This is a genomic window from Novispirillum itersonii (assembly GCF_014205675.1).
In the GTDB taxonomy this organism is placed as follows: domain Bacteria; phylum Pseudomonadota; class Alphaproteobacteria; order Rhodospirillales; family Rhodospirillaceae; genus Novispirillum; species Novispirillum itersonii_A.
On sequence record NZ_JACIIX010000005.1, the window covers coordinates 1 to 113,466 of the forward strand.

At 63.8% G+C, this 113,466-nt stretch carries 111 protein-coding genes and 2 CRISPR repeat arrays (1 of these 113 only partly in view); of the genes, 51 read left to right on the top strand and 60 right to left on the bottom strand.

Annotation, left to right across the window (positions count from 1 at the left end; genetic code table 11):
• Positions 1-285: 285 nt before the first annotated feature.
• The 5 genes from FHS48_RS07915 to FHS48_RS07935 all read right to left on the bottom strand — a co-directional run bounded on the left by FHS48_RS07915 (position 286) and on the right by FHS48_RS07935 (position 3,697).
• Positions 286-987, bottom strand: coding sequence for a hypothetical protein (locus FHS48_RS07915; protein WP_184263026.1), 702 nt, complete (start codon positions 985-987; stop codon positions 286-288).
• On the bottom strand, positions 980-1,273 hold the full coding sequence (locus FHS48_RS07920; RefSeq protein WP_184263027.1) for a Bbp19 family protein: 294 nt from the start codon (positions 1,271-1,273) through the stop codon (positions 980-982). Before FHS48_RS07920 ends, FHS48_RS07915 begins: the two co-directional genes overlap by 8 nt.
• Before the next feature lie 30 nt (positions 1,274-1,303).
• Positions 1,304-2,971, bottom strand: coding sequence for a portal protein (locus FHS48_RS07925; protein WP_184263028.1), 1,668 nt, complete (start codon positions 2,969-2,971; stop codon positions 1,304-1,306).
• Positions 2,972-2,975: 4 nt separating this feature from the next.
• Positions 2,976-3,197, bottom strand: coding sequence for a hypothetical protein (locus FHS48_RS07930; RefSeq protein WP_260402396.1), 222 nt, complete (start codon positions 3,195-3,197; stop codon positions 2,976-2,978).
• A 137-nt stretch (positions 3,198-3,334) separates the two neighbouring features.
• Complete coding sequence (locus tag FHS48_RS07935) at positions 3,335-3,697, bottom strand: GIY-YIG nuclease family protein (protein ID WP_184263030.1); 363 nt, start codon at positions 3,695-3,697, stop codon at positions 3,335-3,337.
• Between the two features lie 112 nt (positions 3,698-3,809).
• On the opposite strand from FHS48_RS07935, the gene FHS48_RS07940 reads away from it, so the two are divergent.
• On the top strand, positions 3,810-4,364 hold the full coding sequence (locus tag FHS48_RS07940) for a DUF2239 family protein (RefSeq protein ID WP_184263031.1): 555 nt from the start codon (positions 3,810-3,812) through the stop codon (positions 4,362-4,364).
• A 250-nt stretch (positions 4,365-4,614) separates the two neighbouring features.
• On the opposite strand, the gene FHS48_RS07945 is transcribed toward FHS48_RS07940, so the two are convergent.
• The 3 genes from FHS48_RS07945 to FHS48_RS07955 all read right to left on the bottom strand — a co-directional run bounded on the left by FHS48_RS07945 (position 4,615) and on the right by FHS48_RS07955 (position 7,282).
• Complete coding sequence (locus FHS48_RS07945) at positions 4,615-4,962, bottom strand: DUF3088 domain-containing protein (protein ID WP_184263032.1); 348 nt, start codon at positions 4,960-4,962, stop codon at positions 4,615-4,617.
• A gap of 138 nt (positions 4,963-5,100) precedes the next feature.
• Entirely contained in the window at positions 5,101-6,096 is a 996-nt protein-coding gene (locus FHS48_RS07950; RefSeq protein ID WP_184263033.1) for a hypothetical protein, read from the bottom strand.
• A 223-nt stretch (positions 6,097-6,319) separates the two neighbouring features.
• Positions 6,320-7,282, bottom strand: a complete 963-nt coding sequence (locus tag FHS48_RS07955; RefSeq protein ID WP_184263034.1) for a dihydrodipicolinate synthase family protein — start codon at positions 7,280-7,282, stop codon at positions 6,320-6,322.
• 267 nt (positions 7,283-7,549) lie between these two features.
• Here FHS48_RS07955 and FHS48_RS07960 point away from each other — a divergent pair, with 267 nt between their 5' ends.
• Both FHS48_RS07960 and FHS48_RS07965 read left to right on the top strand, forming a co-directional pair.
• The gene (locus FHS48_RS07960) at positions 7,550-8,497 is read left to right on the top strand and encodes a glycosyltransferase family 2 protein (RefSeq protein ID WP_184263035.1); all 948 of its coding nucleotides are present in this window, start codon (positions 7,550-7,552) and stop codon (positions 8,495-8,497) included.
• 27 nt (positions 8,498-8,524) lie between these two features.
• Entirely contained in the window at positions 8,525-10,066 is a 1,542-nt protein-coding gene (locus FHS48_RS07965; RefSeq protein ID WP_184263036.1) for a hypothetical protein, read from the top strand.
• Between the two features lie 6 nt (positions 10,067-10,072).
• On the opposite strand, the gene FHS48_RS07970 is transcribed toward FHS48_RS07965, so the two are convergent.
• On the bottom strand, positions 10,073-10,960 hold the full coding sequence (locus FHS48_RS07970) for a LysR substrate-binding domain-containing protein (RefSeq protein WP_184263037.1): 888 nt from the start codon (positions 10,958-10,960) through the stop codon (positions 10,073-10,075).
• Positions 10,957-11,946, bottom strand: a complete 990-nt coding sequence (locus FHS48_RS07975; RefSeq protein ID WP_184263038.1) for a YeiH family protein — start codon at positions 11,944-11,946, stop codon at positions 10,957-10,959. The genes FHS48_RS07970 and FHS48_RS07975 overlap by 4 nt, the downstream gene beginning before the upstream one ends.
• 482 nt (positions 11,947-12,428) lie before the next feature.
• On the opposite strand from FHS48_RS07975, the gene FHS48_RS07980 reads away from it, so the two are divergent.
• The 3 genes from FHS48_RS07980 to FHS48_RS07990 all read left to right on the top strand — a co-directional run bounded on the left by FHS48_RS07980 (position 12,429) and on the right by FHS48_RS07990 (position 15,608).
• Complete coding sequence (locus tag FHS48_RS07980) at positions 12,429-13,565, top strand: site-specific DNA-methyltransferase (RefSeq protein WP_311769106.1); 1,137 nt, start codon at positions 12,429-12,431, stop codon at positions 13,563-13,565.
• A gap of 63 nt (positions 13,566-13,628) precedes the next feature.
• A complete protein-coding gene (locus FHS48_RS07985; protein ID WP_221443424.1) occupies positions 13,629-14,594 on the top strand; it encodes a YaaW family protein in 966 nt (321 codons plus the stop codon).
• 90 nt (positions 14,595-14,684) lie between these two features.
• Positions 14,685-15,608, top strand: a complete 924-nt coding sequence (locus FHS48_RS07990; RefSeq protein WP_184263039.1) for a hypothetical protein — start codon at positions 14,685-14,687, stop codon at positions 15,606-15,608.
• A 76-nt stretch (positions 15,609-15,684) separates the two neighbouring features.
• Here the strand turns inward: FHS48_RS07990 and yghU are convergent, their stop codons facing one another.
• Positions 15,685-16,536, bottom strand: a complete 852-nt coding sequence (yghU, locus tag FHS48_RS07995) for a glutathione-dependent disulfide-bond oxidoreductase (RefSeq protein WP_184263040.1) — start codon at positions 16,534-16,536, stop codon at positions 15,685-15,687.
• 152 nt (positions 16,537-16,688) lie between these two features.
• On the opposite strand from yghU, the gene FHS48_RS08000 reads away from it, so the two are divergent.
• From FHS48_RS08000 to FHS48_RS08035, 8 genes are all read left to right on the top strand, one after another.
• The gene (locus tag FHS48_RS08000) at positions 16,689-17,702 is read left to right on the top strand and encodes a hypothetical protein (protein WP_184263041.1); all 1,014 of its coding nucleotides are present in this window, start codon (positions 16,689-16,691) and stop codon (positions 17,700-17,702) included.
• Between the two features lie 607 nt (positions 17,703-18,309).
• Entirely contained in the window at positions 18,310-19,200 is an 891-nt protein-coding gene (locus FHS48_RS08005; RefSeq protein ID WP_184263042.1) for an NAD(P)-dependent oxidoreductase, read from the top strand.
• 16 nt (positions 19,201-19,216) lie between these two features.
• Positions 19,217-19,867: a glutathione S-transferase family protein gene (locus tag FHS48_RS08010; protein WP_184263043.1), complete on the top strand. Its 651-nt coding sequence runs from the start codon at positions 19,217-19,219 to the stop codon at positions 19,865-19,867.
• Between the two features lie 384 nt (positions 19,868-20,251).
• On the top strand, positions 20,252-20,962 hold the full coding sequence (locus FHS48_RS08015; protein ID WP_184263044.1) for a cold-shock protein: 711 nt from the start codon (positions 20,252-20,254) through the stop codon (positions 20,960-20,962).
• A 149-nt stretch (positions 20,963-21,111) separates the two neighbouring features.
• On the top strand, positions 21,112-22,080 hold the full coding sequence (locus FHS48_RS08020; RefSeq protein WP_260402402.1) for a LuxR family transcriptional regulator: 969 nt from the start codon (positions 21,112-21,114) through the stop codon (positions 22,078-22,080).
• Positions 22,081-22,242: 162 nt separating this feature from the next.
• On the top strand, positions 22,243-22,851 hold the full coding sequence (locus tag FHS48_RS08025; RefSeq protein ID WP_184263046.1) for a hypothetical protein: 609 nt from the start codon (positions 22,243-22,245) through the stop codon (positions 22,849-22,851).
• Positions 22,852-22,855: 4 nt separating this feature from the next.
• A complete protein-coding gene (locus tag FHS48_RS08030; protein ID WP_184263047.1) occupies positions 22,856-25,495 on the top strand; it encodes a glycerophosphodiester phosphodiesterase family protein in 2,640 nt (879 codons plus the stop codon).
• Between the two features lie 47 nt (positions 25,496-25,542).
• Positions 25,543-27,534, top strand: coding sequence for a zinc finger-like domain-containing protein (locus FHS48_RS08035; RefSeq protein ID WP_184263048.1), 1,992 nt, complete (start codon positions 25,543-25,545; stop codon positions 27,532-27,534).
• Positions 27,535-27,743: 209 nt separating this feature from the next.
• Here FHS48_RS08035 and FHS48_RS08040 read toward each other — a convergent pair whose 3' ends face one another.
• On the bottom strand, positions 27,744-28,559 hold the full coding sequence (locus FHS48_RS08040) for a substrate-binding periplasmic protein (RefSeq protein ID WP_184263049.1): 816 nt from the start codon (positions 28,557-28,559) through the stop codon (positions 27,744-27,746).
• 239 nt (positions 28,560-28,798) lie between these two features.
• On the opposite strand from FHS48_RS08040, the gene FHS48_RS08045 reads away from it, so the two are divergent.
• Positions 28,799-29,143, top strand: coding sequence for a DMT family transporter (locus FHS48_RS08045; RefSeq protein WP_221443425.1), 345 nt, complete (start codon positions 28,799-28,801; stop codon positions 29,141-29,143).
• Between the two features lie 83 nt (positions 29,144-29,226).
• Here the strand turns inward: FHS48_RS08045 and FHS48_RS08050 are convergent, their stop codons facing one another.
• From FHS48_RS08050 to FHS48_RS08060, 3 genes are all read right to left on the bottom strand, one after another.
• Positions 29,227-29,652 (bottom strand): organic hydroperoxide resistance protein, encoded by a 426-nt coding sequence (locus FHS48_RS08050; protein ID WP_184263050.1) that lies wholly within the window; start codon positions 29,650-29,652, stop codon positions 29,227-29,229.
• A gap of 311 nt (positions 29,653-29,963) precedes the next feature.
• Positions 29,964-30,920, bottom strand: coding sequence for a 2-hydroxyacid dehydrogenase (locus tag FHS48_RS08055; RefSeq protein WP_184263051.1), 957 nt, complete (start codon positions 30,918-30,920; stop codon positions 29,964-29,966).
• Between the two features lie 384 nt (positions 30,921-31,304).
• A complete protein-coding gene (locus FHS48_RS08060) occupies positions 31,305-31,724 on the bottom strand; it encodes a VOC family protein (protein WP_184263052.1) in 420 nt (139 codons plus the stop codon).
• A gap of 163 nt (positions 31,725-31,887) precedes the next feature.
• On the opposite strand from FHS48_RS08060, the gene FHS48_RS08065 reads away from it, so the two are divergent.
• Entirely contained in the window at positions 31,888-32,820 is a 933-nt protein-coding gene (locus FHS48_RS08065; protein WP_184263053.1) for a LysR substrate-binding domain-containing protein, read from the top strand.
• A 117-nt stretch (positions 32,821-32,937) separates the two neighbouring features.
• On the opposite strand, the gene FHS48_RS08070 is transcribed toward FHS48_RS08065, so the two are convergent.
• From FHS48_RS08070 to FHS48_RS08080, 3 genes are all read right to left on the bottom strand, one after another.
• Complete coding sequence (locus FHS48_RS08070; RefSeq protein ID WP_184263054.1) at positions 32,938-33,660, bottom strand: hypothetical protein; 723 nt, start codon at positions 33,658-33,660, stop codon at positions 32,938-32,940.
• The gene (locus FHS48_RS08075; protein WP_184263055.1) at positions 33,657-34,814 is read right to left on the bottom strand and encodes an AAA family ATPase; all 1,158 of its coding nucleotides are present in this window, start codon (positions 34,812-34,814) and stop codon (positions 33,657-33,659) included. The genes FHS48_RS08070 and FHS48_RS08075 overlap by 4 nt, the downstream gene beginning before the upstream one ends.
• Positions 34,815-35,041: 227 nt before the next feature.
• Positions 35,042-35,725, bottom strand: coding sequence for a PH domain-containing protein (locus tag FHS48_RS08080; RefSeq protein ID WP_184263056.1), 684 nt, complete (start codon positions 35,723-35,725; stop codon positions 35,042-35,044).
• 309 nt (positions 35,726-36,034) lie between these two features.
• Between FHS48_RS08080 and FHS48_RS08085 the strand changes: the two genes are divergently transcribed.
• On the top strand, positions 36,035-36,931 hold the full coding sequence (locus tag FHS48_RS08085; protein WP_184263057.1) for a bestrophin family protein: 897 nt from the start codon (positions 36,035-36,037) through the stop codon (positions 36,929-36,931).
• 262 nt (positions 36,932-37,193) lie between these two features.
• Here the strand turns inward: FHS48_RS08085 and FHS48_RS08090 are convergent, their stop codons facing one another.
• From FHS48_RS08090 to FHS48_RS08100, 3 genes are all read right to left on the bottom strand, one after another.
• A complete protein-coding gene (locus tag FHS48_RS08090; RefSeq protein WP_184263058.1) occupies positions 37,194-37,478 on the bottom strand; it encodes a PqqD family peptide modification chaperone in 285 nt (94 codons plus the stop codon).
• 95 nt (positions 37,479-37,573) lie between these two features.
• Entirely contained in the window at positions 37,574-38,302 is a 729-nt protein-coding gene (locus FHS48_RS08095) for a GntR family transcriptional regulator (protein WP_184263059.1), read from the bottom strand.
• A 164-nt stretch (positions 38,303-38,466) separates the two neighbouring features.
• On the bottom strand, positions 38,467-39,591 hold the full coding sequence (locus FHS48_RS08100; protein ID WP_184263060.1) for a DUF4062 domain-containing protein: 1,125 nt from the start codon (positions 39,589-39,591) through the stop codon (positions 38,467-38,469).
• A gap of 79 nt (positions 39,592-39,670) precedes the next feature.
• Here FHS48_RS08100 and FHS48_RS08105 point away from each other — a divergent pair, with 79 nt between their 5' ends.
• From FHS48_RS08105 to FHS48_RS08130, 6 genes are all read left to right on the top strand, one after another.
• Positions 39,671-39,898: a hypothetical protein gene (locus FHS48_RS08105; protein ID WP_221443426.1), complete on the top strand. Its 228-nt coding sequence runs from the start codon at positions 39,671-39,673 to the stop codon at positions 39,896-39,898.
• Positions 39,895-40,908, top strand: a complete 1,014-nt coding sequence (locus FHS48_RS08110) for a helix-turn-helix transcriptional regulator (protein WP_184263062.1) — start codon at positions 39,895-39,897, stop codon at positions 40,906-40,908. Before FHS48_RS08105 ends, FHS48_RS08110 begins: the two co-directional genes overlap by 4 nt.
• Positions 40,909-41,124: 216 nt before the next feature.
• Positions 41,125-41,478, top strand: coding sequence for a YkvA family protein (locus tag FHS48_RS08115; protein WP_184263063.1), 354 nt, complete (start codon positions 41,125-41,127; stop codon positions 41,476-41,478).
• A gap of 98 nt (positions 41,479-41,576) precedes the next feature.
• Positions 41,577-43,073, top strand: coding sequence for a GTPase domain-containing protein (locus FHS48_RS08120; protein ID WP_184263064.1), 1,497 nt, complete (start codon positions 41,577-41,579; stop codon positions 43,071-43,073).
• Positions 43,070-44,764: a GTPase gene (locus FHS48_RS08125; RefSeq protein ID WP_184263065.1), complete on the top strand. Its 1,695-nt coding sequence runs from the start codon at positions 43,070-43,072 to the stop codon at positions 44,762-44,764. Before FHS48_RS08120 ends, FHS48_RS08125 begins: the two co-directional genes overlap by 4 nt.
• Positions 44,765-44,773: 9 nt before the next feature.
• Positions 44,774-46,297: a GTPase gene (locus tag FHS48_RS08130; RefSeq protein ID WP_184263066.1), complete on the top strand. Its 1,524-nt coding sequence runs from the start codon at positions 44,774-44,776 to the stop codon at positions 46,295-46,297.
• Positions 46,298-46,303: 6 nt separating this feature from the next.
• On the opposite strand, the gene FHS48_RS08135 is transcribed toward FHS48_RS08130, so the two are convergent.
• The 5 genes from FHS48_RS08135 to FHS48_RS08155 form a co-directional block, all read right to left on the bottom strand.
• Positions 46,304-46,954, bottom strand: a complete 651-nt coding sequence (locus FHS48_RS08135) for a HEPN domain-containing protein (protein ID WP_221443427.1) — start codon at positions 46,952-46,954, stop codon at positions 46,304-46,306.
• Between the two features lie 116 nt (positions 46,955-47,070).
• Complete coding sequence (locus tag FHS48_RS08140) at positions 47,071-47,577, bottom strand: hypothetical protein (protein WP_184263067.1); 507 nt, start codon at positions 47,575-47,577, stop codon at positions 47,071-47,073.
• Positions 47,578-47,581: 4 nt separating this feature from the next.
• Entirely contained in the window at positions 47,582-48,541 is a 960-nt protein-coding gene (locus tag FHS48_RS08145; RefSeq protein WP_184263068.1) for a hypothetical protein, read from the bottom strand.
• A 147-nt stretch (positions 48,542-48,688) separates the two neighbouring features.
• Positions 48,689-50,290: a terminase gene (locus FHS48_RS08150; RefSeq protein WP_184263069.1), complete on the bottom strand. Its 1,602-nt coding sequence runs from the start codon at positions 50,288-50,290 to the stop codon at positions 48,689-48,691.
• The gene (locus tag FHS48_RS08155; protein WP_184263070.1) at positions 50,287-50,751 is read right to left on the bottom strand and encodes a hypothetical protein; all 465 of its coding nucleotides are present in this window, start codon (positions 50,749-50,751) and stop codon (positions 50,287-50,289) included. The genes FHS48_RS08150 and FHS48_RS08155 overlap by 4 nt, the downstream gene beginning before the upstream one ends.
• Positions 50,752-50,866: 115 nt before the next feature.
• Here FHS48_RS08155 and FHS48_RS08160 point away from each other — a divergent pair, with 115 nt between their 5' ends.
• The gene (locus FHS48_RS08160) at positions 50,867-51,241 is read left to right on the top strand and encodes a helix-turn-helix domain-containing protein (RefSeq protein WP_184263071.1); all 375 of its coding nucleotides are present in this window, start codon (positions 50,867-50,869) and stop codon (positions 51,239-51,241) included.
• 154 nt (positions 51,242-51,395) lie between these two features.
• Here FHS48_RS08160 and FHS48_RS08165 read toward each other — a convergent pair whose 3' ends face one another.
• From FHS48_RS08165 to FHS48_RS08185, 5 genes are all read right to left on the bottom strand, one after another.
• A complete protein-coding gene (locus FHS48_RS08165; RefSeq protein WP_184263072.1) occupies positions 51,396-52,445 on the bottom strand; it encodes a hypothetical protein in 1,050 nt (349 codons plus the stop codon).
• Between the two features lie 415 nt (positions 52,446-52,860).
• A complete protein-coding gene (locus tag FHS48_RS08170) occupies positions 52,861-53,232 on the bottom strand; it encodes a response regulator (RefSeq protein WP_184263073.1) in 372 nt (123 codons plus the stop codon).
• A gap of 300 nt (positions 53,233-53,532) precedes the next feature.
• On the bottom strand, positions 53,533-53,931 hold the full coding sequence (locus FHS48_RS08175) for a DUF423 domain-containing protein (RefSeq protein ID WP_184263074.1): 399 nt from the start codon (positions 53,929-53,931) through the stop codon (positions 53,533-53,535).
• A 37-nt stretch (positions 53,932-53,968) separates the two neighbouring features.
• Positions 53,969-54,736: an NAD kinase gene (locus FHS48_RS08180; protein WP_184263075.1), complete on the bottom strand. Its 768-nt coding sequence runs from the start codon at positions 54,734-54,736 to the stop codon at positions 53,969-53,971.
• 130 nt (positions 54,737-54,866) lie between these two features.
• A complete protein-coding gene (locus FHS48_RS08185; protein WP_184263076.1) occupies positions 54,867-55,796 on the bottom strand; it encodes a histone deacetylase family protein in 930 nt (309 codons plus the stop codon).
• A 694-nt stretch (positions 55,797-56,490) separates the two neighbouring features.
• On the opposite strand from FHS48_RS08185, the gene FHS48_RS08190 reads away from it, so the two are divergent.
• The 5 genes from FHS48_RS08190 (at position 56,491) to arsB (ending at position 59,967) form a co-directional block, all read left to right on the top strand.
• Entirely contained in the window at positions 56,491-56,844 is a 354-nt protein-coding gene (locus FHS48_RS08190) for an ArsR/SmtB family transcription factor (protein ID WP_184263077.1), read from the top strand.
• A 165-nt stretch (positions 56,845-57,009) separates the two neighbouring features.
• On the top strand, positions 57,010-57,366 hold the full coding sequence (locus tag FHS48_RS08195; protein ID WP_184263078.1) for an ArsR/SmtB family transcription factor: 357 nt from the start codon (positions 57,010-57,012) through the stop codon (positions 57,364-57,366).
• Between the two features lie 154 nt (positions 57,367-57,520).
• Positions 57,521-58,030 carry an ArsI/CadI family heavy metal resistance metalloenzyme gene (locus FHS48_RS08200; RefSeq protein ID WP_184263079.1) on the top strand — a complete coding sequence of 170 codons (510 nt, stop codon included), beginning with the start codon at positions 57,521-57,523 and terminating at the stop codon, positions 58,028-58,030.
• Between the two features lie 3 nt (positions 58,031-58,033).
• Entirely contained in the window at positions 58,034-58,942 is a 909-nt protein-coding gene (gene arsC, locus FHS48_RS20665) for an arsenate reductase (glutaredoxin) (RefSeq protein ID WP_184263080.1), read from the top strand.
• 2 nt (positions 58,943-58,944) lie between these two features.
• Complete coding sequence (arsB, locus tag FHS48_RS08210) at positions 58,945-59,967, top strand: ACR3 family arsenite efflux transporter (protein ID WP_184263081.1); 1,023 nt, start codon at positions 58,945-58,947, stop codon at positions 59,965-59,967.
• Positions 59,968-60,034: 67 nt separating this feature from the next.
• Here arsB and FHS48_RS08215 read toward each other — a convergent pair whose 3' ends face one another.
• From FHS48_RS08215 to FHS48_RS08265, 11 genes are all read right to left on the bottom strand, one after another.
• On the bottom strand, positions 60,035-61,447 hold the full coding sequence (locus tag FHS48_RS08215) for a hypothetical protein (RefSeq protein ID WP_184263082.1): 1,413 nt from the start codon (positions 61,445-61,447) through the stop codon (positions 60,035-60,037).
• Positions 61,448-61,546: 99 nt separating this feature from the next.
• Positions 61,547-62,152, bottom strand: a complete 606-nt coding sequence (locus tag FHS48_RS08220; RefSeq protein WP_311769107.1) for a phage tail protein — start codon at positions 62,150-62,152, stop codon at positions 61,547-61,549.
• Complete coding sequence (locus FHS48_RS08225) at positions 62,133-62,693, bottom strand: phage tail protein (RefSeq protein WP_184263084.1); 561 nt, start codon at positions 62,691-62,693, stop codon at positions 62,133-62,135. The genes FHS48_RS08220 and FHS48_RS08225 overlap by 20 nt, the downstream gene beginning before the upstream one ends.
• 48 nt (positions 62,694-62,741) lie before the next feature.
• Positions 62,742-63,290, bottom strand: a complete 549-nt coding sequence (locus tag FHS48_RS08230) for a phage tail protein (RefSeq protein ID WP_184263085.1) — start codon at positions 63,288-63,290, stop codon at positions 62,742-62,744.
• 330 nt (positions 63,291-63,620) lie between these two features.
• Positions 63,621-64,202 carry a phage tail protein gene (locus tag FHS48_RS08235; RefSeq protein ID WP_184263086.1) on the bottom strand — a complete coding sequence of 194 codons (582 nt, stop codon included), beginning with the start codon at positions 64,200-64,202 and terminating at the stop codon, positions 63,621-63,623.
• Between the two features lie 32 nt (positions 64,203-64,234).
• Positions 64,235-64,795 (bottom strand): phage tail protein, encoded by a 561-nt coding sequence (locus FHS48_RS08240; protein ID WP_184263087.1) that lies wholly within the window; start codon positions 64,793-64,795, stop codon positions 64,235-64,237.
• A 75-nt stretch (positions 64,796-64,870) separates the two neighbouring features.
• Positions 64,871-65,485, bottom strand: a complete 615-nt coding sequence (locus tag FHS48_RS08245; RefSeq protein WP_311769108.1) for a phage tail protein — start codon at positions 65,483-65,485, stop codon at positions 64,871-64,873.
• Positions 65,486-65,853: 368 nt separating this feature from the next.
• Positions 65,854-66,420: a phage tail protein gene (locus FHS48_RS08250; protein ID WP_184263089.1), complete on the bottom strand. Its 567-nt coding sequence runs from the start codon at positions 66,418-66,420 to the stop codon at positions 65,854-65,856.
• Between the two features lie 17 nt (positions 66,421-66,437).
• Entirely contained in the window at positions 66,438-67,004 is a 567-nt protein-coding gene (locus FHS48_RS08255) for a phage tail protein (protein WP_184263090.1), read from the bottom strand.
• Between the two features lie 114 nt (positions 67,005-67,118).
• The gene (locus tag FHS48_RS08260; RefSeq protein ID WP_184263091.1) at positions 67,119-67,670 is read right to left on the bottom strand and encodes a phage tail protein; all 552 of its coding nucleotides are present in this window, start codon (positions 67,668-67,670) and stop codon (positions 67,119-67,121) included.
• A gap of 404 nt (positions 67,671-68,074) precedes the next feature.
• Positions 68,075-68,245 (bottom strand): hypothetical protein, encoded by a 171-nt coding sequence (locus tag FHS48_RS08265; RefSeq protein WP_184263092.1) that lies wholly within the window; start codon positions 68,243-68,245, stop codon positions 68,075-68,077.
• A gap of 274 nt (positions 68,246-68,519) precedes the next feature.
• On the opposite strand from FHS48_RS08265, the gene FHS48_RS08270 reads away from it, so the two are divergent.
• From FHS48_RS08270 to FHS48_RS08280, 3 genes are read left to right on the top strand one after another with little or no spacing between them, the layout of a single operon-like run.
• Positions 68,520-69,452: an HPr kinase/phosphorylase gene (locus FHS48_RS08270; RefSeq protein ID WP_184263093.1), complete on the top strand. Its 933-nt coding sequence runs from the start codon at positions 68,520-68,522 to the stop codon at positions 69,450-69,452.
• Positions 69,452-70,324: a sulfotransferase domain-containing protein gene (locus FHS48_RS08275; RefSeq protein ID WP_184263094.1), complete on the top strand. Its 873-nt coding sequence runs from the start codon at positions 69,452-69,454 to the stop codon at positions 70,322-70,324. The genes FHS48_RS08270 and FHS48_RS08275 overlap by 1 nt, the downstream gene beginning before the upstream one ends.
• The gene (locus tag FHS48_RS08280; protein ID WP_184263095.1) at positions 70,321-70,593 is read left to right on the top strand and encodes a PqqD family protein; all 273 of its coding nucleotides are present in this window, start codon (positions 70,321-70,323) and stop codon (positions 70,591-70,593) included. Before FHS48_RS08275 ends, FHS48_RS08280 begins: the two co-directional genes overlap by 4 nt.
• A gap of 158 nt (positions 70,594-70,751) precedes the next feature.
• Here the strand turns inward: FHS48_RS08280 and FHS48_RS08285 are convergent, their stop codons facing one another.
• The 4 genes from FHS48_RS08285 to FHS48_RS08300 all read right to left on the bottom strand — a co-directional run bounded on the left by FHS48_RS08285 (position 70,752) and on the right by FHS48_RS08300 (position 73,147).
• Complete coding sequence (locus FHS48_RS08285) at positions 70,752-71,366, bottom strand: phage tail protein (RefSeq protein ID WP_184263096.1); 615 nt, start codon at positions 71,364-71,366, stop codon at positions 70,752-70,754.
• Positions 71,367-71,532: 166 nt separating this feature from the next.
• Positions 71,533-72,123 carry a phage tail protein gene (locus FHS48_RS08290; protein WP_184263097.1) on the bottom strand — a complete coding sequence of 197 codons (591 nt, stop codon included), beginning with the start codon at positions 72,121-72,123 and terminating at the stop codon, positions 71,533-71,535.
• 86 nt (positions 72,124-72,209) lie between these two features.
• Complete coding sequence (locus FHS48_RS08295; RefSeq protein WP_184263098.1) at positions 72,210-72,782, bottom strand: phage tail protein; 573 nt, start codon at positions 72,780-72,782, stop codon at positions 72,210-72,212.
• 197 nt (positions 72,783-72,979) lie between these two features.
• Positions 72,980-73,147 carry a hypothetical protein gene (locus FHS48_RS08300; RefSeq protein WP_184263099.1) on the bottom strand — a complete coding sequence of 56 codons (168 nt, stop codon included), beginning with the start codon at positions 73,145-73,147 and terminating at the stop codon, positions 72,980-72,982.
• A gap of 315 nt (positions 73,148-73,462) precedes the next feature.
• On the opposite strand from FHS48_RS08300, the gene FHS48_RS08305 reads away from it, so the two are divergent.
• From FHS48_RS08305 to FHS48_RS08335, 7 genes are all read left to right on the top strand, one after another.
• Positions 73,463-75,388: an asparagine synthase-related protein gene (locus FHS48_RS08305; protein WP_184263100.1), complete on the top strand. Its 1,926-nt coding sequence runs from the start codon at positions 73,463-73,465 to the stop codon at positions 75,386-75,388.
• A gap of 78 nt (positions 75,389-75,466) precedes the next feature.
• Positions 75,467-76,657, top strand: coding sequence for an MFS transporter (locus FHS48_RS08310; protein ID WP_184263101.1), 1,191 nt, complete (start codon positions 75,467-75,469; stop codon positions 76,655-76,657).
• Positions 76,624-77,376 carry a helix-turn-helix transcriptional regulator gene (locus FHS48_RS08315; protein WP_184263102.1) on the top strand — a complete coding sequence of 251 codons (753 nt, stop codon included), beginning with the start codon at positions 76,624-76,626 and terminating at the stop codon, positions 77,374-77,376. The genes FHS48_RS08310 and FHS48_RS08315 overlap by 34 nt, the downstream gene beginning before the upstream one ends.
• Positions 77,377-77,500: 124 nt before the next feature.
• Entirely contained in the window at positions 77,501-77,725 is a 225-nt protein-coding gene (locus tag FHS48_RS08320; RefSeq protein ID WP_184263103.1) for a response regulator transcription factor, read from the top strand.
• A gap of 72 nt (positions 77,726-77,797) precedes the next feature.
• On the top strand, positions 77,798-80,737 hold the full coding sequence (locus FHS48_RS08325) for an autotransporter family protein (RefSeq protein ID WP_184263104.1): 2,940 nt from the start codon (positions 77,798-77,800) through the stop codon (positions 80,735-80,737).
• A gap of 2 nt (positions 80,738-80,739) precedes the next feature.
• A complete protein-coding gene (locus FHS48_RS08330; RefSeq protein WP_184263105.1) occupies positions 80,740-83,379 on the top strand; it encodes an autotransporter family protein in 2,640 nt (879 codons plus the stop codon).
• Positions 83,380-83,381: 2 nt separating this feature from the next.
• Positions 83,382-84,203 (top strand): alpha/beta hydrolase family protein, encoded by an 822-nt coding sequence (locus tag FHS48_RS08335; RefSeq protein WP_184263106.1) that lies wholly within the window; start codon positions 83,382-83,384, stop codon positions 84,201-84,203.
• 155 nt (positions 84,204-84,358) lie between these two features.
• On the opposite strand, the gene FHS48_RS08340 is transcribed toward FHS48_RS08335, so the two are convergent.
• Genes FHS48_RS08340 through FHS48_RS08350 form a run of 3 tightly spaced genes read right to left on the bottom strand, consistent with a single transcriptional unit; the run spans position 84,359 to position 87,185 of the window.
• Positions 84,359-85,120: an ABC transporter ATP-binding protein gene (locus tag FHS48_RS08340; RefSeq protein ID WP_184263107.1), complete on the bottom strand. Its 762-nt coding sequence runs from the start codon at positions 85,118-85,120 to the stop codon at positions 84,359-84,361.
• Positions 85,117-86,166 (bottom strand): FecCD family ABC transporter permease, encoded by a 1,050-nt coding sequence (locus FHS48_RS08345; RefSeq protein WP_184263108.1) that lies wholly within the window; start codon positions 86,164-86,166, stop codon positions 85,117-85,119. Before FHS48_RS08345 ends, FHS48_RS08340 begins: the two co-directional genes overlap by 4 nt.
• Positions 86,163-87,185 (bottom strand): ABC transporter substrate-binding protein, encoded by a 1,023-nt coding sequence (locus tag FHS48_RS08350; RefSeq protein ID WP_184263109.1) that lies wholly within the window; start codon positions 87,183-87,185, stop codon positions 86,163-86,165. Before FHS48_RS08350 ends, FHS48_RS08345 begins: the two co-directional genes overlap by 4 nt.
• A gap of 266 nt (positions 87,186-87,451) precedes the next feature.
• On the opposite strand from FHS48_RS08350, the gene FHS48_RS08355 reads away from it, so the two are divergent.
• Positions 87,452-89,491 (top strand): methyl-accepting chemotaxis protein, encoded by a 2,040-nt coding sequence (locus FHS48_RS08355; RefSeq protein ID WP_184263110.1) that lies wholly within the window; start codon positions 87,452-87,454, stop codon positions 89,489-89,491.
• A 220-nt stretch (positions 89,492-89,711) separates the two neighbouring features.
• Here FHS48_RS08355 and FHS48_RS08360 read toward each other — a convergent pair whose 3' ends face one another.
• A complete protein-coding gene (locus FHS48_RS08360) occupies positions 89,712-90,146 on the bottom strand; it encodes a type II toxin-antitoxin system PemK/MazF family toxin (protein WP_184263111.1) in 435 nt (144 codons plus the stop codon).
• Between the two features lie 170 nt (positions 90,147-90,316).
• On the opposite strand from FHS48_RS08360, the gene FHS48_RS08365 reads away from it, so the two are divergent.
• The 4 genes from FHS48_RS08365 (at position 90,317) to FHS48_RS08380 (ending at position 92,677) form a co-directional block, all read left to right on the top strand.
• Positions 90,317-90,616 (top strand): DUF1905 domain-containing protein, encoded by a 300-nt coding sequence (locus FHS48_RS08365; RefSeq protein ID WP_184263112.1) that lies wholly within the window; start codon positions 90,317-90,319, stop codon positions 90,614-90,616.
• Between the two features lie 131 nt (positions 90,617-90,747).
• The gene (locus FHS48_RS08370; protein WP_184263113.1) at positions 90,748-91,632 is read left to right on the top strand and encodes a DMT family transporter; all 885 of its coding nucleotides are present in this window, start codon (positions 90,748-90,750) and stop codon (positions 91,630-91,632) included.
• A 94-nt stretch (positions 91,633-91,726) separates the two neighbouring features.
• Complete coding sequence (locus tag FHS48_RS08375) at positions 91,727-91,987, top strand: hypothetical protein (protein ID WP_184263114.1); 261 nt, start codon at positions 91,727-91,729, stop codon at positions 91,985-91,987.
• 33 nt (positions 91,988-92,020) lie between these two features.
• The gene (locus FHS48_RS08380; protein ID WP_221443428.1) at positions 92,021-92,677 is read left to right on the top strand and encodes a nucleotidyl transferase AbiEii/AbiGii toxin family protein; all 657 of its coding nucleotides are present in this window, start codon (positions 92,021-92,023) and stop codon (positions 92,675-92,677) included.
• Between the two features lie 362 nt (positions 92,678-93,039).
• Here the strand turns inward: FHS48_RS08380 and FHS48_RS08385 are convergent, their stop codons facing one another.
• The 6 genes from FHS48_RS08385 to FHS48_RS08410 form a co-directional block, all read right to left on the bottom strand.
• Positions 93,040-93,393 (bottom strand): MmcQ/YjbR family DNA-binding protein, encoded by a 354-nt coding sequence (locus tag FHS48_RS08385; protein ID WP_184263115.1) that lies wholly within the window; start codon positions 93,391-93,393, stop codon positions 93,040-93,042.
• Positions 93,394-93,450: 57 nt separating this feature from the next.
• A complete protein-coding gene (locus tag FHS48_RS08390) occupies positions 93,451-94,689 on the bottom strand; it encodes a hypothetical protein (protein WP_184263116.1) in 1,239 nt (412 codons plus the stop codon).
• Between the two features lie 210 nt (positions 94,690-94,899).
• Positions 94,900-96,273 carry a sigma-54-dependent transcriptional regulator gene (locus FHS48_RS08395; protein WP_184263117.1) on the bottom strand — a complete coding sequence of 458 codons (1,374 nt, stop codon included), beginning with the start codon at positions 96,271-96,273 and terminating at the stop codon, positions 94,900-94,902.
• Positions 96,266-98,125 carry an ATP-binding protein gene (locus FHS48_RS08400; RefSeq protein ID WP_184263118.1) on the bottom strand — a complete coding sequence of 620 codons (1,860 nt, stop codon included), beginning with the start codon at positions 98,123-98,125 and terminating at the stop codon, positions 96,266-96,268. The genes FHS48_RS08395 and FHS48_RS08400 overlap by 8 nt, the downstream gene beginning before the upstream one ends.
• 126 nt (positions 98,126-98,251) lie before the next feature.
• Positions 98,252-99,616 (bottom strand): dicarboxylate/amino acid:cation symporter, encoded by a 1,365-nt coding sequence (locus tag FHS48_RS08405; protein ID WP_184263248.1) that lies wholly within the window; start codon positions 99,614-99,616, stop codon positions 98,252-98,254.
• A gap of 289 nt (positions 99,617-99,905) precedes the next feature.
• Positions 99,906-100,769 carry a LysR family transcriptional regulator gene (locus FHS48_RS08410; protein ID WP_184263119.1) on the bottom strand — a complete coding sequence of 288 codons (864 nt, stop codon included), beginning with the start codon at positions 100,767-100,769 and terminating at the stop codon, positions 99,906-99,908.
• A gap of 104 nt (positions 100,770-100,873) precedes the next feature.
• Here FHS48_RS08410 and FHS48_RS08415 point away from each other — a divergent pair, with 104 nt between their 5' ends.
• Positions 100,874-101,113, top strand: coding sequence for a cyclase (locus FHS48_RS08415; protein WP_184263120.1), 240 nt, complete (start codon positions 100,874-100,876; stop codon positions 101,111-101,113).
• A gap of 352 nt (positions 101,114-101,465) precedes the next feature.
• Positions 101,466-102,203: direct repeats of the CRISPR family, unit length 37 nt; unit sequence GTTTCCCCTCATGCCGCTTGTTCACGCGGACTGAAAC.
• 457 nt (positions 102,204-102,660) lie between these two features.
• A CRISPR array of direct repeats spans positions 102,661-103,042; the repeat unit is 37 nt; unit sequence GTTTCCCCTCATGCCGCTTGTTCACGCGGACTGAAAC.
• 511 nt (positions 103,043-103,553) lie between these two features.
• Here FHS48_RS08415 and moaA read toward each other — a convergent pair.
• From moaA to FHS48_RS08430, 3 genes are all read right to left on the bottom strand, one after another.
• Positions 103,554-104,531 (bottom strand): GTP 3',8-cyclase MoaA, encoded by a 978-nt coding sequence (moaA, locus tag FHS48_RS08420; protein ID WP_184263121.1) that lies wholly within the window; start codon positions 104,529-104,531, stop codon positions 103,554-103,556.
• Positions 104,532-104,646: 115 nt separating this feature from the next.
• Positions 104,647-105,405: a YkgJ family cysteine cluster protein gene (locus FHS48_RS08425; RefSeq protein WP_184263249.1), complete on the bottom strand. Its 759-nt coding sequence runs from the start codon at positions 105,403-105,405 to the stop codon at positions 104,647-104,649.
• Positions 105,406-105,460: 55 nt separating this feature from the next.
• Positions 105,461-105,958 carry a YchJ family protein gene (locus FHS48_RS08430; RefSeq protein ID WP_184263122.1) on the bottom strand — a complete coding sequence of 166 codons (498 nt, stop codon included), beginning with the start codon at positions 105,956-105,958 and terminating at the stop codon, positions 105,461-105,463.
• A gap of 194 nt (positions 105,959-106,152) precedes the next feature.
• Between FHS48_RS08430 and FHS48_RS08435 the strand changes: the two genes are divergently transcribed.
• The 6 genes from FHS48_RS08435 to FHS48_RS08460 all read left to right on the top strand — a co-directional run bounded on the left by FHS48_RS08435 (position 106,153) and on the right by FHS48_RS08460 (position 112,331).
• Positions 106,153-106,530, top strand: a complete 378-nt coding sequence (locus FHS48_RS08435) for a DUF952 domain-containing protein (RefSeq protein WP_184263123.1) — start codon at positions 106,153-106,155, stop codon at positions 106,528-106,530.
• A gap of 17 nt (positions 106,531-106,547) precedes the next feature.
• Positions 106,548-107,618: a quinone-dependent dihydroorotate dehydrogenase gene (locus FHS48_RS08440; RefSeq protein ID WP_184263124.1), complete on the top strand. Its 1,071-nt coding sequence runs from the start codon at positions 106,548-106,550 to the stop codon at positions 107,616-107,618.
• 19 nt (positions 107,619-107,637) lie between these two features.
• Positions 107,638-108,513 carry a TIGR01459 family HAD-type hydrolase gene (locus tag FHS48_RS08445; protein ID WP_184263125.1) on the top strand — a complete coding sequence of 292 codons (876 nt, stop codon included), beginning with the start codon at positions 107,638-107,640 and terminating at the stop codon, positions 108,511-108,513.
• A 289-nt stretch (positions 108,514-108,802) separates the two neighbouring features.
• Positions 108,803-109,828, top strand: a complete 1,026-nt coding sequence (locus FHS48_RS08450) for an MBL fold metallo-hydrolase (RefSeq protein WP_184263126.1) — start codon at positions 108,803-108,805, stop codon at positions 109,826-109,828.
• A 77-nt stretch (positions 109,829-109,905) separates the two neighbouring features.
• Positions 109,906-111,375 carry an Eco57I restriction-modification methylase domain-containing protein gene (locus tag FHS48_RS08455; protein WP_184263127.1) on the top strand — a complete coding sequence of 490 codons (1,470 nt, stop codon included), beginning with the start codon at positions 109,906-109,908 and terminating at the stop codon, positions 111,373-111,375.
• A complete protein-coding gene (locus tag FHS48_RS08460; protein ID WP_184263128.1) occupies positions 111,372-112,331 on the top strand; it encodes a BsuBI/PstI family type II restriction endonuclease in 960 nt (319 codons plus the stop codon). The genes FHS48_RS08455 and FHS48_RS08460 overlap by 4 nt, the downstream gene beginning before the upstream one ends.
• A gap of 225 nt (positions 112,332-112,556) precedes the next feature.
• Here FHS48_RS08460 and FHS48_RS08465 read toward each other — a convergent pair whose 3' ends face one another.
• On the bottom strand, positions 112,557-113,466 hold the 3' portion of the coding sequence (locus FHS48_RS08465; RefSeq protein WP_311769109.1) for an HD domain-containing phosphohydrolase. It continues 1,448 nt past the right edge of the window; the window shows 910 of its 2,358 coding nt (coding positions 1,449-2,358); its start codon lies off the right edge, out of view — the gene reads right to left on this strand; it ends in the stop codon at positions 112,557-112,559.

Below are 113,466 nucleotides of genomic sequence, written 5' to 3' on the forward strand. Positions count from 1 at the left end.
CGTCGCCGTTGCCAGAAAACTGCTCGTCATCGCCTATGGCATCATGAAAACAAGAAAACCGTTTCATCCGTCTTGACGGTCAACACGGTATCTCAAACGCCGGGCGGGCGCATCCGCGCCCTTGGCTTACGTCCGCATGGGCGGACGGGCCCTCAATGGGCCAGTCGGGCCGGTGGCCCTCCGTTTGTTTGATGGGCCCCTTGTATGTTTCCCCCACACAGGCGTACGCCTGTGTGGGGGAAACATACAAGGGGCCACTAAAAAAGACCGGGAAGTCTTCGGGTCTCAGGACCCGAAGACTTCCCGGGCATAAAAGTCAGCGGTGCTCATCGCTTCCGCCGGAACCGCGCCGGGCTGCACCGGGCCGGGTTCGGCCAGTGTGCGGCCGATGCGGTAGGCCAGCCGGATCACCTCCGGGTGGTTGCCCAGCCCGGTGTGGTCGAGCAGGGTCCGCAGGTCCGGGGTGGCGAAGGCGGCAAGGCCCCGGTCGGCCACCGCCAGCGCGGTCTGGAACCCGGCCCCGCCGAATTCCGGATCACGCCGGGCCTGTTCCACCCACTGGCGGGAACAGGCGGTGTGGGCCTCGGCCTCCTGCCGCGCCTGCTCCACCCGCAGGTCAACCAGTTGCTGCGCCTGCTGCTGGGTCAGGCCCAGACCGGCAGCCACACTGCGGAACCGGCCCAGCAGCCCGTCATCAACCGCCATGTCCTGCGGCAGGGTGAACGGCTGATAGGCCTCGGGAGTCAGCCCTTGGGCGGGCGTTGCCGCGCCTGCCGCGCTGCCTGCCGCATCAGACCCGGCAACAGCAGCTCCGGCGGCAGGCCCAGACGGCGCAGCAGCGCCGCCGACGGCAGACGCACCCGGGGCGGGGCCGGAGGACGCCCCCCCGGCGGACGCGGGCGGGACTTCGGGGCCAGAGACGGCGGCGGCGGCGGCAGAACCGGCGGCGGAGAGGAAGGGGTCAGCATGGGTCAGATCCTCAGACATGGATGGCTCCGGGTTCGGTGGCGTAGTCGGTCAGCAGGGCGGCAGCGGCGGCGGTATCAGCCGCCAGCGCTTCCGCCAGCAGCCACAGGCCCAGCCACCGCCCGCCCTGCCGGAAACCGGTGGCCTCGGCGGTGTCACCAAGGCCGAGGGTCAGCGGCCCGGCGGTGCGCAGGATCCGGCGCAGCAGCCGTTGCCCTTCCGGCAGGGCCAGCACGGCGCGCAGATCATCGTGATCGCGCCGCCGGATTTCTTCCTCATCGGTGATTTTTTCGCTGAAATTATCCAATTTGGTTATTTTCTCCCCATGGTAAAACCGTCAGGTGCCCAGACCAATCGCCCGGGCGGCTTCGGCCCCGGTGCGGGCGATGGTGGCAACCTGCCCCAGCGTGTCGAGCTGCTGTTGCGCCGCCTGCTGCCGGGCGCGGTCCGCCCGCAGACCGGCAACAGCGGGATCAGGCCGGACCAGCCGCACCGGTGCCCCGGCCGCATCGGCGAACTCATCCACCGCCTGATCGGCATCGAACTTGTCGCGCACCTGCGGATAGGCCCCGGCCAGCGCGCCGACAAAGGCCGCCACCCGCTCAATCCCGCCCAGCGCCACCGCCTTCTGGGCGTCGGCCAGCACGGAAATATAGTCCACCCGCAGCGGCAGGCCGCGCAGCTCCGGCGGTGGCAGCGGCAGCAGCGGACTGTCAAACCCGCGCTGCCAGTCCGGCAGCGCCTGCCGCACCATGATGCGGAACACCCGCTCCACCAGCGGATCGAGCAGATCGTGATGCAGCCGCTCCAGCACCGGGCCGAGCAGCAGCAGCTTTTCCTGCCGCCGCGCCTCGATCTCGGTGGCGGTGACGGTGGCGCGGTCAAGGTCGGAGACCATCAGCCACACGTCTTCGTAACAGGCACGGCGGATGCGCTGGCGCACAAACTCCATCGACTGTTGCAGCTCCACCGTGCGCGGCTGCACGTCGTACAGCGACCGCACCCCGGCGGCCCCGCCCTGAAGCGTATCGACAAAGTTGACACCCCCCGGCAGGGCGTTGACCGGAATGCCGCGCAGCGAGGACGGCGCCACCAGCGGCGGATTGACCATTTTGGCCACCGCCTGCGCATAGGCCCGCTCCATTGCCTGCAACTGCCGCACATCGCCCAGCGCCGACAGCAGCGGCGACCAGCCGTAAACATCGCCGGTCCCGGCCAGCCCCCAGCGCGGGCACAGGGCGGGGAACACATCATAGCCGCCCTGCCGCAGCAGACGGTCCGGCTCTCCGGCGGTTTCAAACCACACCTCGCGGAAGCGGCGGGCCGCCGGATCGGTGCCGAAGGCGGGGTCGGGCTCGATCACCTGCACCACCCGCACCGGGCCATCCAGCCGCCCGGCCCCGTGCTGGCGGCGCACCCCGGCGCTGACCGCCTCCAGCCCGAATTCCGCCACCACCTGTGCCACCGTCATCTGACAGTCGCGGTACAGGGTGTTGACCCGCCCGGCGGCATCCTGCGCCAGACAGAATTCGCCGACGGTCAGGGTCTGGGCGGTGACAACGCTGCCCTCCGGATCCGGGTCTTCATGCACCAGCATCACCGCCGGGCCGAAGGCGGCCAGTTCCTCGTACAGCGCCGCCAGCGCATTATAAAGGTTGGAACGGGCGAACACCGTGCGCAGCATGCGTTCGGCATCGTGCAGCCACAGCTTGACGGCGGCGTTGTCGGCCAGACGCGGATCGGGCACCCCCAGCCGGAACCACGGGCGGGCGGGCGAGGTCACCCCGGCCATCAGGCCGCTGGCCAGCACCCGGTGCGCCAGTGTGGCGGTGTTATCCAGAATGCGGTCGGTGTTGATGGTGCGGGCCTTGCCCCCGGCCTCGCCGGGGAAACGGCCATGCCACGGCAGCACAAAATCGCGCACCGCCTGCCACGGCGCAAGGTAAGGCGTGCGCTCCGCCGTCAGGGCGGCCAGCCGCCGCAGATAGGGGGCCTTGGCATCCATCGCCTTACGCCCCCAGCAGGGTCTTGCGGGCCAGATCGGCGGCGGCGGTGATGCCCTGCCCGCCGGTCAGCAGGGTGCCGCCCCGGCTGGCCCCGGCCAGCGCCGCCTGACGGCGCAGGCTGTCAGACGCCTGCTGCACCTGCGTATCGGCCTGTTTCACCGGCTCCTTCGGGGCTTCCGGCGGGGTGACGGCAACGGGAACGGACGGGGTTCCTCCTCCGGCCATGCACATGGGGTATCCTCCTGCGGCTGGCCCGCCCCGGTCGGGGGCAGGCGAATAATCTGCGGTGGACTCACCATAGCAATTTCGCCCCAAAATCCCCAAACAGTCCGAATTACCGTAAAGTGCCCCCTCCCCGACTATTACAGCTCCATCGCACCACGCCGCCCCTGCCACTCCGCCGCGCGGGCGGTCAGCCACTGGCGCAGGCGGCGGGGGTCGGGTTCCGGATCGTCGGCATCGCGGGTTTCCAGTACGGTGAAGGTGAAAGCGGCCTCGCCGTGCTGCTGCCACGCCGCCTGAAGGGCGGTCATCCCGGCCCCGGTCACCCGCCCGCCGCCGCCAAGGCGCAGGCCGAACCACAGGCGGTTTTGGATGGTCCGCACATCCGGGGCACTGCCAATCCATTCCTGCCCGGTGATGGCGCAGGTGATGGCATAAACCCCGGCCTGCTGGGGCCTCTCACGATAGGCTTCCATTGCCGCATCGCGCTGTTGCCGGTCCATCGCCTGTCTCCTGTCCTGATGGAAATGATCAGGCGCAGATTATTACCCGGATAATATTGACGCAAGGTTTTTATCCGGGTAATAAATGCACAGCAACCGCAAGGAGACCACCATGACCGCCACCTACACCGCCTTCGCCGGATACCGCCGCCTGTGCCACGGGCCGCTGGCCGAGGTCACCCGCGCCGCCCTTGCCGCGCAGGCGGAGGCCCACACCGGCCCGGTGCTGATTTTTAACGACGCCACCGGCCACCAGACCGATCCCGATGCCCGCCCGGCCCCGGTGGCCCCCCCGCCCGCCGCCGAAACCCCGGAAGACAGCGACGCCCCGAAAGGCCGGGGCCGCCCGAAGCTGGGGGTGATCGGGCGGGAAGTCACCCTGCTGCCGCGCCACTGGGACTGGCTGGCGACCCAGCCCGGCGGGGCATCGGTGGTGCTGCGCCGCCTGATCGACGACGCCCGCCGCGCCGAAGCCGCCGCCCCGCCCTCCCCCCGCCAGCGACAGGAGGCCACCTATCGCTTCCTTCAGGCAATCGCCGGGGATCTGCCGGGCTACGAAGACGCCCTGCGCGCCCTGTTCGCCGGGGACAGCGCCGGGTTCTCCGCCCGCATCGCCGACTGGCCGCATGACCTGCGCCAGTATGCGGAACATCTGGCGGCGGGGTGAGGAAAAGGGGGGGGCCGGGCTGCCGCCCGCACCGGTCTTTTTCAAAGGGATTTTTTTGGTGGGCTGCCGCCCACACCCGCGCGGGGCCACCGGCCCCGCACCCCTTTACGATTCCGGGCAAAGCCCGAAGGGGGCCACCAGCCCCGCACCCCTTTACGATTTCAGGCAAAGCCCGAAGGGGGCCACCAGCCCCGCACCCCTTTACGATTTCAGGCAAAGCCCGAAGGGGGCCGGTGGCCCCTCCGGAAGATCACGGATGCGGGACAGGAAAGCCATGGCGCTCTGACAGGGCGGCGAGGATTTTGTCCTTATCAGAAATGAAACTCCGCCCTCCGTAGACACCTGTCTGATGGACCGAGGCCGCGCCCTCCGCCAGCACAAGCAAGGGGAGTGACTGGTTTTCCTCTCCCACCAGAGCAATGACCGGCTGGCGTGGGCGCGGCCATGCGATCCGCTCAACGTCAAACCGCTTCGCCAGTTCCGGGAAAGACACCAGAACACCTTCCAAAAGCGCACAATGCCAGCAGTAAAACCGCTGCCCCGGATAGGCCGGATCGGCAAAATCCGGTCGCAATAAAAACAGCCTGTCGCGGGTCATCCCATTCTCCAGTCCATCTATCGGGAAGATCGTATGGCAGATTGAAAGATCAGGCACGTCTCGACAGAAGACAAGACCTGCCACCTTGAACCGGCCATCGAGGGCGTCAGCCAGACACCCCGGCTGCAGGCACAGGCGTCACTTTCCGCCGTTGGCAACGGCCTCCGGGGTCTCCAGCAGGTCGATCAGCGGCATCAGCCCTGCCGCCTGCCGCCCGGCCACCACCGCCTGCTGCACCATTCCCCGCAGCGGGGTGAACAGCAGCACGGTCAGCGCCGCCACCATCACCAGCAGGCCAACCGGGGCCGCCCCGGCCAGCACCGCTTCAGCCGACAGCCCGACCACCGCCGCCAGCGTCGCCATCAGTACCGCCGCCTCCAGCAGACCGCACCGCAGGTGCAGCCGGGCCACCGTCTGATCCGCCTCCCGCACCCCGGCAAAGCCCTCCGCCAGACGGCTCCGCACCCGGGAGGCAGCGCCATCCGCCCCGGCCTCCGTCATCGCGTCCTCAATCCCGGTATAGTCCGCGTTCAGGCGGGCAATCACCGGGGCCTGCCGCGCCAGTCCCCCCGCCACCACGGCGGTGTAGAGGGCCGCCCCGCCCAGCCCCAGCAGGGCGTACAGCGGCCCCGCCACCACCAGCAGCACCACGGCCACGCCAGCGGCCTGCACCAGCACCGGCAGCACCCCGAAGGCCAAGGCTTCGGTGACACCATAGGCCGCCTCCACCCCCCGGTTGACCGGTTCAGCCCCCGGGCCGGACCGCTGCCCCGGCCCCCGCCGGGACAGATGATCCACCGCCCGCAGCGCGACGGCCTCGTTCAGCCTACGCCCCAGCCGGTACAGGGCATGATCACGGACCGCCCCCAGCCCGCCGGACAGCAACCGGCAGACGACAAAGCCACCGGCCAGCAGCAGCGCCCACAGTCCGGCCATCGGGGCTTCGGGCAGAGACGGGGCGGCCAGATCGGTCACGGCAAGGCCCAGCAGCACCGGCCCCGCCACCTCGGCCCCCGCGATGATCAGGATCGCCCCCAGCCCCAGCAGCCCCAGCCGCTCAGCGCCATCGGCCCGCAGCAGACCGCCGATAAACCGGGCCGCCCGCAGCAGCGGAGAAAATGCGGATACAGTCATGATGCCCCCGTGAATAATGATAATGAGTCTTACTATCATAAATTGCAGGTTTCACGGCGCAAAAAAATAACCTTTGCGTGCAAATTTCCCCTCCATCCCACCCCGTCGCCGGTCCATGCCCGACGGCAGGCCCCCAACAGCAAAACCCCCGCTCAAGCCACCTTGAGCGGGGGTCTGCCTCGGCCACGGACTGTGGGAACAGACAGCGGCGCAACGGAAGGACTTAAACCTTATAGGTCTGCACCGCGCCCGGCAGCTTCGACCAGTCGGCATACCACGCATCAAACAGCTTAAGCTGGGCCTCGGCAAAGCCGCGCTGGCTGGGGGTCAGGGCGTCGGTTTCGTAGAAGTGCAGGGTGTATTCCGGGTTGCCCTTCAGCACCATCAGGTGCTTGAAGTACAGCACCAGATCCGGGCCTTCGTCGAAGGTGGACAGCACCTTCAGCGCCGCTTCCAGCTCCAGCGCCCGCTGGCGGGCCTCAACATCGCCCTTGGCGGCGGCGTTGGACAGGGCGACCATGTGCAGCACTTCCTTCGGCAGCACGCAGCCGATGCCGGTGATGGCACCGGTGGCCCCGCAGTTGACAATGCCGTGGAACACGCAGGTATCCACGCCCACCATCAGGGCGACGCTGTCATCGGCGCTGGTGATGGTTTCGGCGGCGTAGGACATGTCATCCGGGCCACCGAATTCCTTGAAGCCGACCAGATTCGGGTGTTCGGCGCGCAGGGCGAAGAACAGGTCGGCGCGGGTGGCGAAGCCGTAGTACGGGCTGTTGTAGATCACCGCCGGAAGCTGCGGTGCCGCCGACAGAATGGCCTTGAAGTGGTGGCGCTGCGCCGTCAGCGACGGGCCGCGCGACAGCACGCGCGGGATCACCATCAGACCGGCGGCCCCGACCCTGGCGGCGTGGGCGGCGTGCTCCACCGCCTTGGCGGTGTTGACGGCCCCGGTGCCGACGATCACCGGCACCCCGGCCTTGACCAGACGTTCCACGCCTTCCATGCGCTGTTCATCGGTCAGCAGCGGCCAGTCGCCCATGGAGCCGCAGTAAATCACCGCCGACATCCCGGCGGCGATCAGCTCCTGCCCCTTGCGCACCAGCGCCTCAAAATCCGGGGTGCGGTCGGCTTTGCACGGGGTCATCAGGGCGGGCATGGTGCCGGAGAAAACTTTTGCGTTCATGGCGTGATCAGTCCTGTTGGCTGCCTTGGCGTTTCAGTCCGGGCGGAGGATATCAGAGATTGGATATCGGATACAATCTTTCTGATCCCACCGCGTTGAGGATGATCTTACGCTTTGTATTCTTTTTGTCGACAAGAATTTTTCGCAAAAAAAGAGCAATCCTTTTCAACAGGATAGATCTTCATAACCGCGCCGGACGTTGACATCACGCCCCGGTCAGGGGATGGTTCCGCCACGCCGAAGACCATTTGGGAACAACCGTTGGAAATGCAGAACAACAGCCGGGACCGGGCCCTGAGCGTCGCCCTTGTGGTCCCCTGCTATAACGAGGCCCAGACCATCGCCGACGTCATCACCGGCTTCCGGGCCGCGATGCCGGAGCTGTCGATCCATGTGTTTGACAATGCCTCCACCGATGGCACGGCAGAGGTGGCGCGCCGGATGGGGGCGGAGGTCATCCACGTTGCCGCCAAAGGCAAGGGCAATGTGGTGCGGCGCATGTTTGCCGATATTGATGCCGATGTGTACGTGATGGTGGACGGCGATTCCACCTACGACGCCGCCAGCGTCAGGGCCATGGTCGATAAACTGGTCGATGAAAAGCTGGATATGGTGGTGGGGTGCCGCCAGACCCCGTCGGAAGTGGCCGGGGCCGCCTACCGGCGTGGCCACCAGTGGGGAAACCGCATGCTGACCGGCAGCGTCCGCCAGATTTTCGGCGGCGCGTTCACCGATATGCTGTCCGGGTACCGGGTGTTTTCCCGCCGCTTCGTCAAATCGTTCCCGGCCCTGTCCGCCGGGTTTGAAATTGAAACCGAACTGACCGTGCATGCGCTGGAACTGAGCATGCCGATCGGCGAGGTGATGACCCCCTACGGCGCCCGCCCGGAAGGATCGGAGAGCAAACTGTCCACCTACCGCGACGGCTGGCGGATCCTGAAGACTATTCTGCGGCTGTATATGCTGGAACGGCCCCTGCACTTTTACGGCCTGATCGCGGCGGCGCTGGCCGCCCTGTCGCTCGGCCTGTCGGCACCGGTGCTGCTGGATTTCCTGCGGACCGGGCTGGTGCCGCGCCTGCCGACGGCGGTGCTGTGCGCGGCGCTGATGCTGCTGGCCGCCATGGCGCTGCACTGCGGGATGATTCTCGACAGCGTCACCCGCGGCCGGCAGGAGAACAAGCGCCTGTCCTACCTCGCGGTGCGGCCGCGCTGATCCCCCACGCCACAGGAGAGGCCCCCGGTGCTGACTGGACAGAGGAACGGACAGAGGAACGGACACCCGGTCAGGACCCGGCTGCTGACGCTCACCGGACAGCGGGCCTATGGCTGGCTGGTGGCGGTGGTCACGCTGGCCGCCCTGCTCAATCTGGCGTTCAGCGGGCAGGGCTTTGTGTTCTGGCCGGATTCCATCGGCTATCTTGGCCCGGTGGCGGATCTTCAGGCCGGGCGGGGCTTTACGGCGTGGCTGGGGCGCGGGTTTCTCTACCCGGCGTTCCTTGCCATGCTGATGCCCGACAGCGGCCAGTACCTGCGGGTGCTCTATGCCCAGATGGCGCTGCTGGCCGGGGTGTTTGCCTTCGCCGGATGGCTGGCGTGGCGGTGCGGGCAGAGTCTGTCCCCCCTCCCGCCATGGCGGGCGGTAACGGCGCGGGCGGTGCTGCTGACCGGGCTGATCAGCTTTGATTTCAACTACGCTCAGCTTGGGCTGGCCCATACCGCCATGCCGGAAACCGCGTTTACGGCCCTGCTGGCCCTGCAATGTTTTCTGGTGTGCACCGCCCTGCTGCCGGGCCATGCGCGGACCCAATGGATCAGCCTGACCGGGCTGACCGCCCTTGGCCTGCTGCTGATCCTGCTGAAGCCGCATTATCTGGTGACGGCCTTTGCCCTGCCGGGGGTGATCGCCCTGATGCTGCGGAACCAGCTACCGCTGCGGTTCCTGCTGCTGGCGCTGGTGCTGGGGGGCGTTGCCGCTGCCCCTTTCCATCTGGTTGACCGGCACCTGAAGGCGCAGTACGACCCGGTGACGGCCAGACTGTTCGCCCCCAGAACCCTGTTCTGCAATAACCTTGATGTCCTGACCGTCGCCTTCCAGCGGGGGATGGCGGATGATCTGGCGGTCGGGCCGCAGGCTGCCGAAATCCTGAGCCAAGGCTCAGGCGGGTGGGATACGCTGGGTTTTAATGGCGATACCTGCTCGTACGGGGATCTGGCGCGGACGATCAACAGCCACTTCACGGATGCCCCGGAGGCCGAGGCCCGGTATTACTACACAACCTATCTGACGGCGGCGCTGACCGCGCCCGATCAGATACTGCGACGGCTGAGCCGCCAGATCCGCAAGGTGATCGCCGCGCCGCTGCCCGGCAGACTGGAACTGTCCGGCGACTGCCGCGTGCTGGCGGAGGCATCCCACCGTGGTGCCCTGTTCGGGGCCCTGCTGTCCGAATGCCGGGCCACGGCGGCCAACCGGATCAGTTACCATGACATCAAGCCCAAGATCTTCAATGCCGCCTATGTCACGCTGATGGTGCTCTGCGGCCTGTGCCTGATTGTCCGCTGGCGCTGCCGCGCCGCAAAAACGGAGGAGCCCACGGCCGTCTGGGGCAAGGCCGGGGCGGCCAGCCTGCTGGCGGTGCTGTCCTACATCCTGCTGGTGGGGCTGGTGCATTCCTTTGATGTGTTCCGCTATCTGGCGATTATTGCCCCGCTGCTCCTGCTGTCGTTCTGCGCCATGACGGTGTGGCTGTTCTCGGCAGCCCCCGGCCTGCGGAAAGACTGAGGCCCCCTACTCCTCCCCCTTCGCCAGATACTGGGTGAAGGCGCGTTCCGCCGCGCCGGGGGTGCGGTCCAGATGGCGGATCATCACAAAGTGCCGGTGCGGCAGGTCAAAGCGCGGGGCATGCAGCCGCCCGGCCTTCAGCGCATCGGCCACCACATGGCGCGAGACGATGGCGGCGCAGGTGCCTTCCGCCAGTGCGGCACGGATCGCGGCCCCGGAAGGCAGGGTCAGGCGCACCGTCACCGCCTTATCCTCAATCCCCGCCTGTCGCAGGGCATCGAAGAAGGCTTCGCGGGTGCCCGATCCGCTTTCGCGCATCAGCCACGGGGTGTCCGTCACCTCCTGCGGCAAAACGTGGTCGCGGGTCCACCAGCGGTGGCCGGGGCCGACCACCAGCACCAGCTGGTCCCGCACCAGAATGGTCTGGGCCAGCCGGGCGTCGTCCACCCGGCCTTCGACAATCCCCAGATCCGCCGTGCCCGCCAGCACCGCCGCCACCACGGCGGCGGTATTGCCGACCTCCAGCGCCAGCGACAGCCCGGGATAGGCCGAGGCAAAGCGGGTCAGCCGGGCGGGCAGCCACCACGATCCCACTGTCTCGCTGGCCGCCACCGTCAGGCTGCCGCGTTGCAGGCCGGAGAGTTCATCCAGCATCTGTTCCGCCTGCCGCACCCGCCGCAGGATCACCCGCGCCTCCGTCACCAGCAGGGCCCCCGCCTCGGTCAGGGCCACGCGGCGGCCGAGGCGGTGGAACAGTTTCACCTGCCGGGCGTCCTCCAGCGCCGCCACGGCGGCGGAGACGGCGGGCTGGCTGAGGTGCAGGGCCTCTGCCGCCCGCGTGAAGTGCAGGTGGTCGGCGACGGCCAGAAAGATGCGAAGCTGCTCAAAAGTCATACACTCAGGAAACCCCGGATCAGCGCAAAGCTGAAGAGGAAAATCACCAGCGTCGCCACCAGCCCCAGCGCCACCGGCCGCCAGCCCGCCTGTTTCAGCGGGGCCAGCGCGGTGGACACCCCCAGCGCCGCCAGCGCCGTGGTCAGCAGGGCCAGACTTACCGGGCGGGCCAGCGCCTGCACCGCCTGCGGCACCAGCCCAAAGCTGGCCAGCGCCATAAAGCCGACGAACACCAGCAGGAACAGCGGCGGCGTGCCGCGTTTGCCATCGCCCAGCAGCGCCACCACCGGCACCAGCAGGGCCACCCGTTCCAGCTTGGCGATGGTGCCGAAATCGGCGGCCACCGGCCCCTGCTGCACCGCCGCCCCCACCGCATGCGCCACTTCATGCAGGCTGGCCCCGGCCCACAGCCCGGCCTGCACCGCATCCAGATGCAGCAGCGCCGACAGGGTCGGGTGCAGCACCATCCCCAGCGATCCGAACAGGGTGACAATCGCAATCGCCACCGCCGCATGCCCGGCGGTGTCCTGATCCTGCTGATGGCGCGCCGCCACCGCCAGCACCGCCGAAGCGCCGCACACCGCCGTGCCCGCCGCAATCAGCCGGGTCAGGCCCGGCGGCACCTTCAGCCAGCGCCCGACCAGCAGGGTGGCCGCCAGCGTCACCGCCAGCGTCGCCGCCACCGCCAGCACCCCGCCCCAGCCGATGCGGGCGGCATCCTGCACCGTTACCCCCAGCCCCAGCACCGCCACCCCGGCCCGCAGGGTGAACCGCCCCCAGCCGGACAGGCCGGGCAGCCCGCCCGCCCCCGGCCAGCGCCAGCGCACCAGCAGCCCAAGGATCAGCGCCAGCGCCAGCGGCCCGCCGATGAACCACCCGGCGGCGGCGGCGGCGGTATTGCCCGCCATCGCCAGCCCGCCAAGGGCCAGCGCCAGCAGCCAGCCGGTACGGGCGGTCAGGGCCAGCGGAATCCTGAGAGGTGTCATGATCGGGGATCCTGCGCGTTTTCAAGACCTTGACCATGCCCCGGACCAGCTGATCATTCCAACTGATTGAAATGATGATTTTAATAAACTCAGTTTATCAATCTTATCCACAATCGAGTCACAGCCGATTCACAGGGTGGTTCACACCGCGTCGCCCCTTCCGGCAGAACAGCCGGGGAACAAACATGAAAACACGACTCGTGGAGAGTCCGGCTCCGACTCGGGAAACACTTTTTTAACCTTCGGCAAAAAGTGTTGCATACTGGCAACAGAGACCCCATAGCCGGTATCCGGCGGAATCAGTTGACACTAAATTTAGTGCCAGAGTCATCCACAGCCCCCAAAAAACGGCGACTCGGACTAAGATGCTGATTCCATGGATTCTTGACGGGCGACTCGGCTTCGGAGAAAACCGTTCTTCCGGGATGCACAGTCCCGCACCGAATTCCCCCCGGTTTACCTTTTTGCCTGAGAGCCCGCCGATGACCCGCAAGACCAAAGCCGCCGCCAAGGCCGCTTCCGACGCCGCCGCCGCCGACCTGCGTACCAACGTGATCTATGGCGGCGACTGCGTGCAGGTCATGAACAGCCTGCCGGAAAAGTCGGTGGATGTGATCTTCGCTGATCCGCCGTACAACCTTCAGCTCGGCGGCGACCTGACCCGCCCGGACAACAGCCGGGTTGATGGCGTCGATGACGCCTGGGACAAGTTCGACAGCTTCGCCGAATACGACCGCTTCACCCGAGACTGGCTGGCCGCCGCCCGCCGGGTGCTGAAGGACAACGGCACCCTGTGGGTGATCGGGTCGTACCACAACATCTTCCGCGTCGGCGCCGCCCTTCAGGACATGGGCTTCTGGGTGCTGAACGACATTGTGTGGAACAAGACCAACCCGATGCCCAACTTCCGGGGCACCCGCTTCACCAATGCCCATGAAACGATGATCTGGTGCAGCAAGTCGCCGGATGCCAAATACACCTTCAATTACGAGGCGATGAAGTCGCTGAACGAAGGCACGCAGATGCGCTCTGACTGGAGCCTGCCGCTGTGCACCGGCGGCGAACGCCTGAAGGGCGACGACGGCCAGAAGCTGCACCCGACCCAGAAGCCGGAATCCCTGCTGTACCGGGTGCTGCTGTCATCGACCAATCCGGGCGATGTGGTGCTGGACCCGTTCTTCGGCACCGGCACCACCGGCGCGGCGGCCAAGCGGCTGGGCCGCCAGTACATCGGCATTGAACAGGACCCGGCCTATATCGCCGCCGCCCAGCGCCGCATTGCGGCGGTGGAAGAGGTGAAGGACCCGTCGGTGCTGCTGACCCCGTCGAAGCGCAGCGAGCCGCGCGTGCCGTTCGGCACCGTGGTGGAACGCGGCCTGCTTCAGCCGGGCGCGGTGCTGACCGATGCCTCCGGCCGCTTCAGCGCCAAGGTGCGCGCTGACGGCACCATTATGTCCGCGGAAGTCCGCGGATCCATCCATCAGGTCGGGGCTGCGGTACAGGGCGCACCGGCCTGTAACGGCTGGACCTTCTGGCACATCCAGCATGGCGATACCCTGGTACCCATCGACATGCTGCGCCAGAAAGTCCGTGCCGAGGTTAACCATACGGTTCAGTAAGTTTCGGACCGTTGCCTTTGGTCGACTTTCCCCCCGGATCCCTGTGGTCCGGGGGTTTTTCTTATGGGGGGGGCCCTGTGCCCGCACTATAGGAATAAGCACAGCCACTGGCCTGATTTTAAAGCCCTCTTTACGACCTCCCACAGAAAGGCCATCGACCTCCCCGTACAACTGATGATTTTTACTGAAAAAATTTTCCCTTTGATGATTTTAATTTTTGGGGAAAACTTTATAAAAAGAGAAACCACTTACCCAAACGAGAAAAAAATGAAACAAAGTGACCTTTCAGCGATTGCCGAGGGACGCCTCCTTCCCCTTCTCTCCAATTGCTCTGACGACGACCTTGACCCTCTGGTCTCATATATTTTGTCATCAATTTCGGAAGAGATAAGTAACACAGAGGAATACAAATCATATTCACCTCAACATTCAAAATATGTATACAATATTGTTAAAGAGATTCGCCTTATGGGAGGAAATAGCTTTGCCAATATATTTCGTGGAAACGGCCCCCCTTACGATGAGATTGTCAGAGACGTTTGTGAACACATTGGGATAAAAGAAATACCTAAAAATTCTGCTGAAGCTGAGCAAAAAATACTTGTGAAGATTTTTGAAGAGGCCTGGGAAAAGATGCCCACAGCTGACCGGGAGACTTTCCTCCAGGAGATGAAAGCTGCTGGCCAGACCGGACGTGATTTTTCTGCCGTGATGCCCATCACCGCAATCATGGCCCAGGTTGGAGTTCAGATGAGCGGATTCCTGATGTACCGGATGGCAACCGTCGTCGCCAATGCTGTTGCGAAACAGCTTTTGGGCAAAGGCCTTACCTTCGCCGCCAATGCCGCCCTTACACGGACGATCGGCGTTCTCGCCGGACCGATCGGCTGGATCATAACAGGCCTGTGGACTGCCATTGATCTGGCTGGCCCGGCATACAGAGTCACCGTACCCTGCGTCATCCACATTGCCTATCTCCGGCAAAAAATCCTGTACTCCGCGATCGCAGAAACCGAAACTACCCCCTAACTTCCCGGTCTCCGGCATGAGGCAGAAGGATCGACCACAGTCCTCCTTCTGCCGCCGCGCCCGATACCCTCAAAAACCGAAGGCCTCCAGATGGCGACACTACAGCAGGTTCTGCTTGAAATTCCCGAGCATATTGCCGAAGGCCTTGCCAACGGCACCCTGGAGCGTGTAGGCGGCGTTATTCGCTCTAAAGACGGCACTATCTATGCCTTTTTAAAGGAAGGCGAGGCCTTTCTGGAAACGGTAGAGGCAGGTGGAACTCTGCCCCCTGCCCTCGACAACCTCTCTCAGTTGATGAACCTGAGCCTCGGATTACAGGTTTTGACCCTTGGCGTCACGGTTTCCGGATTTGCCCTGCTGAACACAAAGCTCAAACACATTGACCGCAAGCTGGATGACCTTGCCCGATCAACGGCAAGACTCCAAGGAGACCTGACCTGGATGCAGCAGGTCCGCAATATTGAACGGTCCGCCGATCTCCTTGCCTGCTTGGAGGACGCCCACTGGCGCGAAAAAACCAACCGGCTGGCAAGTGGCGATGATCTTCGCCGCAAGCTCTCCACCGCACATCTGACCTATTCTAAGCTTATGTCAAGTATGCTGGCAGAGGCACGTGCCCATCAGGATCATGAGGCCTACCTATCATTCTTTCAGTGCTGTGCCCTTTCCGGCATCGCGAAAACCCGCTTCGACTGGGTGTTCGACGGCTCTGCCGCTGCCGCAGAAACCCAGAGAGAGGTGACAGAAACCCTCTCGAAAGCCCAGAATGAATTCCTCCGCCCCATGAGAGAATATTCCCCCCAGCACTTAATCAGAATCCCACTGGAAGATATACCTCATATAAATCATGCAAAATTAACTATGACCGAGACCATAAGGCGATCTGAATCTTATATTCAAGAGATTGAATATTGTATTTCCAAGGATATTTCAATAAAGGAATGGGATTTATTATCCCCAGCATCAAATGAATTTATAAAACTCATCCCTTATGAAAATAGAATTTCAGAATAAAATAAATGTCTGGCCTGATAAATCAGGCCAGACATCAGTATTTCGAAAATAATATTAAAGACATAACCAGTTCAGCTTACACCGCCTTCCCGGCGAAGTCGGCGGCGCTGTGGCGTTCCGGCACCTGCTCCGCCTCATCGCCCCAGGTGCGGGTGACCATCAGGCCGCGCTTCACCGCCGGGCGGGCGGCAATCTGCTCCGCCCAGCGCAGCACGTTCTGATAGGATCCGGCGTCCAGGAACTCGGCGGCGGCATAGACCCGGTTCAGCACAATCTGCCCGTACCACGGCCAGATCGCGATGTCGGCGATGGTGTACTCCGCGCCGCCGATGAAGGGGCGCTCCGCCAGCAGTTTATCCAGCAGGTCAAGCTGGCGCTTCACTTCCATGGTGTAGCGGTTGATCGGGTATTCGTACTTGGCCGGAGCATAGGCGTAGAAGTGGCCGAAGCCGCCCCCGGCGAACGGGGCCGCACCCTGAAGCCAGAACAGCCAGTTCAGCACTTCGGTCTTCCGCGCCGGATCGGCGGGCAGGAATTTGCCGAACTTTTCCGCCAGATACAGCAGGATGTGGCCGGATTCAAACACCCGCACCGGGGCCGGGCCGGAGCGGTCCAGCAGCGCCGGAATCTTCGAGTTGGGGTTGACCGCGACAAACCCGGAGGAAAACTGGTCACTGTCGGAAATGCGGATCGGCCACGCGTCATATTCCGCCGCCGTCACCCCGGCGTCCAGCAGCTCCTCCAGCAGGATCGACACCTTGGCCCCGTTGGGGGTGGCGAGGGAATACAGCTGAAGGGCATGCGCCCCTTCCGGCAGCGCCCGGTCATACTGCGCCCCGGCGGTCGGGCGGTTGGTTTTGGCCCAGGCCCCGCCGCTTTCGGCGTCAAAGGTCCAGACTTTCGGCGGCTGATAGGTGGTGTCGGTCATGGCGGGTCCCCTTGGGGTGTGTCTTCAGTCCCTGTGGCATATAGGCCCCGTTCCCGGCCCCGCCAGAGGGGAACTCCGCCCCCCCCCCCCCCCCTCTTGCCACCCTCCCCCGTTTTCTGCATGGTGACGGTCACAACCAGCGGGGGAGCCCCATGTATACCGACGAGGATCTGGACGCCGCCGTCACGGCGGGCATTCTGGACACCCGCACCGCCGCCGCCTTCCGCACCTTCGTGGTGGCGCGGCAGGGCGGGCGGTTGGCAGACGAGGAACATTTCCGCCTGCTGACCGGCTTCAACGACATTTTCGTCTCCATCGCCCTGACGCTGGTGCTGGCGGCGCTGGCCGGGCTGGGCATGCTGGTTTACCCCGGTGTCGCCGGGGCGCTGGTGGCCGGGGCGGCGTGGGGGCTGGCCGAATACTTCACCCGCCGCCGCCGTATGGCCCTGCCCTCCCTGCTGCTGCTGCTGGCCTTTACCGCCGCGCTGGGGGCTGGCCTGAGCTTCAGCCTGATGCCGCTGTTGCCGGTGCCGCAGCAGCCTTACGGCATGCTGGCCGGGGCCATGCTGGCCACCGCCGGGGCACTGGCCCACTGGCGGCGCTTCCGGGTGCCGGTCACCGTCGCCGCCGGGGTCGGGGCCGCCGCCGCTGCCGTTCTGGCGCTGGTGCTGGCGGTGTTCCCCGATGCCGCCCCGGTGCTGCCGTGGCTGGTGCTGCCGGCCGGAATGGTGGTGTTTACGCTGGCGATGCGCTGGGATGCCAGCGACCGTGACCGCGCCACCCGCCGCTCTGATGTCGCCTTCTGGCTGCACCTGCTGGCCGCCGGGATGATCGTGCACCCGGTATTCGGCCTGCTGCCAAACCTGTCCTCCCCCGTCGCCGGGGCCGGACTGGTGCTGGCGGTCTATGCGGTGCTGATGGCGGTGGCGCTGATCACCGACCGCCGCGCCATTCTCGTCTCCTCGCTGGTCTATGTGCTGTACGCCGTGGTCTCCGCCGTCACCCACAGCACCGTGCTGGCCGGAAGCTCCATCGGCTGGGCGCTTGTCGCCCTGCCGGTCGGCAGCGTGCTGCTGCTGTTCTCCGCCTTCTGGCACTCCGCCCGCCGCACCCTGCTGCGCCGGATGCCGCAGGCCATCCGCGACCGGGTGCCGGTGGCGGGGTAAGGCGCCCCAACGGCCACACCTCTCCCGGGCTTCCGCCCGGACCCGATTGGGGCCAATGCCCCAAACCCCCTTTCTCTTTTTTGAAGAACACCCAAAAGAAGCGACGGCCTGCCCCCAGACAGCCACTGTGTCCCAAAAAACGGGATCCAAGGGCCTTTTGGCCCTTGGCGGGCGCGGGGGGACCCCGCATCCCTCCCCGAACCCGCACCACCCCGGGCTTCCGCCCGGACCCGATTGGGGCCAATGCCCCAAACCCCCTTTTTCTTTTTTTAAGAACACCCAAAAGAAGCGACACCCCCACTCCCCAGACAGCCACTGCGCCCCCAAAAAACGGGATCCAAGGGCCAATGGCCCTTGGCGGGCGCGGGTGGAACCCGCATCTTTCCACCAGACCCACCCCCGGGCTTCCGCCCGGACCCGATTGGGGCCAATGCCCCAAACCCCCTTTTTCTTTTTTGAAGAACACCCAAAAGAAGCGACGCCCCCACTCCCCAGACAGCCATTGTCCCCAAAAAACGGGATCCAAGGGCCAATGGCCCTTGGCGGGCGCGGGGGAAACCCGCAGTATTCTCCTCCTTTCCCCCGCCCCGACAGGAGCCGCCCAGACATGACCGACACCCCTCTTCGCCCGGATCTGAGCGGGCAGCGTGTGGCTGTAATCGGGCTGGGCCTGATGGGGCAGCCGATGGCGCGGGCGCTGAAGCGGGCCGGGGCGACGGTGACGGTCAACACCCGCTCTGCCGGGCCGATGGCGGTGTTTGCGGCGGAAGGGTTCGCCACTGCCGCCACCCCGGCGCAGGCGGCGGCACAGGCCGATGCGGTGATTTTGATGCTGACCGACACCCCGGCGGTGGAGAGTGTGACTGCCGCCCTGCTGGCCGGGGAGATCGGCGGGAAGCTGGTGATCGACATGGGCACCACCGCCCCGGCGGCGACGCTGCGGCTGGCGGCGCAGGTGACGGCGGCGGGGGCGGACTGGCTGGATGCCCCGGTTTCCGGCGGGCAGGTCGGGGCGCAGGAGGCGACGCTGACCATCATGGCCGGGGGCAGCGATGGCGCTTTCGCCCGGGCTTTGCCGCTGTTGCAGGCGATGGGGCGGCACATCACCCATGTCGGCGCGGCCGGGGCCGGACAGGTGGCCAAAGCGGCCAATCAGGTGATTGTCGGGCTGACCATCGGCGCGGTGGCCGAAGCGATGGCGCTGGCCCGCAGCGCCGGGGTGGATCCGGCCCGCCTGCGCACGGCGCTGATGGGGGGCTTCGCCGCGTCGCGGATTCTGGATCTGCACGGGCTGCGCATGGCAGAAGGCCGGTTTGATCCCGGGGGCCGCAGCGTAACGCAGCGGAAGGACCTGCAACAGGCGCTGGATCTGGCCGACGCCCACACGCTGGACCTGCCGATCACCCGCCTGACGCGGGACCTTTACGACCGGCTGATCGCCGCCGGGGGTGGCGACCTTGACCATTCCGGCCTGTACACCCTGTATTCCAACGACTGACCCGGAGACGCCCCCGATGCTGGTACTGCACCATTTCCCCGGCACTGCCGCCATGACCCCGCACATGCTGCTGCGGCACATCGGCGTGCCGTTCCGGCTGGAACCGATCGACCGCATGAACGACGGCCACAAACAGCCGGAGTACCTGAAGCTGAACCCGTCGGGGCGGATTCCGGTGCTGATCGACGGGGATATGGTGCTGTTTGAAACCGCCGCCATCTGCCTGCATCTGGCTGACACCCACCCGGAGGCAAAGCTGGCCCCGCCGGTCGGCACCCGGGAACGGGCGGAGCTGTACAAGTGGCTGATGTTCCTGACCAACAGCCCGCAGCCGGACCTGATCGCCTTCTGGTACACCGACCGCTTCACCACCGACCACGGGGAAACCGCGCTGGCGGCGTGCCGGGCAGCGGCGGAAAAGCGCTGCATGGACTGGTTCCGCATTCTTGACCGGCAACTGGCGGATGGGCGGCCCTATCTGCTGGGGGCGGAGCTGACGCTGGTGGACTATTACCTGTTCATGCTCAGCCGCTGGGGCCGGTCCTTCACCCCCGGCCAGTGCCCGCGCGACCTGCCGCATCTGGGGCCGTTCCTGCACCGGATGATGCGCAACCCGGTGGTGATTGCCACCTGCGAGGCCGAAGGCCTGCCGCAGCCGTGGGTGTAAAACCTTAAAATTTGCCCCAGATTCGAATACCCGTCAATCTGTCAAGGTATACACTGCCGCCATCCCCAGAGCTGACGTAAGGTGGTGCGTCTTTCATTCCTGTAAGAATGAAAGACGCACACATAACGGCTTGTTTCGTCTGCTTGGGGACAGATTAAAAAATGACGGACGGATGGCAGGGGCCTCTTCGGACTTATTTCCATCATCGACTTTATCAGAGCCTTAAGAGACGGACTCGCGGCTCGATATAGCTGCATGCCCGCCATAGGAACTCTCGCTGAGACTTCCGTCTTGCACGACAGCAATCGAACGACAAGAGACTGAAATTTTTCAGATTTTCGGATCAGGCTGTAAAAATGCAGCCACTCCGGACCTTAAGGGAAAATGATGATGAAGGGTGCTGTTTTAGATTTCAACCGTTCCTCGGGGGAAGGGCTGATCCGGGGTGACGATGGAACCCGATACGCTTTCTCAGCCACGGACTTCAAGAGCGAAGCGGCTCCCAAGCCGGGCCAGACTGTCGACTTCGAGGTGAAGGACGGCCGGGCAACCGCCATCTACGCCCTGGCCACCAAAGGCATGACAATCGACATGAACGATGCCGCCCAACGGATTTCAGCGTTCGCCAAGGAGGCTAAAGTTGATGCCACAGCAAAGAAAGTGCTCGAAAACCTGAAAGGAGGCCCGAAGGATCGGATCGGGGTCGGCCTGTCTGCTGCGGCTATCCTCTGCCTGTTTCTGCCCTTTCTCCATGTGCCATTCCTCGGCTCCGTATCCCTGATTGAAACGGCCTGGGGAAAACTCCTGTTCGTGATCGCCCTTGGCCTTGCCTTCCTCTGCTATCAGGGGATGGACCGTAAATGGGTCAAAGTGGCAGCCTGCGCCTTTGCGGCTGTGGCCCTCATCAACTCCTGGGCCATCATCGCCGACCTGTCGAGCGTTGACAACCTCACGAACGCATTCATGGGGGCTTCCCGGAATCGTCGGAGCTTCCTTGAGCTCCTGGCTTTCGGTTTCTACGCAACCTTGGTTTCAACCGCACTTCTGATGGCCTCGGCGTTTCTTCGCAAAAAGGCTCACACCACACAGGCGTGACCGTCTCGGTTCATCATCATCCCTCTCCTCTTCGGCTCTCCTTTGACGATCCATTCGACCTGACCGCTCACCAATCTGGTGTGGAATGTCTAGAGAATCATCGAAGTGGCTGCCGATCAACGGGTGGAAGGCCGATGTCGTCAGATCGGATGACTCGGCCAGCCCGGTTTTCGGCGCGGGCGAATCCTCACATACCGGAGAAATATGCGGCTTGCCTCTCTCTCCCGGGCAGGCAGATCCCATCGTCTTTCTATCTTTCTGTCATTGACGGATTTTCCGGGGTGCAAAATATTGCGTGCCCTGTAGAAGTCATCCGTCAACAGACAGCCCGGAGCCTTCCGTTGCACAGAATCGTCCAATTTCTGAAAGACCTTACAGAAACCGAAACCGCCGGGGACATCACGGCACTGATGACGGAAACGCGAAAGGCACTGGGCTACCGTGGCTTTTCTTATGCTGGCCTGCGCCCGTCAGAAAACAGTCACGGAACGGCGGTCTATCTGTCCGACGGCATGGTGGCCCTGTCAGACCAGTCGATGGACTGGGTGATGAACTACGTTAACAAAAACCACCAGCATAATGATCCGGTGGTCCGGGCCTCCATCTCCCAGACCCTGCCACTGGTCTGGGGGCCAGACTTCATGGCCGGATACCGGTCAACCGGGGAAGAGGAGATGATGGCCGATGCCTATGAATGGGGCCTGCGTCATGGCATCACCGTGGTCGTGCGATCCAGCACCGGCACCCTTGGCCTGCTGAGCCTGACCGCCCTTGAGGCTGTGCCAGACCCTGATGGATCACTGACCCAGCTGTTCCATCTGATTGCCATCCACCTGCATGAACATGCGCAGGCAAAACTGGGTGCCGAGGAGATCCAGCCGGTGATCCTGGCCCGACGGGAACTGGACGTGCTGATGTGGTCCGCCGAGGGCAAGACGGCAGGGGAAATCGCTGACATCCTCGACATCTCCACCCGTACGGTCAACGCCTATATCGCCAGTGCCATGGAGAAGCTGGGAGTTTATTCCAAAACCCATGCCGTGGCACGGTTCCTGGCCCAGAAAAAGCAACCGGGCCCGGCCGAACTGCCATCAGGATCAGACACCAGATCAGAGTAAAAACCGGCTCAAGCCGCCGGACGTTGGGGGGATAGGTCAGTGCGCGGATTTTTCACACTTTCAGCATGCATTCTTTTTTCTGCTTCCCTTTCAGGGTGCGTCACCACTCAGGGGAAGTCCGTTCCCGGCCTACAGGGCCTGGAACCGCTGTCCTACGAAACAGTGGCGCAGTTCCAGACCCCCAAAGGCAAGGGGCAGATCCGGCGGCTACGGTTCGGCGAGGGCTATGACCTTCAGATGTCGCCGTCCTATTATGGCATCCCGCTGGACGGGGTGGAGCGGATCGACACGGTACAGACCGCCGGAACCGGACGCGAGACGGCGGTGATTGTCAGCGGCGCGTCCAAAGGGTGCCCGGTTGATACGCAGGTCTACCTGCTGCACGACAACACCATGGACACCATTCAGCTGGGCAACTGCCAGACCCCTGTCACCCTCATCAAACGCTCCGACGCCGGTTTTGTTGCCACCATGGGGGATGGACCGGACGGGTTGGTCTGGGCCTATCAGCCCCGGAAAGGAGTGTTCGGACCGGTCACCGCCGCCTCATTGCAATCCAAACCGCCGCCAGCCGTGGCCGAACCCGCAAAAAAGACCGCCCCGCGCCCCCCGACGCAGAAGAAACCTTCCCCCGGGAACGCACCGGATACTCCCCCGGCCCGGCCGGTGGCCCCGGCCGTCCAGCGGCTTGACCCTGACCGGGTCGAGATGCCGCCGGTGGTCCAGAGTAAAAGCCAGCAGCGGGATGTGACCGTCTGGCAGATGAGGTAACGGTATGACCATCAACATCCTTGCCGGCGTCGATACCCGGCAGCGCGGCACCGGCAAGGGTCCCACCATCCTGCTGCTGGGGATCACCCTGCTCTATCTGCTGCTGGAACTGGCCTTCAGCGCCAGACTGCTGGATGCGGCCGGGGGCATGGCCACCTTCGATGAGATCAAGGCGATCGAACACTGGGGGCGAACCTTATCCGGCATTGCCCTGGCACTGTTCGCCTGGGGCTGGATCCTGAAGCGCACATGGTATGCCTTCCTGAAGGTGATGGCGATGGCGGCAGCGGTCATCGTGGCAGTCCCCGCCATGTTTACCGCACAGGATGCACTGGTGAAGGCCATCGTATCGTCAACCGATGGCAAACAGCGCCGTGATGCTGCCTTTCTGGTACAGGCCACCCGCTTCATGCTGGGAGGGCAGCTGAGCATCGCCGAACTGGACCTGCCGGAAAACACCTGGCAGTCACCGGAGGCCAAGGCTTTTCTGGCTGCTTTTCCGTTGCTGGCATCCGACCTGAAGGGGCTGGAAAAGACGGCAAACGACATCCTGCGGACAACACTGCGCAATCACCTGACCTCGGGCTGCACCCCTGGCAAGGACGGCTGCCTTGGCTCTTTCAGCGCCTTTAATAACGACCTGTGGCGCCCCCTGATCGCCGAGGTAAACGCCGCCTACAGGTCCTATGCCGATGGGGTCAACCGCTATGTCGAGGCGACCCGGGACACCACGGCGGAGCAGGACGGCGCCTGGAAGACCTATACCGGCAAGCTGGCGGAAAAAGGCTACCGTCCCGGCACGGTGCCCCGGCTGGGCTGGTCGCGGGTCCGGCGGGATGTGCAGGCACAGGGCATTCCGGTAGACAATGACTGGCGCCCGGATGACCGGGCCGGGTTCAACAGAGCCGTCGCCGCTTCCATCCGCCGCAAGGCCGATACTGCCTATGACACCGAAATGCGGGCTCAGCTGGACGCTGTGCTGCCCAAAGACCTGACCGTCGCCACCTTCATGGCCCATCCGGCCCTTCAGAAGCGTCTGCACCTGCGGTTCAGGACCGGTGATCTGGGGATCAGCCTGCCCTATGTGACCCAGCCGGAAGACGTGGAAAAGCAGGCCTACCAGCCTTTGCTGGCCGCTGCCGTGGATCACCAGATCCGCACCCTGACCGCCCGACCGTCGGACTTCGCCGATGGTGGCCGCCATGCGGTGCTGGGGCGGGTTTCAACCGAACGCCTTGTCGTGCCGCCGCTGGCCCTTGGCTTCTCGTTACTGGGCGGCCTGACCCATACGATGAAGTGTCTGTATCTGGTGCTGGTGCTACTGACCAACCGCCGCTGGCCGGGGGGACTGGCCATCGGTGGTGTCCTGTCCGCTGCCCTGACCGGGGGCCTGATGGCCGACAACGCGCTGACCCGCAGCCCGGTCTACGCCACACTGGAAAGTCAGCTCCGGGAGGCACGGGGACCCCTGATTGCCGGGGGCATCCGCTGGATGGTGCAGGTGGAACACTTTGTCTATCCAGTCAACGAGGCCCTGCGGCGCTCTGTGCTGCTGGGTCTGACCTATGGCTTCCAGCCGCCACCGCTGCCCTCCTTGCCGGACGGCCCGGTCCGGCTGACCCAGACCGGGGGATCCGCCTCCGGTCCGGCCCCTGCCCCCGCGCCTGCGCCTGCGCCTGCGCCGGTTCCCGGACGGACACCCGAACCGGCACCGGCACAGACCATCGCCGAAACCCCGGCACCGGTCATCGCCTGCGCGTCGGAGGTACAGGCCCATCGCGGGGGCCGTCCGTTCCCGGAAAATACGGCGGCAGCCATCCGGGCGGCGGCCCGCTCCGGCTTCAGTGCGGCAGAAATCGACATTCAGCCCCTGTCTGATGGCGGCTGGGCCCTGCACCATGATGCCGTAACCGGACGGGCCGTTTCAGGCCCCCGGGATGCCGTAACCGGACGGGCCGTTTCAGGCCCCCGGCGCCCCGCAGCCACCTTCACCACCGCGCAGTGGCGGAACCTGCGCGCTTTAGATGAAAACGGCAAGGATGCCGGACCGGCATCCGTACTGGAGGACGCCATTGATGCCAGCAACAGCTTTGGGATCCGCCTGAACATCGAGGTCAAGGCCCCGGCCAGCTGCCGTCAGATTGATGCCTTGCTGGAAAAGACCGCCGCCCTGACCCAGCCGCCTTACTGGTCCACCGCCTTCCCCGCCGTCGCCCGCTGTCTGGCCGACCGGCAGGTGGAGTATCTGGGGCTGGTGGTCGGCCCGGCCGATCCCGGTGCAGCCCCGACAGCAGCAGCAGCAAAAGCGGCCGCCATCGCCGGAAAGCTGGGGATGGACACCACCCGCCTGCGGGCTGCCGCCGCCGATGCCTACGACGCGGGGACCAACCGGACGGCGCTGGAGGAGGCAGGTATGGCCGCCGCTGCCGCAACCCTGAACGGGGCCCGGCGGCAGGGCCTGCACATCCCCCACACCGATGTGACCGCCGCCCTGATGACCCGGGCCAGCAGCCTTGGCCTGTCCGTCGGGGTCTATGCTTCCGGCGGCGATGACCGGGGCATGGCCGACACCCTGCGCCGGATGCCCGGACAGGCACCGGCCATTATCATCACTGATGCCTCCCCAACCCTGTTCTGCCCCTGATCCGGTATCTGCACCGCCCGGCCCTTTTGCAGCAAGGTTAAGCCACCGTGACACAGACCAGCCAGTCCATTTCTACCCCCACCGTCCGCCTGTCCCGGTATCCCCGCTTTCAGGAGAAGGAGCCCCCCCTCTCCGATGACTGGCGCTTCCCGCACCTGTCTGCCGACATCCGCGACCGCATCAGCGCCACGGGCGGAGACCCGGGCCAATATACGATGACCGATCAGGGGACCGACACCGGTACTGTCAAAGTGACCGAAACCTGGACGGTCAACATCCGGAGCGAGAGCGGCATCACCGCCGGGAATAAAACCGGCGGAACGGTAGAGGCCTCCTCCGCTGCCGGGATGAGCAGGTTGGCCCAGAACTTTGCCGACCAGATTCTGGACGGTCAGGCCGCCAAAATTCTGCTCGACCGGCTGGCACAGCAGAAAAAGGGCGTTCTGACCCCGGCCAGCCATATCAATGACCTTGTCACCGAAGCATTCAGTCACTGCCATGAGTGCAAAAACTGCTGGGGAGACGGTCGGGTGGCCTGCACCACCTGCCATGGCCTCGGAACCATCACAGAAACCGTCTACGAAACCGTCAATGGCCAGCAGCAGCCACGGCGGGCATCCCGGATATGCAGCAACTGCTCTGGCGGGTGGCGAGCCTGCGGCACCTGTAACCGCACCGGCCTGCTGACCGACTGGATACAGGTCGAGGCCTATGCCACCCCGGCCTACAGCCACTGCGGCAGCGAGGAAACTTCCGCCCGATGTCAGGCCCTGCTGACTGAAACGGATACCAATACGGTGATCCGTGCCTTTCCCTGCTTTACCGATCGCTCGCCGGAAGCCTCCGGACCGGCCACGGTGATCCGGCGCTTCAGCGGCAAAGCAACCGTCACCTTTATGGCGGTCACGTCCCCCAGACAGTCCTGCTGGACAGTCTGGGGGGTTGGCCCCACGGCGCAATACCTGAATCCCCCCCCCATTCTGGATGAACTGCTGGAAGACGGGATCAGGCAGTTTTCCAAGGTCGAGTATTTTCGCCGGCGAGAGCGGCTGAAGGTGCTGGACAATGTCCGCAAGGTCCCCCTGCTGGAAGAAATGCTGCGCCAGAATGCAAAAGCCCCGAAGGTTCCTCCGGCGGAAAACTTCAGCGCTGTTGCGCACGATCTGGTCTCTCCCGACGTGGCCAAAGGGGCCGGGAATGACATTGTCAAACTACAGAAAGGGGTCTGCCCCCGTTATGCCGCCGACCTGTGGACACTGATCGGCCTATACATGGTGACAGCGCTGTTTATTGTCGGCAACCATAGAACCCTGTTTCCAAACGACGAAATCTGGATCCTGTCCGGACTTGCAGCGTATGTGGCCGGGGGCATCATCTGCTGCGCCCTGACCCTGTACCGCCGCAGCAGCGTTCCACAGGAATACCGGGGGCCGATGCAGGAATGGAAACCGGCGCTGCTGGTGCTGGGGCTGGTGATTGCTTTGGGGACTCTATCAACCGTCGCTTCCAAGCAGATGAAATCCATTACCGCCCCAGCGGCCGAGCTGCTGTCGCAATTCACGCCCGACGACGTCAAGATCTTTGAAGGCCTGTTCCCCCCAAAGCCGCCGATCAGCCCCCTGATGCCAGCGCCCGCTCCGGCGCTGACCCCGCCAGCCCGGTCCCCGGCCGCAACCCGCGCTCCCGGCCCGGTCTCCAGCACTGCCCGCCCGGCTGTTCTCAGTGGTTCGGCAACACTGATCGATACTGCAACAGTGCAGATCGAAGGGACCCGTGTCCCCTTAAGCGGGCTGGACGCTGTCCACCATCCGGTGACGGAAGCCGGGCTGCGACAGTATCTGTCAGTCGTCGGCCCCCTGCGCTGCACGCCTGCGGGGGCCGGGTACACCTGCCAGACCGAGACCGGAGCCGACTTTGCCGAAGTGATCGTGATGGCCGGATATGCCAAAGTGCAGAAAGGGGCCCGCCGCAATCTGAGTGCTGCCGAGGCCGAAGCCCGGAAGGCCCGGGCTGGCGTTTGGGGTCTGTCTCCGCAATGACGCCCCCCCCTGACACCGCTCCGGACAAAACTGGCCCCGCCGGTCGGCACGCGGGAACGGGCGGAGCTGACGCTGGTGGATTACACCCTGTTCATGCTCAGCCGCTGGGGCCGTTCCTGCACCGGATGATGCGCAACCCGGTGGTGATTGCCACCTGCGAGGCCGAAGGCCTGCCGCAGCCGTGGGTGTGAGGAGGCCCGCCCGCCGCCTCAGTGCCCCGGTGGGCCATCCTCCCGGTCGCGCCAGCGGCTGAGGATGGCGTCCAGCGTGCCGTCGGCCTGAAGGGCACGGTAGCCGTCCTCAAACCGCCGCAGCAGGGCGGCGCTGTCCGGGCGGCTGGCACTGAAGCCCAGATAGGTGGTGATGCCGCCCAGCGGGCACAGCTGCGACAGCGGAAAACTCTGCCCGGCCCGGTGCATCAGCCCGTCCGGGGTGCGCAGCTGGTCAAACAGCAGCACCATGCCATCCAGCCGCCCGGCCCCCAGCATGCGCAGCCCGGCACTGTCGGACTGTACCGTCACCACCTCCGCCCGGCCCGAGGCCGCGATCCGGTCCCATTCCGCCGGATATTCATAGCCGTTGACGATGCCGATGCGCGGGCGCTGCGGCCATTGCGCCGGATCACACCCCGGCAGCGCCGCCTGCGACCGGGCACCATCGGTGACCAGAACCGCCCGGATCTGCGCCAGCGACGGGGTCGGCAGCATCACGTCGCGCCGGGTGACCTCGTTGGCCCCCATCGACAGGCAGGCGGCGACATCGCCGGTGATGACGGCGCGGCGGCAGCGGGCATAGGGCACCACCGCCAGTTCCACCGTCACCCCCTGCCGCCGGAAGGCTTCCTGCACGATCTCGTTCCCGGCACCGCGCCCGTCGGGCAACGACCATGGCGGGAAGGCATCCTCGGCGGCAATGGTCACGGTCTCCGCCGCCGCCAGCCGAGCCATCAACACCAGAACCAGCACCAGTGTCAGGGGGGCACCCCGTAGAAACAGTCCCGCCACCACCGTCCGGATCCAATTCATGATCGCCCCATCCTCCCCCGATCCGACTGAAGTGTACCCGTCCCGGCGATAGGGGTATACCCACACCATCGGCCTAATTCCCCCCGTTTCCCTGCCCCACGCCGTTCCCCCGCCCCTTGACGGCGCGGGCCTGCTGCCGTATCACCCCGCCCGCGCCGTCTCTCGCGGGTTTCCGACGGTGGCCTGATCCTTCTGACCGATCCGAGCCCGTAACGGACCGGCCTTAAGGAGCCACCGCTATGTCTATCCATTGGCCCTCGATTCATTGGATTGTCCTGCTGATCGCCGTCTTCACCGAAATCGCCTGGGCGTTAAGCCTGAAGGCCGCCCAGACCAACCCCGGCGTGCTGACCATCGGGGCCTCGATCGCCCTGACCGCCACCAACATGCTGCTGCTGTCGTTTGCCATGCGCGGCATTCCGGTCGGCACCGCCTATGCGGTGTGGACCGGGCTGGGCGCGGTCGGCGTGGTGGCGGCGGGCATTATTCTGCATGCCGACCCGCTGACCCTGAAGCGGCTGGCCTTCATGGGGGTGATCATCATCGGCGTCATCGGCCTGAAGCTGGTCGGCAACGAGGGGTAAGCCCCTGCCCCGGACCCCGGACGCAACAGCGCCCCGGCAGAGGAAGACCCTGCCGGGGCGCTGTGCTGTGTGGGGCTTAAGGGTTAAACCAGCGTCAGGGTCACATCAATATTGCCCCGGGTGGCGTTGGAATAGGGGCAGACGATGTGGGCGCGGTCCACCAGCGTGCGGGCGGCCTCGGCGCTCAGGCCCGGCAGGCTGATCTTCAGCTCCACCTCGATGCCGAAGCCGTTGGGGATCGGCCCGATGCCGACGGTGCCGGTGACGCTGACATCCGCCGGAATGGTCAGCTTATCGCGGTTGGCAACAAACTTCAGGGCACCGATGAAGCAGGCGCTGTAGCCGACGGCGAACAGCTGCTCCGGGTTGGTGCCCTCGCCCCCGGCACCGCCCAGCGCCTTCGGGGTGGTCAGGCGCAGATCCAGCTGGCCGTCGTCGCTGACGCCCCGGCCATCGCGGCCCCCGGTGGCAGAAGCAGTAGCGCGGTACAGAACGGTATCGAGGCTCATGGGGATCATCCTTTTCTGATGAGATATTGTGCAAAATTATATTGCACGCAATTATTATGGTCGGGAAAAAGCCACCGGAGGGTGGCGGCAGAACAGCAGAGAAACGCCGGAAGACAGCAGGACCGGGGAGTCCGGATTTACAACAGTGTGGCGGAAGCCAGCGGATCGCATCCACAGCGTCCGTGGATCTGTTTTTATATTGTGCGCAATATATCGTCAAGCAATTTTTTTTGGCCGCCTGTAAATCTTCGCCATCACTCCCCGTGACGGAGCAAGGGGCGCGCCCCCCTTGCTCCGCCGTCCCCCGCGCCTCAATAGGCCCGGCTGCGGTCCACCTGCCCCGGCAGCGGGCTGATCCCGGCGCTCAGCGCGGCGATGCCGTCGGCAATCTGGTCCACCGCCGGGCCGGGCAGCGTGCTGGCCGCCACATGCGGGGTTGCCACCACGCACGGGTGGCTCCACAGGCGGCTGTCCTGCGGCAATGGCTCGGTACGGAACACATCCAGCAGCGCCATGCGGATGTGGCCGCTGTCCAGCAGATCCAGCAGCGCCGCCTCATCCACCTGATCGCCCCGGGCGCAGTTGATGAACGACGCTCCGGCCGGCAGCGCCCCCAGCGTGACGGCGTTGAACATCCCCCGCGTTTCCGGGGTTGAGGGCAAAACGCTGATCAGAATATCGGTTTCCGGCAACAACAGCGGCAGGGCATCGGCCCCGGCCCGGCAGTCCACCCCCGGCAGACTGCGCAGAGACCGGCTCCAGCCGCGCACGCTGTAGCCCAGTCCGGCCAGCGCCACCGCCACCGCCCCGCCGATGGCCCCGATGCCCAGCACCGTCACCCGCGTCTCCGCCGCCAGACGCGGCAGGCGCGGCTGCCAGCGCCGTTCCGCCTGATCCTGCGCATAGACGTCAAAGTCGCGCTGGTGGCGCAGCACGCCGTACAGGGCGTATTCCACCATCTGCGGTGCCATCCCGGCATCCTGTAGGCGGACAATCGGCACGGCGGGGTCCAGATCCGGGCGGGCCAGCAGTTTATCGACCCCGGCCCCGAGGTTGAACACCGCCTTCAGGTTGGCAAACCCGGCAAAGCTGGCCGCCGCCGGGGGCGACCACGCCGCAATGTACTCCACCGCCGCCGGGTCCACCGCTTCCGGCCACACCGCCACCCGCAGCGCATCGCCAAAGCGGGCGGAAAACACGCCCCGCCACTGGCCGGGATCGTCTCCGCCGGAAATGACATACAGCAACGGACGGGAGGGGGAGGACATTACGCTTCTCCTATGTATCCATGCGTAAAAGCGATGGAACTATCCGTGTTTTTGACCGGAACACCAAAAGAAAAAACCACAGCTACAGAACATTAGGACATTAGAAAAGCAGAAGAAAATAACAAAACGCCACAGCAGAACCGCCGGACAAAAAAAGTGGGCCGTGACCGGAGGCACCCGGACCGACGGCCCATAAGGCTGGGAACACTTCCGACGGGCACCGGGGCGGCCAAAGACTCAGAGACACCGCCACGGTGAGGGGGGGGGAACGGGGGAAACCCCGCCGGAAGGGGTGGGTTCCCCCGGCGCGACGGTCAGGACCGCCCGCCGGAGGCACCCGGCAAACGCCCGGGCATCACCCGGACCGGAGGCATCACAGAAACCTTACTTCGCGAACAGCTGGGACATATCGCGGAACGACTTGAATTCCAGCGCGTTGCCCGCCGGATCGTAGAAGAACATGGTGGCCTGCTCGCCGACCTTGCCCTTAAAGCGGATGTACGGCTCGATCACAAACTTCACCCCGGCGGCGGTCAGGCGCTCGGCCAGCGCATGGAAGGCATCCCACTCCATCACCACGCCAAAGTGCGGCACCGGCACATCGTGGCCGTCCACCGGGTTGTGGTGCGGGCCCTTTTCCTTCGGCGGGGCCAGATGCGCGACGATCTGGTGGCCGAACAGGCTGAAGTCGATCCATTCGTCGCTGGAGCGGCCTTCTTCGCAGCCCAGCAGGCCACCGTAAAACTTGCGGGCGGCATCAAGGTCATCAACCGGGAACGCCAGATGGAACGGGGTAATGGTCATCGCAGACAGCCTTCTCTCTCGGTCTGTTCGGCTGGAATGATTTTTTCTCAGGCCGACGCATCTTCTGTGCCGCCAGTATGCAAGGGCCGCCATGGATGGACAAACGAGATTAAATCCCCTCTAAATGAGAAAAAGGAATATATCCCCTCAAAAGGACCCCACCATGCCGCCCGCCCCGCCGCCGACTGACCGCCTGCCGTCGCTGAAGGCCATCCGCTGCTTCGAGGTTGCCGCCCGCCATGGCTCCTTCACGCTGGCGGCGGCGGAGCTGCACGTCACCCAGGGCGCGGTCAGCCGCCTGATCCAGACGCTGGAAGACGACCTCGGCACCGCCCTGTTTGACCGCCACGGCCGCGCCCTGCGCCTGACCGCCACCGGCGAGGCCTACGCCCAGCAGGTGCGCGGGGCGCTGGAACAGATCGCCGCCGCCTCCCGCGCCGTGCGCCGCCGCCGCGACAGCGGGCTGGTGCGGGTCAACGTGCTGCCCACCTTCGCCCTGCGCTGGCTGGTGCCGCGCCTGCACCGCTTCCGCGCCCGCTGCCCGGATGTGCTGGTTGATGTCACCTCATCCGAAGCGGTGATCGACTTCCGCACCGACCCGGTGGACGTGGCAGTGCGCAACGGCAGCGGCCCGTGGCCGACCGCCGACGCCCACCGCCTGATGGAAGACGATGTCGGCCTGTTCTGCGCCCCCGCCCTTGCCGCCGCCCTGCCCCTGCGCGGCGACCCCGCCGCCGATCTGGCCCTGATGCTGCGCCAGCCGCTGCTGCACCATTCCACCCGCCCCGACGGCTGGGCCGAATGGTGCGCCGCCACCGGCCAGCCGGAGCCGGACCTGACCCACGCCCCGTCGTTCGAGCACTTTTTCATGATCATCGAAGCCATCGCCGCCGGGATGGGCAGCGGCCTGCTGCCCCTGTTCCTCGCCCGCGCCGAGGTCGCCGCCGGGCGGCTGATCCAGCCGGTGCCCCACGTCATCCGCCGCAGCAAACCCTACGCCCTCCTCCACGCCCCCGGCGCCGGACACAGCGGCCCCATCCGCGCCTTCTGCGACTGGCTGCGCGAAGAAGTCGCCGCCGATGGAATGGAGGTGTGAGGGTGGCGGGGCCTGAAGGGAGCCGTGGGGCTTTGCCCCACACCCCACAAGGAGCCTCAGGCTCCTTGACCTCAGGATTTATGACTGGGGGAGCCTCAGGCTCCTTGACCTCAGGGTTTATTGCCGGAGAATTGCTTGGACGACACCGTCTAAATCATCTTCAAAGGCCGCAAAGCTGGGCATATCCTTCAGTTTTTCGATAGCCCCAAGTGCCGCTTTGACACGATCTGCCAGATCCGGCCCGGAGCACTCCTCCCCAAGCAAAGCAATCAGTTGGCTTTTTGCTGACTTGGGAGACGCATCGTTGCCTGAAAGCTCCTCTTCCAGCGACGCACAGGACGAATGAGGACACGCCCCGAACAGACACAGCAGCCACGCCTCAGACTTCGGCTGCGGCAGCATCGGGACACCAGACGAAAAGCCCTCCACGTTGAATCCATCATGGACAGATTTCCGCTTGGTGCGCCACTCACCCGGGTCTGTGCGGCCAGTTCCATCCGTATCCCGGAAAAATACTGCGATCACGTCATCACAGGCTTCTTCGGCTTTTCTCTTCGCCAGTCTCCCAAAAGCCCTTGCATTATCATAGAAAAACCGTGTCTCTGCCCCGGCTTTTTTGCCCCGGAACCGTGGAACAGAGCCTCCCTTGGTCTGTTCAGCGTCCTCAAGTAAGACCGTCTTATGAACGTATTCAAGGCTATCCGGACATGTTTCGAGGTCATAGCCAATCAAGGGCTCCAGCAACCCAAGCAGCAATGCCGTCATTGGCCCGGCAGTGAAAACACCGGCATCCGACGCCCCAAGATCCGTCGGCCCTTCTCCACTGAGCAGCAGGATCATTTTTCGATCTCCGCCCCTCGCATCTCCTCCCGGTCAAGGGCAATACATTCCTCGGTCAACCGCTTCAGGTCGGTATCAACAAAGGCATCCCCCGGCCCCATGGTCCGCAGCTTTTCTGCCATCCGGTCAAGGCTGAAGAAGGGTCGGACCCGGGTTTCCCCCTCCGGCGTCTTATAGACGAACTGAACCGCCTGCTTCGCCACTACGTCATCAAGGTAGTTAAGAATCAAAGGACTGTGGGTTGTCACCATGGTCTGATGTGGGGAGTGGACCAAAGTATCGACCAGTATTTCAATCAGTTCCTGATTGATGCCATTCTCGATTTCGTCCAGCAGAACCATTGACCGACCTGACGCAAGCTGTGTCAGAACGGCCAGAATACGCAGCATCCCATCATTCATATGGGCTGCCTCGGTTTCCAGACGCCGCCCGCCGAACTCTTCAAGCACCGCCAGCTTTTTCCAGCCAGCCCGCAGTGAAGAGACATTGAGGTCTGTCAGATGTGGATAAAAAGCACGCAATGCCTCAGCCAGACGCCCCCGCTTTTCCGGCGACAACGTCCCCAGATAGGCCGACAGCTTTTCCCCGCCGACCCCAATACCCGCCTCGGTTGATCGCGCCTTCTTGCGAAGAAGATGCGGCGACAGCAATTCCAGAGACCCGATATCTATAATTTTAGACCGCAACTCCTTAATATACCTCGGAAGACCTTCAGGTTTCATGACGGAAAAAATAGAGCCTTCATAATCAAAAGCAATTTTTAAACTTCTATCTTTACTGATCCAATAATGACCGTCAATTACATTAAAAATAGGCTCCCCCTTATCAATTATCATTTCATTTGTCATTCTCATCAAGTTTACATTGAAATCACCACACCATGTAATGGGAAACCCATTACCAAAATCAATATCAACAGAAATAAAAATATTTCTTTTTCTAAGAAGCTTACAATTCAAATCAGACTTCTTCCAACCCCTGGCATCCAGCCAATCCTGAATCCGCCCCTTCATGAGCTGAGAAATGAAGTCCATCGCCTGCAACAGGGTGCTTTTTCCGGCCCCGTTCATCCCGATCAGGCAGGTGAAGTGAGAGGGATAAAACGTCACATCCGCCAAAGATTTAAAATTTCTAATGCAAATACGCGTAATCATCGCGCAACTCCGAAATCACAGGGACATGCCCAAACCGCATAATGCAAAGGGCCCTGCCTACGATCAACAGTGGATGCACGACCTTCATGCATCACGACCGGAACAAATCCCAATCATCCGCAAAACAGAGGTCAAGGAGGCCGCGCCTCCTTGCGGGTGCGGGCAGAGCCCGCGCGGTTCTTACGTCTGCTGGCAAAGCCAGCGGAACAGGTTTCAGGGCAGCACCCTCAATCCCATTCCCCCGGTTCCGGTCCCCGGCGGGGAGCGGCGGCGGCGGGGGAGAAGGCGGCGGGGCGGCGGCGGGCCGGGGCCTCTTCCAGCCAGCTTTCATCTTCGGCGCGGCCCAGGGCCTGCTGCACGCGTTCCACCTGCCGCACCGGCGGTTGCGGCGGGGCGGGCGGGCGTTTCGGGGCGGGGTCTTTCTGAAGCGGCGGGCCGGGGGGCAGCGGCAGTTCTTCCAGCCGGGCGCGGGCGGGGGCGACGGCGGCCCCGCTGCGGCGCAGGACGATTTCCTGCACCTGCAACAGGGCGCGACGGAAGGCCACCGGGTTCTCGATGCCCTTCACGGCCTCCCCGGCCTCGCTGGCGCCGGTGACGGTGATGGTGCCGAAGTTGAACAGGCGGCCCCACAGGCCCTGTTCAATGCGCACGCTTTCCACCTTGGCGATGTGGAATTCGACGGTGCGGCGGCGCACCAGACCCAGCCGGGCGACGACGCGGCGGTTGGTCACGCACAGCTCGGTGGAGGAATAATAGACGCTGGCCGACATCCACAGCACCAGCCCATAGCCGAACAGCGGCAGCAGCAGCAGCCCGGCCAGCAGCTTCGGCAGGATCGCCCACAGGCTGACCGCCCCTTCGTAGAGTATCTTTTCCCCGTCGAGCAGGGATTCCCGAACATAGCTGGCCACGCTGTGCCCCTTGTCTGCGGATGGCCCGGGAAGGCCCCGGACCAGCATACGCCAGCGCCGCCCGGCGGCAATTCCGCGCCCGGCACCGGCCTGTTTTCTGTCCATCCGCAGGGCTTCTGCCCCACCATTCCCTGATCCGTTATGCCCCAAAGAGTTAAGAAAATCGTTGAGAAAGTTCACCCGGCGGTGTTCCGGCCCCGCCTGCGGCGCAGCCCTGCCCTGCGTGTGGCCCCAGTGGTCGGCCCCGGCCGGGGCGGGCCATAGTGGCGGACCGGGCCATTTTCTCTTCTATACAAGGACTTCCCCACCGTGATCGTGCGTGACAAACCGGGGCTGCTGCGGCTGTTTCTGATCGTGCGGGGATCGGTGGTGCAACAGATCTGGCCGCAGGTCGGGCTGGTGATGGCGCTGTCGCTGGCGGTGGTGCTGGGCCACGCCCATGCGCCGGGGCTGATCCCCACCGTCAACGGGGCACCGTTTGCGCTGGTGGGCATTGCGCTGTCGGTGTTTCTGGGGTTCCGCAACAACGCCTGTTACGACCGCTGGTGGGAAGCCCGGAAGATCTGGGGCCATCTGGTGACGGTCAGCCGCGATCTGGTGCGCCAGACCCTGCTGCTGCCCCCGCGTGGTGCCACCGGGGCGCGGGCGCGGGAAACCCTGCTGCGGCAGGCGGTGGTGTTTGCCCATGCGCTGGCCCGCCATGTGCGCGGCACCGACACACCGGGGAACGCCATCACCTCCGACTGGCCGCACCCCGACCAGCCGCTGCTGCGGATGGGGGAAACGCTGGCCGCGCTGCGGGCGGCCCCGGCCCCGGTGCTCTCCGATGTGGAATTCACCCTGCTGGACCACACGGTGGGGCAGCTTTCCGCCGTGCTGTCTTCCTGCGAGCGGCTGCGCAACACGCCGGTGCCGTTTGGCTACACGCTGCTGCTGCACCGCACCGCCTATCTGTTCTGCTTCATGCTGCCGTTTGGCTTTGCCGATGTGCTGGGGCTGGCGACGCCGCTGGCCGCCGGAGTGGTGGCCTATACGCTGTTCGGGCTGGATGCCCTGAGCGAGGAGCTGGAAGAGCCCTTCGGCATCCTGCCGAACGACCTGCCGATCACCGCGCTGGCGATTGCGGTGGAACGCATCCTGCGCGGCGCACTGGGGGATACCGATCTGCCGTCCCCCGCCGAGCCGGTGGACGGCATTCTGCTGTAAAAACTGGCCCCGCCGAGCCGGTAGACAGCATTCTGCTGTAAAAACTGGCCCCCGCCGAGCCGGTGGACGGCATCCTGCTGTAAAAACTGGCCCCCGCCGAGCCGGTGGACGGCATCCTGCTGTAAAAACTGGCCCCCGCCGAGCCGGTGGACGGCATTCTGCTGTAAAAACTGGCCCCCGCCGAGCCGGTGGACGGCATTCTGCTGTAAAAACTGGCCCCCGCCGAGCCGGTGGACGGCATCCTGCTGTAAGGGTGGCGCGGTTACGCGCTGCGGAGGGTCACCAGCCCGGCATCCCGCAGGCTGGTCAGCAGCGCCGCCACATCAGCCGCGAGGGTGTCCGCCGGGGCATCATAGCGTTCGGTCAGGCTCTGGCACAGGTCGCCGAAGCAGACCGGCGTTTCCAGATGGCCCCAGATGACGGTGCCGATCCGGTCGAGGGTGAAGTAGCGGCCACTGGTCACATCCATCATCACCAGCTCGCCATCAATTTCGGTGGTCAGCGGATTGGGGCTGCGGACAAAAACCGTTTCAGTTGAAAAAGCCATAGTGACACCCGTACCTATGATGGCAGAAGAAAAGCGGGCCCGGTTATGGCACGGGGATACCCCGGCTGTAAACGCACAGCCGCCCGGCCTCCGGCTTACAGCGGCACATCCTGCCGCCGGTCACGGGCGATCAGGGCCTGAATCTGCTGCACGATCTGGTCGGCATGGGCGGTGGCGAGGCGGTCCGCCGCCGCCACATCGCGGGCGGCGATGGCGGCAATCAGGGCGTCATGCTCTTCAACATACTGCGGCGGCAGGCGGTCTTCGAAGGCGGAGTAATACAGCCGCAGGATCCGCCGCCCTTCATCCAGCACCCGGGTGAACAGGCTGAGGTAATAGGGGTTGCGGGCGGCCTCGGCGATGGCAACGTGGAAATCGCGGTTGGCGGCGATCATTTCCAGCGCGTTGTGCCCGGCGACGGCACGGGCGAAAGCGGCCTGCCGGGCGCGGATCTCCTCCAGATCGGCGGCGGTGTGCATCTGCGCCGCCAGCCGGGTGGTGACGCGGTACATCAGCGTCAGCGCATCGAAAAAGGTGTGGAGATTCAGGAAATCAATCACCGCCACCACGGTGGAACGGTTGGGGAGCGTGGTGACCAGCCCGTCGCAGGCCAGCCGCACCAGCGCCTCCCGCACCGGGGTGCGGGACATGGCAAAGCGTTCGGACAGCTGCTGTTCATCCAGCGGACTGCCCGGCGGCAGGGCGAGGTCGATGATTTCATCGCGGAGGATGTCATAGACCACCCGCGCCCCCTCCCCCCGCTTCCGCTCCGGCAGGGTGTCAACAGGGGCAGCGGAGGGGGGAGGAGAAGGGGAACGCGCCATGGGATGCTGCCGCCGTGAAAAAGGGGGGTGGTGTGTCGACAGGCAGGATACAGGCGGCGGCGGGGGTGGGGCAAGCGGGGGGGGTGGAGTGGTGGGAAGGGCCGGATGACGGGGGCCTTGCCCCCGCTCCCCCGCGTGAGAGGCGCGGCCTCTCACACTCTCGGTCAGGGCTGAAGGGCCATCTGTTGCTGTTTTTCGGCCTGAAGGAGCCTGTAATACATGATGATGTCAGCGCCAAATTTAGTTAATACATAATAAATTCCATCATTTAAATCATTAACAAGACCAAGTCTTTTGTACTCTGAAATTATATATCTTCTTACATCTTTATTGTTTATTCCATTTTTTTGCAAAAACTCATGAAAACTATTTATGCTAAATTTTCCATAAAATACGTTATCAATTAATATAAACAAATCCATAGCATTAACTCTCATTTGATCATGCGAGAATGGAAATCCAAAATTGTTTTCTGCATACTTCATTTTCGCCATAATTTCCGGCGGCACCTGCACCCCACCCGCCTGCCGTTCAAAGGCCTCCACCCTTTCCCGCAGGCTCCGGTTTTCCTCCGACAGCCGCGCCAGTTCGTCCGTCACCGCAGCCGAGGGCAACTGATCAGCCCGGACCCAGCCCCTGCGGGGTGCCACCCGGATCAGTTCCGGCAACGATGACGCCACCTTTGCCGCAAGGTCGTCCGGCGTCTTCCAGAACTTGCACAGCTTCCTGCCGCACACAGCCCGGAACTTATCCACCTTCGCCCGCTTCTCCGGCTCCGTCCGGTTTTGCGGCCAGTTCCCGCGCGCGGATGGATCCAGCAGAAAAGCCGCCACCGGCACCCCGGTCTTCACCGCGAATTCGTATTCCATCTGGGTGTAGCTTTTGCCTTTCACCTCAGACCCATAGCGTTCCGCGACGATGACCAGATAGTAATCGCAGTCTTCAATCCGCCGCTGGATATGCGCCCACTGGCTTTCGTCCGAGGCCTGAAACAGCTCCATCCCCACCGGGATATGCCCCAGATTCAGGATCATCTCCGTCACCGCCCGCCGTTCCTCCTTCAGATCTTCGAAGGTCGAGCTGATGAACACCTGAAATTTCTTATCCACGACACCTCCCCCTGTTCGCCAGAGCGCAGACATCCACCGCAAGTCGTCCGGTTTCAGTAAAACCCGCAGGCTGACAGTGCCGTCAGGCACTTCCCAAACTGGCCCGCCCCAAACTGGCCGGTGACGGCGGGCGGCAGGAAACACCGTGACGGGCCAGTAAGATTTTTCAACTTTTTTCACCCCCTCCACGGTTTTTGAGGAGCTGCCATGCGATCAAGAGTGCATCGGCTCTTCCACAAAAAATCTACCGGAGGGTGCTTTGATTTACCTCATTTTCTCCCTTGTTGCTGGATTGGCTGGCCTGATGGCCGTTGCCCTGTGGATCACGCAGGTAATCCGCATGCTGGTTGCCGGGGCTTTCCTTGGGCTATGTATCTTTTTCTATTGGCTTTATACCCTTTCTCCGGTCGTTGCCGTTACGATTGGCGGTCTCCTCATTTTGATTGTATTCACCCTCGTCATTCGCAATGATCCCGAGGCTGAATGATGACAGATGACACAACCGGGACCATGCCGAGAAAAAGCCCCGACAAGACTGCAACCGCACGGATCATCACCCTCTACCGGATCCTTGAGACCAGCAGGCACCCGCTGACCAAGAAGGAACTGGCGGAGCGGCTGGACTGCTCCAGCGAGTCTGTGCGCCGCCTGTTGCACACGCTGGATCAGGAATTGGGCGATGGCGTTCTGGTGACGGAGACCCGGGAGCAGGACCGGGTGCCAACCCACAGCCTGCGGACCACCCGCCCGCACCCCTTGCAGGGGCTGGCGGATGTTGTGGACCTGTTCGCCCAATGGGTCGATCAGGTGGCGCCGTACCTGCCGGAACAGACGGTCGAACAGGCCCGCAGCGCCCTGCCCCAGCTGGCCATCACCCTCAGCGATGGCGGCCCCGGCTACGGCGGCCCCACGCAAACGGCGGCCCCGCGTTGGCCGATGACCTTCCGCAGCAAGGGGTACATCGACTACATCCCCCACGCGCAGACCCTGAAAACCCTGCGGCAGGCCATTACCGGCGGCCAGGTCTGCGTGGTCGGTTACCACGCCGCCGGGCAGGATGCCCCGCGACGGCACCGGCTGATACCACGGCGGATTGTGGTGCAGTCGGGCACCCTCTACCTGCTGGGGGATGCCCTGACGGAGGGGACCCTGCAACCGGAATACGGCATGACCCTGTCGGTGCACCGCATCCGGACTGTGGACCTGAAGCAGGAATACCTGCGCCCACAGGCGGCAGACGACGGAATGCGGGACCGCCACTTCGGCCTGAAGTGGCATGCACCGCGCCGCTGTGCGGTGTGGATCGCCGCACCGGCCGCCGATTATGTCCGTGACCGGATCTGGAGTGACGACCAGACCATCACCAGCCACACCGACGGCAGCCTGACCCTGCACGTCACCACCACCAGTGAAGAAGAACTGAAGGCCTGGGTCCGCAGCTTCGGCGACCGCGCCCGGCTGGAAGACACCCCCCTGCCGGAACAGGAGAGCGCGTGATGGTTGTAGCCCCCAAGGACGGCAAGACACACCGGTGCGAGGACTGCCATAAAATGTTCAACCCGGTGCCCGTTCTGCTGCGCTGGCTGATCCGGCCCGAACAGATGCCACCTGAGCAGGTCAGATGCCCCCACTGCGGCAGCAGGCGCTACATGATCTTCATGTTCTGAGAACAGCCTTCCCCTTCCCCTCTTCCATCAGGACCGGAGTTCCGCCATGACCGATAAAACCCCCGACACCAGCACCTTCACCGATGCCTACAGCGAGACCGGATTCTGGGAAAAACTGAAGGGCTATGCCCGGGATGCCGGGCGGGAACTCGTCGAGAAAGCGCTGCAACTGTATTACCTGTGGGAGGATGACGCGGTTCCGGCAGCGTCCAAGGCGGTGATCCTCGGGGCGCTTGGCTACTTCATCATGCCGCTGGATGTGATCCCCGATGTGCTGCCCGGCGTTGGCTTTACCGATGACCTTGCCGCCGTCGCCGCAGCCCTCGCCCTGCTGAACCAGTACATCACCGACGACATCCGCGCCAAGGCCACCGCCAAGGCGAAGGAATGGTTTGAGTAAAACCCATCCCGGGCGGGGGTGACAACTCCCCCGACCTAATAAAACCGGGCAGCCAGAACGGGCCTGCCTGCAACCAGCGGGTATGAAAGAGCAGCACCATGGTTTTGCCGATTCTTCTGGGCGTGGGAGCCGTCATGGCGGGGGTGGCGTTGCTTGCCAGTTCTTCCGACAAGGACGATAAAGACAAAAAGGGCGGTAGGGACAAAAAGCCTTCCCGGCCGGTCAGCGAGCAGGCTGCCGTGGCAGCCCTGAAGGCTGAAATCTCGGTGGTCAATAGCGGTCTGCTCCTGAACCTCAGCGACACCGAGATTGATGAACTCGCCCGCAGTCTGTACTTGCAGGCCCCGTATCCGCAACTGTCAACGGGGGATCTGGTCAGCATCGACGCGATCACGGGCTTTATGACCCGCCGCCTGTCGTCTGCCCTGTCCACAGACAGGGCTTCCCCCTCGTTCCTCTCCCCCGCCCAGATTGTCGAAGCCTATCACGAAGCCCCGGATGTCTTTCTGTTCGACAGCATACTTGTCGAAAAAGATCTGTCGAAGCGCCTGAAAAGGGCGGAGGAGACCATCAACATCCTCTCCTGGCTTCAGGAGCGCATCCCCGCCCTTGAAGCGGGACAGGAACCGCTTTCCCCTGAGGCGATATCCTGTCTGCAACACGCCGTCGGCCTGAAACCGGTGCCGCCCTCCTCCCCGTCTCCCATGCTCGATGCCCTGCTGTCAGGTCTTCCCCCCCTCCTCGGGCTATCGTTAACAACGACGATTGCCGCCTACAAAGCACTTTCCCAGCAGGCCAGCAAGGCGGCAACAGCCCCTGTCACCCTGTCCGATGCCCTTACGGTCCTGACCGAACCGAAGCACAATCCGTTCCGGCCCCCCAGCGTCATCCTGCTGGGGGCCTACAACAACGGCAAGTCATCCCTTGGGAATGCACTGGTCGGGGAAGATGACTGTTTCAAGGTCCGCGATATCCCCGAAACCAAGGAGATCAAGAGGAAATCCGCCCACGGCATGATGTTCATCGACAGCCCCGGTCTCTTCGCCGGGGGGCGGCCTGAAGACGAGACCACAGCCCTGTCAGCGGCGGTGGAAGCCGACGTCCTGCTGTTTCTCCACGACTGCACGGCCGGGGAATTGGATCAGGAAGAGATCACGGCCCTCCAGCATCTGGCCTCTTCCCCCGACACATCAGTCCACCTTGTCGTGACCAAAATCGACGAAAAGAGAGATCAGCGGGATGTCCAGAGGATCAAAGACAGAATCCTTGAGCAACTGTCAGAAAGCGGCCTGAACATCCCGGTCAGCCTCACCTCTTCGGCATGGTTCAAATCTCCTGACTTTGTTGAAGAAAGCGGCATCAATGCCTTGATTGCCGCCTTGCAGGCGCAGACGGCCACCGCCCACAGGGCAACTCTGCGCCGGGAGAAATGGAACGACGCCTGGAAGCTGGTGGCCCAGACCACCATCAGCCAACTGGCGCACCAGCGCGACAGAAGTCAGAAAGCCATCATCGAGATACAGTCCCTCTCTTCCACCCTTAATCAAATTACATCCACCGCAAACGACCTCAAGACGCGCAGGACGAAAGAATGATGACGCCGGAACAGACCTTCTTCGACAGCGCCCGCCGGTTTACCGCCCTGCGCAAAACCGTCAAGACACAGGAAACCACCCTGCTGACACAGCTTAAGGCGCTGGAACAACGCCTGACGGAGCTGAGTCAGGGCAACGGGGACACCAGAAAAGACCCGATCGCCGATCATGCGGAACAGCTTTACAGGGCCATCGCCGCGGAGATGAAAGAGTGGCAGGAAGACTGGGAAGCCAAAAGCCCGGCCCGCAGCCTGAGCGCCACCTTTGATGACCGCCTGATTTTTCTGGTTTTCGGCAAGGTCAACGCCGGGAAGAGCAGCTTCCTGAACTTTTTCTGCCGCCGGGCGGAAGCCTGCGGCTTTGTCGTCACCCGCAGCAGGATCGAGAATAATAAGCGGGTCCCTCTGGCCGGAGAGTTTGAAGAAGGCAGCATCGAAACCACCGCCGCCATCCAGATCGCCGATCTGGGGGGCCTGATCACCCTGCTGGATACCCCCGGCCTGCATTCCGTCACCGCAGAAAACGGCGACCTGACCAAACGCTACACCGATGCCGCCGATGGGCTGATGTGGCTGACCGGTTCCAACTCCCCCGGACAGGTGGAGGAGCTGAAAGCCCTGTCCGAAGAACTGCAGATGTCCAAGCCGGTCCAGCCCGTCATTACCAAAAGTGACACACGGGCATGGAAAAAAGTCGATGGGCAAATGGTCTCCAGCATTGCTAACAAATCTGACGACAACCGCCGGGAACAGGAAGAGTACGTCAATGACGCAACACTGAAGGCCCTGGCAGGCGAGAAGATCAGCGTCGAAAAGCCCCCCGCAGCCATTTCCCTGTCGGCGATGATGGCCCAGGAAGAAGGCTGTACCCCATCGGCGATGACCGCCGCCGGGTTTGACCGTCTGTACCAGCAGCTTCTGCCGCTGTCCGACCGAGCCATAGCCTATAAGAAGGAAAAAGCCCTGACCCAGATGAAAGGGCATACCGCAAAGGTCACCCAGGTCATCGACAAGAAGCTCCTGCCCTTCTTCTCCCGCCAGATCGCCCTGTGCGAAGACACCATGCAGGATCTGCTGGGACGGACGCCGCAGCTGTCCCTCAAGGCCGCCCAGCGTCTGGAGGGAGAAATCGACAGGATCATCGGCGCGATCAATGCCGACGCTGAAACTGACAGCAGAAAGGCCGGAGAACGGTTCCAGACGGAACTGAACGCCGCCCTGCCCAAAATCACCCTAGAGATCCTAAAGGAGGGACTCGCGGACTATTTCCAGCGGGCCTCTGAAGCCACCATGCTCTCCGTCACCCTGACCTCCACGGAAGCCTGCACCCCCACTGTCAACTATGTCGCCTATGAAGAAAAAACAGGGTCATTCTGGTCTGGCCTGTTCTCTCTCGTCGGGGTGGTTGCGGGCATGCTTGTCAACCCTCTGGCAGCATTGGCAGGCTCTGCCGTCGGCAGCACGATCGGCGGAACACTCGCAGGAACTGAGCAGAAACGCAGGTTTTCCTCCTTCGACTGGAAAAAAACAAAAAAAGACATCCTCGAAAAATTACAGCCGCCCCTGCAATCGGCAATCCGGGAGAACATACAGTTTATCTGTAACTCTCTGGCAAAGCAGGCTGATACCTACAAGGAGCAGATGTCTGAAGTTGCTTTTCTTGCAGACACCCTTAAACATTCCGGGAAGTAAGAGACCATCATGGATATCAGCAACCGCATTGTCCGCCTTTATCCGCTTCTGGCCCAGTCTGCCCGGCTGACCGAGCGCTACCTGTCCGGTGACACCCGGCAGACGGCAGAGGCTTTTCTGCATTCGACGGAAAAAGAAACCGTCGAGGTCATGCTCTACGGTGCCTATAACGCCGGAAAAAGCACAACCATCAACATGTTGCTGGGGCGTGATGAGGCCAAGGTACAGGACCGGCCAACCACCGATTCCATTGATCCCTTCGACTGGAACGGTATTACCCTGCTGGACACTCCCGGCCTGAATGCACCGATCGAGCATGAAGAATGCACCCAGAACCATCTGGCAAAGGCCGATCTGGTTCTGCTGGTGATCCGTGATGGTGATCAGGACGCCGCCGGAGTTTACGACCGGCTGTTCACCCTGATCAAGAATGACCGCTCTGTCTTTATCGTCCTCAACCATACCGAGACCTCGGCAGAGAATGCCGAACCTCAATTGCGCCGCCTGAACACTCTGCTGGTCAGGAAAGGGGCTGAAGCCGGTCTGGATATTGACAGGCTCGGCACGATCCCGGTTCTGGCCCTGAATGCGGAAATGGCCCTGTTCGGCCGGAAACAGAACGAGCCGGACCTTCTGGCTGCCTCAGGCTATAACGATTTCATCGATCAGTTTGAACGGTGGCTGAAGGACAGCACCGAGGTTGATACCCGGCTGCGCCGTCTGTGCCAGCGGTTTGAAGGGGCGGTCCTGACCCCGCTGACACAGACCCTTGAAGCCCAGTGTGCTTCCGTCGGCAGCGATGTGGAAAAGCGCAGCGCCCTGATCGGACATCTGAAAGAACAGAAGACCCGTCTCATTGCCCAAGCCCGCAACAAAGCCATCACCCTTTGCAACGAATACAAGGGACAGATCGGGACCCTGATCGACACCCCCAACACTACCTCAGCCTCGATCAATGCGCAGTTGCAGGTCTTCATGACCGACGCATCCAGCACGCTGTCAGCATGGATTCAGACAGAGCTCACCAGCATTGCCGCCGATCTCACCATCTTCACCGAGACAACCGGGGTCAGTCTGTCAACTCAAGACGTTGATACTGAGGGATCCTTTGACTTCGGCACCCTCCTCCAGACTCTGGACGCCGGAGCAGCCGGTAAAGGGGTGGAAATCTTTAACGCCCTGATCGACAAAATCAACAAGACAGTCACCTTCCAGATCCCCAAGATCCCCATCGCTTACGTCGGCCCGATTCTGGAAGCGACGAAGTTTCTGTACGGACTGTACGCGTCCGTCCGCGCAAATCAGGCCGCACAGGATGCAGCCATCCGGAAGGTTCAGAGCATCACCACGATTGCCGACAAAATGGGCTCTGCTCTGGCCAACCATGCGGAAGAGGTGATCCGGTCCCACCTTGATCAGCAGATCACGCGGGAAGAACAAGCCCTGAAAGACCTGACGGATGCCATGCAGGACGGGCCGCAGAAAGACCTGATCACCGTGGCAACCCTCCGGCAGAAGGCCGCCGCCCTGTAACCCAACCTACCGCACCACCGGATAGAAGGGATCACCCCACGGTTCGTCGGGGTGATCCATCATCAGGTCAAGGAACAGCGGGATCAGAAATCCGACGATTTTCGCCCCGCCCTTGACCTGATCCCGGTTGACCTTGCCATCCCACGTGGCCCCGCCGTGCACCAGCTGGTTGCGCAGCACGTACAGCCGGTCAAACACCGCCGTCAGCACCGTCAGGGTGTCGCGTTCCTCCATCGCCCGCATCACCTGCGTCCGGCTGCGCTGAAACCGCCGGTCCCAGTCCTCGTTCCCCGGCACCCGGTTGTGGTGCGCCCAGAACGGCTGGAACACATACTTACTGTCCACGATCATCCGCACCGGGCCGGTAAAGCGCTGCCACACCGCATCGTAGATCCGGCCCTGCGTATCCAGCCGCACCAGCCGGGCAAAATAATCGGTATAGGCACTGCGCTCCCCGGTCCGCTCCGCGCCGCGTTCTTCCGCATAGGCGGCGTTGAAGGCAATCCACAGGAAGACAAAGGCGGCATCGCTGTCGTCCTTTTCCTGCTCCGCCCGCTGCAACCACGACAGCGCCCGGTGAACCCGCAGCCGCAATCCTTCCTCGAACCCCTCCCGCTCCAGCCGGTTCTTCTTCTTCAGGGTTTCATAGGTCAGCACGGCGCAGTCCCCCAGTCTGTGATTGCCACAACCTTACCCTACCAAAGGGCGACGCGACACCACAGCAAACCCGTAAAAGAACATTTTATTGGGTGAAAACCCCCTCAGATAGCCCTTCACCCCGCCCACCCCATGGCTTCGGCGCGGGCTTTGTGGCGGGCGGCGATTTCGGCGCGGGTTTCGGGGCGGAAGCGGCCGCCGCCCGCGCGGGCGGACAGGCCGGAACCGGACCCCGCCCCGGCGGTCCGGCGGGCCTGTTGCTCCGCCCGCCGCTGTTGCAGCAGCGCCGCCGTGTGGGCCGCCAGTTCCGGGGCGATCAGCGCCCGCAGCTCCGCCGGGAGGGGCAGGCGGAAGCCGTTGGTCCACTGCACCAGCACCCGCTTCAGCATCAGCGGCAGCAGATCCGGCGGCACGTCGTCCAGCCCTTCACGGTACAGGCGGGTCAGCACCGCCCAGTCCTCCACCCGGATGCCGAAGCCATCCGCCATCCGCCGCAACTGGCCGATCAGGACGGAAAGCGTCTTCCGCCGTGGCGGCATCTCCGCCTCCGGCCCTGCCAACACCGGGGTCTGGTTTGCCGGAACCCCGGCGGGCGCAATCAGGGCAATGTGTGTCTGGGTCATCGTGTTACGCCTCCGGCATCGGGTCAAAGGGGTCAGACGGGTCAAGGCCAAGGGCGGAGAGAATGGCGCGGTCGGCCTCCTCGCCGGTCATGCCGCGTGATTTCCGCCCCCGGGGGAGAGCAGCAGCAGCAGCCCCACACCCGGCCCCTTCCCCGGCCCCTCCTCCGGCACAGGTCGGCAGGTGTTCCAGCAGGGCGGCCTGAAAATACGTCAGCGTCGCCGGGGGTGGGCGGCCCTTGTCGCGCAGGGCGGTCAGGCGCATCCGCAGGTATGCCCGCGCTTCGCCCCGCACCTGCCCGGCGGACAGGCCCAGCCGTGCCGCCGTCGCCAGCACCCGGGCGGCGGTCGCGGCCTCTGCCGGGGTGGGTGGCGCGGTGGCCGTGGGGGATGCGCCGCTGCCCGGCCACAGCGTCGCCCGTTCCTGATGGAAAGCCGTGACCAAAGCCGCCGCATCCTCTGCCGGGGCGGAAGCAGCAGCAGCAGCCTGCCCTTCCTCCTCCTGCTCCCTCTTCCCTCCTTCCTCCTTCTCTTCCTCCTTCTCTCCCTCCTTCCCTTCCTCTTCCCTCTGCGGCGGCAGTACGGTACCGGTACCGTACCGGTGCGGAACCGGTTCGGCACCGGGCATGCCGACATAGCCGCGCAGCTCATCCGGCAGCGGATGCACATAGCTGGGCTTGCGCGGGCGCTGGTACTTCATGAAGTTGCGCACCGCCCCGAACCGCCGCCCCTCCACCTGATAGGCGTGGATGAAGTTGGCCGCCGCCAGCTCTGCCAGCAGGGCATCCAGATCCACCGTATTGGCCGGAAAGATCCGGACTTTCAGGGTCATCGGCTTCCAGTCGAACACGCCCTGATCATCGGCCTGCGCCCACAGGCCGCGCAGCAGCTCCCGCGCCGCGAAGGACAGGGTCATGTAGGCTTCATCGGTAAAAATGCCGGGATGCTGAGAGCGGATCCGGGCCATGGCAGTACCCTCCAAAAATCAACAAAACAGAGGTCAAGGAGGCTGCGCCTCCTTGCGGGCGTGGGCAGAGCCCACTGTTAAGTGTGTCGGCAAGGCCGACGGGGCGGGTGTGGGCAGAGCCAACAGTCAGATGCACCCACCAGCCCCCTAAACCCCCAGCGCAAACACCGGCCCGTCCCCGGAACCCCGGCGCGGGGTGGCAATCAGGGCCAGCACCACGGCATCGCCGCGGTCGGGGGAGCGGCCGATGCGGGCCTTCAGGTCGTCCTTGCGCTCCACCTGCACTCCGGCGGCGGAGAGGCTCCAGGTCGGGGCGCACAGGTCAGCCCGCAACTGCGGGTCCGGCGGCAGGGCAAGCGGCACCTCCGCCCGGGGGTCCAGCGCCTCGCGCAGGCGCCACCACAGTTCCGCCCGCAGGTTGAGGAAGCCAAGCTGCCCATCCCGCGACACCCCGACCGAGCGCGCCGCGCCGTTGATGCCCAGCGTCTGCACCCCGCTGGACACCAGCACGTCGAACGGGCTGCTGCCCCAGCCGACGATGTCAATCTGCACCGGGGCGGCATCGCGGCGGGCCGCCATCACCTGCCCGGCCAGCGTCGGGCCATCCGGGCTGGCGGTGCCGGGCAGGCAGATCAGCCGGTCAAACCACGGGCCATGGCGGCGGGCGATGATGCTTTCATCCCGCCCGCCGCGCGCCACATCCACCCCCATGCTGTCCATCGGGCCGGGGGCGGGTTTCGGCTGCCAGCGGTCCTGTGCCGCCAGCACCCACGCGGTGGGAATCACCTGCCACGGGTCATCCTCCACCCCCGCCGAAAAGTCGCCCTCCAGCATCTGCGACCGCAGCGGCTCCGGCAGCGATTGCAGGGTGGCCAGATAGCCGCTGTCCATCAGGTAGGGGTTATCGGTGATGCGCGACGGCACAAAGGTGCGGCTGCGCGGGGTGATGATGGCGGTGGCGGGAAAATCACCCGGATCAAAATCATACTCCGGCGCATCGCCCGCCAGAACAAAGGGCCGGGCGTCAGCCACCGCCACATCCCGCCCCTTCACCGTGCCGAACCAGCGGATTTCCCCCGGGCGGGCCGGGTCGGGGTGGGTGCGGTCCAGCCACGGGGCGAAGCAGGCAGTCACCCACTGCCCCTCCGCCGAGGTCGGGGGGTTGAAGGTCAGCAGCGTCGTGCATTTCTGCCCCGGCACCGTGGTGCGGTTCCAGCCCATCAGGAAACGGGCCTGCGATTCCAGAAAGTTGGTGGCCTCGTCCAGCACCAGCAGATCCTTGGCGCGGCCCTGATGCCGGGTTTCGTCGCCGGTGTGCGGCGTCGATCCGAACTCAATCCGGCAGCCCCGGCGGCCATGCCCTTCCAGCCGCCAGACGCTGCGGCCATTGTAGCCATCGCGCCCGCCCAGAAGCTCCGTCAGCCGTTCGATGATGCCGTTCAGCTGCGTCGCCTCCCGCCGGAAGATGGCGGACACCGTGTGCCGGGTCAGGGCCAGCCCACAGGCCAGATCGGTCTTGCCGCCACCCGCCGCCCCGCCGTAGCCGATCACATCCGCCGTGCTGGCATAGGCCACCGTCTGCGGCCCCGGCAGCGGCTGCCACAGCGGCGGGGTGACATCGGCCAGCAGGGCATCCAGCGCCGCCAGATCCCCGGCGGGCAGCCGCGCCAGCACCGCCGCCAGCGCCTGCGGATCGGTCGGCAGCCCGGCCCGCAGCGCCGGGGGCAAAAGAGAGGTCAGGGCGTTCATTCGCCGTCGCCCTCCCCGCCGTCCGCCGCGTCGTCGGCGTCTTCCCCCGGGGCAAGGGCGGCATCGGCGGCCACCGCCGTCAGCAGGCATGACAGGCGGCGGGCGCGTTCCATCTCCGACAGGGTTTCCGACAGCACGCCGCCGCCCTCGCCACTACTGCGCCACAGGCCAAGGTGATGGCCCAGCAGCGTCAGCAGCGGCGTTTTCGGGGCCAGCTTCAGCACAAAATGGCCCTTGCTGTCCCACGCCCAGCCGATGATCGCCCGGCGCGCCGCCAGCGGCAGGGCGGCAATGTCCTCCGGGCTTTCCACCCGCGCCAGATCGGCGGGATCAAAAAACACCATCGCCATCACCTCGCCCAGCACCGCTTCCGGCGTCAGGCCCAGCAGGGTGGCAACGGTGGCGGCGGTGTCAGGGGGAGAGTTTGGGGGGATGTTTTGGGGGGAAGGGTTGGTCTGCATGGTGCGGGATCCTCTATCCGTCAATAACCGATGCGGTTATGATACGGACAGCCCGCCCCCGGCCCCAAACCCGGCGATTTACCGTCAAGCCGAGTCCGTAAAGGTTGCACCCACCATGCCCCCAGCGCCCCCCCGCAACCGCATCCGCCTGCTGCGGGAAGCACAGGGCTGGACCCAGCGCGATCTGGCCGCCCGGCTGGGCTGCACCGGCATGACCGTCTGCCGCTATGAACAGGACGACGACCGCCTGTACCCGTCGCTGATCCGCCAGCTTGCCGAGATCTTCGCCTGCCCCCCGGCGGAGGTGGTGGGCTTCGACCCCGCCCCTCATTCCGAAGGCGGAACGGAGTCATCTGCGGATGTAGATAAGGCCCTGCTGGAACAGGCCCTGCGCACCGCCCACGACTGGCTGAACCGCCAGAACCGCCCGGTGGACATCGCCGACTGGGCCGCCCTCGCCGCTACCCTCTACCGCTCCAGCCCGCGCTGAGACTGGACCGGATCGCAGGCGGAATGATGGGACTGCGGATGTAGGTGGATGTGGGGTTTTGGGAGGGGCTTGGCGGGCTTACGGGCAGGAACCGCCCGGCGGGCGGTGGGGTGCCCCCTTTTTCCAGAAAAAGGGAGCGCCAAAAAGTGGGGGATTAGGGGGTGGGAGGTTCAGGTACACGCTCTTCGAGGCTTTTCAGGCGAAACTTATCGAGGCCTTGCGGCGGATTTCCAGAATAGTAAAACGACTCATCACAAACTAATCCCCCTGGACCCCTTATGGCAAAAGAAGATCCACTAACATTTACATTAAATAAAACAACGGACATGCAATTTGTCTTAAAAAGAGACCCTGATATATCAGTATTTTCAATACTAAAGAATATTATTTTTTTCATATCACCCTTGTCAAATTTTACAAATAAACATTTATCCATCATTGAATTAATAAAGGAACATTCAGAAAGTTTTGCTCCCACCATGACAGAAAAATTATAATTCATACCATCAAATCTAGCCCTTTCAAAATATGCCCCCGAAAAATCTCTCCGATACGGCTGATTCCCCCCCGCAACATCCCCCCATGGAAAATACGGCCCCACCGACCCCAGCCTATTCATCGCAAACTCGACATCCGGCTTAATCTTCTGAGGCTCCTCCTCCTTCGGATGGGACGCATGGCGGACAAAGGCGCACAGCACATCAAGCACCATAATCCGGTCTTCGGGATGGGTGCTTTCCGTCGCCACCGCCCACAGCCCGGCAATTCCGCCCATGCGGATTTCCAAATGGTCCTTATCGCCCAGTTGCTTCACCGCTTCGGTGAACCGCTTGCTCAACTGGTCGCGACGGGTCAGTTCCATCTGATCGCGCGTCAGCGCGATCTGGTCAGTCTGACGGTCAAGCGCCCGCGTCTGGTTGCGGTTCTGCTCGTCCGCCGCCTTCACCCGCCGCCATCCAAACCATGTCAGCAATCCAGATCCCACCAGAACCATGACGTCGCGCAGGATCTTGTAGGCATTGCTGTCAAACGCAAACCCACTTGCCAGCACCAGCCCCAGCATCACCCCGGCCACCAGCGCCCCGCCAAATGGCACCATAAAGGCCCGCTGCCGTCGGCTTAACCCCAACCACCGCCGCTGTCCGCCCATCCCCTGCCCTTTCACTTCAGGCTCCATCCACTGGCAACGGATAGCTGAGAACATCCACGTCAGACAACCCCTGAACGGGGATGCGGCCGATCCTTTTATGAAAGGTCCCCCTCTGATCATTCACACCGGAATGGTCTTTAACACTGCGAACACCCCCCAAGCCTATCCGCTGCTGCGGCAGCGTGATGCCCAAACCGGGGGATCTTTTTCGCAGTGGTTGCCGTGATTTGTGATAAATCCCCGCGTGTCCATCGGGCGATCAGGCCGCCCCTTCGCTCTACCGGGGTCTGGCCTGCGGACCCTGCCATGGCAGCCCATGCCGATGGGCTTCCCTGACGGCTGGAAAACCGGGGTTCCATGGGGCACACCCTGAAGCGGGGTCCCCAAAAAATGGGATCAAACACCTAAGGCCCTTGGCGGGTGCGGGGGGCCCCCGCAGTGCCTCTGCCGTTGACCGGGGCCGGGGGCCTCAGGCTTCGCCGAGGAAGGACTGGACAGTCTGGAGGAAGGAGGCGACGGAAATCGGCTTGGCGATATAGCCATCACAGCCGCCCTCGCGGATTTTTTCCTCGTCGCCCTTCATGGCAAAGGCGGTGACGGCGAGAACCGGAATGTCTTTCAGCTCCGGGTCGGCCTTGATCATCCGGGTGATTTCCAGCCCGGAGATTTCCGGGAGCTGAATATCCATCAGCACCAGATCGGGCCGGTGATCGCGCACAAGGCGCAGGCCATCCATGCCATCCTTGCTTTGCAGGGTCTGGTAGCCGCTGGCTTCCAGCAGATCGCGGAACAGCTTCAGGTTCAGCTCGTTGTCTTCGACAATCAGAACGGTCTTCGACATGGGCAGGATTCAGCTCCGTCCGGAGAGAAGGAACGGACGCGGGGTCCGGCGGCAACACCACAGAGCATAGGGGATTTAGCCATTGTTCGTAAAGACTGAACAGGGCTGTCAACTTTAAAGCGTCTTCAAAATGTCTATCTGAATAGGGTGACACCCCCGGGCTGCCGCCCGGTCCCGTCTGGCCCCAAAAAACGGGGACCCAAGGGCCTACAGGCCCCAAAAAACGGGGATCCAAGGGCCTCCAGGCCCTTGGCGGGCGCGGGTGGAACCCGCAGGTTTCCCCCTCACTCCGCCGGAGCCTCAGCCCGGCGACGGGGCTGTACGGCAGGCCAGCCGGGCCCCGGCCACCCCGAGGATGATCCAGCCGAGGATCAGGCTGCTGCCGCCGACCGGGGCCAGCGCCGTTGTCGGCAGCACGGCAAAAATCAGCCCGTAGAGGGTGCCGCAGAACAGCAGCATCCCGACGGAAAACAGGGCGGCGGCGGCATGCAGCAGGCGGGATGGCTTCCAGACAGACAGGGCGGCGGTGGCGGTCAGCGCGGTGGCGTGCAGGCCCTGTTGCAGGGTGGCTTTGTCCATCAGGCCGACCACATAGTCCCCGGCCCCGGACAGGCCATGGGCGGCATAGGCGGCCATGGCCACCGACAGCGCGCCGTTCAGCCCGGCCCACAGAAACCAGAAAGACGACAGTCTGCGCATCGGGAAAGATCCTTGATGAGGGGGACGGAAAGGCGGATCAGCCGTTGAACTGTTCCGACAGGATCCGTTCTTCCAGATTATGTTCCGGGTCAAACAGCAGGCGCAGGGTGACGGTGCGGTCTTCCGTCACCTCCACCCGGATGACGTTGCGCACTTCGGTGTAATCGGCCACCGCCGACACCGGGCGCTTTTCGTCCTCCAGCACCTCGAAATCCAGCTTGGCGGTGTGCGGCAGGATTGCCCCGCGCCAGCGGCGGGGGCGGAAGGCGGAAATCGGGGTCAGCGCCATCACGTTCGATCCCATCGGCAGGATCGGGCCATGAGCTGACAGGTTATAGGCGGTGGACCCGGCGGCGGAACACACCAGCGCCCCGTCGCAGATCAGCTCTGCCATACGGGTGCGGTCATCGACGCGGATTTTCAGCTTGGCGGCCTGACGGGTCTGGCGCAGCATCGACACTTCGTTGATCGCCAGCGCGATGATGCTTTCGCCGGTGCTGGTGGTGGCGTGCATGCGCAGCGGATACAGGGTGACGGCCTGCGCCCGTGCCAGCCGCCGTGGCAGGTCATCTTCCAGATAGGTGTTGAGCAGGAAGCCGACCGTGCCCCGGTTCATGCCATAGATCGGCTTGTCGAGGATCATATGGCGGTGCAGGGTTTCCAGCATGAAGCCATCGCCGCCGAGGGCCACGATCACATCGGCGCGCTCCGCCGGGGTATGGCCGTAGCGGTGGCGCAGCTTGGTCAGGGCTTGCTGGGCCATCGGGGTATCGGCGGCCGTAAAGCAGATATTCTCGGGGTCCATGACACCGCACGCAGAAGACAGAACTTGGCCGGGAGTATAGAGCGGGTTCTTCTGTCTCCGATAGGGTTTTGTGTCCCCCGCTCTTGCTCTGCCGTCACCGTTGTTACCGCTGTTGGGTGGGGGCGGGGCGTCACACCCCCATCAGCTTGCGGATATGGGCGGCGACGCAGGCGGCCAGCGCCACAATGTCGTAGCCGCCTTCCATCACCGAGACCACCCGGTTGTCGCAGCACTCGGCGGCGACCTGCAACAGTTCCTCGGTCGCCCACACAAAGTCGGCGACGGTCAGGCGCATGTTGGCCATCGGGTCGCGGCCGTGGGCATCAAACCCGGCGGAGATGAACAGGATATCGGGGTTGAAGGCGCGCAGGGCGGGCAGCACCTTTTCCGTCATCGCCGCCCGGAACTCGGCCCCCCCGGCCCCGGCGGGCAGCGGGCAGTTGAGGATGTTGTTGTGCGCCCCACATTCATCGGCCGCCCCGGTACCCGGCCACAGCGGATACTGGTGGGTGGAGGCATAGAAAGCGTCCGGGTCATCCCAGAAAATGTGCTGGGTGCCGTTGCCGTGATGCACGTCCCAGTCCATCACCGCCACTTTCTGGAAGCCGTGGACGGCGCGGGCGTGATAGGCGCCGACGGCGACGTTGTTGAAGAAGCAGAACCCCATGGCGCGTGACCGTTCCGCATGGTGGCCCGGCGGGCGCACGGCGACAAAGGCGTTGCGCACCTGCTTCAGGGCAACGGCATCCACCGCCGCGCAGACCCCACCGGCGGAGCGCAGGGCGGCTTCCCCGGTTTTGGGCGACAGGGTGGTGTCGCCATCAATCGAATGGTGGCCTTCGCGCGGCACCATCCCCATGATCTCTTCAATATAAGACAGCGGATGCACGCGCAGCAGCTGTTCGTGATCGGCATGCGGGGCCTGATCGCGGTGCAGCAGCATAAAATCTTCGCTTTCCAGCATCCGCATCACCCCGCGCAGGCGGTCGGGATGTTCCGGGTGAAAATCGCCCGGTTCGTGCTCGATACAGTCGTGATGCGTAATCAGCAGTGTGCTCATGAACGCGGGACGCCTTTCCGGTCTGTCGTTTCCCCCGGCCTGTCCGGTCCCGGCGCGGTTGATCCGGCCATCGCGGGCAATGCCTGACTCCGGCGGGGGCGGACCCGGCCCGGTGGAATGACACCGGACGGCGGAGTTCCCCCCTCCGCTTACACCCTTTCCGCAACCGGTGGTGACATCGGCGGGGAAAACCCGCCTTTTGGGACTGTCAATCCGGCTGACATTTGCTTTCTTCGCTGGCAGAAATGCCCCGCCCGAACCGGGCGGAGTCTCAGTATAGGCCCGCTCCGGCGGGGGTGACAGTATTTTTGCGGGTATTTTTTTTGCGCGGCGGAGCGGCCTGAGGCGGGTCGTACAGCGGGTTTTTTTATGGCGCGGCAGAGGGGCGGAATTGTCAGACAGTTGTTTTTGCTGACAAAAGCTGACCAGTCAGTCAGGGCCGTTCCGGCCAGAAGAATCAATCGGGTAATTTTAATACACAGTGTTCAGTAAACCGGAATAACGGCGGTTTTCTCTGCTTTTTCCAATGAAAAGAACTGGAAAATGACCCGTAAAGTTGTGGATTTACCGGCGCATGACAACGGTTGGTATATGAATTTTCTAGTGGATTTCGATATGCCTCTTATAAGATAAGAGACGCTCTCAAAGCGCGGGCCAACACCGCGCAACAAAATTACGACTCAGAGCAGACAACATGGAAGCAGATCTTGAAACACTTCAGGAGAATGCGCGTCGGGCCAGCGCACTTCTGAAAGCCATGAGTAACGAGCACCGGCTGATGGTCCTGTGCCAGCTGGGAGCCGGGGAAAAATGCGTCGGCGAGCTGGAAAAGCTGGTCGGCCTCAGCCAGTCGGCCCTGTCGCAGCATCTGGCACGCCTGCGCCGCGACGATCTGGTTAAGACCCGCCGCAGCGCCCAGACCATCTTCTACAGCCTGAAGGGCAAGGAAGCCAGCGCTGTGATCAACACCCTCTATTGCCTGTATTGCGAACCGGAAACCGCCGCCGGGGCGTCTGTCCCGCTGTCCGGGGCCGCTGCCACCGCGTAAACACCGGTTTTTCCCGCCGCCCGGCTGCCCGGCCGGAACACGGGACAGACTCCCTCCTGATAGCCCGCTCCCGGATCCTCCCGGGGGCGGGCTTTCTGTTTTGGGGCTGGTTTTGGGGCTGGTTTTGGGGCTTGCATAATTCGATATTTCGATTATCGTTGAAATATGGAACAGAAAACAGCCGTCTCCGCCTTAGCCGCCCTGGCGCAGGACTCCCGCCTGACCGTTTTCCGCCTGCTGGTGCAGGCCGGTCCGGCCGGGCTTCCCGCCGGGCAGATTGCCGCCGCCAGCGGCATCGCCCCGTCGTCGCTGTCCTTCCACCTGAAGGAACTCAGCCATGCCGGGCTGGTGTCGTCCCGGCAGGAGGGCCGGTTTGTCATCTACACCGCCGCCTTTGCGGTGATGAATGAGCTGATCGGCTTCCTGACGGAAAACTGCTGTGCCGGGGAGCCCTGCGGCCCGACGGCGGCAGTGTGTTGCCCGCCGGAAGCGGGGGGCACCCCCAAACCGGGTTCCGGGTGATTTCCCGATCCCGGATCCCTTTTTGGTCACAACAGGAAAAGAGGAGGTTTGGAGGCTTCCGCCTCCAAACGGGTTCGGGCCGTCGCCCGTTCGCGGCAGCGAAGATTCCCTTCTTCCGACCGTTCCGTAACAGACTCACGTAAGGACTCACACCATGAAGCGCCTGCATGTTCATGTCACCGTGGCGGACCTTGATCAGTCGGTCCGGTTCTATTCCACCCTGTTTGCCGCCCAGCCGACGGTGCTGAAGGACGATTACGCCAAGTGGATGCTGGAAGACCCGCGCGTCAACTTCGCCATCAGTGCCCGGGGCAACGCCATGCCGGGGATTGAACACCTCGGCATTCAGGCCGAAACCGGCGAGGAACTGGCCGATGTGTGGTCCCGCCTGAAAGACGCCGAAGGCCCGGTGCTGGAAGAAGGGGCCACCACCTGCTGCTACGCCAGATCGGAGAAGGCGTGGATCACCGATCCGTCGGGCCTGCCGTGGGAAACCTTCCTGACCACCGGCGAAAGCACCACCTACGGCGACAGCGCGATGATCCGCCCCGGCGCGGGCGGCGCTGAAGGCTCCGCCTGCTGTGTGCCCAGTGCCGACAAAATCGCAGCGGCGCAGAAAACCGCAGAGACCTCCTGCTGTGCCCCGTCCTCCGGCTGCTGCTGACCCATGACCGGCGCAGCCTCTCCCCTGACCCTGACCCGGCTGGCGGCGGCGGATCTGCCGGATCTGGCCGCCGCCCTGACCGCTGCCGGTCTGCCTGCTGATGATATCGGCGGGCCGGACCGGGTGTTCTGGGCCGCCCGCCGCGATGGCGTGCTGATTGGTTTCGGCGGGGTGGAATGCTCCGCCGCCAGCCCGCAGGATGGGCTTCTGCGTTCGGTCGTTATGCTGCCGGAGCAGCGTGGAACCGGGTTGGGGGCGGCGCTGGTCGCCGCCCTGACCGCCGAAGCCCGTTCCCTCGGCCTGCACCGCCTGTGGCTGCTGACCACCAGCGCCGAGCCCTTCTTCCGCCGCCTTGGCTTTGTTGCGCAGGACCGTTCCGCCGCCCCGGCGGTGGTGACGACCAGCGCCCAGTTCTCCGGCCTGTGCCCGGCCAGCGCCGTGCTGATGGCCCGCTCTACGGAGGCCGCTTTCATGACCACCATCACCATCTATCATAACCCCGCCTGCGGCACCTCCCGCAACACCTTGGCCCTGATCCGCAACAGCGGCGTGGAGCCGGAGGTGATCGAATACCTGCTCACCCCGCCGGACCGCGCCACCCTGCGCGACCTGATCGCCCGCATCGGCACCCCGGTGCGCGACGTGATCCGCCAGAAGGGCACCCCTTATGCCGGGCTGGGGCTGGACGATCCGGCTGTCTCCGACGACGCCTTGATTGACGCCATGCTGGCCCACCCGATCCTGATCAACCGGCCGATCGTTGTCACCCCGCTGGGGGTGCGGCTGTGCCGCCCGTCGGAGGTGGTGCTGGAAATTCTGCCGGACCCGCAGCAGGGTCCCTTCACCAAGGAAGACGGCGAAGTGGTGATCGACGCCGCCGGAAACCGCGTGACCGCGAAGGCCGGAGGCTGATCATGAGCCTGTTTGAACGGTATCTGTCCCTGTGGGTCGGCCTGTGCATCGTCGCCGGGCTGGGCCTCGGCCACCTGTTCCCCGGCGTGTTCCAGATCATCGCCGCGCAGGAGGTGGCGCAGGTCAACCTGCCGGTCGCCGCCCTGATCTGGCTGATGATCGTGCCAATGCTGCTGAAGATCGACTTCAGCGCCCTCGGCCACGTGCGGGAGCACTGGAAGGGCATGACCATCACGCTGGTCATCAACTGGGCGGTCAAGCCGTTCTCGATGGCGCTGCTCGGCTGGCTGTTTATCGCCACCCTGTTCCGCCCGTGGCTGCCCGCCGAGCAGATCGACAGCTATATCGCCGGGCTGATCCTGCTGGCCGCCGCCCCCTGTACCGCCATGGTCTTCGTGTGGTCGCGCCTGTGCGGCGGCGAACCCCACTACACCCTGACGCAGGTGGCGGTGAACGACATCATCATGGTCTTCGCCTTCGCCCCGCTGGTCGGGCTGCTGCTCGGCGTTGCCGCCGTCACCGTGCCGTGGGCGACGCTGCTGCTCTCCGTGCTGCTGTATATCGTGCTGCCGGTGATCGTCGCGCAACTGTGGCGGCGCACCCTGCTGCGCCGGGGCGGAGACGCCGCCCTTGCCGCCGTGCTGGCCCGCCTGCACCCGGCCTCGCTGCTGGCGCTGCTGTCCACGCTGGTGCTGCTGTTCGGCTTTCAGGGGGAACAGGTGCTGGCCCAGCCGCTGATCATCGCCCTGCTGGCGGTGCCGATCCTGATTCAGGTGTATTTCAACGCCGGGCTGGCCTACTGGCTGTCCCGCCGTTTCGGCGTCGCGTGGTGCGTCGCCGCCCCCGGTGCCCTGATCGGGGCGTCCAACTTCTTTGAACTGGCGGTGGCCGCCGCCATCAGCCTGTTCGGCCTGTCTTCCGGTGCCGCCCTTGCCACCGTCGTCGGTGTGCTGGTGGAGGTGCCGGTGATGCTCTCCGTCGTCAAAATCGTCACCGCCAGTAAGGGCTGGTACGAACGGCGGTAGGGGCTTGTAGGGTTGAGCCTGTTTGTGGGCGCGGCTTTTTGGGCTGTTCATCACAACCGCTGACGGGTCAGGCTTGGGCAGACGCCCAGCGCAGCAGCAGGGGCAGCAGGGTGTCAGCCCCCGGCGGCGGCAGAGCGGTCAGGATCCAGTTGCCGCAGGTGTTACCATCCAGCACCAGCGGGCCATCGGCGGTCAGGGCGATATCCCAGTTGACCAGCGGCAGGCCCGGCAGCAGGGCCATCGCCCGCAGGGCGGCGCTGGCGGCGGCCTCCAGATGCGGCAGCGGGCGCCCGGCCAGCGGCTGGCCGTTCCACGGCACCTGTTGCAGCCGTTGCTGCGGCTGGCCCAGCAGCAGGCCGGGCAGCAGGGTGCCGGAGGCGGGACCGCCGGGGATAACCGTGTGGATAAGTGTGTTCATAACAGGCTGAATACCGGGTGGGACAACCCTGTGGATGGATTGGTCGGCACCCGGTGACCGGCCCAGATCCACCGGCACATACAGGTGCCCCCGCAGGAAGCTGCGCGGCGGCTGCCCCGGCACCGGCAGGCACAGCAGCGCGGAGTGCAGCCACGGGGCCTGTCCCGGCAGGCGGGCGGTGGTCAGGCGCAGCACCGGCAGCGCCCCATTCTCTGGTGCTCCATCCTCTGGCCCCTCGCCCTCTGGCCCGGCAGCGCACAGTGCCGCCAGATCCGGCGCGGCCGTCAGGCGGGGCTGAATCAGCAGATCGTCGCCCAGCCGGGCCGACAGCCGCCCCAGAGCCTCCGCCGCCGGGGCGGGCGGGCGGCCATTCAGGCGCACCAGTCCCGGCCCGAGGCGGTCCAGCGGCCATGCCGCCACGCCGCCGCTGCCGTGGCGCGGCTTAACGAACAGCCGGGCCGGACCTTCCGCCCTCAGCACCGGCGGCAGGGCTGCCGGATCCGCCGGATGCCCGGCAGGCAGCAGCCCCGCTGACAGCAGCCCCCCTGACAGCACCCCCCCTGACAACAACCCCAGTGTCGGCGGCACCGGCACCCCGGCAGCGGCCAGCCGGTCGGCCATCGCCTGTTTGTCGCGCAGGGTCTGGTGATCAGCCGCCGCCCCCAGATACGGCAGCACCAAGGCCGCCGCCCGGCCCGGCAGCGGATGATGCGGGTGTTCTGAAAGAGAGTGTTCTGAAAACCAGTGCCGCCACAGCCAGCATTCCAGCGGATCAGCCCCGCTGGCCCAGCAATCGGCCAGCAGCCGCGCCGCCTGCGGCCCCGGCAGCGGCGACAGCAGCGAACGGCGGCGCAGAAACCCGGCGACCAGCACCGGCACCGCCACCGCCCACAGCAGCGGCGACAGCAGCGGCAGCAGCCCGGCCAGCAGCCACCCGGCCCGGCCCCGGCGGCGCAGCCGGTCCCGCAGCCGCGCCCGCCCCCACCGGCGCAGGGCCAGAGCATCGGACCGGCCAAGCCCCAGCCCGTCCAGCGGCAGGCGCATCCGCAGCCATGGTGTCATCCGGGTGCCTTTCCCTGCCCTGTTTCCGGCACTGTTTCACATCCCGCCTGCCGGTACAACCGCAGGGCCGGAGGGGGAAAGCCCCCCGGCCCAGTCTGATCAGGCCGTGATATACTCCCCCTCATAACAGATCAGATAGGGGATGGTCAGATACGGCTGGCGGTTTTCATGGGGCTTGGACTCCCCCGGATACTGCGACAGCGTACCCTTATGCAGGGTGCGGTCCGCAGTCTGATCGGGGTTATACCGCTTGCCCTGTCTGGTCTTGGGTACGGACATCGGGGTATAATGCACCGGCACCCCCAGCCAGTTTCCTGTCGGCTCGTTGGTTGCCAGAGTAAAGTTGGCAATCCGTCCGGACAATATATGGTCATGCCTTGGCATCTGGGCGGGGGTCAGCGTGACTTCCGGCTCTCCGGTTTTTTCACCGATCTTCAGCGACGGCTGCGACACCCCGTTCCCCCCGGCCCCACAGACAACGTATTGGCGCAGATCCGGCACGGCAAACGTCCGCCTCCGGTGATCCCCGCCATAAAGCCTTCCGATCGTAGTGAATAATGCGACATACTTTTGGTCATCCTGACTGTACTCTTTGCCATCACAGAACAGCCACCCAACCGGAGCGTAAGAGGATGCCATCACCCGGACTTCACCGATAAATCCATTGTACATGGTTACACCCCCCTTATTCAGGCATTTTTGCATAACAGATAATATACGTCATCGCGGCTGTCGGCATGATATTGTTATGCCACATCCCCTCTCCGGTCGTCTCAATTGAAAACCGCATCAGGGACAGAGAGTCCTCCCCTTCAGCAACCACCTTACTGGTATAGGCGGCAGGCCACCCACCGGAGATCGCCTCCATATTGGCCAGAACCGTTCCACCGTCCTTGGTATTGCGGTTGATGTAACTGGTGGTCCCGACGGTATTGCTGACGTTGACCTGATGACTGTGCGGCGGCAGACCGTGGACCGGAATCTCTGCGATGGTATTGCCGCCCCGTTCCCCAAGCCGCCGCGCCGTCAGGCCCGGCCCGGAGCCCACCCCCACCGGCACCACGCCCCGCAGGTCCGGCAGAAAGAAGATCCCTCCATCCTCCCCATATGTGCCACCGATGACGCTATACAGGGGAAGGTAATCATCCCTGGACACCCCCTGTCCGTCGCAACGCATCCATCCCGCCGGAATGTACTCCCCCGCGATCAGGCGGATTTCACCGACGGTTTCTCCCACTTTCCCCATGACACGATCCTTTCTTCTGTCATCCCAATATCGTCCCTGTCCCGGCCTTCAGGACTGGGGCGGATACGCCCCCTGTACGCAGATGCAGTAATTCAGGACAACAAAGGGCTGCATATTATTGTGCCCTTCTCCTTTCCCGGTTACCGAGACACTCTCCGGATGCAGGGATACCCTGTCGGGAATCTCTCCGGTCACATCGGCATAGACCTTGGCGGGCATGGCTGAGTCGGATGGCATGGTTGACAGAAGGCCTTTTGCCATCGTCACGCTGGTCCCCGCTTTGCTGTAACCGGCAACCAGATGGGTGTGGGGCGGCGTGGTGGCCACGGTCAGCATCACCTTTTCCTCGCCACCGGCGTAACCGGGGTTCCCTGCATTCCCCCGGTTCCCTGTCTGGTTGACCGCCCCCATCACCACCCGCCCCCGGAGATCCGGGAGTTTGAATTTGCGGCCATCACTGCCATAGGAGGATCCTATGAGCTTATAAAGGGCAGTGTGCTTTGACACATCCATCACCTGCCCTTCACAGGGGAGCCAGCCAGACGGGATGGTTTCAGAGGCGAAGAGCCTGATTTCCCCCAGATAATTTTCAGCCATTGCACCTGTCATCCTTATGTTCAGGGTCCATGATTCAAAAAACGCGATCCTTGATTGATAAAATTCAACCTACTCTTCCCCCTGCGACTTTCTACCCATAAAATTGCATTTTCTTTATATATGCACCTTTAAGTGTATCACTATCCCCCTGAGAAACCTGAGAACCGCCTCCGGACCGGTGGCGCAGAAAACACCCTTGAGATGCAGAGTTTCCGCACAGATATTTCTCACCGGAAACAACGCTGCCCACGGCTGAGGCACAAAAAAGCCCCGCCGGGCAGAGCACCCGACGGGGCCACAAAACAAGCCGGACAGCCGTTTTCCGCCCGGTTACGGGCGCACCGGAAATTCGCCGTTCCAGCAGATGAAATAACCCAGCGTCAGCGTCGGCTGGCTGTTGTCATGCTCTGCCGCTGCCTCCGGGTTGCCGCCATGCTTCGACAGGGTCGCAGGATGCAGCTGGACGTTTTTGGCAGTCCCGCCAATGGCATAGCGCCGGGCCTGCTGGATTTTCGTGGTGGCGTTGGGGGTTTTGTAAACCGGCACCCCCAGCCAGTTATCCCCCGGCTCATTCACCGCGTCGGCAAAGGGAAACACCTTCCCGCCCAGAGTATGGGTATGAACCGGCATCTCGCTGGACTTCAACGCAACCGTCGCCGTCCCGGTGGCCTCCGCCAGCTGTAGCGCAGGGAGATCATTTCCATCGGCCCCCACCCCCACCGGCAAGGCCCCAACCAGGTTCGGCACCGCAAAGGTTCCCTTCTCAGGGCTACCGCCATAACGATTGCCAATAATGGCAAACAGCAGAGTGTAGTCCGCCTGACGGTAGGCTGTGCCATCACACAGAAACCATCCTTCCGGGGCAAATCCAATCGCCATCGCCCGGATTTCCCCAACAAAGGCATCAGCCATTTTTGTCTTCTCCTGCTGAAAACCGCCCGGCCTTACGGGTGCGACGGAAAAATCCCTGTGGTGGCGATGATGTAGTGAAGGCCCAGACCGGGCATGAGATTGCTATGCCCCTTCCCTTCCCCACTGCTGTCAATCGTGCCCTCCGCAAGCATCTGGACCGGACTGTTAAGCGCCTTAGTCTTATCAGTATAGGCGGCAACCGTACCGCCGGAGATGGTCGCCATATTGGTCAAAACGGGATCGCCAGACCCCGACTTCTGGAATCTGGGGGATATCCCCTCCTGATTGCTGACGGTCACGGTGTGACTGTGGGCGGGCAGATTTTCCACGCCCAGCACCACGGCACTGACCCCACCGGTGGCGGCAATGGTGCGGGGGGTCAGGCCCGGCCCTGCTCCCTGCCCGATGATCACCCGGCCCCGCAGGTCCGGCAGGCCGAACGTCCTGACGCCATTCCCGCCATAGCTGGTCCCGATCAGCGTATACAGGGCTTCATACTGCGCAATCAGCTGTAGGCTGCCATCACAGAAACTCCAGCCAGCCGGTGCAAATGTTCCGGAAAACAGACGGATCTCTCCGACATACGGATACATGGGCGTACCCCTTTCTCAGGTTAAAGCGCTTTCAGCAGACATGACTCCCCCGCCCCCCTGGCGGGGCCGGAATCGCTACGGACGCGTCGGATAGATCCCGCTGATGCAGACACAGGGGTTGCTCACCAGAAAAGGCTGCATGTTCTCGTGCGGAAGTCCCCCCCCGACGGTGGAAACACTGCCCGCATTCAGCACGGACGGCTTGGGAATGGTAGTGCCGGCGCCGTCATAGACCATCGCGGTCAGCCCGGGTGAGGTCGGCGGGAACGCTGCCGAGGCCAGAACGGCCCCCCCCATCGGCACGACGGTCCCCTCCGCGCTGGTGCCATGAACCCTGTGGCCATGGTTCGGGGTCATGGCGGCGGTCAGGGTCGCTCTTTCAGTCCCCGAGACATACCCGCGCACCCCCGGTGTGGTGTTGGGGCCCTGAAATGTCTTCGCCCCCAGAATCGCCCGGCCCCGCAGATCCGGCAGCCCGAACGTGGTCTGGCCATCACCGCCGAAGGCCGTGCCGAACAGGGAATACAGCGCCTGATACTGCCTGATCTGCACAAGGCTTCCGTCACACAGGGCCCAGCCCCGTGGAGCCCAGGGGAACGGAAAAACCCGGATTTCTCCGAGTATTGGATCTGACATAGTTGCTCTCCTCGCCAGCGCGGATCCGGTCATGAACGCGAACCCGCAAGACATGATGACGAGACATGAATACACTGAATAAGAGTAATGAGTCTAAATTTAACTTAATGAGTGCAACCAACAACGCTTTTCCAGAAATATTCCTAACTAATTTATTTTAAACACTTTTTTATGATATCAGACGAGGTTACCGCACACAAAAAACACCTTATACGGGTTTTTACTCCCCATAAACATGTCTGGACAGACAGACCTGCCACACCCCCACACAGACACTCCCCCCGCCCGGAGATCCCGGCGGGGGGAGGAAACCCCTGACGGTCAGGGGAAAGGCCGGTGAAAACAGGCAGAGCGTTTTCCACAGAAGAACCACCGTTCTTTCCTGCGGAAAACGCGCTGCCCCGCCGGGCCACTCCCGCGTGTTACGGGCGCGACGGCCAGGTCCCCTCCGAGCAGATAAAATAGGCAACCGTCTGATACGGCTGGCAGTTCTCATGGGCCTGAGGGGTACTCACCCCCGCAGTACCGAGAGTCCTTGAATTCAGGTGAACGTCATGCGTCCCCGGCGGCACCTCATACCGCTTGCCCTGCTGGGTTTTCGGCGTGCTGTTGGGGGTCTGGTAGGTCGGCACCCCCAGCCAGTTGTTGGCGGGCGTGTTAACCGACTGAATATGCGGCCCCATTTTGCCGTTCAGGGTATGGCTATGCAGCGGCAGGGGGCTGGAGACAGTGGCATGACCACTCTTATTCCCCTGCCCCAAAGCGAAACCGCTGATAAGATCCGTACCAAGGCCGACCACCACGCGGCTGCGCAGGTCCGGCACGCCAAACTGACCGGACTGCGGAGAACCGCCATACAGGTAGCCAATCACCGCATGCAGAGGCACGTAGGTCTGTATGGAATGGAGTGAACCATCGCACAGCATCCACCCCTGCGGGACAAAGGAATAGGGCAGGGCCCGGATTTCACCGATAAATGCGTCAGCCATTCTTGTTCTCCCTGCCTTTACGGACGTTGCGGATAAAGGCCCTGCAGGGCGATGATGTAACGCATCCCCATGCTGGGCATGATGTTTTCGTGGGGCTGAATTGTGCCGACAGCTTCAATGGCATCCTCCATCACCTGCGGCTGATTGGCCGCCGCCACGGTGGCATCGGTATAGGTGGCAACGGTCCCGCCGGAAACCGGGGCCATGTTGGCCAGAACGACACTCCCGCTGGCCCCGGGGGCGGGCAGCGCGTTCGGGCTGGTACCGTCCTGATTGCTGACGGTAAAACTGTGGGTATGGGCAGGCATATTGGCAACCTCCAGGCTGACCACAGCCTTGCCCCCTGTCTGCCCCACCGCCCTGACGGTCAGACCCGTCCCGGCCCCGGCCCCGACAGCCACCCGGCCCCCCAGGTTCGGCAGCGCGAAATTCGTACGGCCATCCCCGCCATAGGTGACCCCGATCAGGGAAAACAGGACCTGATTGCTGGCGAGCGACAGCAACTGGCCATTGCAGTCGGCCCAGCCCTCCGGCGCGTAGGGACCGGCGAAAAGACGGATTTCTCCGAGATAACAGTCCACCATTGAAAACCTCTCTCATGGTCTTCCGGCGCAGGCTTCCCGGCGGAGGCACATATCCTGTGCAGCCGTGAAAGCATCTTCGCCTCTTGAAATCGTGTCGTCGTTCTGCCCGGCCGGTCAGGACCGCTCCGGGAACAGGCCGGACGTACAGATGCAGTACTGAAGCACCTGAAACGGCTGCATGTTCTCATGCGCGGCACCGGCACCGGCGACAGACACCGTGCCGGAATTGAGCATTGCCGGATTGGGGATCGCCCCGGAAGCAACCCCGTACACCTTCGCGGCAAAGGCCGCCGGGGTCACCACCGACGCCAGCCCGCCCCCCGTCATCGGCACGCTGTTCCCCGACGCTGTGTGGGCCGTCACCACATGGTTATGCAGCAGCAGGTTCGCTGGGGTCAGGGCAACGGTTTCGGCCCCACCCTTATAGCCCTGACTCCCCGGGGTGGTGCCCGGTCCGAACGCGTACTGCGCCCCGTAGATCACCCGGCCGCGCAGATCCGGGATATTGAACTTGGTTTTCCCGTCCCCGCCATAGTTCGTCCCCAGCAACACATACAGCCCCTGATTCTGGGCAATCAGAAGCTCCCGCCCGTCGCAGGGGATCCAGTTGATCGGGGCCCAGTTAAACGGAAAAGCCCGGATTTCCCCGAGCATATAATCAGCCATGCCTCGCTCTCCTTAACCAAGGGATGTCCATTCAGCGAAGAACACCCTTAAAGTTTGTGCGAAATTATTAATACACTATATAGGGGCATATTTTCTAAAAATAACTTTATACGGGCAATTCCTCCCCACTCTTACGCGAGTGAACAGTGCCTTGAGAGAAATAGATTTTTTAGAGTGTCTTCCGTCGGGATGCGCAAAAAAAACATCCCCTGCGGGTACGCAACCCGCCGAATTATGTCCATTCAGACATAATCTGATCGTCCTCAGCCCACCGCCGCACATGCAAAAACCCCCGCCCGGAGACAGACCGGGCGGGGGCATTCCCCTGAGACAGAACAGCGATCATCCTGAAAAGCCGGGACAGGCGCGGACAGTCTCAGCCGACGGCCCTGTACGGCCCCCTGTCAGGATCCGATTTTGACATCTCCCGGAGTGCTTTCCATGGTTGAGGAGGTCTTGCGGGTCATTTCCACCGACACATCCTCGATCCCCGGCGGCAGCCACTGGCAGCGGCCCACAGCGGAGACCGCGCCCTTTTCCTCCGCCACACCCGCCTGCTGATCATTCGCGACCATCGTCTTTACCCTTTTTGCCTGTTCCACCCTGAATCCTTGCCGCAACAGGAGTATCCTGACCACGGATACCCCATCCACAGATGCAGACAAAAAACAGCTTAAAGTTGCTTTTAAAAAATGACCACCCCTTAAATACGATTTATCCGCCACAGAACACCTGCCTGAGAACAACCTATGATAAACAATCAAACCGTTGATACGATGATAAGTCCTTGATATCGTCCCCCGGAAGGATGGGCACATCCGCCCTTCCGAAGCGAAAAACTGATCCTTCATGCCCCTTTACCGCGTTTTTGGCCTGACAGTTCTGTCTGATTTTCCCCTGCCCGGCGTGCTGGAGGCGGAGCCCCCCTTTGCGGCACCGGACATCCATGTCCGCCGTGCCGCTGTGCCCGCCCGGCTGACGGATCCGCTGGTGACCGGGCCGTTCTGGCAGGTGGACCGGCAGGCGGTGCTGCTGTCGATCCCCGAGATCGGCAGCCTGCTGGCGCGGGATGGTCAGACACTGGATGTGGACCCCGCCGACGGGCTGGAGGACCTGCTGCCGTTTGCCATGGGCACCGGCATGGCCGCCCTGCTGTACCAGCGCGGCAATCTGGTGCTGCATGCGGCGACGGTCGCCATCAACGGGCGGGCGGTGCTGCTGTGCGGCAAAAGCGGCCTTGGCAAATCGACACTGGCGGCCACCCTGTGCCGGCAGGGCGGCACCCTGATCAGCGATGATCTGGCGCGGATCACCCTTGACGGTAACGGTCAGCCGCAGGTCTGGCCCGACGGGCGGATGCTGAAACTGTATCCGTCATCAATCCAGCGGCTGGCGCTGGCCGGGCAGCAGGGGCGGGAAATCCGCCCCGGGGTCGGCAAATACTATGTTGCACCGCCGACGCCCCCGGCCCCCGGCCCGCTGCCGGTGGCCGCCGCCTATGCCCTGACCCGGGAGCTTCCCGGCGCACCCGCCGGGATCCGGCAGTTTACCGGGCTGGACCGGGCGCAGGCCCTGCTGAACTGGAGTTACCGCCACCGCCTTGCCATGGCCATGGCCCGCACCGGGCGCACCGGCCTGCTGACCCAGACGGTGGCGATGCAGGACCGGGTCCCCCTGTTCCGCCTGACCCGCCCGCAGGATCTGGCGGCGGTCGATGATCTGGCCACCGGCCTGCTGCACCACCTGCAAAGCCTGCCTCCCGCCTGCGGGGGCGCGGCATAATGGCCGCTCCTGCCTTTCCGCGCGGGCTGGTGTGGCTGGCCTCCTACCCCAAATCCGGCAACACCTGGCTGCGGATCCTGCTGGCCAATCTGTCTGCGGTTCTGGAAGGCGCCCGGACCGGGCAGGATATCAACGCCCTGACCCTGCCGATGGAGGTTGCCAACCACCGCGATCTCTTTCTGGATGATACCCTGCTGGACCCCACCCTGCTGACAGCGGCGGAAATCAACGGCCTGCGCCCGGACCTGTATGCCTACTGGGCGGCACAGGCCCCCGGGCCGCTGTTTGTGAAATCCCACGATCCGTACCTGCATACCACCCGCGGCAGGCCGGTTGTGGGCTCCGCAGGACGGGCGGCGGTCTATGTGGTGCGCGACCCCCGCGACGTGGTGATTTCCTACGCCCACCACAGCAACAGCACTGCCGATGCGATGATCACGATGCTGACCGACCCCGCTGCCGCCCCGCCCGGCCCCGAGGCCCCGTTTGGCCGCCTGCCGCAGCGGCTGGGCGGCTGGGCCGACCACGTCACCGGCTGGCTGGACCAACGCGACCTGCCGGTGCATCTGGTCCGCTACGAAGATCTTCTGGCCGACACCCCGGGGGAATTTACCCGCCTGCTGGCCTTCCTCGGGATCGCTGCCCCGGCAGCGGCAGTGCGGCAGGCAGTGGAGTTTTCCGCCTTCCGCCGCCTGCAACAGCAGGAACAGGCCGGGGATTTCATCGAACGGCATGGCGACAGCCCGTTCTTCCGGCAGGGCAAGGCCGGGGGCTGGCGCGGGACGCTGACCCCGGCCCAGATCATCGCCATCGAAACCGCCACCGCGCCGGTGATGGACCGGCTGGGCTACACACGGGAGTACCCCCCATGACAACCGGACAGATCTGCCGCAGCCAGAGCATCCTGACCGTTGAAACAGAGGACAGCGTGATTGCCCTGAACGTTGACAGCGGCCTTTACCACGGTCTGGACGGCAGCGCCCCCCGCATCTGGGCCCTGCTGGCGGAACCGACCACCCCGGAGGCGGTGGTGAACGCCCTGCTGGCTGACTTCGACATCGACCGCGACACCTGCACCGCGCAGGTCACCGCCTTCCTTGACGGGCTGCGCCAGCGCGGCCTGCTGACCGACCTGCCCTGACCCTCCCTGCTGATGAAAGCCGGACGGATACAGCCAGCTCTCCGGCCCTCCGCCCGCCCCTCCGCCCCGTCAGAGGACGGTCTTTGCTGGCAGGTTTTGCCGTGAGGGGGCGATAAGGGGCTGGGCGGGGCATCACCCCGCCCTTCATGGCAGTGTGGTTACACGCCCGTCTTCGGGGGCACCGGGGGCGGCACCGGCGGCCTCGACGGCATGAAGCCCTCATAACAGATGCAATACATCATCGTCAGCACCGGCTGGCTGTTATCATGGCTCGTCGGGGTGCCCACCTGACAGTATCCCACGGTATCCGGATGCAGGGCCACATCCGGTGCCTTCTCCAGCTTCAGATACCGTCTGACCCGCCGGGATACGGTGGTATTCCCCGTGGTCTTTGTATAGACAGGAATCCCAAGCCAGTTCCCCTGCGGCGTATTAACCGCATTAACATCTTCCCCGATCTTGCCGTTGAGGTCATGCCGATGCGGTGGCAGATGCTTTACTTCCAGAGGAACCGCCCGCGTCCCCTTCTTTTCCCCCAACCCTAATTTAAGGCCATGCTTGGGGCTTGCCCCCAATCCGACCGCCACGCAGTTCCGCAGGTCGGGGACAGCGAAGGTCAGAGCTTTATCGTCCCCCCCATAGGTCGTTCCAATCACAGCGTGCAGATAAGAGTAGTTTTGCACACGGTAAGTCCTGCCATCGCACAGCAACCACCCCGGCGGGACGTAATTAAAGGCCATGGCCCGGATTTCACCGATCAATGCATCGGCCATTGCGACCTCCTCCAGACTGACAGTCAGGGCGTTTTCAGCAGACGCGGATACCGGTTTTGCCGCTGAAAATGCTCATTCTCTTTGAAAAAACAGAGAATTTCCCTCGATTGACCGGCATCCGCTCAACCGGAAACTTCTGTAGACCGACCGGACTTACTCACCGGACTTACTGAGGGGCCGGATACATCCCCCTGAGGGCGATGATGTAGCGCAGCCCGATGCTGGGCATGATGTTCGAATGGGCTTCGCCGGAGCCGACAGGGTCCATCACGGCCGCCGCCATCACCTCCACCGGCTTAGTCGCCACGATGTCAGCTTTGCCATAGAGGCCGACCGCCCCGCCGGAGATAGCGGCCATGTTGGCCAGAACCACCGCCCGGCTTTTGCCCGTCTCGGGTCCTTCCATCGTTCCTTCCACGTTTTCCACCGCAAACGGGTGGGAGTGCGGCGGCATCTCCTCCTGCGTCAGGGCCACCACATCCTCTCCGCCGACATCCCCGACAGTCCGCAGTGTCAGGCTGGGTCCTGCCCCGCAACTGACCACCACCCGGCCCCGCAGATCCGGCAGATTGAATTTCGTTACCCCGTCGCCACCAAAGGTGTTCTTCAGCAAGGCGTGCAAAGCATCGTTGCCCCGGACCGGCAGTTCCGCCCCATCACACTCCGCCCACCCGACCGGCACAAACGGCCCGGCGAACAGACGGATTTCGCCGAGAAACACCGTCATATCATCAATATCGCTCATGCTCTCACTCACGCGTACCTCCTTCAGTCCGATTATCCGCGCCGCCGGGGCGCCTTGAACATCACCCGCCGCCCGGATCACCGGCGGCCGGGGGCGGCTCAGACCCGCGACGGGAAGTCTCCAACCACGCAGATGCAGTATTGAAGCACCAGAAACGGCTGCATGTTGTTGTGCGCCGTGCCCTGCCCGGCCACGGAGACGGTGGCGGGGTGGAGAGCGGCGACGGCGGTAAACCCATCCGGGGCCTCGGCATAGACCTTGACCGGATCCGGGAACTCCGCCGGGCTGACCGGTACCGCTTTCGCAAATCCGGCATCGCCCATCTTGACCTCCTTCGCATCGGCGCTGCTGGCACCGGCCTGATGCCGGTGGATCGGCGTGTTGCTCAGCGTCAGTTCCACTTTCTCCTGACCGAAGGCATGTCCGGGGCTGCCGGGATCAGGGCTGCCGGTTGTGCCGGGGGAATTCGCCCCGTAAATCGCCCGGCCGCGTAGGTCCGGCACCGTGAACGTTCCGTCCCTGGCGGGGCCATAGGTGTCCCTGATCAGGGCAAACAGGGCGGGATACTTGCGGAGCTCAACCGTCCGCCCGTCACAGGGCAGCCAGCCATACGGAATCCACGGTAACGGGAACAGGCGGATCTCGCCGATGTAGGTTTCATCCGTACCCATAAGTCCTCCTCGTGCAGATCCGGCCCCCGGTCCGCACTCTTAAAAAAACCGGAACGGTCCTCTGACCCGCCACAGCGGATGGGCCTGCCCTATAGACAGACTGAAGAGGTCCCTGCGGCCTCAACCGGAAGGGGCTGTGTGTGGGGGGGGTGTGCATATATGCGGGAAGAGAGGGCGGCAGGCAGCGCCCGCCCCGGTCAGGAGCCGTTCTTCACAAAGCCGGGCACGGATTCCATCGTCGAACTCGTCTTCCGGGTCATCTCCACCGAGACATCGTGAATCACCGGGGGCCGCCACAGACGGCTCCCCGGGATGATTTCCGGGCGGGCGGGAGCATCGTAACGGTCTGAAGTCTCTGTCAACATCACGGTTACCCTTTTTGACATCACCCTCACGCATACGCCTGACTGCGGCCCTATCTGCCCGATAGGGATGTTTGCCTTACAGTCACGCTGTACCGTGAGCCGGTGAATGCGCCCCCCTGTTTTCAGGAGAACACGCTTAAAGAGCACCTTCCCAACTGCCACACGCAAAGTCCTACCACTAAATCGGTACCAAAACAACCAATAACGGGAATATGACCCCACAACACAACTGACTCATTGCCCCCCGGAGAGCGCCTTGGTAGCATCCGGGACATGGAGACCCCTTGGCGACCCCGGAATGATGACTGACTGCCCATGCGGCTGATCTGCGGCCTTCTGCATCTGGATGGTGCCCCCGCTGACCCGGCGGCCCTGACCCGGATGACGGCGGCCCTGACCGCCCCCGGCCAGACCCCGGTGATCACCCGCCGGTGCGACGGGCCACTGGGGCTGGCGGTGCTGGACTTCGGCACCTTAAAACCCGGCGGGCAGGCCTTGCCCGCCATCACCGGGAACAGCGGCGGCGACCGGCTGGCCGCCGACCTGCGGGCTGATCATCCGCTGCCGTCTGCCCCGGCGTTTCTGGCCCGGCTGCGCGACTGGGGCGACAGCACGCCGGACCGGCTGGACGGCGATTACGCACTGGCCCACTGGGATGCCGCCCACCACACCCTGCGGTGCAGCCGCGACATCATGGGGGTGCGGCCGCTGTGCTGGACCCATCAGCCCGGCCGGCTGTTCGCCTTTGCCTCGCTGCCCCGTGCTCTGGTGCAGGGTGGTCTGGTGAAGGGGGGTCTGGTGGGTGGGGGGCTGGCAGAGGCCACTCCTGATCCGGTGGCACTGGGGATGATGATCCTGCGCAGCTACCCCGACCGCCAGCGCACCGCGTGGCAGGGAATCCACTGGCTGCCCCCCGGCCACAGCCTGACGGTCCGCCCCGGGGCGGACGGCATCCGCCTGCACCGGGCGTGGCAGCCCGACCCCGGCCAGACCGGCCTGTGGTCCGGCAGCCGGGACCGCGCCGCCGCCACCCTGCGCGACCTGCTGCAACAGGCGGTGGCCTGCCGCCTGCCGCCCGCCGGTGCGGTGGCCACCCACCTCAGCGGCGGGCTGGATTCCTCCGCCATCACCCTGCTCGCCGCCCGCCTGACCGGGCCGGAAGCCGCCCCCCCACTGCGGGCTCTGGCGCTGCGCCCGGCCCCGGGATCGGAAGGCCGCCATGACGAGCAGCCCTTTATTGATGCGGTTCTGGCGCAGGCCCCGGCGCTGGACTGGCAGCCGGTTCCCCCGCCCGATCCGCTGGCCTTCTTCGCCGCCAACGGCTTCGGCAGCAGCCCCGACCTGCCGCTGGAACCCGGCTTTCTGGTGGATGAAGGCAACCTGTTTGCCGCCGCCGGGGCCCCGCTGCTGCTGTCCGGGGCCGGGGGTGATGAAGGGGCGACCTTCAACGGGCTGGCCATGCATGCCGCCCTGCTGCGACAGGGCCAGTGGAAAACGGTGGCGCGGGATCTGCCGCAGTGGGCGCGGGCGGAAGGCCTTGCCCTGCCCCGGGCGGTGTGGCACCGCCTGATCCGCCCGCTGCTGCCGGACCGGCCGCGCCACTCCGGCGGCACCATCCCCGGTCAGGACCGCCTCGGCCACGGTGCCGCCGGGCTGGCCCTGCTGCACCCCGATCTGGCGGCACAGGTGCGGGACGCCCTGCCCGCCCCGACCCCGCTGACCTGCCGCGCCGCCGACCGGGTGGCGATCCTGACCCGGGGCTACCTGGCCGGACGGCTGACCCGCTGGGCGCTGCTGGCCGCCCCGCATGGGGTGGCGGTCAGCTATCCGCTGCTGGACCGGCGGGTGATCGATTTCGCGCTGTCACTGCCCCCGGCGTATCTGATTGATCAGGGCTACAGCCGCCAGCCGTTCCGCACGGCGATGACCGGCATTCTGCCCGACAGCGTGCGGCTGCGGCGCGACAAACACAGCCCGCTGCCCGACGTGCTGCGCAGCCTGTGCAGCCTGAAAGCAGCGCTGCTGGAACAGGCCCACAGCCTGCGCCAGCACCCCCGGGTGCAGGGCCATCTGCGGCTGGACGTGGCCGCCGCCGCCGTCTCCGCCCTGCCCGACCCCGGCCCGGCCGCCGACGCCGCCTTTCAGGCCCTGCGCAGCGGCGGTGCCCTGCCGCCGGAAGCCGCCCCGGCCTTACAGGCCGTGCGCGCCATACAGGCCGCCCGTCTGCTGGCCGGGGCCTGACGGGGTTAGAGACGGGGTTAAAACAGAGAACCGCCCGCCGGGCAGAGTACTTTGACGATGAATTGATTGAGACCAAAAATGGTAACACCGTCACGCCATCAACCATTAAGCCTCCCCTTATTGTCCACCGCCTCGGCTCTGCTGGCAGCAGCGGTGGGGGCGTCCTATGCTTATGTGGATTTGTCGCTGAACCGTATGGGAGTCTCAGCCAGCGCCATCGGACTCAACGCGTCCATGCCGGCACTGGCGTGGTTATTGGCGACACCGTTGATGCCTTGGGCGTTGCGGCGCTTCAATCCCAAAGCATTGCTGCCAGGGCTGTTAGCGGTCGCCATCCTTGCAATCCTGTGTTTCCCGGCCCTGCCCGATGCAGATGTATGGATGGCGTTGCGTTTCCTGTTCGGCGGCGGCACCGGCATGGTGTTCCGGCTGGTGGAATACTGGATCAACGCTGGCTCGCCCGAAAACCGGCGGGCCCGTAATGTGGGCATCTACGCGACCACCTTCGCTGTCGGGATCATGACCGGCGCAACAGTCACTCCCCTGATTGGAACAGAAGGCTGGCCACCCGTCCTCATGATGGCAATACTGGCTTTGGCGGCAGGGCTGGTGTTCGCCTTCCTTCACGGTGGCCCACCCCCCATTAAAGAGCCGCCCCCCATGGGGCACCGGGGGCTTTTTCGCGGCGCGGCACGCCTGCCCCTGCTCGGCGTGCTGCTCTTCGGCCTGTTCGAGGCTGCGCCTTACACCATGATGCCGGTTTATGCCGTGCGATCGGGGCTGGAAGAGCATTGGGCCGCTTGGTGTGTCTCGGCAACCTTTGCCGGCCTTATCCTCATGGCGATCCCCATTGGCATACTGGCCGACCGTTTCGGCAAGGTCAGGGTTCTGGTCAGCTCCGCAGTCATCGCCCTGATCATCCCTGCGCTCATTCCCTCCGCGATGCAGTCCCCTGAAGTATTGCTCCTCACCATGCTGGTATGGGGCGGTTCTGCCGGGTCCTTCTACAATCTCACGCTGGCGATGCTGGCCGATCATTTCAAAGGTGCCGGGCTGGCTACCGCCAACGCCAGCTTCGGCACCCTTTACGCCGTGGGTAGTCTGTGCGGCCCCATCCTGCACGGCCTTTCCATGGACAGCTGGAACCCGCAGGGGTTGATGATCAGCACCGCCGCTCTTTTCGCTCTTTTCCTGTGCGTTTCCTTTTGGCAATCTGTGACTGCACGGGGGGCCATATGCACAATCGAGACAGATCCTTCGCCCGATTGATACAGAGCGCGGCCGAAGATTTCCGGCAGGCGACGGACAGGCACGACCTGTGGAAAAAACTGAACCGGCACCTGAAGCCTTTCGGCATCACCGGAAACATATATGGTACCGAAACGATATCAACCCCCAGGGAGGAATTGCCTGTCCTTCTGAACAGCATCGTTTCGGAATGGCTGGACGCCAAATTAGGATCAGGACTGTTTTATTGTGACGAATTCGTCCGCGCAGCCCGCTGCGAGACCACCCCGGCGTTGTGGGGCGATGTCTCGCGACTGCACTCCGAACACTTTACCCCCGCAGCCAAAGCCTCCCTCGACCTTGACTTCGATTACGGCATCATCACCGGCGTGACTATCCCCATGCGGTTTGCCGGTGGCCTGGGGATATCCTCCGCCGGCTGCCATGCAGCAGACATGTCGTGGCCCGAATTCGACCGCATCTGGATGGAGCACGGTGACAGCATCACCGCCATCATCAATGCTTTTGACATCGCCTTGCGTCGCGACCATCTGGGGGAACTTTTTTCTCTGGATACAGAGGAACGCGAATGCCTGCTGTGGCTGGCGACGGGCCTGAGGCAAAAGCAGATCGCCCACCGCCTTGGCCTGACTCCACGAAAGATGGAAACCCGGATAGAGGCCGTTCAGACCAAGCTGAAAGCGGTCACTCCCGCTCAAGCCATGGCCACCGCCCTGATCTTTGGACTGATCGACCCCTGACCGGTCCGGTTTTTACACATTCCCGCTGACCTGCGGCAGCCATCGGTGCGGGGGAATTCCCCCAATTTCTATTTTCGGAAGTGCACGCTATTTTTTTCGGGCTTTTCAACCCGAAGAATTGTCTATGCCCCAGTCTCCCGTCCAAAACCTATCCCCCAGAGAACGGCAATGCCTGACCCTCCTTGCCAAAGGCAAGCGGCTGAAGGGTATCGCCGAGGATTTGGGCATCACGGTCAAAACCGTGGACAAGCAGGTTCTGTCGGCCCGCGACAAGCTGGGGGCAGCCACCACCGAGCAGGCGATCGCCATTGCCATCCGCAACAATCTGCTGACCGAGGGCAACAGCTGATGCCACAGCCCCCCCCGGCCCGATCTATGGCAATCGCCCCTCTCCGCTCCTCACGCCAAGGAATTCGCCATCATGCGTAGCTTCAACCGTTTCCTGCTGGCCGGAACCTCGAATCTGGCGATTCTCATGATGGCAAGTGGGGCTTGGGCTGCCTGTGAAGGTGGAAGCGGCTCACAGGAGGGTGCTTTCTGGAATGCAAAGGGTGTGTGCTCGGTCAAAACCAGCGGTGGCGACATCAATCAGTCCGTCAGTGCCAATAATCCGCAAGGCACACCAATTCAACTTATCAGCTCGGGCCAAGGCGGCAGTCTTATCCTGAACGTCGGGGCTGGGTCTGGCATCGTGGTTGACAAGGAGATCAAGAACGGTCCTCCCCCGACAGCCGTCCTGTCGGTTGTGCGGGCGGGCGACATGGTTAGCGGCATTTCCCAAGTCAACAACAGTGGTGTAATTGCCATTAATAGCGGCTCAAGCTCCGGTTTATTTTTCAATCAGAATATTGATCTGACCATAAACAATGGAACAACCGTCGATGGGAACGGTGCCACCATTAACCATAGCAGTGATGATGCCATTCGGATGAATGGCTATGGCTATGCTACAGACGAAAATCTCGCATCTGATAGCGGTATCAATAAGAATGATCAGAGCAAGTGGACCAATCACAGTCGGTCAAACCTTACCATCAACAACGGATCTGCGAATTCTACCGGTTATATCACCAGCAACTCCGACACAATCAGCACTGGTAATGTTTCTGGTAACATCAGCATAAACAATACCCAAGGCGAGATCCGCGGTGTCTCTGCCCTGCTGTTAAATACAACGGGAGACATCCGCGTTATCAATGGAGACGGAATACGGGTTGGTAAAATTATAGGAGATGCAATCGTCGGAGACACATCGTCTGTTTGGTCCGCTATCGTCATTGGCGACAGTTATGAGGATGATGAAGACTTCAAACAGTCTGTTAGCGTACTCTCTCCTAAAAAAATGACTATTGTTAACAACAAGAACAGCATCATCAAAACAGCGCGCGGAGCTGAGTCTGTTATTTTGGTACGCTCCCCCTTACAGGGAAACGAGAACGTAATCACCAATTATGGTGAGATTTCGTCAGCCTCAAATGGGCTGTCTATCGACGGCAGCACCCGATCGACGGGGGGCGAGCTGCACGTAGTGAATTACGGCAGCATCATTGGCGGCATCAAATTAGGCATCGCCTCAAATGGCAACGATTCTGTCTATCTGGAAAAAGACAGCACTCTGACGGGCAGCGTATATGCCAAGCAATCCGGTGCAGGTAACGTCGTCATTGGCAGCGCAGGTGCGGGCACCGTCACCCTGAATGGCAATCTTGGTAAACAGGGCGCTCCCCTGCATGCGATCAGCATTCTCAATGGCTCGACCTTAGCCCTCTCAGGGAACTCTCAGCTTCATTACAATAACCTGATCACCACCGGGGACGTGACATATGACATGGGAACCCATCGCCTCGGATGGGTATATTACCCAACTGGAAATAGCTATACGGGTAAGATTGGCGGAAACGTCAGCCTGAGGACGACGATCAACACCACGACCGGGCAACATGGCTACATGGTATTCACCCGGGGTGCTGGCCCAAAAACTGAAACAACCTATATGGATGGCGGTGCCCCCACCATTTTCCCGGTTGTTGTCGGCTCGGTGAATAGCGGATCGAAGTATGTCATCATCCAGGACACCGATGGCCGCATCGCGAAGTCCTTGCCGGACGTGGTCAACGGTGCCGGTTATCGCTGGACCGTCAGCCAAGTGACCGGATCAGGCCAGACCGACACCGACGATATCTCCTACGGATCCGGCACCACCAACATCATCATCACCGCCGAGAACGCCAACGCCGCCGGTTCGGCGACCGGTGTCAACGGCACGCGGGTCCAGACGCTGGCGACCTATTCCGGCAGTGACCCCGGGTTGCAGGCGTTGTCGCAGGCCGTCAACAACCTGACATCGGATGCCGACATCAGGAAGGCCGGTGCCCAGTTGCGCCCAGAGACCACCGGCAACACCGCCCAGGCATCCATGGGGGCCGTCACTCAGGCCCTGTCCACCATTCAGGGGCGCACTGACGCCGTGCGCGTGGCATCGTCTGAAACCGGCACCGGCGTGTCATCGGGGGAAACGCTGAAGGGTCTGGGGGTGTGGGGCCAGGGCTTCGGCTCCACCGCCAGTCAGAAAGAACGTAACGACGTGTGGGGCTACGACGCCGACACCTACGGTCTGGCCTTCGGCACTGATTTCAAGGTGATCGATCCCCTGCGGGCCGGTCTGTCCTTCGCCTACGCCAAAACCGCCGTGGACTCCACCGGCGTCCGCTCCGGAAGCGGGCAGGATATCGACTCCTACATCACCAGCCTGTACGGCACCTATTCGGGCAAGGGCTGGTACGTGGACGGGACCCTGACCTACGGCATCCACAAATACGATGCCAAGCGGCACGTCGCCATCCCCGGTGCCCCAACCCAAACCCTGAACGCCGATTATTCCGGCCAGCAATACGGTGCCAAGGCGGAAGTGGGCGCGCCTCTGGCCGTCGGCCCCGCCGTAATCACCCCCCTGGCCTCGCTGGCCTACAACAATCTGAAACAGGACAGTTACAGAGAAACCGGCGATGCGGCGGCGCTGGAGGTCGGCTCCTCCTCCACAGACTCCATCCGCTCCGGTCTGGGTGCAAAAGTCTCTGCCAAGGTCGCCACCATCGGCAACTGGGAAATCAGCCCCAACGGCCGGGCGGTCTGGTATCACGAGTTCAACCAGTCCAGCCCGGAGCAGACATCATCCTACGCCGCCGGTGGGGCCAGCTTCACCACCCCCGGCACCGACATTGCCACCGAGCATTTCAACATCAGTCTCGGCCTTGATGTCGCCAGTGTCCGCAACACCACCTTCAGCGCAAGGTACGACGCCGATCTGGCCGACAAATACATCAGCCACTCCGCCTCTCTGCAAATGCGGACTGAGTTCTGAGCATGAAAAAACTCCTTATCAAGGAATACACCATCATGCGTAGCTTTAACCGTTTCCTGCTGGCCGGAACCTCATATCTGGCGTTTATCGTGATTGGAACCGGAGTGGCATGGGCAGGTGATACCTCACCCAAGATAATTAGTAATTACGGATACAACACCAATCGTGACCCTGGTTCGCTTCTGTTACCGACGCAGGCTTTGACTGCCGCGACCAACATCTCCATCGACACCAATCTGACCGCCCCGGCTGGACTAAGAGCAATCACGATTGCTCCAAACCTAACCGATGACAGATCGGGGGATGTGAATGTGACGGTGCAGTCAGGAAACACCGTAACCGGTGGCCAAAATAGCCAAAAAGCGATTTCTATCGGAGCAGCTTGCCAAGCACAGCCTTGCAGTGGTCAGGCCGTAAATACGACCATTAACGTTAATTCCGGTGCTTCTGTGGTTGGCGGGAATGGGGTCAGCAGCGAAGGTAACACTGCCGGTCGAGGGATAGTTATTGAAGACCACATCTCTGGTAAAACGACGATAAATAACTCCGGAACAATATCTGGCGGAGTTGGAGGGGAAACTTATGCCGGTGGCGCTGCGGTTGACAGCTACTCCTCGGGAACTTTGATGATTAATAACTCTGGCACCATAACCGGTGGTGCCAAGGGTACGACTGCGATTACACTTCCCCCGCGAGCTTTAACTTTTGACGGATCTCAACGTTTCATTACCCTGAATAATAATGATGGCACTATTAACGGTGATATCTGGACATCATCTCATGGCGATCAATTGAATTTCTATGGCGGCACACTGAATGGTAGCATTCAAGGAAAAGGTACCTCCAATGGGCAAATGAACGGCTCCGGTGCCGATGTTTATTTCCGATCTGGCTCCACGACAGTGAACGGTGATATCGGTAAACCGTTCCAAAACATCTCAGAATTCGGAAACACCGCGTATGTGGGCCCTGTGCGATCTTTATATCTGACCAACGGTGCCACATTGAAGTTTGATCAGAATTCCGACATTCATGCCGTCGTCTTCGACTTCGTCAATGGCGGTACCCTCGACCTTGGCACGTCGCGAGTCCGCTTTTATGACTACGAATTCATCGATATCGACGAAACCAACAGCGGAACAATGCATTTTAAAACCACCATTGACGCCAAATCAAGAAAGCACGGCTACTGGACGTTCAAACAAGTCGGTGGTGAACGCGACTATTATGGTTTCAACCATGGCATGACATCGGTGATCGTGCCAACTGTCCTAGGAACTGTCCAAACTGGCTCTAATTACATTATTATTCAAGATGCCGATGGTCGAACCTTGGTTAATACGCCCAGTGTTGTAAATGGCGCAGGCTATATCTGGACTGTCAGTAATGTCCGCTGCAACGGGGGCGCTTATAATATTACCGATGGCGTGTCGTGTACGGGCCAGACCGACACCGACGGTATCTCCTATGGATCCGGCTACACCAACATCATCATCACCGCCACAAATCAGAATGCCGCCGGTTCGGCGACCGGTGTCAACGGCACGCGGGTCCAGACACTGGCGACCTATTCCGGCAGTGACCCCGGGTTGCAGGCGTTGTCGCAGGCCGTCAACAACCTGACATCGGATGCCGACATCAGGAAGGCCGGTGCCCAGTTGCGCCCAGAGACCACCGGCAACACCGCCCAGGCATCCATGGGGGCCGTCACTCAGGCCCTGTCCACCATTCAGGGGCGCACTGACGCCGTGCGCGTGGCATCGTCTGAGACCGGCACCGGCGTGTCATCGGGGGAAACGCTGAAGGGTCTGGGGGTGTGGGGCCAGGGCTTCGGCTCCACCGCCAGTCAGAAAGAACGTAACGACGTGTGGGGCTACGACGCCGACACCTACGGTCTGGCCTTCGGCACTGATTTCAAGGTGATCGATCCCCTGCGGGCCGGTCTGTCCTTCGCCTACGCCAAAACCGCCGTGGACTCCACCGGCGTCCGCTCCGGAAGCGGGCAGGATATCGACTCCTACATCACCAGCCTGTACGGCACCTATTCGGGCAAGGGCTGGTACGTAGACGGGACCCTGACCTACGGCATCCACAAATACGATGCCAAGCGGCACGTCGCCATCCCCGGTGCCCCCACCCAAACCCTGAACGCCGATTATTCCGGCCAGCAATACGGTGCCAAGGCGGAAGTGGGCGCGCCTCTGGCCGTCGGCCCCGCCGTAATCATCCCGCTGGCCTCGCTGGCCTACAACAATCTGAAGCAGGACAGCTACAGAGAAACCGGCGATGCGGCGGCGCTGGAGGTCAGCTCCTCCTCCACAGACTCCATCCGCTCCGGTCTGGGTGCAAAAGTCTCTGCCAAGGTCGCCACCATCGGCAACTGGGAAATCAGCCCCAACGGTCGGGCGGTCTGGTATCACGAGTTCAACCAGTCCAGCCCGGAGCAGACATCATCCTACGCCGCCGGTGGGGCCAGCTTCACCACCCCCGGCACCGACATTGCCACCGAGCATTTCAACATCAGTCTCGGCCTTGATGTCGCCAGTGTCCGCAACACCACCTTCAGCGCAAGGTACGACGCCGATCTGGCCGACAAATACATCAGCCACTCCGCCTCTCTGCAAATGCGGACTGAGTTCTGAGCATGAAAAAACTCCTTCTCAGCCTGCTGGCTCTGCCATTCCTTTTCAGTTGTTCCGCCATCGACCGTGATGCCAATGCCGACGCCTTGGCAAAACCGGCACGGATGAGCCGCATGCTGCTGAAGACCGATCCGTTTTTATTGACCACTTTTGTGCGTATCACCGACCGGTCTCAACCCGTTACCATCTATATTGAAGGCGACGGTCTGGCCTGGGCGTCCCGTACCGAGGTTTCCCGCGATCCCACGCCCAAGGATGCCCAAGGGCTGGCACTGGCTGCCCTTGATCCAGCCGCCAACGTGGTTTATCTGGCCCGCCCCTGCCAGTATACTGACCGCTCGAAAAATCCATCCTGCGCCCCCGCCTACTGGACCGGAAAACGCTTCGCCCCCGAGGTGATCACCGCCATGGGCCGGGCAGTCGATCAGGTGGCGGCTCAGGTGCCGGGACAAAAGATCAACCTTGTCGGCTATTCCGGTGGCGGTGCTGTCGCCGTTCTGGTGGCTTCCCGCCGTCAGGACGTGGCCAGCATCCGCACGGTGGCGGGAAATCTTGACCATGCTGAGGTCAACCGGCTTGCCGGGGTATCGCAACTGACCGGCTCGCTCAACGCCATTGATGTGGCGGCTCAGGTGGCCAAGATCCCGCAAATTCATTACAGCGGCGTGAATGACCGCATCGTTCCCCCATCGATCTCGCAACGTTTCACCCAAGCCACCGGCTCTGCCTGCGTGCGTTCAGTGTCGGTGCCCGGTGCCGACCACGAAAACGGCTGGATCAATCGCTGGCGGGAACTGCTGAACACCCGGCCGACCTGCGGCTGAAGGCCGTACACAGGAAAATCGATCCCTGTAAACCCTGTAAACATCGGCGGCAGTACAAGGCTGCACAGAACTGGCAGCCCCGCCCTTGAAATTTCCGCATCTGCCCCCGGATCAGGAAACCATCGCTCCGGTGATTCCGGAGATAGTCTTTGCCCCTACCGCACATACCGGATATGCGGCCTGCCGGTCTGCGGGTCCGGGTCCACGGTGGCCTGCACGCTGAACACCCCGTGCAGCAGTGCCGGGGTCAGCACCTGTGCCGGGGGGCCATCGGCGACGATATGGCCGTGGTGCAGCACCAGCAGGCGGTCGCAGAACATCGCCGCGTGGTTCAGGTCGTGCAGCGACAGTACGCTGGTGATGCCCAGCCCGGAAATCAGCCGTAGCAGCCCGATCTGGTGCTGGATATCCAGATGATTGGTCGGTTCATCGAGGATCAGTTCGCGCGGGGTCTGCGCCAGTGCCCGGGCGATCTGCGCCCGCTGCTTTTCGCCGCCGGAGAGGCTGTGCCAGCCATCGCCGCGCTTGGCGGTCATCCCGGCGCGGTCAAGGGCGGCGTCCACCGCCTGCGCGTCGGCGGCGGTCCAGCCTGCCAGCGGGCGGCGGTGCGGAAACCGGCCCAGCCGGACCACATCCTCCACCCGCAGGTTGGCGGTGGTTCCGGCGTGCTGCTCGACAAAGGCCACCCGCCGGGCGATGTCGCGGCGCGGCAGGCGGCGCAGGTCGGTGCCCTCCAGCAGCACCCGCCCGCCCGCCGGGGTCTTCAGCCCGGCCAGCAGCCGCAGCAGCGAGGTCTTGCCCGATCCGTTCGGCCCCAGCAGCCCCAGCATTTCGCCGGGCTGTACGGAAAAGGTCAGTTCGTGCAGCACGGTCTTCCGCCCGATGCCCCACGTCAGCGTCTCTGCCTGAAAGCTCATGATGCGCGCTGCACCCGATAGAGAATAAGGGAAAACACCGGCACCCCGACCAGTGCCGTCACCACGCCGACCGGCAAAATCTGCTGCGGCACCAGCACCCGCGAGGCCACATCGGCCAGCACCATAAACAGCGCCCCGGCCACGGCGCAACCGGGCAGCAGCCGCCCGTGCAGCGGCCCGACGGCAAAGCGCACCGCATGGGGCACCACCAGCCCGACAAAGCCGATCGACCCGACCATGCTGACAATGGCGGCGGTCATCAGCGCGGTGATGGCGAACAGCACCATCCGCGCCCGCCCGGTGTTGACGCCCAGCGCCGCCGCCGCCTCATCACCGAAAGAAAAGGCATCGAGAATGCGGGCATACAGCAGGCAGCCGAGCAGCCCGAGGCCGACCGCCGCCGTCACCAGCCACACTTCCGGCCAGCGCACCCCGCCGAAACTGCCGAGCAGCCAGAACATTACATCCCGCGCCTGCTGCGCATTGGCCGAGGTGGTGACGATGTAGGATGTGGCGGCGTTAAACAGCTGCGACGCCGCCACCCCGGCCAGAATGGTGCGGTCGGCCCCGCTGCGGGTGCCGTTGGACAGCAGGGCGACAAAGGCGAAGGCGGCAAACGCCCCGGCAAAGGCCCCGGCAGACAGCGAGACAGCAGACAGGCCCGCCCCGAAGCTGACGCCAAGGATCACCACCGCCACCGCCCCGGTGGAGGCCCCGGCGGAAATGCCCAGCACATAGGGCTCCGCCAGCGGATTGCGCAGCAGCGACTGCATCACCGCGCCGGACAGCGCCAGCCCGGCCCCGCAGCCCGCCGCCACCAGCGACCTGCTGAGGCGGTAATCCCAGATCACCGTCTCGTGGATGCGGTTCAGCGGTTCGGCGGTCCAGCCCAGCGCATTGGTGAGGGCGTAGAAGGTGGTGGACAGCGGGATCCGCAGGTCCCCCACCCCCACATTCAGGCCGATCGCCAGCAGCAGCAGAACCACCCCGGCCAGCAGGAAGCCCCCGGCTGCCAGACCAGTTCCGGTTCCGGCAGCGTTCCTCACTTCAGCAGGCCCTTTTCTTTCAGCTGCTTCGCCACCTGTTCCGCCCCGTACAGGGTGCGCAGGGTCGGGTTCATCGCCTGCCCGTCCATCACCACAATCGCCTTGTTGACCACGGCGGGCATCTGGCTGACCGCCGGATCGGACATCAGGAAGCGGATCTTGGCATCCGGGCGGTCCAGTTCCCAGCGGTTGCGGTCAAGGGCGGCCACCACAATCACATCCGGGTTGGCGGCGATAATGCCTTCCCACCCCAGCGTCGGCCATTCGGCATCGGTGGTGATGGCGTTGGTGCCCCCCAGCAGGGCGGCAATGGTGCCCGATGCGCCGTTGCGTCCGCCCAGATAGGCGTCGGCGGTCGGTGACGGGCTGGAGAACCAGAACAGGTATTTCAGCGGGGTGCCGGTGGTCTGGCGCAGGGCGCGCACGGCGGCCTCCCGCGCCTTCAGGTCGGCGATCAGGGCCTGCCCGCGCTCGGCCACGTCGAAGATGCGGGCCAGCTCGTCAATTTCGCGGTACAGCAGTTCCGGGCTCCACAGGGTGTCGCGCTTGCCGTAAACGTCCTTGGTCCCGGCGGTGGAGAGGCAGGTGGACGGCGACAGATAGGCCGGCACCCCGACCCTCTCAAAGTCCTCGCGCTTCGCCACCTTGCTGCCCGGCCCCAGCAGGCTGGGCAGGGCGGCGGCGACAAAGTCCGGCTCCTCCGCCAGCAGGCTTTCAAAGGTCGGGAACTCGACCGTCAGCAGCTTCACCCGCGCGTTGTCCTTCGCCAGCTCCGGCAGCACCGCACTGGGCCAGAAGGCGGTGGCCACCATCCGGTCCTTCAGGCCCAGCATCAGCAGGATTTCCGCACTGTTCTGCCCCAGCCCGATCGCCCGTTGCGGCGCCTTGGGGATGGTGACGGTGGCCCCGCAGTTTTCCAGCGTCAGCGGGTAGCTGGTGGGGGCGGCAACGGCGGAGGAAAACGCAGCGGCCACGCACAGCGCAGCGGCGGCAACAGCGGCAGAAACCGGACGGAGCATCGGGGGAGTCCTGACGGTGCAGAGGGGGGAGGATGAGAATGAAAACGATTACGCCCCCTGATACCTGCAACTGCGTCTGATTACAAGCCGCAACACCGCAGGGATCCTCGACTTTTGCAGAGTCAAATGATCCATCCGGAGGATACCGCCGGGTGCACAACCCCGGTACAGTATTGCCAGAAGCAAAGCAGAACCGCCCGCCCCGTCGTCCCGCGACGGTGTTGAAAGGCCGGTCAAAGAAACGTCTTCCAAAGAGGGTCCCGTCCATGTTTTTCCGCCGCACCGAACCCGCCGCCCCCGCCATCCGCGAAACTGCCCCGCTGCTGCCCCCGGCCACCGCGCCGGAGCCGCAGGCCACGGCAGGTGCGGCCCCCGCAGGTGTCGCCCCGGTGGTGGTGGTGCGCACCGATGCGGCGCTGACCGGCCTGAGCGGTGATGTGTTCCGCCCCGGTGGCCAGACCGCGCCGCTGGCGGTGGCCATCATTTCCCCGCATGTGGATTTTGCCGCCGTCACCGCCGCCCTGAAAAAGCTGGCCGGACCGACCCCGGTGATCGCCCTGTCCTCCGCCGGGGAACTGTGCGGCAATGCCGCCAACGGTGCGGCGACGGACCCGCTGTACTGCCCGGCCACCGGCACCTGGTCCGGCGTGGTGGTGCAGGTGTTCGGCCCCGGGCTGATCGCCGGGGTCAGCATTCATGCCATTGATCTCGGGCGCGGCGGCATCGCGCGGGAAGAGCGCGTCGCCCGGCTGGCCGACGCCCTGAAGGCGGTCAGCCCGCCGTTCCCGATCCGCCCCGCCGATACCGTGGCCCTGACCTTCATCGACGGCCTCGCCTCCGCCGATCATTACTTCATGGAGGCCGCCTATACCTCCGGCCGCTTCCCCTGCCTGTTCATCGGCGGGCTGGCCGGGGGCAAGCTGGATTTCCAGAACACCTGGCTGTTTGACGGCCAGCGCGTGGTACAGAACCACGCGGTGGTGGCCTTCCTGCGCATTCACCCGTCCAAGCGCTATGGCGTGCTGAAAAGCCAGAACTACGAAAAAACACCCACCTCCTTCGTCATCATTCAGGCCGACCCGGAACACCGCACCGCCTCCGCCGTGCTGGACCCCGCCACCGGCGAGGTGATCACCATGGTCGATGCCCTGTGCCGCGCCCTGAAGACCACCCCCGGTGACATTGAAAAGAAACTGGCCGGATACGCCTTCGGCATCGAAATCGACGGCGAGATGTTCGTGCGCTCCGTCGCCACGCTGGATGCCGCCAGCGGCGTCGTCACCTTCTATTGCGACATCAACGCCGGGGACCAGCTGTTCCTGCTGAAGGCCACCGACTTTGCCGCCCAGACCCGCAAGGATCTGGCCGCCTTCCTGAAAGGGCGCGGCCAGCCGGTGGCGGCCCTGCTGAACGACTGCATCCTGCGCCGCCTGAAGAACGAACCGGCCCTGAAAGACCTGAACGGCCTGTGGACCTGCCCGACCGCCGGGTATTCCGCCTTCGGCGAGCTGTTCGGCATCTCGATCAATGAATCGCTGTCGGCGCTGGTGTTCTTCGAGGCGACGGCGGAGTTCAGCGACCCGTTCGTGGAAACCTTCGCCATCCACTACGGGCGGTATCAGAACTACTTCAGCAAAAGCCAGCTCCGCCGCGCCCAGCTGATGAACAGCATGCGCAAGGACCTGATCGGGCGGCTGGTGGACCAGCTGGCGGTGACGCGGGAAATGGAAGGCGTGGCCGCCCGCACCGGCGACATCCGCCACGCCATGGACGACGTGCGCACCACCCTGACCGCCGGACGCCGCCAGATGGGCGACGGCCACGGCGGCGACGGCGATGCCGCCGCCCTGACCCGGGAATTCGGCACGCTGGGACAGGCGACATCGGACCTGCGGACCATCGTTTCGGTGATTGACGGCATCACCAGCCAGACCAACCTGCTGGCCCTGAACGCCACCATCGAGGCCGCCCGCGCCGGGGAGGCCGGAAAAGGCTTCGCCGTGGTGGCGAACGAGGTGAAAAATCTGGCCGCCAACACCAAGCAGACGCTGGGCCGCACCCAGCAGGCCATCAACGGCATGGAAGCGTCGCTGGATACGCTGGGCAGCATCATCGACACCATCCGCAGCCGCTTTTCCACCGAGGAAGCGCTGTACCAGCAGACGGTGGACCAGATCGAGGCGGTGTTCTCCGGCTCCGGCGTGCTGGATACCACGCTGTCGGAACTGGCCGCCCTGGCCGAACGCCAGCAGCAGGCGATGCAGCGCATCAACCGCGACCTCGATACCCTGAAGAAACTGGACTGAGGGGGACTCCCGGATAAACAGGCGGGGGAATTCTCCCGTCCTGTTTTCCCGGCCCCGTTTCCCCAAGCCCTGCGGCTTCAGCGCTGAGGGACCCCGGAAACACCAAAGCCCCGCACGGGGCGGGGCTTTGGCAGAGCTGCACACCGGCTTGTTATCGCCCCGGCACAGCTGCCCTTGCGGGTCTTGAGCGCGGATGACAAAGCAGAGCCGCTAACCCTTTCTACATACTCCCCGGCAGGGCTTTTGTCAACGAACCCAGCCCCAGACTGGACAACAGACAGCCCCGGATCTTCCGCAGATCCTCCTCCGACACCTGCTGTTGCAGATACTGACGCCTGCCGTTGATGCGGGGCAGCCGGAACAGGTCCAGCCGGTCAAAGCTGGCGGAAAACACCATGTCCGCCTTTACCCAATGTGGGCCGGTATCCCATGGCGACGGCAAGGGCGGGTCAGGCATAATCTCCACCTGCCACGGCACGTTCGGCATCGGCTCCTGCGTGCTGATTGGTACAACGGTACACAACCCCTTCCGCAACTGAATTGGCGGGCTGATGACCACGGCGGGGCGGCGCTTCACCATCTCCGGGGGCAGAAAACCTGTGGTGAAATCACAGAGAACCAGCGTTCCAAGTTTCGGATGGTACTGAATTGGCATCGGATTTCAGCCTGTCTCTTTGACCGTAACCACCCTGCGGAGGTCTCCGAAAATACTTATACGGGATGTCACCGGATCACCATCCCGAATAGATGTATTCAGCCTCCTTGGCCGCTCCGGCTCCTGCCTCTATGTTGCCCCATAAAACCAACGGACGGAAACAGGTGGTCATGACAGACCTGACGCTGGAATTTACGGCGGTGTTGTGGGCCTCCGCCGGGCCGGGGGCGTGGTATTTCCTCACCCTGCCCGCCGACAGTGCGGCGCAGATCCGGTTTTTCCGCCAGCGCCACCCTGGGTTCGGCACCCTCCGCGTCACCGCCACCCTCGGCGGCAGCCGCTGGGCGACTTCCCTGTTTCCGGATAAGGCTTCCGGCTCCTTCTTCCTGCCGGTGAAGGCAGATGTGCGGCGGCGGGAAGGGCTGCACCCCGGGATCGAGGCCACCGTATCGCTGACCCTCAGCCTGTAGGCCCTGCCCCTGTGTGTGGAGCGGAGCCGGTTTTGCCGAAAAAGCGGTAAGGACGTCATCCCCAAAGCCGCCATTCTCTGCTAAAGCAGCGGGGACCCCTTTCCCGCCTCCCCCGCAGGACTCCCCGTGCCATGACCTCCCCGTCCGCCTCCGCTGCCCCCACCCAGATGCTGTGGCCGCTGTTTTTCGTGCTGCTGTGGAGCACCGGCTTCATCGGGGCCCGCTTCGGCCTGCCCTATGCACCGCCACTGACCTTTCTGGCGATCCGCTACGCGCTGGTGGTGGCGCTGATGCTGCCGGTCGCCGTGCTGACCCGCGCCGCCTGGCCGAAAACCCCGGCGGCGATGGCCCATGTCGCCGTCTCCGGGCTGCTGATGCACGGGGTGTATCTCGGCGGAGTGTTTACCGCCATCGGCCTCGGCCTGCCGTCGGGCATCACCGCGCTGGTGGTGGGGATGCAGCCGCTGCTGACCGCTCTGTGCGCCGGGGCCCTGCTGGGCGAACGGGTGCGCCCGACCCAGTGGCTGGGCCTGCTGCTCGGCTTTGTCGGCGTGGTGCTGGTGGTGCAGTCCAAGCTCCGCGCCGTGCCGCTGGATCAGGCCATCGGCATGATGGTGCCCGCCCTGATCGCGCTGGCGGGCATCACCGCCGGAACCCTGTACCAGAAGCGCTTCTGCCCGTCGTTTGACCTGCGCACCGGCGCGGTGGTGCAGTTCATCCCCTGCCTGATCGCCACCGCCGCCGTCGCCGCCACCACCGAACCGCTGACGGTACAGTGGACCGGAGACTTCCTGTTCGCGCTCGGCTGGCTGGTGCTGGTGCTGTCGCTGGGGGCCGTGACCCTGCTGAACCTGCTGATCCGCCGCGGCGGCGCGGTCAATGTCGCCAGCCTGTTCTACCTGACCCCGGCCTCCACCGCGCTGCTGGCATGGGCCCTGTTCGGCGAAACCCTCAGCCCGCTGGCCCTGACCGGCATGGCCATCGCCGCCTGCGGCGTCTGGCTGGCGCGGCGGTAAGGCGGGGCGCTTGATCGGCGGGCGGCTTCGCACTACCATTAACAGCTATCCGCCCTACCCCGGCCTTCGCCGGGGCCATAAGAGAACACCAGCAATGTCCACGGCCTGCACCGTCCTCAGTACAGTCAACGCCCCCTATGGCGCGGATCTGTCTGCCGAACAGCTTGCCAGCAGCCTCTGCGATATCGCGGCGGCGCAGGCGGTTCTCGGGCCGGTGTTTGCGTTTTTCTCCGAAGTGGACCCGGCCCTTCAGCGGGCCTTTATCGCCGAAATGGGCCTGCCGGATCACACGGTGCGGCAGGTTGCACAGCACATACAGGCCTCCTGCCCGTTTCCGCTCGCCCTTGCCGCCTGAACGCAGGCAACGGCGGTTCCACCGGAGAAACCTATGGAAAGCAGATGGTTCGATCTGTTTGATATCGCGCTTTCCATCCTTGAACAGACTGACCGGAAGATCGGACTGAAGACGGACTGGAGTTTTGGCGGCGGAACTGCCCTGATGCTCCAGATTGATCACCGGGACAGTTACGATGTCGATATTTTTATTCACGATCCGCAGCTTCTGCCCTATCTGAACCCGGACTCACAGGATCATCTCCTGAAGATCAGCCCCAGCGGCTACCACAGCGATGGCAGCCACTGCCTGAAGATTGCCTTTGCCGGGATCGGAGAAATCGACTTCATCTGTTCCCCGCCGCTCCTCAGGGATGGGGTCATCCGCAAAGCGGTGCGGGGAGAGACGGTGGATCTGGAAACCCCGGCGGAGATCATCGCCAAAAAGATCTATCACCGGGGCAGCCGTCTTCAGCCCCGCGATATGTTCGATATTGCCGCCGTGCTTCAGCACAACGGCGCGCAGCCCCTGATTGCGGCGCTGAAACCGTTCCCGGATCAGATTACACAGGCCCTGCGGGTCGCGCAGGGCTACCGACAGAACCTTCTCACTCCGGTGCTGGCTGACCTGAACGTCAAGCCAGCCTACGCCGCCCTGCGACAGACCGCGCAGGAGGATACGGTCAGGCTGCTGCGGGCCGTATTGGACTGAGCACCCCACGTCTGGGGCCATTGAATAACATTACATGACCGCACCCGTGGGCTTTGCCCACACCCACCCCAGTGGGCTTTGCCCACACCCACCAAGGGCCATTGGCCCTTGGATCCCACTATTGGGGGCCAATGGCAAACACCGTCGCGCCCCCTTTTGGGGTCCGCAGGGCTTTGCCCTGCAAACAAAAACAGTCGAACACCTGCACCGTTGCCGGGATTTCCTGCCCCCAAAACGAGGTCAAGGAGCCTGAGGCTCCTTGTGGGGTGTGGGGCAACGCCCCACCGGGTGGGGTGTGGGGCCAAGCCCCACGGGGTGGGGTGTGGGACAACGCCCCACGAAAGGGCAGCCGCCAAGCCTCCTCACCCGGTCAGGTCGAAGCTGCCGTCCAGCAGGGCCAGCACCTGATCGCGCGGGACGCTGCCATCCAGCCGCAGCGAGATCCAGTGTTTGCGGTTCATGTGATAGGCCGGGTGGTAGCCGTCGCTGCCGCGCAGCATCTCGATCAGCGCCGGGGCGGCTTTCACCGACAGGAGATCAAGACGCGCATCCCCGGGCAGGCCCAGCGTATGGGCAGGCCGGGGGGTGAACACCGCATACCATTTGCCATCGGTGCCGTGGCGCAGCACGCCGCTGTCCGGGCTGGCCTGCCACAGGTACTGCGGTGTGCTGCCATAGCGGTCCGCCGCATAGGCGAAAACCTCGGCCAGTGTCATGGTGCGCCCATCCTTTCCGTTTGCCGCCCTCACTCCATAGTCCTCGCACTTCGACCGTTACGGCTTTTCCTTCGGTTCTTTGGCAAGTACATCTTTCATAATATCCGGAATCTTGCCGACCGCATCCGATGCTCTTGCCAGAAGCTCCTTCCCTCCTTGCGATGACAGCAGATCATGCCATGGGCTGCCATGGGCGGTCTCCTCAATCAATCGCAACGGCTGCTCATCAAACCGTGACAGCACGGAGGCCATCAACCGCTGCTCCAGCTCGTTGTTTCCGGCCTTCGCATCAATTTCCTGCGCTTCCGTTCGATACCCACGATAAGCGCTGGCGGCGGCAGCCTTAAAGGCATAATCCTGCGCCAGCCGAAACCGCTGCCCGATCTGCTTGGTGGCCAGCCAAGCAAACCATCCGGGACCAACAAGGAACAGGGCAGACATCAGCAGGTACAGCACCACCCGAAGGTCAGACAGATCCTTATTCGCCAAGATCTCCCGGACCTCTTTAAAGTGATAGGCCCCGAGAACGCCGCCGACAGTCAACGCCCCAAGCAGAACGGCAACCCACGTTCCCAGCGCCTCACTCTGTTTTTTTTCCTGATCGGAAAAAGCCTTCGCTAACCCCTGCCGCGTTGCGGCCGTAAAAGCCTCGTCCGCTTTTTCAAGAACCGCTTTTGCCGCCTCCTCATGCTCTTGCAGGGTCGCGACCAAACTTTCAACGACCGCCAGCCGTTCCCAATACAGAGCCTTCTCCTCAGCACGACCCTCCTGAACCTGCCGGAGCCCGCTCGATATCCTGTTCAGCTCCCCTTGCAGGGTCATCACAGTTTCACTGGCCTTCTCAATTCTAGAAATGGGTCCAGAAATTCTCTGGATTTCCATTTTCAAACGACTTTTGATCTCTGCCGCATCCTCATCATCAGTGGCATGGGTCAATGAATTTTCATCATTTATTACATTAAAATATAGTTGCCCCGGCATTATTGATCCAACGTCATCCAACTTAGATCGCAAAATAGCCAATGAATTCATATCTTTTGTTGATAATTTTATTTTTGGTATTTTTCCATTAAGCATATTATTAATACTAGATATTAAGTATAAATATTGATTCCTATCAGAATCCTCCATCCGTAATTCATCAACATTCCTCGAAAATTCTTTTATATTTTTAATTGATGCATAAGCATCATCAATTAAATCACTTTTCAAACCATTTAACATATAAATTCCAATAAATTTCCTCTCTATTTTATTAATATCAGATCTTAACGCCTCACCTTTAATCACAGCCATCCCCATACACCCTTAAATCGTCAGTCCGCATTTACCGCCGATCCTGCCGCAGGCAACCATATCCCGTCAACCGAAGGGCGCAGTAACCTTTACGATACACCCAAGAACAACAATCTAAGATTGCAGTCCGCCCCCCCCCGTCATAGCGCTCCGCCGCATAGGCGAAAACCTCGGTCAGGGTCATCCTTGCTCCTCCGTCATCGCCCCCCCTCAGCGGAAGCTGTCGATCTCCAGCCCGAAGCGTTTCAGCTTGTCGTACAGGGTTTTGCGCGGCACCTGAAGCGCGGCGCTGACCGCCGTCACGTCGCCGTGGTGGCGGCGCATGGCATCGGCGATCAGGCGGCGTTCAAAGCCATCGACCAGATCCGCCAGCGCGGCCCCGGCATCATCCCCGGTCCCAATCCCACCCCCGGCCTGCGCCGCCGGGGTCAGGCCGCCGGGCAGCAGCGGCAGGCCGATCACCGCCCGTTTGGCGAGGTTGCCCAGTTCCCGCACATTGCCCGGCCAGCTATGGGTCAGCAGCACCTGCCGCTCCGCCTCCGACACAAAGGGCGGCACCCGGCCCAGGGTTTCCGCCGCCTGCGTCATAAAGTGTTGCAGCAGCAGGCCGATATCATCGGGCCGCTCCCGCAGCGGCGGCAGGGTCAGCGGCACCACATTCAGGCGGTAATACAGGTCCTCGCGGAATTTACCGTCCCGCGCCAGCGCCGCCAGATCCACCTTGGTGGCGGCGACAAACCGCACGTCCAGCGCGATTGACCGGTTGGAGCCAAGGCGTTCAACCCGCCGCTCTTCCAGCACCCGCAGCAGCTTGACCTGAAGCGCCAGCGGCATGCTTTCAATCTCATCGAGGAACACCGTGCCGCCATCGGCGAATTCCAGCTTGCCGATGCGCGGCTTGACCGCCCCGGTGAAGGCCCCGGCCTCGTGGCCGAACAGCTCGCTCTCGAACATACTCTCCGGGATCGCCCCGCAGTTAAGGGCGACAAACGGCCGGTCGGCACGGGCGGAAAAGCGGTGCAGGGCGCGGGCCACCATTTCCTTGCCGCTGCCGGTTTCGCCCAGCACCAGCACATCGGCCCCGGTGTCGGCGACCTGAAGAATGGTGTTTTTCAACGCCCGCATCGCCGGGGACCGGCCAAGGATCAGGCTGTCGATGCCGTCATCGCCCTCCAGCGCCCGGCGCAGGCGGCGCACCTCCGCCGACAGGCGGCGACGGTCCAGCGCCCGGCTGACGGTGGCGGTCAGGCGTTCCGAGGCAAAGGGCTTTTCGATGAAATCATAGGCCCCGTCGCGCATGGCCGCCACCGCCATGGTGATGTCGCCATGCCCGGTCATCAGCACCACCGGCAGGTCGGGGTCCAGCCCCTGCGCCGCCCGCAGCAGATCCAGCCCATCCATCCCCGGCAGGCGCACATCGGTGATCAGCAGGTCGGCCGGACCGACCTTCAGGGCGGCCAGCGCCGGTTCCGCCGCCGCGAAGGCCAGCACCGGCAGATCGGCCAGCTCCAGCGCCTGTTCGATGCCAAGGCGGACGGCGTCCTCGTCCTCCACCAGCAGAATGCGCGGGGCGGTGTCAGTCATGGGCGGGCAGGTCGAGTGTGAACATCGCCCCTCCTTCCGGTCGGTTGGCGGCATGGATCTGTCCGCCATGGTCCTGCACGATCCCGGCGGAAATGACCAGCCCTAATCCCAGCCCCTGCCCCGGCGGCTTGGTGGTGAAAAACGGCTCGAACAGATGCGGCAGGGCCGACGCGGCGATGCCGGGGCCGCTGTCATCCACCTGCACCCGCACCCGGTCGCCGTTCCGGCTGGCCCGCACCGCAATCCGCCGCTGCGGCTGGCCGTCCACCGCATCCAGTGCGTTGCCCAGCAGGTTGACCAGCACCTGTTCCAGCCGCACCGGATCGAAGGCGACGCACAGGGCGGGGTCAACCGTGGTCTCCACCTGTGCCCCCAGCCGCCGGGTTTTCTCCGCCAGCAGCGACAGGCTGTTGCCGACCGCCGCAGACACCTGCACCGGGGCCGATATGGCAGCCTGCGCGCCCTCCGATACCCGGTCAGATACCCGGTCCGACCGGCGGGCGAAGCCGCGCAACTGGCCGGTGATGCGGGCCATCCGCTCGGTCAGGGCGGCGATGTGGCTCAGGTTTTCCGTCACCCGCTCCGGCTTGCCCCGGGCGAGAAAGGCGGCGGCATTGTCAGACAGGGTGCGCAGCGCCGCCAGCGGCTGGTTCAGCTCATGCGCGATGCCGGTGGCAAGCTGGCCCAGCGCCGCCAGTTTGGCCGCCTGCACCAGCCGGTCCTGCGTCCGGTGCAGATCGGCGTTGGCGGCGGTCAGCTCCGCCGTGCGGGCCGCCACCTCCCGTTCCAGATCCTGCGCCGCCTGTTCCAGCGCCGCCCGGGTCGCCCGCTGCGCCTGTGCGGTGCGGCGACGCTGGTGGATCAGCAGCCCGGCCAGTGCCAGCAGCGCCGCCGCCGCCGCCCCGCCGCCCCAGCCGACATGCCGGGCGTGCTGCACCGGGGCCATATCGGTCAGCAGCATCAGCCGCCAGTCGGTGCCCGGCACCGTCCGCGACACCGCCAGAAACAGCGGCCCGCCGCCCCCGCCGATCCGCAGCACGGCGGCCTCCGGCCCGGCGGCATCGCCCTGCCGCCGCACCTCCAGCGCCCGCAGCGCCACCCGGTCATACTGGCGGGTGGCCTCCAGCCGGTCCCGCAGGCCATCGGACAGCGGTTCCAGCGTGCGGAAGGCCCAGTCCGGCACCGATGACAGGATGGTCACGCCGTGGCCATCGCTGACCAGCACCCGGTCAGCCGCCTGCGCCCAGGTGTGTTCCAGCGCCGACAGCGAGACCTTGACCACCACCACCCCGGCGACACCGGCATCCTCCCCGGCCCCCTCTTTTTCAGCAATCCGGCGGGCGAAATAATACCCGGGCTCGCCGCTGGTGGTGCCGATGCCGTAAAAGCGGCCATAGCCCTTGGTCAGCGCATCGCGGAAATACGGGCGGTAGGAAAAGTTCATATCAACAAAGCTGGCCGGGCCGCGCCAGTTGCTGGCCGCCTGCGTGGTGCCCTGCGGATCGGTGACATAAACCGCCGCCGCGCCGGAGGCCGCCGCCACCTGCTCCAGATAGGTATTGGCCCGCTGGCGCAGGGCGTCATCGCCCGGAGAGGCCAGAAGCTGACGCAGGCTGGCGGAATAGGCGATCACCGCCGGAAGCGTCTCGTGGCGGCCCAGTTCGCTGCGCAGCCCTTCGACATAGACATCGCGGCGCGGTCCGGCCTGTTCGACCAGCTGGATGACCGCCAGCCGTTCCGCCAGCAGCCCGGCCCCGGCCCCGGCCAGCAGCGCCGCCACCGCCGGACCCAGACAGACCAGACCCCGCCAGACCAGACCGGAGCCCCGCAGGAACGACACCACAGACAGCACACGCCCCCCTTTCCCATGGCAACACCCCCGCCCCCGGCAGAACACCGGGAACGGGGGTGGGCGCAAACCGGTCCCCGACCATAGCCGCTGACGGCGGCGGGGAAAATACCTGCGTGCCCTGCGGTGTTACTCCGCCGGGGCCGGGGGAGCCGCCGGAGCAGCAGCCCGACCAGAAACCGGACCAGAAACCGCAGCCGCTTCCACATCACGGGTCGGGTTCGCCAGCTCCCGCGTCAGGGTTTCCGTATCCAGCGCCCCTTCCCACTTGGCGACCACCAGCGTGGCAACCCCGTTGCCGATCAGGTTGGTCAGGGCGCGGGCTTCCGACATAAAGCGGTCCACCCCCAGAATCAGCGCAATGGAGGCCACCGGAATGTGCCCGACCGTCGCCAGCGTCGCCGCCAGCACGATAAAGCCGGAGCCGGTGACGCCTGCCGCCCCCTTGGAGGTCAGCAGCAGCACCACCAGAATCGACAGCTCCTGCCACAGGGTCAGGTCGGTGTTGGTGGCCTGCGCCAGAAAGATCGCCGCCATGGTCAGGTAAATACAGGTGCCATCCAGATTGAAGGAATAGCCGGTCGGCACCACCAGCCCGACCACCGACTTTTCCGCCCCCAGCCGGTGCAGCTTGTCCATCAGGCGCGGCAGCGCGCTTTCCGACGACGAGGTGCCGAGCACGATCAGCAGCTCTTCGCGGATGTACTTGATAAAGCGCCAGACCGAAAAGCCGGTCAGGCGGGCGACGGTGCCCAGCACCACAAAGATGAACAGCAGACAGGTGGCATAGAAGGCCGCCATCAGCTGCCCCAGCGACAGCAGGGTGCCAACGCCGTACTTGCCGATGGTGAAGGCCATCGCCCCGAACGCGCCGATGGGGGCCACCTTCATCAGCATGCCGACAATCTTGAAGAACACGACAGAGGCACTGTCGATCATATGCAGCAGCGGGCGGCCCCGGTCGCCCATGGAATGCAGGCCAAAGGCAAACAGGATGGCGATAAACAGCACCTGAAGGATTTCGCCTTCCGCAAAGGCCCCGACCACGGTGGTGGGGATGATGTGCATCAGGAACGCGACGGTGCCCTGATCCTGGGCCTTGGCGGTGTAGGCGGCAATCGCCTTGGTATCCAGCGCGCCGACATCCACGTTCATGCCCGATCCCGGCTGCCACAGGTTGACCACCAGCAGCCCGATGATCAGCGCCAGCGTGGTCAGCACCTCGAAATACAGCAGGGCCTTCAGGCCGACGCGGCCGACCTTCTTCATGTCTTCCATCCCGGCGATGCCGTGGACGACGGTGAAGAAGATGATCGGGGCGATCAGCATCTTGATCATTTTGATGAAGGCATCACCCAGCGGCTTCATGGCGGTGCCAAGGTCGGGGTAAAAGTGGCCAAGGCCAACCCCGATGACAATCGCCAGCAGCACCTGCGCATACAGGCTGTGATAGATCCGCTTCGGCTTCAGCGCCGCCGTGGCGCTGCCGGTCATCTGCTGGGCCATCTCCGCCCCTCCCGTATTTTTTTCCACTCTCTCCGCCCGGATCGGTCGGGCGGTTTGCCCCGCTATAGGCATCCGGCGTGCCAACAGCGGCGGAAGACGGGAAGATTGGCTAATGTTTTGAAACAAAACGGCTTCGCAGACGCAATAAAATCAGGCGGCGGAGTTGGGTATTCCGGATTTCCGGACGGACCGCCGCCCCGCCGTCCGGAAATCCGCACAGCGCCGGGGGCGGTCGGGCGGCGATCAGGCGGCGGGTCGGGGGCTCTCGGGGGTGTGATCACGCCCCCGTAAGATGCTCCAGCAGCGCCATGGTCAGGGCCGGGTCAAGGCCGTCGGCACTCCACAACCGGATCTGCACCGGCGGCAGCGGCGGCAACCCATCGGCGGGCGGCAGCGGGCGGCTGATACAGCAGGCGGGCAAAGCGGTGACGGCCAGCCCGGAGGCCACCGCCGCCTCCACCGCCGCCACGCCGTCGGCTTCCAGCACAATCCGCCATGCCACCCCGGCCCGGTCCAGCGCCGCCAGCATCTGCCGCCGCATCACGCAGCCGTCGGGGAACAGCGCCAGCGGCAGCACCAGCGGCAAAGGGGCGCAGGGGGGCGGATCGTGCGGCAGGCCCTGCGGCAGCGTGCCGACCCACCGCAGCGGCGTTTCCGTCACCAGCCGCCCGTCGCCGCCCGGCCCGACCTGCAAGCCCACCACCATCTCCAGCGTTGTGCCCAGCCCCTGCCGCAGCAGACCGGTGGGGCCGGATACCACCTGCACCCGCAGGTCCGGCCGCTGCCGCGATAGGGCGGGCAGCCCCGGCAGCAGCAGCGCCCCGGCCACCTCATCCGGCGCGCCGATCCGCACCCGCCGGGCCGGAGCCGGAGCCTGCCGCACCGCCCGCCGCGCCTGCGCCTCCAGCGCCAGAAGCTGCTCGGCAAAGGGGCGGAACCGCTCCCCCGCCACCGTCAGGCTCACCCGGCGGGTGGTGCGCTCCGCCAGTGCCACGCCCAAGGCCTCTTCCAGCCGCTGCACCTGCTGGCTGACCGCCGCCTGCGTGCGGTTAAGCTGCTCCGCCGCCTGCCGGAACGACCCCCGCGCCGCCACCGCCAGAAACGCCCGCACCAGATCCAGATCCACCGGTTTTTCCGTCATTTTCTTATCACTGAATAAAGATTAATCAGATTATCTTATTGATTGAAGCGCGGTATTGCCAAAGGGGCAAGCCTTTTCCTTTCCCCCTCACCGGAGGCCCCGCAATGACCGACCGCCCGCACGCCCCACCCACCGAAGACCACCGGGTGTGCTTCGACTTTGCCATCACCTTCACCAACGGCGGCGGCCTTCAGGGGCAGGATTTCCGGCTGGATCTCGACGGCCCCGACATTTCCGATGCCGACCTTGCCGCCTATATCGTCCGCGATCTGCGCCTGCTGATGGTCGGCACCGTCACCATCACCAACAAGCGCATCCTCCGCGAAGCCCACAAGCGGAGGTGAGGGGAGAATGGGGAGTGTGGGGAGGGGGACAGACACGGGGCTGCCGCCCCGGCCCCGCCCGGAGGCAGAAGCCTCCGGACCTCCCCTTTTTCTGCCTGAAAACAGGGGGCGCACCCACGCCATCCCCGCCACCGGCCAGTTCAGGGAAAATCATTTTAAATCAACATGATAGAGAGTTTTCCCTGAAACAGAGACCAGTGAAAAATCAACAACCTCTTGAAAATAGACCGCTTTTCAGCAAAAATACCCCTCCGCACCCCTGCGCCGGGCAATCTGTTTCCGCTCTGTTCTCATCACTCCGTGGAAACACCCCAAAAACATCAGCCTTGCGCAATGGCCTGCAACGGGGTAGGTTTCCCCTCATGCCGCTTATCCACGCGGACTGAAACTGCCAAGACGTGCCGACAATGTCGCGCGCCTTGTTTCCCCTCATGCCGCTTATCCACGCGGACTGAAACACACAGCGTGTGCATCCGGTAATCGCCGATCTTGGTTTCCCCTCACGCCGCTTATCCACGCGGACTGAAACGGCCGATAACAGGGGTTATTCAGGACGGTTAGTTTCCCCTCATGCCGCTTGTTCACGCGGATTGAAACATTGCGGTAAGCCGCAAGAACCTTCAGCACCTGTTTCCCCTCATGCCGCTTGTCCACGCGGACTGAAACAGGTCGGTGACGTAGTAGTTCAGGTTCTTGGGAGTGGGTTTCCCCTCATGCCGCTTGTTCACGCGGACTGAAACGCCCCATGGTCACGCACTTCTCGACTTCTTCGGTCCGTTTCCCCTCATGCCGCTTATCCACGCGGACTGAAACTTCGAAGAGGATGTTCACGGCATCGCCGTGAGCCGTTTCCCCTCATGCCGCTTATCCACGCGGACTGAAACTGTTTCTTGCTCCTTATTGGGATAAATGCGAAGTTTCCCCTCATGCCGCTTGTTCACGCGGACTGAAACTTGGGGCGAAAAAAGAAAAATAGGATGTTTGTTTCCCCTCATGCCGCTTGTTCACGCGGACTGAAACAGGTTAATGTTGTTGAAGAAACGGTCGAAGAAGTTTCCCCTCATGCCGCTTGTTCACGCGGATTGAAACTCCTGCCCGGCGCTGGCCGAGGTCGAGAGGGCAGAAGCAAGCCCTCCCTCACGCCACCCGCCCGCGCAGAGGGAAGCCTTGGCTGAAGAGATCAGCCGCCCCCCCACACTCCCCCGCCCCACCCACCACAAAGCCCGCAGCCGGAGCCCTCCGGGACTGCCGCCCCGGCCCCGCCCGGAGGCAGAAGCCTCCGGACCTCCCCTTTTTCTGCCTGAAAACAGGGGCCGGACCCACACCATCCCCGCCACCGGCCAGTTCAGGGAAAATCATTTTAAATCAATATGATAGAGAGTTTTTCCTGAAACAGAGACCAGTGGAGACTCAACAACCCCTTGAAAACAGGCCCCTTTTCAGCAAAAATACCCCTGCGCCGGGCAATTTGTTTCTGCTTTGTTCTTATCTCTCCGTGGAAACACCCCAAAAACATCAGCCTTGCGCAATGGCCTGCAACGGGGTAGGTTTCCCCTCATGCCGCTTGTTCACGCGGACTGAAACAGCAGTCGATCGAACTCCAGCACCGGAGCCGTCGGTTTCCCCTCATGCCGCTTGCTCACGCGGACTGAAACACGGTGATTGCGGCGTTACGGTCCATGTTATGTTTCCCCTCATGCCGCTTGTTCACGCGGATTGAAACCATGTAGAGCAGCTTGACGCGCTTGAAGTCGATGTTTCCCCTCATGCCGCTTGTTCACGCGGACTGAAACCCAGCAGAGACTTCATGGCAGAAGTCAGGACGTTTCCCCTCATGCCGCTTGTTCACGCGGACTGAAACTCCGCGGTCTTACCGCAGGCCTGAAGCTGTTGTTTCCCCTCATGCCGCTTGTTCACGCGGACTGAAACGAAGTAGTCCTGCAAGAATGTGGGTACCGATAAGTTTCCCCTCACGCCACCCGCCCACGCGGAGGGAAGCCTTGGCTGAAGGGTTCAGCCTGTTCCCGCACTCTGCCACCGCACAGTCCGCCGCCGGAGCCGTCCGGGGCGTGAGGCGTTCGCGGGCGGCCCCGGCCCCGCACACGCCGGGCTTGCCATCCCGGCGGATCGGCGCGATGATCAGCAGGCTTCAGGGCAGGTCGTCCACCCGACCCTCCACTCCCTGTAGCAGAAACCCGCCCGGTGGATTGGGCGGGTTTATTTTTGGCCGGGATCTGGAGGGCCGGGATCTGGGGGCGGCACACATCCCCCCTGCGGGCATCATCTTATTTTCGGATTATTTTCGGAAAACAAAGGGGGTTTGGGGCATCGCCCCAAGCGGGTGCGGGCGGCAGCCCGAGGAAAACAGTTGGGTACGGGCGGCAAGCCCGGTGAAAAAAGCTCGCCCCCGCAGCTTTCCCCGGCCTTCCCCCCGCCGCCGTCAGCCGCCGGTCACGCTCATGTGGCGGGCCACCGCCGGGCGGTGCAGTCGGTCTTCGAAGAAGTCATGGCCTTTGGGCTTGCGGCCAATGGCCTCGGCGATGGCGTCGGGCAGGCGGGCGGGGTCGGTGCGCAGCACCTTGCGCAGGTCGGCGCTGTCATCCTGCCCCAGACACATGTACAGCATGCCGGTACAGGTCAGCCGCACCCGGTTGCAGGATTCACAGAAATTGTGGGTCAGCGGGGTGATGAAGCCGATGCGCCGCCCGGTTTCCGCCACCGTCACATAGCGGGCCGGGCCGCCGGTCTGATAGGTGCTGTCGGTCAGGGTCCAGCGGGTTTCCAGATCGCGCCGCACCGCCGTGAGGGGCAGATAGGTATCGGGGCGGCCGTCCACGCTGCCCATCGGCATGGTTTCGATGAAGGTCAGGTCGAAGCCTTCCTCGCCGCACCAGCGCACCATGGTATCGAATTCGTCATCGTTGAAGCCGCGCAGGGCAACGGCGTTGATCTTCACCGCCAGCCCGGCCTGCTGCGCCGCCTTCAGGCCCTTGTGAACGGCGTCGATATCGCCCCAGCGGGTGACGGTGCGGAAGCGGTCCGGGTGCAGGGTATCCAGCGACACGTTGATGCGCTTCAGGCCACAATCGGCCAGCTCCTGCGCGAAGCGGGCCAACTGGGTGCCGTTGGTGGTCAGGGTCAGTTCCTGCAATCCGCCGCCGTTCAGGCGCTTGCCCAGCGCCCGGAACAGGCTCATCACATTCTTGCGTACCAGCGGTTCGCCGCCGGTGATGCGCAGCTTTTCCACCCCGGCATCAATGAAGGTGCCACACACCTGCTCCAGCTCCTCCAGAGACAGCAGGTCGGCCTTGGGCAGGAAGGTCATGTCCTCGGCCATGCAATAGGTGCAGCGCAGGTCGCAGCGGTCCGTCACGGAGACGCGCAGATAGGTGACGTTGCGGCCAAAGGGATCAATCACGCGCCAGCACTCCGCCGGAGGAAGACATACGGAACCGTACCCGTGTAAGCCTAAGGAGGGTTACGGCATACCGCAAGACCCTGCCAGCAGAGAGTGCGACGCGCCTTATCCGGAATCAAGCCACGGCAAACGGTTCCAGCGCCCGCAGGGTGGAGACATAATAATCATGGAAGCGCCGCTGCGCCGGGTCCCCTGCCGTGCGGGCGGCCAGATCGCGCAGCACCGGCCCCTGCTGCCGGGCAAAGGCCGCGATATCCCCGCCCAGACGCGGCAGGATGCCGGTGAAGGCCAGTGCCAGACGGCCACCGCCGGGGCGTTTGCCCAGAACCTCCAGATCCCGCACCAGCGGGGCGGACTGCGACACCAGCCGGGTGGCATAGGCACGGATGGTTGCCGCCTGCTGCTCCAGCCGCTGCCGTTCGGCATCAAAATCAGCGCGGTCGAGGATCACCCCGCTGTCATACACCGCCGGGGCGGCGCGGGAGATATCGCACTGCCAGCCGGGGCGCGGCAGCAGGAACGCGGCCTGATCGGCCTCCTCGCGCCCGGCATAGAACGGCATGGTGCGGCAGCGCTGCGGTTTGGTGGCGTGGATGCCGCACAGGCCATCGGCGGTCAGTTCCGGGCAGGCCATCTGCTCCGGCAGCCAGACCACGGCCGAGACCTCCACCGGCAGCGGCTTTTTCCGCCCGATGGTCACCGTTGCCCCCAGCCGCGCCACCAGCCCGGCAGACGGACTGCCGGGGGGCACCACCGTCCACAGCATCGCCAGCGGAAACCGCCCGGCATGCTCCAGCGCCTCCTCCAGCAGCAGGGGCAGCAGGCCATGGCAGCATTTTCCGCAGGCTGTACACTGAAAGTGATGAATTTTCAGGTGTCCTTTTGTTTGTTAGCCCCTCACACGCCGGGTGCGGGTCCCTGATGCCCCCTTATCCGCCGCAGCATTTCTTGTATTTCTTCCCCGATCCGCAGGAACACGGGTCATTGCGGCCGGGGGCGGTGTTGCGCACCGTTTCCCCTTTCGGGTTCACCTCGCCACCGCTGACCTGCCAGCCCGCCTCCGGATCACGCCGGAACTCCGCCCGTTCATGATGGATCCGTTTCTGCCCGTTCAGCCGGAAGCTGGCGACATACTCCACCGTCGCCGTTTCCGCCCCGGCGTCCCCGGTGCTGACCGCCCGCACCTCCAGCCCCAGCCAGTCGGCTTCCGTCGCGATCCGGGCCGTTTCCACCGGGTCAAAATCCACCCGGATTTCCGGCGTCATCGTCCGCAGTAGATGTGCCACATCGCCCCGGGTGAACGCCGTGTAGCGCGACCGCATCAGCGCCTCCGCCGTCGCGGCGGGCTGACCGGCCAGCAACGGGCCGCAGCACCCCTCCAGCAGCAGGCCGGAACCACAGGGACAGGACAGGGAAGAGTCAGACATGACGGGCAATCCATACGGTTACATGATGATTTCTTGATGGACTAAACCCGATCCAGTCTGAACAGAAGATGACCGGCCATCGCCCGCCCTCACGCAGGGCCTTTGCCTGCCTGTCATAATCGGGTAGGGTCCGCCCGGATTACGCCCTGCCCCCGCCCCGATTTTCGCACCGGTTTACAGTGGACCCCCGCCCGATGACCCAGACCGCCGCCCCCAAGCTGCTGTTCCGCCTGATCCGCGCCGCCGACTGGCAGGCCGCCGCCGCCGCCGGGGCCTTTACCGGATCGGAGACGGACCGCGCCGACGGCTTCATCCACCTGTCCACCGCCGATCAGGTGGCCGGCACCGCCGCCCGCTGGTACCCCGGGCTGGATGACCTGATGGTGCTGACCGTCGACCGGGACGCCCTGAAAAGCCCGGTGAAGATGGAAGCCTCGACCAAGGGCAACCTGTACCCGCACCTGTACGGCCCGCTGCCGCTGGAAGCGGTGATGGCCGCCGATGCCGTGCCGCGCGATGCCGACGGGGATTACCGCTTCCCCGACGGGCTGGGCGTGGACGGATTTATTTAAGGAAGGAGGCAGCCGCCATGTTCGATCCCTATCGCCTAGCCGGGCCGCTGCTGCGCCGCATGGACCCCGAAACCGCCCACCGCATGGGCCTGAAGGCCCTGAAGTGCGGACTGGCCGGGCGGGACCGCAGCCCCGCCGATCCGCGCCTTGCCGTCAGCCTGTGGGGCCGCAGCTTCGCCAATCCGGTCGGCCTCGCCGCCGGGTTTGATAAAAATGCCGAGGCCGCCGATGCCCTGCTCGGCCTTGGCTTCGGCTTTGTCGAGGTCGGCGGCGTCACCCCGCGCCCGCAGCCCGGCAACCCGCGCCCCCGGGTGTTCCGCCTGCCCGAAGACGGCGCGGTGATCAACCGCATGGGCTTCAACAACGATGGGCTGGATGTGGTGCGGGCCCGGCTGGCGGCGCGTGACCGCTCCGGCCCCGGCCTGCTGGGCGTCAACCTTGGTAAAAACAAGGATACCGAGGACGCCGCCAGCGATTACGAAAAGGGGGCCGCCGCCTTTGCGCCGCTGGCCGATTTTCTGGTCATCAACGTCTCCAGCCCCAACACCCCCGGCCTGCGGGCGTTGCAGGGGCGCGGCCCGCTGGTGGAAATCATCCAGCGCACCCATGCCGCCCTGCATAAAACCGGGGCCAGAACCCCGCTCCTGCTGAAGATCGCCCCCGACCTGACCGCCGAGGACGAAGAGGACATCGCCGCCGTCGCCCTGTCGGAACACGCCGCCGGGCGGCTGGACGGGCTGGTGGTCTCCAACACCACCATCACCCGCCCGGACACCCTGAAGGGCACCAGCCGCCGCGAAACCGGCGGCCTGTCCGGCAGGCCGGTCTATGCCCTGTCCACCGCCCTGCTGGGCCGGATGGCCAAGCGCACCGGCGGCAGCCTGCCGCTGATCGGGGTCGGCGGCATTGCCTCCGCCGCCGATGCCTACGCCAAAATCCGCGCCGGGGCGACGCTGGTGCAGCTTTACACCGCGCTGATTTACGGCGGCCCGTCGCTGGTGCAGGAGATTAAATCCGGCCTGCTGACCCTGCTGGAGCGCGACGGCTTCGCCAGCATCGCCGACGCCGTCGGCGCCGATCACCGATAAAGAGAAAGGGGCCTCTGCCATGTCCGCCGTTCCGTTCCGGTCCCTGTCCGCCGTCCGCGACATTGCCGGGGACTATGACGCCTTTATTCTCGACCTGTGGGGGGTGATCCACGACGGCTTCGCCGCCTTCCCGCACTCCGCCGAAACCCTGCGCGCCCTGAAAGCGGCGGGCAAGAAGACCATGCTGCTGTCCAACGCCCCGCGCCGCCCCGGCGTGCTGATCGACCATCTGGCCGGCATGGGCATCCCGCGGGACCTGTACGGCGCGGTGATGTCCTCCGGCGAGGCGATGCGGCTGGACCTGATCGCCCGCCGCGACCCCGCCTTCGCCGCGCTGGGGGACACCTGTTACCACATCGGGCCGGACCGCGACCTGTCGGTGTTCGATGATGTGCCGGTGCGCCGCGTGGCGCTGGAAGACGCCGCCTTCATCGTCAACACCGGCCCGACCGAGCTGACGCACGGGCTGGACCTGTACCGCGACATCCTCGCCGCCGGGGCCACCCGCAATCTGCCGATGATCTGCGCCAACCCCGACAAGCTGGTGATCCGGCAGGGGCAGCCGGTGATGTGCGCCGGGGCGATGGCCGACGAATACATCCGCCTCGGTGGCACCGTCATCAACCGCGGCAAGCCGGATGCGGCGGTGTACCACACCTGCCTCTCCGTGCTGGGGGTTGATCCGGCCCGGGTCTGCGTGGTCGGGGATTCGCTGGAAACCGACGTGCAGGGCGCCGCCAATGCCGGGCTGGACTGCCTGTTCGTCACCGGTGGCATCCATGCCGCCACGCTGGGCTGCTCCTACGGTGTTTCCGCCGATCCGGCCAAGGTGCAGGCCCTGCTGGACCGCGAAAACCTCTCCGTCACCGCCACCGTCGGCGGCTTTATCTGGTAAGTGTGATAGAAGGGGGCGGGCACAGGGAACAACTGACGGGCGGCTGCCCGTACCTGCCTGGAGGCAGAAGCCTCCAGACCTCCCCTTTGTTTTTTATGACAGAACGAAAAGGGGTCTGGGGAGATCCTCCCCAGAGTGGGTTCGGGCGAGTGCCCGATGGAAAGGTTTGGGTTCGGGCGAGTGCCCGATGAAAAGGTCTGGGTTCGGGGGTCCCCCTCCTCCCACTCCTTCGTAATGATGGTAAAACCGGGGCCAGACCGCGCCCCCACCCCGCAGGGAGACCGGACGCATGCTGACCTATCCGTGGACCGACAACCCGGCGGCGGGCACGCTGATTCCCGTGGCCCCCGGCGTTTCGTGGCTGCGGATGCCGCTGCCCTTCGCGCTGGACCACATCAACCTGTGGGTGGTGGAAGACGGCGACGGCGTCGCCCTGATCGACACCGGCGTTGCCACCCCCGACACCCGCGCCCTGTGGGAAAGCCTGTTTACCGGGCCGCTGGCCGGGCGCAGCGTGACGCGGGTGTTCTGCACCCACTTCCACCCCGACCACATGGGGCTGGCCGGGTGGCTGTGCGACCGCTTCGGCTGTGAACTGTGGGCGACGCTGGGGGAATGGACCTTCGGCATGATGCTGTCGCTGGACCAAACCCCGGAGTTCACCGAACGGCAGGTGGATTTCTACCGCCCGCTGGGCTTCACGCCCGACCAGCTGGAAAAGGTGCGGGCACGGCGCAACCCCTACGCCCCGCGTGTGGCCGCCCTGCCCCGCCGCATCAGCCGCCTGACCGATGACCAGACCCTGTGGATCGGCGAAAACCTGTGGCAGGTGATCGTCGGGCGCGGCCACTCGCCGGAACACGCCTGCCTGTACTGCCCGGCGCTGGATGTGCTGATCTCCGGCGATCAGGTGCTGCCGCGCATCAGCCCCAACATCAGCGTCTGGCCGCAGGAACCCGACGCCGACCCGCTGGCCCTGTTCACCGAAAGCCTGCGGATCCTGCGCCATCAGGTGCCGGACTCCGCGCTGGTGCTGCCCAGCCACGGGCGGCCCTTCCACGGCCTGCACGCCCGCATTGACGACCTGCTGGCCCACCACGCCGACCGCCTGCACGTCTGCGAAGAGGCCTGTGCCGACCGCCCGCACACGGCGATGGAGCTGGTGCCGGTGCTGTTCAACCGGGCGCTGGACGACCACCAGACCTACTTCGCCCTCGGCGAAGTGCTGGCGCACCTGCACTTCCTGATCGGACAGGACCGCATCGACCGCCTGACCGCCGAAGACGGCACCTACCGCTATTACGCGGTGCGGTGAGGGGACGAGGGGAGGATTAAGGCAGGGTCTGCCTCCTTCCCCTCGGATAATCCGGGATTCAGTGAGGACCGGCCGGAATGATGCAACACCTTGATACCGCCGATAAAGTGCGCCGCGAGGTTGCCCCACGCACCGCCCAAAAGCATAAGTCCGCGCTGGGGCAGTTCATGACGCCTGCGAGCATCGCCCGCTTCATGGCGGGTATGTTCCCCCCCAGTTCTCTCGGCACCTGCCGCCTGTTGGATCCGGGGGCGGGTGTCGGCGCCCTTTCCTGCGCCTTTCTGGACCGCTGGATGGCCGGAGACTTCAGCTTCGAGACCGTACAGGCAACAGCCTATGAGGTGGACGGGGCGTTGCAGGAGCACCTCAAGCAACATCTTGGGGCCTACAGCACGGTTCAGGCAGACATTATTTCAGGGGATTATATCGAACTGGCAACCGCCGCGCCTTTGCAGGCCGCAGGCTACACCCACGCCATTCTCAATCCACCCTACAAAAAGATCAGCAGCAGGTCAGCCCACCGGCTGGCGCTGCGGTCTGTCGGGATTGAAACAGTCAACCTGTATTCGGCCTTCGTCGCCCTGGCTGTGGCACAGGCCGGACCGGGCGGCCAGATCGTGGCAATCATCCCCCGCAGCTTCTGTAATGGCCCGTACTATCGCCCGTTCCGCGATTTCATCTTTCAGCGTGCCGCCATCTGCCACATGCACCTCTTCGCGTCACGCAATAAAGCCTTCAAGGACGATAACGTCCTTCAGGAAAATATCATCATCCGCCTTGAACGTGGTGGCCGACAGGGGCCGGTAACGATCACCACATCGACAGACGACAGCTTCACCGACCTTACGACCAGCGAACACCCCTTCGACCGGATCGTAGTGCCGGATGACCCCGAACGGTTCATCCACGTGCCCACCACAACTGAGAAAAGCGCCATTGAGCTCTCGCCCGCCGTGCGGTACTCGCTGGCTGAGCTTGGCCTCAAAGTCTCCACCGGGCCTGTGGTGGACTTCCGGCTGAAAGACCATCTTCGTGCCATGCCTGAAGAGGGGACGGTGCCACTGATTTACCCCGGACACCTGCGCGGTACCGGGGCCCTATGGCCGCTGCCCGGACTGAAAAAGCCAAATGCAATCATGCGCAACGCCGAGACCGAAAAGTGGCTTTATCCGAATGGCTTTTATTGTGTGGTAAAGCGTTTTTCATCAAAGGAGGAGAAGCGCCGCATCGTCGCAAGCGTGATTGATCCTTCGGCCTTTGGCGGCTGCACCGCTCTGGGCTTTGAAAATCACATGAACCTCTTTCACGAGAACAAGGGCGGCTTGCCAGAACCTCTGGCCCGGGGACTGTCTATTTTCCTGAACTCCACCGCCGTGGACGAAAATTTCCGCCGCTTCAACGGCCATACGCAGGTCAACGCAACCGACCTCAAGCTGATGAAATACCCGGGCCGCGAAGCACTGATCGACCTGGGTGTCTGGGCCAGACAGTACAGCACAATCACGCAGGAAATGATTGATGTGCAACTCGGAAAGCTGACAGCATGACCGACAGAAAAACCGAATACATCGACGCTGCCCAGCACATCATCGTTTCTTTGGGCCTCCCCCGGGCACAACAGAACGAGCGATCCGCCCTGGCCCTGCTGGCCCTGCTGAATCTCACACCGGGCAAACCATGGACTGCGGCAGAAACCCCACTTATCGGCATCACACCGATCATGGACTGGGCACGCGAGCACTATGGTAAAGATTACGCGCCAAATACCCGCGAGACATTCCGCCGCCAGACCATGCACCAGTTCTGCGATGCCGGACTGGCCCTTTATAACCCGGATCAGCCAGACCGCCCGGTGAACAGCCCGAAGGCGGTCTATCAGATTGAACCCGCCGCCCTCAAGCTTCTGCGGTGTTTCGGGACCGATCAATGGCAGGACACCCTTGCCGCCTATCTGGCCGCACGGGAAACCCTGATTGCCAGATATGCGAAAGAGCGCGAGCAAAACCGCGTCCCGGTCAAAGTCGCACCGGGGACGGAAATCACTCTCAGCCCCGGCGAACACAGCGAACTTATCCGGGCCATTATCGAGGACTTCGCCCCCCGCTTTGCACCGGGGAGCGTCCTGGTCTATGCCGGTGACACCGGCGACAAGTGGGGCTATTTCGACGCCGCCCTGCTGGCCGAACTCGGTATCCGTATAGACACACACGGCAAGATGCCGGATGTCGTCTTACACTTTACGCAAAAGAACTGGCTGCTTCTGGTCGAGTCCGTCACCAGTCACGGCCCGGTCGATGGGAAACGCCACGCCGAACTGGCAAAGCTCTTTGCCGGTTCCAAGGCCGGGCTGGTCTATGTAACAGCTTTCCCCAACCGTTCCATCATGGGCCGCTATCTTGGCGAAATCGCGTGGGAGACGGAAGTGTGGGTGGCCGATGCACCGTCACACCTGATCCACTTCAACGGCGTGCGCTTCCTTGGCCCATACCCGGCTGAGAACTGAGAATCTGATAGACATATAACTTCAGTCGCAAAGATCGCTTTATGAATAGGCGAGAAGTCCAATAAAACTCCCGGGGCCGGGCCACCGTCTTGAAACAAGCCCACCCCTTTGGTGTTCTTAACAAACCGAAAAGGGGTTTGGGGCCAATGGCCCCAAGCGGGTCCGGACGGCAGCCCGGGGGGACACCGCCGACCGGCACCCCCTTCTCCGCCGTCCGGCCCGCGCTTACCCCACCGGGGCAGCTTCCGGGGCGGTGATGTACTTGCTGATATCCACCTCGTCCATCTGCTCCGGCAGCAGGAAGCGTTCGGCATAGGTGCGGTAGACGCCGGAGGTCAGGAACAGGTCGAACAGGTCGCCGTCGATGTGCTTGTCCTTCTTGAAGAACGACAGGATCTTCACCGATTCCGACAGACTCTTGGCCTTTTTGTACGGGCGGTCGGAGGCGGTCAGTGCCTCGAAGATATCGGCGATCGCCATGATGCGGGCCGGGATTGACAGGCTGTCGGCATCCAGCTTGCGCGGATAGCCGGTGCCGATCATGGTTTCGTGGTGGGTTCCGGCGTATTCCGGCACGCGCTTCAGATGCTTGGGGAACGGCAGACCTTCCAGCATGGCGATGGTCTGCATGATGTGTTCGTTGATCTTGAAGCGCTCTTCCTCCGACAGCGTACCCCGGCTGACCGACAGGTTGTAGACTTCGCCGAAGTTATACAGCGCCTCGGGGATTTTGGTCTGGAAGCCGAGATCCTTGTAGCGTTCCAGCCCGCCCGGCGGGCGCGGAATGATGTGCCACGGCTTGTCGTCCAGCAGCTTTTCCTGCACCGGCAGCGCCGGGGCTTCGGCCGGGAAACGCTTCAGTTCCTCATGCGACAGGCCGAGGCGGTCATCCAGCGTGCGGGTCCATTCCTGAGCGCCGATCTGCTTCAGGCGTTCCACCTTGTCCGGGGCCATAAACTCGCCGCCGACGTTACATTCGGCGAGGAAGGCGAAGTCCTCGCGCAGCTGGGCCTGCCGTTCTTCCAGCCGGGCGCGCAGGGCCGGTTCGTCCTCCTGCCCGGCGATCAGGCCGCGCAGGTAGTCGATCATCGCGTCACGCAGCAGCACCTCGAAGCGGGTCCGCACCTCGTGGATA

Bases quoted from the DNA above. Each gene is read 5' to 3' on its own strand.
- FHS48_RS07915 (WP_184263026.1), bottom strand. From the start codon at position 987: ATGTCTGAGGATCTGACCCATGCTGACCCCTTCCTCTCCGCCGCCGGT.
- FHS48_RS07925 (WP_184263028.1), bottom strand. From the start codon at position 2,971: ATGGATGCCAAGGCCCCCTATCTGCGGCGGCTGGCCGCCCTGACGGCG.
- FHS48_RS07930 (WP_260402396.1), bottom strand. From the start codon at position 3,197: ATGGCCGGAGGAGGAACCCCGTCCGTTCCCGTTGCCGTCACCCCGCCG.
- FHS48_RS07935 (WP_184263030.1), bottom strand. From the start codon at position 3,697: ATGGACCGGCAACAGCGCGATGCGGCAATGGAAGCCTATCGTGAGAGG.
- FHS48_RS07940 (WP_184263031.1), top strand. From the start codon at position 3,810: ATGACCGCCACCTACACCGCCTTCGCCGGATACCGCCGCCTGTGCCAC.
- FHS48_RS07945 (WP_184263032.1), bottom strand. From the start codon at position 4,962: ATGACCCGCGACAGGCTGTTTTTATTGCGACCGGATTTTGCCGATCCG.
- FHS48_RS07950 (WP_184263033.1), bottom strand. From the start codon at position 6,096: ATGACTGTATCCGCATTTTCTCCGCTGCTGCGGGCGGCCCGGTTTATC.
- FHS48_RS07955 (WP_184263034.1), bottom strand. From the start codon at position 7,282: ATGAACGCAAAAGTTTTCTCCGGCACCATGCCCGCCCTGATGACCCCG.
- FHS48_RS07960 (WP_184263035.1), top strand. From the start codon at position 7,550: ATGCAGAACAACAGCCGGGACCGGGCCCTGAGCGTCGCCCTTGTGGTC.
- FHS48_RS07970 (WP_184263037.1), bottom strand. From the start codon at position 10,960: ATGACTTTTGAGCAGCTTCGCATCTTTCTGGCCGTCGCCGACCACCTG.
- FHS48_RS07975 (WP_184263038.1), bottom strand. From the start codon at position 11,946: ATGACACCTCTCAGGATTCCGCTGGCCCTGACCGCCCGTACCGGCTGG.
- FHS48_RS07980 (WP_311769106.1), top strand. From the start codon at position 12,429: ATGACCCGCAAGACCAAAGCCGCCGCCAAGGCCGCTTCCGACGCCGCC.
- FHS48_RS07985 (WP_221443424.1), top strand. From the start codon at position 13,629: ATGGGGGGGGCCCTGTGCCCGCACTATAGGAATAAGCACAGCCACTGG.
- FHS48_RS07990 (WP_184263039.1), top strand. From the start codon at position 14,685: ATGGCGACACTACAGCAGGTTCTGCTTGAAATTCCCGAGCATATTGCC.
- yghU (WP_184263040.1), bottom strand. From the start codon at position 16,536: ATGACCGACACCACCTATCAGCCGCCGAAAGTCTGGACCTTTGACGCC.
- FHS48_RS08000 (WP_184263041.1), top strand. From the start codon at position 16,689: ATGTATACCGACGAGGATCTGGACGCCGCCGTCACGGCGGGCATTCTG.
- FHS48_RS08005 (WP_184263042.1), top strand. From the start codon at position 18,310: ATGACCGACACCCCTCTTCGCCCGGATCTGAGCGGGCAGCGTGTGGCT.
- FHS48_RS08010 (WP_184263043.1), top strand. From the start codon at position 19,217: ATGCTGGTACTGCACCATTTCCCCGGCACTGCCGCCATGACCCCGCAC.
- FHS48_RS08015 (WP_184263044.1), top strand. From the start codon at position 20,252: ATGATGATGAAGGGTGCTGTTTTAGATTTCAACCGTTCCTCGGGGGAA.
- FHS48_RS08020 (WP_260402402.1), top strand. From the start codon at position 21,112: ATGACTCGGCCAGCCCGGTTTTCGGCGCGGGCGAATCCTCACATACCG.
- FHS48_RS08030 (WP_184263047.1), top strand. From the start codon at position 22,856: ATGACCATCAACATCCTTGCCGGCGTCGATACCCGGCAGCGCGGCACC.
- FHS48_RS08040 (WP_184263049.1), bottom strand. From the start codon at position 28,559: ATGAATTGGATCCGGACGGTGGTGGCGGGACTGTTTCTACGGGGTGCC.
- FHS48_RS08045 (WP_221443425.1), top strand. From the start codon at position 28,799: ATGTCTATCCATTGGCCCTCGATTCATTGGATTGTCCTGCTGATCGCC.
- FHS48_RS08050 (WP_184263050.1), bottom strand. From the start codon at position 29,652: ATGAGCCTCGATACCGTTCTGTACCGCGCTACTGCTTCTGCCACCGGG.
- FHS48_RS08055 (WP_184263051.1), bottom strand. From the start codon at position 30,920: ATGTCCTCCCCCTCCCGTCCGTTGCTGTATGTCATTTCCGGCGGAGAC.
- FHS48_RS08060 (WP_184263052.1), bottom strand. From the start codon at position 31,724: ATGACCATTACCCCGTTCCATCTGGCGTTCCCGGTTGATGACCTTGAT.
- FHS48_RS08065 (WP_184263053.1), top strand. From the start codon at position 31,888: ATGCCGCCCGCCCCGCCGCCGACTGACCGCCTGCCGTCGCTGAAGGCC.
- FHS48_RS08070 (WP_184263054.1), bottom strand. From the start codon at position 33,660: ATGATCCTGCTGCTCAGTGGAGAAGGGCCGACGGATCTTGGGGCGTCG.
- FHS48_RS08075 (WP_184263055.1), bottom strand. From the start codon at position 34,814: ATGATTACGCGTATTTGCATTAGAAATTTTAAATCTTTGGCGGATGTG.
- FHS48_RS08090 (WP_184263058.1), bottom strand. From the start codon at position 37,478: ATGGCTTTTTCAACTGAAACGGTTTTTGTCCGCAGCCCCAATCCGCTG.
- FHS48_RS08095 (WP_184263059.1), bottom strand. From the start codon at position 38,302: ATGGCGCGTTCCCCTTCTCCTCCCCCCTCCGCTGCCCCTGTTGACACC.
- FHS48_RS08110 (WP_184263062.1), top strand. From the start codon at position 39,895: ATGATGACAGATGACACAACCGGGACCATGCCGAGAAAAAGCCCCGAC.
- FHS48_RS08115 (WP_184263063.1), top strand. From the start codon at position 41,125: ATGACCGATAAAACCCCCGACACCAGCACCTTCACCGATGCCTACAGC.
- FHS48_RS08120 (WP_184263064.1), top strand. From the start codon at position 41,577: ATGGTTTTGCCGATTCTTCTGGGCGTGGGAGCCGTCATGGCGGGGGTG.
- FHS48_RS08125 (WP_184263065.1), top strand. From the start codon at position 43,070: ATGATGACGCCGGAACAGACCTTCTTCGACAGCGCCCGCCGGTTTACC.
- FHS48_RS08130 (WP_184263066.1), top strand. From the start codon at position 44,774: ATGGATATCAGCAACCGCATTGTCCGCCTTTATCCGCTTCTGGCCCAG.
- FHS48_RS08140 (WP_184263067.1), bottom strand. From the start codon at position 47,577: ATGACCCAGACACACATTGCCCTGATTGCGCCCGCCGGGGTTCCGGCA.
- FHS48_RS08145 (WP_184263068.1), bottom strand. From the start codon at position 48,541: ATGGCCCGGATCCGCTCTCAGCATCCCGGCATTTTTACCGATGAAGCC.
- FHS48_RS08150 (WP_184263069.1), bottom strand. From the start codon at position 50,290: ATGAACGCCCTGACCTCTCTTTTGCCCCCGGCGCTGCGGGCCGGGCTG.
- FHS48_RS08155 (WP_184263070.1), bottom strand. From the start codon at position 50,751: ATGCAGACCAACCCTTCCCCCCAAAACATCCCCCCAAACTCTCCCCCT.
- FHS48_RS08160 (WP_184263071.1), top strand. From the start codon at position 50,867: ATGCCCCCAGCGCCCCCCCGCAACCGCATCCGCCTGCTGCGGGAAGCA.
- FHS48_RS08165 (WP_184263072.1), bottom strand. From the start codon at position 52,445: ATGTTCTCAGCTATCCGTTGCCAGTGGATGGAGCCTGAAGTGAAAGGG.
- FHS48_RS08170 (WP_184263073.1), bottom strand. From the start codon at position 53,232: ATGTCGAAGACCGTTCTGATTGTCGAAGACAACGAGCTGAACCTGAAG.
- FHS48_RS08175 (WP_184263074.1), bottom strand. From the start codon at position 53,931: ATGCGCAGACTGTCGTCTTTCTGGTTTCTGTGGGCCGGGCTGAACGGC.
- FHS48_RS08180 (WP_184263075.1), bottom strand. From the start codon at position 54,736: ATGGACCCCGAGAATATCTGCTTTACGGCCGCCGATACCCCGATGGCC.
- FHS48_RS08185 (WP_184263076.1), bottom strand. From the start codon at position 55,796: ATGAGCACACTGCTGATTACGCATCACGACTGTATCGAGCACGAACCG.
- FHS48_RS08190 (WP_184263077.1), top strand. From the start codon at position 56,491: ATGGAAGCAGATCTTGAAACACTTCAGGAGAATGCGCGTCGGGCCAGC.
- FHS48_RS08195 (WP_184263078.1), top strand. From the start codon at position 57,010: ATGGAACAGAAAACAGCCGTCTCCGCCTTAGCCGCCCTGGCGCAGGAC.
- FHS48_RS08200 (WP_184263079.1), top strand. From the start codon at position 57,521: ATGAAGCGCCTGCATGTTCATGTCACCGTGGCGGACCTTGATCAGTCG.
- arsC (WP_184263080.1), top strand. From the start codon at position 58,034: ATGACCGGCGCAGCCTCTCCCCTGACCCTGACCCGGCTGGCGGCGGCG.
- arsB (WP_184263081.1), top strand. From the start codon at position 58,945: ATGAGCCTGTTTGAACGGTATCTGTCCCTGTGGGTCGGCCTGTGCATC.
- FHS48_RS08215 (WP_184263082.1), bottom strand. From the start codon at position 61,447: ATGACACCATGGCTGCGGATGCGCCTGCCGCTGGACGGGCTGGGGCTT.
- FHS48_RS08220 (WP_311769107.1), bottom strand. From the start codon at position 62,152: ATGCAAAAATGCCTGAATAAGGGGGGTGTAACCATGTACAATGGATTT.
- FHS48_RS08225 (WP_184263084.1), bottom strand. From the start codon at position 62,693: ATGGGGAAAGTGGGAGAAACCGTCGGTGAAATCCGCCTGATCGCGGGG.
- FHS48_RS08230 (WP_184263085.1), bottom strand. From the start codon at position 63,290: ATGGCTGAAAATTATCTGGGGGAAATCAGGCTCTTCGCCTCTGAAACC.
- FHS48_RS08235 (WP_184263086.1), bottom strand. From the start codon at position 64,202: ATGGCTGATGCCTTTGTTGGGGAAATCCGGGCGATGGCGATTGGATTT.
- FHS48_RS08240 (WP_184263087.1), bottom strand. From the start codon at position 64,795: ATGTATCCGTATGTCGGAGAGATCCGTCTGTTTTCCGGAACATTTGCA.
- FHS48_RS08245 (WP_311769108.1), bottom strand. From the start codon at position 65,485: ATGTCTTGCGGGTTCGCGTTCATGACCGGATCCGCGCTGGCGAGGAGA.
- FHS48_RS08250 (WP_184263089.1), bottom strand. From the start codon at position 66,420: ATGGCTGACGCATTTATCGGTGAAATCCGGGCCCTGCCCTATTCCTTT.
- FHS48_RS08255 (WP_184263090.1), bottom strand. From the start codon at position 67,004: ATGGTGGACTGTTATCTCGGAGAAATCCGTCTTTTCGCCGGTCCCTAC.
- FHS48_RS08260 (WP_184263091.1), bottom strand. From the start codon at position 67,670: ATGGCTGATTATATGCTCGGGGAAATCCGGGCTTTTCCGTTTAACTGG.
- FHS48_RS08265 (WP_184263092.1), bottom strand. From the start codon at position 68,245: ATGGTCGCGAATGATCAGCAGGCGGGTGTGGCGGAGGAAAAGGGCGCG.
- FHS48_RS08270 (WP_184263093.1), top strand. From the start codon at position 68,520: ATGCCCCTTTACCGCGTTTTTGGCCTGACAGTTCTGTCTGATTTTCCC.
- FHS48_RS08275 (WP_184263094.1), top strand. From the start codon at position 69,452: ATGGCCGCTCCTGCCTTTCCGCGCGGGCTGGTGTGGCTGGCCTCCTAC.
- FHS48_RS08280 (WP_184263095.1), top strand. From the start codon at position 70,321: ATGACAACCGGACAGATCTGCCGCAGCCAGAGCATCCTGACCGTTGAA.
- FHS48_RS08285 (WP_184263096.1), bottom strand. From the start codon at position 71,366: ATGGCCGATGCATTGATCGGTGAAATCCGGGCCATGGCCTTTAATTAC.
- FHS48_RS08295 (WP_184263098.1), bottom strand. From the start codon at position 72,782: ATGGGTACGGATGAAACCTACATCGGCGAGATCCGCCTGTTCCCGTTA.
- FHS48_RS08300 (WP_184263099.1), bottom strand. From the start codon at position 73,147: ATGTTGACAGAGACTTCAGACCGTTACGATGCTCCCGCCCGCCCGGAA.
- FHS48_RS08305 (WP_184263100.1), top strand. From the start codon at position 73,463: ATGCGGCTGATCTGCGGCCTTCTGCATCTGGATGGTGCCCCCGCTGAC.
- FHS48_RS08310 (WP_184263101.1), top strand. From the start codon at position 75,467: ATGGTAACACCGTCACGCCATCAACCATTAAGCCTCCCCTTATTGTCC.
- FHS48_RS08315 (WP_184263102.1), top strand. From the start codon at position 76,624: ATGCACAATCGAGACAGATCCTTCGCCCGATTGATACAGAGCGCGGCC.
- FHS48_RS08320 (WP_184263103.1), top strand. From the start codon at position 77,501: ATGCCCCAGTCTCCCGTCCAAAACCTATCCCCCAGAGAACGGCAATGC.
- FHS48_RS08325 (WP_184263104.1), top strand. From the start codon at position 77,798: ATGCGTAGCTTCAACCGTTTCCTGCTGGCCGGAACCTCGAATCTGGCG.
- FHS48_RS08330 (WP_184263105.1), top strand. From the start codon at position 80,740: ATGAAAAAACTCCTTATCAAGGAATACACCATCATGCGTAGCTTTAAC.
- FHS48_RS08335 (WP_184263106.1), top strand. From the start codon at position 83,382: ATGAAAAAACTCCTTCTCAGCCTGCTGGCTCTGCCATTCCTTTTCAGT.
- FHS48_RS08340 (WP_184263107.1), bottom strand. From the start codon at position 85,120: ATGAGCTTTCAGGCAGAGACGCTGACGTGGGGCATCGGGCGGAAGACC.
- FHS48_RS08350 (WP_184263109.1), bottom strand. From the start codon at position 87,185: ATGCTCCGTCCGGTTTCTGCCGCTGTTGCCGCCGCTGCGCTGTGCGTG.
- FHS48_RS08355 (WP_184263110.1), top strand. From the start codon at position 87,452: ATGTTTTTCCGCCGCACCGAACCCGCCGCCCCCGCCATCCGCGAAACT.
- FHS48_RS08360 (WP_184263111.1), bottom strand. From the start codon at position 90,146: ATGCCAATTCAGTACCATCCGAAACTTGGAACGCTGGTTCTCTGTGAT.
- FHS48_RS08365 (WP_184263112.1), top strand. From the start codon at position 90,317: ATGACAGACCTGACGCTGGAATTTACGGCGGTGTTGTGGGCCTCCGCC.
- FHS48_RS08370 (WP_184263113.1), top strand. From the start codon at position 90,748: ATGACCTCCCCGTCCGCCTCCGCTGCCCCCACCCAGATGCTGTGGCCG.
- FHS48_RS08375 (WP_184263114.1), top strand. From the start codon at position 91,727: ATGTCCACGGCCTGCACCGTCCTCAGTACAGTCAACGCCCCCTATGGC.
- FHS48_RS08380 (WP_221443428.1), top strand. From the start codon at position 92,021: ATGGAAAGCAGATGGTTCGATCTGTTTGATATCGCGCTTTCCATCCTT.
- FHS48_RS08385 (WP_184263115.1), bottom strand. From the start codon at position 93,393: ATGACACTGGCCGAGGTTTTCGCCTATGCGGCGGACCGCTATGGCAGC.
- FHS48_RS08390 (WP_184263116.1), bottom strand. From the start codon at position 94,689: ATGGCTGTGATTAAAGGTGAGGCGTTAAGATCTGATATTAATAAAATA.
- FHS48_RS08395 (WP_184263117.1), bottom strand. From the start codon at position 96,273: ATGACTGACACCGCCCCGCGCATTCTGCTGGTGGAGGACGAGGACGCC.
- FHS48_RS08405 (WP_184263248.1), bottom strand. From the start codon at position 99,616: ATGACCGGCAGCGCCACGGCGGCGCTGAAGCCGAAGCGGATCTATCAC.
- FHS48_RS08410 (WP_184263119.1), bottom strand. From the start codon at position 100,769: ATGACGGAAAAACCGGTGGATCTGGATCTGGTGCGGGCGTTTCTGGCG.
- FHS48_RS08415 (WP_184263120.1), top strand. From the start codon at position 100,874: ATGACCGACCGCCCGCACGCCCCACCCACCGAAGACCACCGGGTGTGC.
- FHS48_RS08430 (WP_184263122.1), bottom strand. From the start codon at position 105,958: ATGTCTGACTCTTCCCTGTCCTGTCCCTGTGGTTCCGGCCTGCTGCTG.
- FHS48_RS08435 (WP_184263123.1), top strand. From the start codon at position 106,153: ATGACCCAGACCGCCGCCCCCAAGCTGCTGTTCCGCCTGATCCGCGCC.
- FHS48_RS08440 (WP_184263124.1), top strand. From the start codon at position 106,548: ATGTTCGATCCCTATCGCCTAGCCGGGCCGCTGCTGCGCCGCATGGAC.
- FHS48_RS08445 (WP_184263125.1), top strand. From the start codon at position 107,638: ATGTCCGCCGTTCCGTTCCGGTCCCTGTCCGCCGTCCGCGACATTGCC.
- FHS48_RS08450 (WP_184263126.1), top strand. From the start codon at position 108,803: ATGCTGACCTATCCGTGGACCGACAACCCGGCGGCGGGCACGCTGATT.
- FHS48_RS08455 (WP_184263127.1), top strand. From the start codon at position 109,906: ATGATGCAACACCTTGATACCGCCGATAAAGTGCGCCGCGAGGTTGCC.
- FHS48_RS08460 (WP_184263128.1), top strand. From the start codon at position 111,372: ATGACCGACAGAAAAACCGAATACATCGACGCTGCCCAGCACATCATC.